This is a genomic window from Caballeronia sp. LjRoot31 (genome assembly GCF_964253885.1).
Classification (GTDB): Bacteria; Pseudomonadota; Gammaproteobacteria; order Burkholderiales; family Burkholderiaceae; genus Caballeronia.
Genome location: NZ_CAXURX020000002.1, coordinates 1,486,726 through 1,602,068 on the forward strand (window position 1 = coordinate 1,486,726; position 115,343 = coordinate 1,602,068).

Here is a 115,343-nt window from a genome sequence, read left to right on the forward strand (position 1 = left end):
TGTTTTTTCATACACTAGGAGATGGACATGTACGACGTATTTCAAACGGATCGCCTGATTGACACGTGGCTGACCGAGGACATTGGGTATTGTGACCTCACCGCACAGGTCATGATTGAAGCGAACGAAACGGGAGCATTCTTCATGAATGCACGCGAGGATTTGATCGTGGCGGGTATCGACGTCGCAGCACGGGTGTTCAAGCGCTACGATTCAACGCTCGACGTAGTCGTACGCGTCAAGGACGGTGACCACGTAAAGAAAGGGGCTGTGCTTCTTGACGTACGGGGAAATGCGCGAAGCGTACTGACCGCCGAGCGAACGGCGCTTAACATCCTGCAGCGTATGTCGGGTATTGCCAACCTCACCGCGGAGTATGTCAAGGCCGTCGCGGGAACGCGCGCACGATTGATCGACACACGCAAGACCACACCCGGTTTGCGCATGCTGGAGAAGCATGCGGTGACCTGCGGCGGGGGCCTGAACCACCGCCTCGGGCTTGATAACGGCGTGATGATTAAAGACAATCACATTGCGGTTTGCGGCGGAATCATGAAGGCTGTGCAACGTGCGCGCCGCCAATTGCCGGTGTTGACGAAGCTCGAAGTGGAATGCGACCGCATCGAGCAAGTCGAGGAAGCGCTGGAAGCCGGCGTTGACGTGATCATGCTCGACAACATGTCCGTCGAGGAAATGACGAAGGCCGTGAAGCTGGTCAATGGCCGTACGAAGCTTGAAGCGTCTGGCGGTATCAGCCTCGCAACCATCGGGGAAATATCGAAAACGGGCGTCGACTATATCTCCACGAGCAAGATAAACCAGGCTTCGGTGTGCGTTGACATCGGTCTGGACGAGGCGGAGTAACAACCTCATGTCCGACGGAATTTTCTTTTTTGTGGTCGGCCCGAGTGGCGCCGGCAAAGACTCTCTCATTGACGGCGCGCGTGAAGTTCTCAGCGATTTCGTCTTTGCGCGTCGGGTGGTCACCCGGCCTCACGGCTCGCCGGGTGAAGATCACGAAGCGCTTAATGAAACCGAGTTCGCGCGTCTCGACTGCCAAGGAGAATTCCTTATTACCTGGTCGGCACACGGACTGAGGTACGGGTTGCGTCGTGATCTCCTCAATGCACTTTCGCAGGGGCATCACGTCATCGCGAATGGGTCACGAGCAATGATCGACGTGCTTTCAACTCGCGTGCCGCGGCTGGTGGTAGTCGAAGTGAGCGCGCCCGCTTCCGTGCTCGCCGCAAGAATTCTTGCGCGAGGCAGGGAAACCCCAGAGGAGGTTTTAAAACGCGTAGCGCGTCAGGTCGAACCAACCTCTGCTGACGTTGAAACATTGAAGGTATTAAATGACGGAACGCTTGAGCAGGGGATAGAACGTTTCGTCGCAGCGCTTGGCCGTGCCACGCAACCTGCTCCGCCCAGCATGCGCGCCCTGAAGGCAAAGATCGCAGGCGAAGCACTGAACGAAGCTCAATATAGCGCTGTGCTCGACGACATTCTTGCACTGCGTTATTCGGACCGGGATATCAACGCGTTCCTTTTACACGCGTCGCAAAACCTGTCTGACGCCGAAGTGCTCGCGTTGGCAAAGGTGCGTTGCAAGCTGACGCCGCGCATCGTTTGGGACGAGCCAATGCTCGTTGACAAGCATTCAATGGGAGGCGTCCCGGGTAGCCGGATCACCTTGATCGTAGTCCCTATTGTGGCGGCGTTTGGGCTTGCAATGCCAAAGACGTCATCAAGAGCAATCACCTCTGCCGCAGGTACTGCCGACGCAATGGAAACGGTCGCACGTGTCGATCTCACCAGCGCAGAGGTACGTCGTTGCGTCAGTGAAGCGCGCGCTTGTATTGCATGGAACGGACGGTTGAATCACTCGTTGATTGACGATCGGATCAATGCATTTACCCGACCACTGGGCCTCGATTCAAACCGCTGGTCCGTTGCATCGATTCTATCCAAGAAGTGGTCGGCAGGATCCACGCACGTCATCATCGATCTTCCTTACGGTCCGCACGCCAAGCTGAAGGACGAACTCGAAGCACGCGCGTTAGGTGAGCTTTTCGAGTATGTCGCAGCGGGCCTGGGGTTGCACGTCAAGGCCATGGTCACCGATGGCAGCAGCCCGATCGGGCGTGGCATCGGACCTGCGCTCGAGGTACGGGACGTCAAGCTGGTGCTGGACAACGACCCCGATGCACCCGCCGACCTGCGCGAAAAAGCCCTCCGTTTCGCGGCAGAGATTCTTGCTTGGGCACCGGCCGTAGGCACCGTTTCCAAGGGCCGGCAGATCGCGGAGTCGCTGCTTTCTTCCGGCCAGGCCCGAAGTGCATTCGAGCGCATTGTCGATAGCCAGGGCCGGCGAGTACCGCCGGTTTTGCCGGCCAGGTTTGCACAAACGGTTGTGGCGCAGCAGGGCGGCGTCGTCTCCAGCATTGATGGCTGGGCCATCGCGGGAATTGCGCGAACAGCCGGCGCTCCGACGGATCTGGGCGCCGGCGTAGATCTCCTTGCCGCAGTGGGTCAGTACGTCGAGCCCGGGGACGGACTATTTCGTATCTACGGCGCTGACGAAGGGCTTGTCTCGGCAGCAGCTTTGTTGGCCCAAACAACGTGCACGCATGACATCTGCGTTGACAGCATGAATAGCGCGCCCCTTCCCTCCGCTTGAGGCATGACGACCGGAAGGCGATTGGGGAAGCGATTGGGGAAGCGATTGGGGAAGAGATTGAAAAGCGATTGAAAAGCAATTGGCAAGACCGCATCGGTAGCAGTGATTCCATAACAGCGCGTGGTTAATTATCCTTGGAGCAGTGAGAATGCCAAAAAGAAACGGCAATTTGCGGTGGGGGATTGTTTCGTTGCTGATCGCTCCCATCACCTTCGTCATGACGCTGGACCGCGCCGCGATGACGATCGCCGCCCCCACGATCCAGAAAGAGCTCGGACTGTCACTTGTCGAGATGTCAGTGATCCTGACTATCTATTTCTGGACGTACGCATTGGGACAGATCCCTGCCGGAAGGCTGGCCGAGCGTCATGGGTCGAGGAAGGTCCTGTTTGGAACGAGCGCTCTTTGGTCCTTGATGATGATAGTGACGCCGTTCGGCGTGGGCTTTAACTGGCTGGTTGGCTGCCGCGCTCTGCTCGGAGGTGCACAATCCGCTGACTGGTCAAGCGGTGTGCTCGCGGTGAAACGCTGGTTCCCCAAGAATGAACGCGCGAAGGGTAACTCCTTTCTCCTGGCGGGGCTCTATCTTGGACCCATCATTTCCGCGCCACTTACTGCCTGGATGATCTTGCAGTTCGGCTGGCACTCCGTCTTTTATGTGTTCGGTGCAATAGGCCTCGTATTGGGAATCGCGTGGTGGTTCGGTTATCGCGATGTGCCCGCGCGGCATCCCCTGATTACCGCTGAGGAGGCAACCTATATTGCTGCGGGACAGTCGGAACCGGAGGCTGTCGCCAAAGGGTTATTTCTGAAGTGTCTCCGGCATCCGCGGTTCTGGCTTTTCGGTATCCAGTACTTTTTGTTGGTCCTGATCCAGAGTTTCTACACGACCTGGCTACCAACCTATCTCATGCGCGCACGTGGACTCTCGCTTAAGTCCATGGGGTTTGCGGCGTCGCTTCCATGGATCGCCGTGTTCGTGGCGGTGTTCGTGGCGGGGATCGTATGCGACAAAATATTGAAGCGTACTCAATCGGTCTGGGCCGCTCGCGCTCCGGTCGCCATGGTGGGATTTCTTGTTAGCGCTGTCGCCCTCTGCCTGGCTTCCTATGCGGTCAATATTGCGGCTGTCGTTGGTTTCCTGTGCTTATCATTCGCTGCGGTGGGTTTTGTGCAAGTCGTCGTCTGGTCGGCGGCCCAGGATCTGGCGCGGGATTTTACCGGCGTGATGTCTGGCTGGACTAATCTGTGGGGAGCCGCATCGAACGTCGCGGGACCCGTTACCGTCGCTTTCATGGTGAAGCTCACCGGTAACTGGGGTAGCGCCTTGATAGTCATCGCACTGGCGGCCGCGTTAGGCACGGTGCTCTGGTTGTTTGTGCATCCTGAGAAGCCGCTGTTTGACACCCAGCAAGTCCCGGTTGCAGAGCCGTCTAAAGAGCGCGTCCAGCAGGTGGCAGGCAACAGCGACTTGACCCGTGATGTGACTTCAGATGATTTGACTTCGGATGAAGTGCGGCCCTGATGTCTGTTGCCCCCGGGTTGCAAGTCAGCTGCTTCCCGGGGCGATACTCGTTGACCGGCGCCGACGTCAGCGCGGTCGAATGAATCGCTTACGTCAAATCAAATTAAGCGTCGACGCCTTCAAGGTAGCCGCCGCACGCGTCGAGCAATCGAGCTTGCGGAACACGCTTTCGACGTGCGTGCGCACCGTACTGGGACTTAGCTCAAGCGCCTTTGCCACCTCCTTGTTACTGGCGCCCAGGCTAATGTGACGAAGCACCTCCGATTCCCGAGGCGACAGAAGCGGTGCCTGGGCCGAGCGGGGTTTACTGCAAATTACGCCGCCGTCATACGCGTCATATTCATTCGAGATTAGCGCACTGACAATATCGGCATTGAATCGCCCTGCCAACGCCTGCTCGCGGAGCAAGGTTGCGGCATCTTCAGCGGAGTATGCCTCCCGCCAGGGACGCTTCGAGCGCAACGCGACCCAGGCGGCGGCCGCACCGAGCACCTGGCCTTCACGCGCAATGCCACCGCCTTCTGCGCCCCGGAAATAGCCTGAACCGTCCAGCCGCTCATAGGCAAGCGAAGCAATCTCCGATTCGCGAGCGAGGGCACCGATCTGCTTGCCCGCGCGCGCGGTCCAGTAGGGGACCAGCCGCACTTTCTCCCAGGCTCCCGTGGGCAAACGGCCCGGTGTGTTCCATATCGAATTGGGCACCGCCGCGCGTCCCATGCCGTGAATCAAGCCTGCGAGATACACGCGGCGCTGTGTCTCCTCGTCAAGGCCCAGGCGCGCGCAGCAAGCCGCCGACGCGTTCGCCACGCGTCGTGAATAGCCCGCCATCCAGGGCAGCTTCAGGTCGATCACGTCAGCAATGATTTCTGGCGCGCTCGTTTGCTGCATCGGTTGAGTATTCAAGGGTTCATCGCGCACCGACGTACTCCACTGGTCAAGCTCGTTCAGCCATTTTGGCGCGCGAGATAATGCCAGTTGCGCAAGCACTTGCGGATACTGATGACCGGCCTTCCGGGTTATCAGTACCTTTGCCTGCTCCATCCCGTAGACTCGGCTGAAAATCTCGATATCGCCAGCCAACGCGACGAGAAATACGGCATCGGGCACGTTGCCGCCCTGCGTCTGATGCGGGAAACCGCAGCCATCCCAACTTTCGAAAATGTGCCGCAGCGCCACCTGGGTTGCTCCGGTCAGCCCGAGCATGCGCGCGACTTCGCCCGATACCTCGCAGTGAATCTGCGCCAGCGGCGTAATGGCCGCACCGAGCCGTCCCGATGATTCGTCGCCGGCCCATCCGGGCCGCATCGCAAGCATGTCCGCCCTGCTGCCGACGTCGTCGCCCAGCCACTCCGAGAAACCCGCTGCGTTTGCCGTGCAGCCCGACCACCGCAGCAGCGACACCTCCATGGCAACACCGCACTGCGTCTCGTCGTGGCCGGCGTCGGCGGCGAGCCGTCCCGCAAGCCAGCCGGTACGCATCGAATGATCGGTTGGCTGCCCCATGCTGAGGTCGCCGATAAACGCAAGCGCCTTGATGGCGTCCAGCACCCGGATAGCAGAGTCGTCTTGCATCAGTTTCGCCTCATTTTTCTCTTTTCGCTTAGTGCGCTCGTTGGATCAGCGCAGGCTCGGTCATTTGACCGATACAAGAGATCGCCCAATCAGCGCATTCTCCAATCCGCACACTGATTTCCTTCCTAACCCGATTTATTCAAGAGGATTCACATTATGAACACCCTGCTCAAAAAATGCCTGGCCGCTTCGCTGCTGCTTGGAGGGCTGTTGTCGCTTACCGCGTTCACCCCAGCCAGCGCCGCGTCTTCATCTGATGACCTGAAGGGCAAAAACGTGGTGCTGGTGCACGGCGCGTTCGCCGATGGATCGAGTTGGGATAAGGTTATCCCGATTCTTCAGGCAAAAGGCTTGCACGTGGTGGCGGTGCAAAATTCGCTCAGGTCGCTCGATGACGATGCAGCGGCGACGAAGCGGGTGATCGAACAACAGGACGGCCCCGTCATACTGGTCGGCCATTCCTGGGCCGGTTCAGTCATTACGCAAGCCGGCAATGACGACAAGGTGAAAGCGCTGGTGTACGTTGCCGCTTTTGCGCCCGACAAGGACCAGTCGATCAACGACATCTTGAAGGGGAAACCGGCGCCATCGTGGGCGTCCGCGCTGCAGAAAGATTCCGCCGGATACCTGACACTTTCTACCGATGCAATCATTCACGACTTCGCCCAGGATCTGCCTGTTGCACAAGCCCGTCTCGTAGCGGCGACTCAAGGTCCCTGGTTCGCCGGTTGCACCGACGATAAGGTGTCGGAGGCTGCGTGGCATAACAAGCCATCGTGGTTCGTATTGACGGAAAAGGACCGCATGATTCCGCCGGCTTTGCAGGCCGCAATGGCGCAGCAGATCGGTGCGACTGTTGTCAAGGTTGATGCGAGCCATGTCGCGATGCTGTCAAAGCCAGCGGAGGTTGCTGCGGCGATTATTGCTGCGGCGCGGGCGGTGCAGTAAGTTGGTGTGGGAGGGTTTTGGGGTAGTGGTCGGGGTCTATGCCGGGTTGGTGCTTTCGGCCGTGGTGGTCTGCAAGAGTCGGATATTCTCTTTATCACTATTAGCCACTGTGCGTGGCGGCACGTCATTTCTTTGTCCAAAGCGACAAAGAAACGAAGCAAAGAAAACGCTTTCAAAACGCGCTACCCTAAGTGTCCACAGCGTGCAGTTTCTATTCATAGGTGCCCCAAAAGCACGGTGCTCGCCAGAGCCACCGATGTGTGAAACCCTCCTTCTCCGAACACGGATACCCACACGCTTCGCCACCAGTGATTGAACCTGCAGAAGGTTCACCCCGCGCTATCCGCGTAAGACCTCCCTCCAAATTTGTATCCATGTCGAACTTCACCGCTCCCCGGAAACAGGAGCGGTGAAGTTCCCTCGATATTTCGTCTTCCAGGAAGTGGATTTTATGCAACCCGCTCCTCCTGATTTTGTTCGCTGATCCGGCGGTCGAGATACTGAATTGGTGAGCTTTAGTCCAAGCGTCAAATGCAGCCGTTTTCGATTATCCCGTAAGAGGACTTCCTTCGGGAGCGTAAAAGACTTCAATATAGTCAAAACTCGCCGCCTTTATTTCGGCATGCGTGGCGTAACGCATGCCATCAAATCGCTCGTTTTTGAAACTGTTAAACCAGATTTCAGTAGGGCGTTGACAAATTTATGCAAAAACTGGCAACTGTTTCATGCGAGCTAACGGCAATGCTCATTGCCTCGCCTTTCTTGTCATGATGCAGTACATTTGAAAAACTATTTTTTCTTGAAGGTAGGCCAGCCTGACTGTTTGCGCTTGACTTAACACTCTATGACCAGCGGCACGAGGTAGGTTTTATTTCGCATAACGAATAAATATGTTTCCGTGGAAAAGCGCTGAAATATAAAAATACTTACTTTCCCTGATTGCTTCGTAGTGCCGGAATATTCTGAACGGTGGCCGCTTTGATCTATGAAGGTGTAGTGGTTTTACATGGGGCGGAAATGAAAAAAACGAATTCCTCAAGAAAAATATTAGTTCTTCGGTTACGTTATCCATTGATAAAAGCGGCGATCAAAGCGCTGCTTATCGGAGTTCCGTTTGTATTAGGCTCAACTGCCTCAAGAAGTCTCTACGCCACCACCATCAATAGTTCAACCAATCCTGTTGTCTTACAAACGCTCGACCCCACCACCGCTATCTTCGTTGCACCAGTAACAACCACGGTCACCGTTAGCGGCACCGCCATTTCCGGTGATACTTCGAAAGACTGGCAATTGACCAACAACGGCTCGATTACAGCAAACGGTAATGGCAATACGGCGGGGATTTTGCTCAGCTCGGCTACGGTCAATGCAGCCCTGATAGATAACTTCGGCACCATCAAAGGTGCCGGTCCGAACTCGGCTGGCATCTTTCTGCCGAATGGCGGTACGGTTACCAACCACAACGGAGCGAATATTGGCTCTGCGGGCTTTTATGGCATCTCTTACAGTGGAGGCCCTGCCACTGCATTGATCAACGTGGTAAACGATGGCGCTATTTCTGGCTCTTCAGGTGGGTTGGTACTTGCTGGCGGGTCTGTCACGCAAAGTGCCACCGGGACCATTAGTAGCACCAGCGGCGTTGGTATTTTGAATAACAGCGGGTCAATCACCATTAACAATGCCGGCGCTATCAGCGGCTCTGCCTATGGTGCACTGTTACGCGGTACAGGGGTCGAGACCCTGGTGAATAGCGGCACCATTTCAGGCGGCAGCAGCGGCGTCGCACTGCAAAGCAGCGGAGGAGGAACGCTGACCAATTCCGGAACGATTACCGGTACAGGCGGCACTGCCATCAGTATTAGTGGTAGTAACACCCAGGTTATTTTGCAAACCGGCAGCGTGTTGAACGGCGCGGTTACCAGCACAGGCGCGGGCAACACGCTCGTGTTACAAGGCAATGGTACCGCGAGCAACGCGTTTAGCGGCTTTACCACCGTCTCTGCCCTGAACAGTGGCACCTGGACATTGAGCGGTAACGTGGGAACAACGGCCCCCAGTGCAGCGGCGTTAAACGTGCAAAACGGTACGCTGGTCATTACGGGTCAAGTGACGAATGCCGGGGCGGGAGCCGGGTCGAGCATTTCAAGCGGCGGCACGTTACAGATTGGTAACGGCGGCACCACGGGTAGTGTCAGTGGCAATGTGCTGGTCGATAGCAGCGGTCAATTGCGTTTTAACCGTTCCGATAACCTGACTTATGGCAACGTTATCAGTGGTTCCGGCGGCCTTACCCAAGCCGGATCTGGCACATTGATCCTGACTGGCAACAACACCTATACGGGTGTCACCACATTGAATGGGGCGCTGCAAATCGGCAATGGTGGTACCAGCGGCAGTATTACTGGAGACGTGAGCAATCAAGGTCAAAGCCTGACCTTTAATCGTTCAGACACGCTAGTTTACGGCGGAGCGATCTCCGGGACAGGACGGCTAATACAATCCGGTACCGGCACGCTTATCGTGACTGGCAACAGCGCCTATTCAGGCTCTTTGGCAATAACTTCAGGTACATTGCAAATAGGCAATGGCGGCACCAGCGGTAGCGTCACCCCTTCAGGCGGTGTCGGCAATAGTGGCATTCTGGCCTTTGATCGCTCGGATGCATTGAGCTTTGGTAGCAGCATCAGCGGTACAGGGTCACTGAAGCAAAATGGCAGTGGCACCACAACCCTCACCGGCAACAATACCTACACCGGTGGCACTACGATCAGCGCAGGCGCCTTGCAACTGGGCAATGGTGGCACCGCCGGTTCGATTCTCGGCAATATCACCAACAACGCAGCGTTAGCGTTTAACCGCTCGGATGCGGTGACTTATGCGGGCGTAGTCAGCGGCATCGGTTCGCTCACGCAAGCCGGCACCGGCACCACCACCCTCACCGGCAACAATACCTACACCGGCGGCACCACCGTCAACGCTGGTACGCTTCAACTGACCGGCACCGGCACTATCGGCAGTGGTGCAATCAATATCGCCAGTGCCGGCATGCTCGCTTTAAACCCCGTCAGTGGCAACTACGCGTTCAATAACGCGCTTACCGGCAGTGGCTTGCTCGCCGTCTCGCTTGGCAGCGCCACCAATACGTTCGACTTCGGCACTGGCGCGGGCAGCACCTTTACCGGCAATGTCACGCTGAATCAAAGCACCTTTAATCTCTCTGCCAATAACACCGCCGCTCTCACGAACGCCACCCTGCAACTGAATGCTGGCAACACCACGACAGTGGGCGCGGGCGTGCAAACCATTGGCAACCTGACGCTTAACGGTAATACGCTCGCCTTCGCAAACCTGCTCTCCGGCACCATCAGCACCGGCGCACTCACTTTAAATAGCGGCACCGTGCGCGTCGATCCGGGCATTGCGGTCGACCCCACCGGGAACCTGCTCACGCAAGACGATGGCGCCAATACGCAATTGATTAGCGCAACCGGCGTCACCGGCAATACTGCTGGGTTCACGCTCACCGATCTGGCGGGCAACCCGCTCACCACCTCGGCCGGGAACATTACCCAGGGCGGCAACACAGTTGCCGTCGGCACTTACAGTTTTATGCTCAGTACCGGCGCCAACACTGGCCTGTATGCGGGTTACGGCCTTAGCCAGCTTGCTTTGCAAGCCGGCCAGACCCTCACGCTCGCTGGCGACACGGCCACTCCCGCCGGGGGCGCCGACATGAAGGCGCAGATCACCGGCAGCGGCAATCTCGCAATCGATGCCACAAACAGCATCACCCTGGTCAATGCCGCCAATGACTACACCGGCACCACCACTGTTAGCGGCGGCACGCTGGTGCTTGGCAGCGACAACGCACTGGGCAACACGTCCTTACTCGCGCTCAATGCGGGCACGACGGCTGATATCAATGGCAAGACGCAGACGATCGGCGCGCTCGGTGGCGCAGGCACGCTTAACATCGATGCCGGTAATCTGACGATTAACACTGGCGGCGTCTTCAGTGGCGCCATCAGCGGCAGCAGTGGCGCATTGAATGCGAACGGTGGCACGCTGATTCTCACCGGTGACAATACTTTTACCGGTGGCACGACGATCAGCGCCGGGACCTTGCAGATTGGCAATGGTGGAACCACGGGCAGCTATGTTGGTGACATCACGGACAACGCAGCACTCACGTTTAACCGCAGTGATACTACGACCTATGCCGGAGTGGTCAGCGGCACCGGTTCAGTGACCCAAGCGGGCAATGGCACGACTATCCTGACCGGCGCCAACACCTACACCGGTGGCACCACTATCAGCGCCGGTACCCTGCAACTGGGCAACGGCGGCACCACCGGCTCAGTCTCGGGCGACATCACCGATAACGCCGCCTTGGTCTTCAATCGTTCGGATAGCTTATTTTTCGATTCCGTCATCAGCGGCACCGGATCAGTCACCCAGGACGGCACCGGAAAACTGGTCTTCAACGGCATCCAGACTTACAGTGGCAATACCAACATCAATACTGGCACGCTCGCCATCGGCGACGCTGCGCACACCAACGCCAATTTAGCGGGGAGCGGTCTGGTCACGGTCGGCGCAGCGGGTGCGCTGGGCGGCTATGGCACGGTCACCGGATCGGTGATTAATGATGGTTTGATTGGCGTAGGCAATGCGCTGCCCGCTTTCGCCAATGGCCCCGATGCGAGCTTTACGGTTGCCGGCAACCTCGACAATCACGGCATCGTGACGATGGCTAATGGCACAGCGGGGAACCGCATGACTGTTGGAGGCACGTATACCTCCAACGGCGGCAAGCTGCTGATCGATACTGTGTTGAACGAAGGCGGCGCCGCATCGAACTCCGATTTGCTGGTTACTGGCGCCACTGCCGTCGGTGCCAAGGGCGCCACGCAACTCGCCGTGAACAATATCGGCGGTGCCGGAGCGGCGGGCGTCGATAACGGCATCATGGTGGTTCAGGTTCAGGATCCCACGCACTCGGCCGCTGGCGCGTTCATGCTGAGTGGACGGGTAGTGGCAGGTCCGTATGAATATCAGCTCTTTCAGGGTGGTGAGCAAAGTGCGGACGGCAACTGGTATCTGCGCTCCGAAGCTCCCACGCCGCCTACGCCACCAACACCCCCAACACCTCCAACGCCCCCTAGCCCACCGCAACCGCTCTTCCGCCCCGAAGTGGCCGCTTATCTGGCGAACCAGCATGTGGCCGGGGAAATGTTCGTGCATAGTCTGGATGATCGCGCGAGCGGAACCTCGTCAAGCGCGGTCAACGGCGATGGCTCAGGTCGCCCCGGTTCGGTCTGGCTGCACATGGAGGGGCGTAACGAAGGCAGCGATAGCAGTGACGGCACCTTCCACGTAAACACCGATTCGTTCCTGATGCAAGGCGGTGCGGAAGTCGCCCAGAAAAAGCTCACACCCGGCGCTGATCTGCTGCATCTCGGGCTGATGGCAACTTACGAGACCGCCCAAAGCAACGCAGAAGCCGCTGGCAACCCGGCGACTGCGCGCGGCAACGTCGCGGGCTATAGCGTTGGCGCCTATGCCACCTGGTATCAGAACGATGAAAGTCGGCTTGGCGTTTATGCTGATACGTCGTTGCAATACGGCTGGTTTAACAATAGCGTTTCAGGCGAAGACTTGCCCACGGTGAATTACAACGCGCGCGGCTGGGCGATCTCGGGTGAGTTGGGTTATGCGTTTACGCCGCTCAACAACTGGGTGCTCGAACCCCAAGGCCAGTTGATCTACGTCGACTATCAGGAAGACTCACTGACCGAGCCCAATGGCACGCATGTGAATGGCGCCGATTCCAGCGGTGTGATTACCCGGCTTGGACTGCGGCTGCAACGCACCTTCCAGCGCAGCGCCAACAAGAAAATGCAGTTCTACGCCACGGCGAACTGGTGGCACACGAGTACCGATAGCTCGATCTCGTTTAATCAGATACCGGCAGGTAGTCTTTATCCAGCGAATCGCTATGAGGTAAAGCTCGGGCTCAATGGCGATCTTGGCAAGGACTGGAGCGCCTGGAGCAACGTGAGTGGCGCATGGGGCGCGCAGAATTATCACGCGTATGTCGTGCGCGCAGGGGTCAAGTATGCGTGGTGATAAGGGCGGCTTATATAACTCGCAGGCGGCTCTGCCCGAGGGCCTTGTTCCAAACGATCAGTATGTGTCGTAAGCTGCATGGCGATGTCAATCCAGGGAGACTCAGGTGCGTTTGCGACATATCGAAATCTTCAGTGCGATCATGCTCACCGGCTCGACCAACGGCGCGGCCCAGCTTCTGCACATCTCGCAGCCCGCCGTCAGCAAAATGCTGCAGCACGCCGAGCAGTCCGCCGGTTTCGCGCTGTTCCTGCGCAGCAAAGGCAAACTTGTACCGACCCCCGAGGCGCTGCGGCTGCGCGAAGAACTCGGCCCGTTCGATGAACAACTCAAGCGGATCCGGCGTCTTGTCACGAGCTTGGCGCACGGCGCTGACCGACCGTTGCGGGTAGCAGCTACCCCGGCGCTTGCACACCACGCGCTGCCGCAGGTCATGGCGCGCTGGTGCCGCGCATTCCCGCAATCCAAGTGCGAACTGAGCGTCGCACACACCCGCGAGATCGAACACGCGCTGCTGTTCGACGAGATCGAACTCGGGCTGACCATGCGGCCCGTCTCCCATCCCAACCTGGTTGCCACGCCCGTGTGCGAAAGTACGCTGTGCGCCATTGCACCGGCCGGCTGGTGGGCGGACGCCCTGCTCGACCAGCCGCTGACAGCAGACGATCTGGCGGGGCAACCGCTGATCACCATCGATCCAGACGACTACCTTGGGGCGATCCTCTCCGCGTGGCTCGATGTGGCGGCCCAGCCCCCAGTCAGCAATTTGTCGGTGCAGACTTATCCGCTTGCGAAGTCGCTGGTGCAGCAGCGCATCGGCATCGCGATAGTCGATTCGTTCACCGCAAATTATCCCCAGCATCATCCGGACATCCAGATCCGGCCGCTCGCGATTAACGAAACCCTGCAGGTGTACGCAGTGACCGAACACTCGCGACCGCCGCCGCAATCGGCGGAGCGGCTCATCCAGTTCCTGCGTGACGATGCGCCCGGTGCATCGACCAGGACATCGACCAGGACATCGACCGGCGAGTCGTCGCGGAGTTAGATGCCGGTGCGAGCGCTATAACCAGCGGCTATAGCGCGAGCGCTGGTCGATATTGGACGCCGTTTGCGAGCTGCAGAACAATGTCCTCCAGCTCAACCAACCACTGACCTATATCCCATGCATGTGCTCGTACTTGGAGCCGGAGTCACCGGTCTGGCCACGGCCTGGTATCTGCGGGAGGACGGCCACACCGTCACCGTCGTAGAACGCAATGAGGACGTTGCACTCGAATCCAGCTTTGCTAACGGCGGACAGCTTTCGTACAGCTATGTCGCACCGCTCGCCGGTCCGGGGGTACTGTCAAAGCTGCCGTCCTGGCTGTTGCGCGGTGACTCGCCGATCCGCTTTCGACCGCGCCTCGACCCGGACCAGTGGCGTTGGCTTGCGCAGTTTGTCTGTGCTTGCACGCAGCGTAAAAGCGAGTTGTCTACCCGGAGATTGTTGGCGCTCTCGTTCCTGAGCCGTGATTTGATGCGGCAACTGCAGGCTAGCGAGCCAGGCTTGTACTTCAGCCATTCGAATGCCGGCAAGCTGGTGGTGCACCGCAAGCGCGCTTCATTCGACGCCGCGTTGCGTCTGCTCGATTATCAACGCTCGCTCGGCTGCGAACAGCAAGCGCTCGATACCCGTGAGTGTGTGCAGAAAGAACCAGCGCTGGCGCATCTCGCCGGGCAGTTGCAAGGGGGCATTTTCACGCCCAGCGAAGACAGCGGCGACTGCTATCAGTTTTGTGTCGAGATGAGCCGTCTGCTGCGAGCACGCGGCGTGGAATTCCGGCTCGGTACGACGGTCACGGCCTTGCGTCGCGCGAAGGCTCGCGCCCAACGGGTCGAGGCAGTGGCCAACGACAAGACCATCGATGCTGATCAAATCGTGCTGGCAGCCGGCATCGCCAGTGCCGCGCTGCTCAAGCCGCTAGGTCTGCGAGTTCCGCTTTATCCGTTGAAGGGCTATAGCCTGACCACCCAAGTTGACCCGCACGGCAACGCGCCGCACATCAGCATCACCGACTTTGAACGCAAGATCGTCTATGCCCGGCTCGGCGACCGGCTGAGGATCGCCGGCATGGCGGACGTCACCGGTCGTCAAGCGGATATCGATCCGTCTCGCGTCGCGACGCTACGCGCTGAATCGGCTGCGGCGTTTCCGAGCGCCGGTAATTTCGATGAAGCCACCGTCTGGTGCGGCCTTCGGCCCGCCACGCCGCATAGCACCCCGATCATCGATTCAACGCAATACGAAAACCTCTGGCTCAACCTCGGACAAGGTGCACTTGGTTTTACACTCGCGCTTGCAAGCGGCCGATCGATTGCAGATCTGATCGCACGGCGCCCTCCGGCAGTGCCGCTCGACAGTTTTACGCTGTAAGCGCTCGCATTGCCACGCTAAAAAATCTTGCCGGGGTTCAGGATGCGCGCGGGGTCCAGTGCTTGTTTGATCGCGCGCATCGACGCTACATCCGCTTCCGAACGCGTCAGGTGCAGGAAGTGTTTCTTCTTGATGCCTATTCCATGCTCCGCGGAAATGGATCCACGGAAGTCTCTCGTCACGTCGTAGATGACCTGGTCGATTGCATCGTGATCGTGCTTCGGCAGGCGAGGCACGTCCACCACAATATGGATATTCCCATCGCCAAGATGGCCGTAGATCATGATCGTGGCGTCGGGCCATCGGGCGCGCAGTTGCGCCTCGCAGCGTGACGCGGCCTCGCCCACTTGCGCAATGGAAAAGCTCACGTCGTAAGCCGCGTGATTCGGGATGAAGCGCTGATATTCACCGGGGGCATCGCGGATTGCCCAGAACGCCTGCGCATGCGCCTCGGTCGAAGCCAGCGCGGCGTCGGTCACTACGCCCTCCTCCAGCATTGCGGCCAGAAACTCTTCGAACGCGTCACCGTGCCGGACGGGATCGGTTCCAACACTTTCCAGCAACACATAGAACGGATGCGGCGAGTCAAGCGGGGCACGCAAATTGTCCAGGTTGGCAAGCACGGTATCGTGATAACCCGCCCACATGACCTCGAACGCCGATACACCTGGAGCCAGCCCTGCCTGAGCGCGCCGCAGCAGCGTGGTGACGGCGTCGAAACTGGGCAATCCACACCATGCTGTCGCCGTTGCCGTGGGCTTTGGACGCAGACGCAGCACCGCGCGGGTGATGACCGCGAGCGTGCCTTCGCTGCCGATCAGCAAGTTGCGCAGATCGTAGCCGCTGTTGTCCTTGATCATCTTGTTGAGGCCGCCCACGACCGCGCCGCTCGCCAGCACGGCCTCGATGCCCAGCACCTGGTCGCGCATCATGCCGTACTTGATGACCCGATTGCCGCCCGCGTTGGTGGCGAGGTTGCCGCCAATGGAACAACTGCCGCGCGCGCCGAGGTCAAGAGGGAAATAGAAGCCGGCCGCGCTGGCCGCGTCCTGAACCACTTGCAGCGGCGTGCCGGCCTGAACCGTCATGGTGCCCGACACCGCGTCGATCTCCACGATCTGGTTCATGCGATCAAGACTTAGCGCGACCTCGTCGCCGCGTAGATTGGCGCCGCCTACCAATCCTGTCAATCCGCCTTGCGTGACGACTGGCTGCGAGTAGCGAGTACAAATCTCGAGCGCGGCCGCGACCTCGCGGGTGTCGCGCGGCCTGATGAGCGCCAGCGGCACCGCGCTCGGCAATCCGCTCCAGTCCTCGACACGGCGATCGCCAAACTCACTCGGCAGCGCCACAACCTGTGCGCCGAGCGCTTCCCGTAACGCGTTGACTGCTTCGCTTGACGCTGCGTTTGCTTCCATCTCCTGTCTCCTCGATGCACGGCTTCAATCGCGCCGCCGCACTCGGTATTCTGATCACCCAATCGTATAACCGCCAAGGAACACTACACCGCCGATTTTAGTTTGATGCACAGTTCCGGCCGAGATGAAGTTGATAGGGCGAATTGACTCACGAAACCAAGCCTCAGGCCGCGATGTGTTTCTGCATGAACACACTCAGTGGGTCGTTCGTGTAATCGCCAAACGGTCCCCGGCGCTCATAGCCGGCTGAGGCATAGAGAGCCAGCGCCTCATGTTGGTACGGTCCGGTTTCAAGCTTGAGTAACTTGCAGCCAGAGCCTGTTGCCCCTGACTCGAGCAGAGCCAGGAGATTTTTTGCGACGCCTTGCCCCCGGCCGCGAGGACTGACATACATGCGTTTGAGTTCGCCAAATTCAGGGCAGAGGACAATCGCCCCACAGCCGATTGCCTGGCCCGTACTATCCCTCGCAACGGCAAACAAGACGTCGGGTTGCTTCAACGACGCCAAGTCCAGGGCATGCCTGCTCTCTGGCGGGTACAGGGTGTCCTGGTAAGCGTCCAGCTCGGCAATGAGGGCGATCACGTCAGGCTGATCGGGTGATTCGAAGGCGATGGCCATGGTTGAAGAAGGGGGAATTTGACGAAAAGGAAGTTAAAGTACGCCACGCTTCGGAAATTTGTTTTAAGTGAGCATACAGGGCATCATCGGCCCGTTAGCCGACTTACTCAGCTTCCCCGCAGTCCTCGACCAAGCAAGAGCCCGGCGTCGCGAAGGCGCAAACGGCTCTCCCAATGCACGCCAGGATATCTACGGCACCTTCTAACCAGCGATACCCTTGCCATCCGACCAGCTCTCAACATACTTGACGAGTTCAGTCATGTCGCGCGACTTGCCGTCCTGCATTGCCGCGTAATTCCATACCTGACGTGCGGTGTTACCTAACCACATCGGCACGCCAAGCGCCTGGCACTCTTCCACCGCGAGTCCGATGTCCTTGCAGACGCTGCCGATCGGAAAGCCGAAATCGAACGTGCGCGGCAACACCTGCTTCGGAAATTTATCGAGTGTCGCGCCGTTCTTGCCGCTGCCCGCATTGAACACTGACATCATCACGTCCGGGTCGAGCCCGCCCTTCACCCCGGCTACGAACGCTTCAGAGGTAATCGCAAACGCCGTCGACGAAAGCATGTTGTTCAGCAGCTTGAGCAATTGTGCCTGACCTGCCTTTTCCCCTACGATGAACACCTTCCCGAAGATATTGAATAGTTCGCTTACCTGAGCAATCGCTTCCGGCTTGCCCGCGGCCATGACGGCGAGCGTGCCTTTTTGCGCGCCGGCCGCGCCGCCGCTGATGGGGGCATCGACGGTTTCGATGCTTTTTTCAAGCAGTCCCGCCGCCACTTCCTGCTCCGTGCGCGAGCCGACGGTGGACAGGTCGACCAGGATCCTGATCGTCTTGCCCTCTACCAAACCGTCCGCACCCAATGCGACTTCCTTGAAGATAGCGGGCGTAGGCAGGCTGGTGAAAACGACGTGCGCGCTATCGGCCACTTCGCGCGCGCTACTCGCCACCTGCGCGCCGATCGCTGACAACTCCGCCAGGGCGCGCTCGTCGCGATCGTAGATCACCAGGGAATGACCGTGCTCGATCAAGCGACGCGCCATGGGACGCCCCATGACGCCGACACCCACAAAGCCCAACTTCATATGTTCCGACATGATGCTTCCTTGACAGTGATGAATGGTGTACTTGCCACATGCGCGCTTATAGACTTACAAACAGGCGAGTTGCATGGGCAAGGACGAATCAGGTGCGCTTTCCAGCGACCATAGGGCGTCGATCAATGGGTTCGGCTTGCAACCAGAGCCGCCGTATTCAGCTAGCTCCTTGAGCTTGTTTTCCAGGTCAGTGTCCGCGAGCGGTGCTTGCAGGCTGCCGCGCGCTGCATCGATACGGCGCGACATCGTCTCGCCCGAGCGCAACGTGAGCGTCACCTGCGCTGCTTCGACGGAATATGCGGGGTCATCGACGAAATCCAGACGGCTGGCGAAGGCCCGCAACAGTGGATCAGCTACAGCGGCATCGGTAAATTCAGCGAGACCGGCGCGGCCTCGGGCGAGCGCGACCGCGACGCTGTGTTGCGCGCTGACCTGGGCTTCGCGGCCAAGCGTGATGTTCGGACGGTCGGTTCGTGCGCGCAGCAGGGGGTGACCTCTCAGCGTGACGCGCTCGACATCGGCGAAAGAGAAGCCCTGTGTCGCCGATAACCCCAGGCACGCCTCAATCACCGGATTAAGCACGACGCCGCACGGGTAAGGCTTGTACGTATTCGATAAGAGCGCCCATTCGCGGCCGATTGTGGCGAATGCTGCGTCCACGCTGGCGTCGGTGGCTTCGCTCAGCACGCGCAGGAAGCCGCGCTCGCCTTCGATGGGCCGCTCGGGTCCGGCCAACCCTTCTTGCGCGAGCAACGCCGAGAGCAGGCCGTTACGGGCGGCATTGCCCACGCTGATGCTCTTCGACATGCTGCCCAGCGTTTCAACCAGCCCGGATGATTGCGCCGATGCATGGCCAAAGGCCCAGCCGATTTTCGCAGCGTCCAGATTCAGGACTTTCGCAATGGCCGCCGCCGCGCCGAACACACCGCAGGTGGAGGTGATGTGCCAGCCTCGCTGATAATGCCCCGGCGACACCGCATTGCCCAACCGGCACTCGATTTCCACGCCGAGTACGAACGCCAGCAACCATTGCCGGCCGCTCAGCAGTGACTCCTGAGCGAGCGCGAACAACGGCGCGGCCACCGGCGCAGTAGGGTGAATGATGGTGGGCAAGTGGGTATCGTCGAAATCGAAGACGTTCGCGCTCATCGCGTTCAGCGCGGCCGCATTCAGGATGTCGGTCTTCTCCCCGCGTCCGACAAGCCCCGCTTCATGCCCCGAACTGAAACGGCCGTACACGTTCACGGCTTTACTGATGCCCGGGTCCGAGCACCCCGCAAGCGCCACTGCGAAGTAATTCACCAGCGCGCGCTTCGCCTCGTGACGAACCTTCGGCGGAATGTCTTCCCACTGCGTCTGCGCGACGAACGAGGCTAGCGTACGCGTGATGTCTTTCATGAATGTCTCCTCCCTCCGTACCGAGACGGGGCGTTCAGCCGGCGAGCCAGCCGCCTTCCATCGGCATCATGGCCCCTGTTATCTGACTGCCCGCGTCTGAACAAAGGAACACGACCAGTTCTGCTACATGTGACGCGCTGACGAATTCGCCGGTGGGTTGCTTGCCGGCGAGGAACTGCTTCACAGCGTCACTATGGCCAAGACCTTTCTCCTCCATCAACTGCGCAATCCGGCTTTCGATATTCGGCGTTTTCACCGTGCCCGGGCAGATCGCATTGCACGTAATACCCTGATGAACCGTCTCGACTGCCACCGCGCGCGTCAACCCGAGCAGCGCTGTCTTGGTCGTCACGTAGTCGACGCGATTCGGCGTGGCCCGTGACCCATACACCGACGTCATGTTGAAAATTCGACCCCAGCCACGCGCACGCATGCCGGGCAGGACCAGCTGAATAGCTTGAAACGCTGCCGTCAGGTTGACTGCCAGCGCCTGGTTCCATCGGTCCGCAGGAAAATCCTCGATCGACGCAAAGTGCCGGACAACTGCGTTATTGATCAATATATCGATACCGCCCATGCGTTCGCGCGCCGTCTCCATCAGGGTCGAGACAGCGTGAGGATCGGTCAGGTCCGCTTGAACATACGTAGCCTTGACGCCGTAATCCTGCTCGATCCGGGCTATGGAATCGTGTACGCTCTCCGGCGCTTCAAGCCCATGCAGAACGACGTTACAACCCGAACGGGCGAGACCTTCAGCCATCGCGAATCCGAGCCCATTTGACGACCCGGTGACCAGTGCGGACTTTCCTTTCATAAAAAGTAATCCTAATCAAATGAGAAAATTCCCGCCTGAGCTTTGCGACGACAACCCGGGCGCGAACGCCCGGGCAACGCCTAGACGCTCGCGGTTTCCTCCAGCATCCGCCTGGCCGCCTTCTCTGCATTCGCCACATGCAAGCGCGCGGCGGCCTCGGCCGCCTGCGCATCTCGCGCCTTCAGCGCCTTGAACAGCTTGTCGATTTCCTTGAGACTCGACGGCAGCCGGTCGGGGTGCATCAGCGACGTCGCGCGGAGCAGGTTCACCCGCGAATAAAGACTGGTCAGGATTTCTTTCACCAGAGCGTTGCCGCAATTGTCGAGCAACACGTCATACAGATCCGTCTTCGCTGCCAGCACGCCGGCCTGGTCGCCCGTCATGGCCTTCACCTTCAGCGCCTTCACCGCTTCACCAAACTGCGCGATCGCGGCATCGCTCGCTATCCGCGCAAACTCACCCGCGGCAAACCCCTCTAGAAGCCCACGTATGGCATATAACTCCGACGCTTCGCTCTTCGAAATGACCGCGACCATAGGTCCTTTGTGAGGCACGCTGCAGACCAGCTTCTCGGCTTCGAGCCTGCGCAATGCTTCCCGGATCGACGTGCGGCTCACACCAAGTGTCTCGCACAACTCGCGTTCCACCAGGCGCGCGCCCGGTGCAAAACGCCCGGACATGATGGCCTGGCGAAGGACAGTCTCGACCTGATGCCGTAATGTTTCCGGTCGTATCAAATCCATATCGGATGGCATGATTGTATTCCCGTCGGACGATTTACCAGTGAGCCATGATACTCGAAGTCCCAACTGAAACCGCCATTACGCAAGACTTTGCGCGGTCGGACGTTACCTACGCGTTGTTGTGTTCGAACTCATCCAAAGCAGCTTCAAGGATCGGCGCGGCCAGTACGGCGCCGTGTATGCCGATGGTGCTTACAATTTCCAGCACTTCCATGATCTCCTCGGCCGTCGCGCCGTAACGAAGTGCGTTGCGCATGTGAAGTTTCAGGCCCGGCACGTAGAGGTGTGTCGCGGCGGCATCGAACGCGCAGTACATGAACTCCTTGACCTTGGGTTCCAGTACGCCCTCACGCCACGGCACGGAAGAAAATGCCACGTAGGTTTCAAACAGATCAGGATCGAGTTCGAGAAAGCCTTCCCACGATGAATGCCAATACCCGCGATTCTCGATGAAGCTTTCCTTCAGCGCGGCACGGCGGGCATCGAGCGGCGCCGGACCCTGGCGTTTGCCCTCTTCTTCGAGCACTTCGATCAGCACGGGGACGCCCACGTTCGCAGCGTGGATACCCACGGTGCTCGCGAGCTGGATCACTTCGACCAATTCCGCACGCGTTGCACCCGCGCGAAGTGCCGCGCGCACGTGCTGCGCCACGCCCGCCGCGTAAAGGTGAGTCGCAGCCGCGCAGGCGGTGATCGCGACAAACGCTTTCACCTTGTCCTCAAGATGATTCTTCTTCGACGGCACCGCCGAGAACGCCACGTAAGCCTCGAAGAAGCTGGCGTCGAGGCGCAACAGGCTCTCCCAGCCATCGCTCCATGTGCCGTGCACATGCGTGAAGGCATCCTTCGCTTGCTGTTGCCGCTGTGTCAGGGGAGCGGTCATGACGTCAGCCCACCGCGTTCTGGTACACCGCTTCGGCAACCTCTTCTTCCCAGAGCGTCTTCCCGAGCGAGGTCGCCGTATGAACCATGTAGCTGTTGCGTCCTGCGCCGTGCCAATGACGCTCATTAGCGGGGATCCACACCACGTCGCCTGTGCGGATTGCCTGCGGCTCGCCGCCATCGACGCACACGAACCCGCTGCCCGATGTCACCTGCAGGATCTGCCCCTGCTCATGCGTGTGCCAGAAGGTACGCGCGCCCGGCGAGAAGAATACGTTCGCGATGGTGACTTTGTCGGTCGTCGGCATGATCGAATCTGCCCACACGACGCCGCTGAACGTAGCCGAGCGTTGCTCCGATACTGCACCGTCAGCCCTGCCGCGAAACACTTTCATTACTGTTCTCCTGTTGAAGAATTTTTGGCATCCTTGAGACGTACGCCGCCCGACACGTCGCCGATCGCATCGACTACGCGGTTGCTGATCACGTCGCCGTAACCCAGCGCGGTGGCCAGGCCGAAACTCGCCAGCGGACCCGACGAATTCAGCGAGGACACGCCCAGCTCGCGCACGCGGTCGATATAAAGCACGACGTCCTTCGTCATTAGCCTGCTGGTCAAACCGCCCTCAAGGTAGTCACCATCGACAATCTTCGGAAAGCGGTTCTGCGTGGCGAAGTTCACGCCGCTGCTGCTGTTGAGGACGTCGAGCAAACGATGGAGATCGAGCCCCGCCTTCTTGCCCGCGACCATCACCTCGGCGGTCGCCGACAAACTCACCGCGTTCAGGAAGTTGTTGAGCAGCTTGGTCGTATGGCCCGCGCCGCTCTCGCCCATGGTGATTGTCTTCGTGGCGATCGGCTTGAAGACCCACTGGATTGCCTCGATCGCGGCGGCGTCGCCGCCAACCATCAGCGTGAGCGTGCCCTTCTCCGCTGCAGCGGCGCCACCGGAAATACCGGCATCGATGTACTGCACGCCACGCTGCTTGAACAGCGCGTTGAGTCGAATAGTGGAGCTTGCAGCGGCCGTGCTCAGGTCGACCACGGTCTGTCCTTCGCGGCACGAGGCGAGAATGCCGTCCGGTCCCTCCACCACCGCTTCAACCACTTTGCTATCCGGCAGCGACAGCAGCACGACGTCGGCGAACCGGGTCACTTCCGCGATTGACGTCGCCGCCCCCGCGCCAACTGCCGGCGCGCGTTCGGGGGCGGTATCGAAGCCCAGCACTTCAATGCCCGCCCCGACCAGACGGCGAGTCATGCGGCCGCCCATGTTGCCCAAACCGATGAAGCCAATGCGTTGTGTATTCATGAGTCTCTACCGTAAGTTCAAAAGTCGACGTGCTTCGTTTCCGGTCCCATCAGCGCGCCGACCGTACCAATCACGCCACCAATGCACAGCAGGACCACCGGCGTAAGCCGCAACGGCATGAACGCACCCAGCCAGTTCATATAAAACGCATAAAACGACGGGATGATCACCGAGAGGCTGAAGCCCACGCCAAAACCGGTGGCGCGAACATCTGTCACGAACCGCTCGTTGATGTAAGTCACGATAACGCCCCACGGCGAAGTGACCAGCACCGAGAGCAGCATGACCAGCAGCATGATGACCGGCAAGGACAGGCCGTCCACATTGGAAAGCACATAGAGAATGACGGCGCCCACAGTCGCGATCAGCGGACCCACCACCACGAAAAACGTGCGCCGCCCGATTTTCTGGCCGAGCATGCCCGAGCCGATATAGCTGAAAAACAGCACGAAATAGGACAGCAGCAACGTAAGCGACATCTGGAAACCGGACAGGTGCAGCGTATGCACAAGCAGGCCAGTCGGCATGAAGATCGTGATGATGTTCTGCGTGAGCCAGAAGCCCGACATCATCAGCAGGACCTGCAGCAGGTTGCGTCCGCTCTTGCCACGAAGCAGATCGGAAAGCGGCAGTTTCTCCGGCTTCTTTTCGCCTGTCTCGCTCTCCCAGATCTCCGATTCGGACACCTTATGTACGTAGTACAGCGCGAGAACGCCCGCCAATACCGAGCCAATGACGAACGGGATGCGCCAGCCCCACTGCACATACGGCGAATGCAGGCCGTTGAGCGGAAACACGGCGAACATCACCATGGCAACCAGGTTGATCGTCACGTAGGCCGCCGGAAAACCGGCAATGATCAGTCCGCCGACGAAGCCGCGCTGCTCCTTCTTCGAGTATTCGATGGCAAGCGGCATCGCACCCGTGTAGCCACCGCCGAGGAAAATGCCGTCGATAAACCGCAGGATCACGAGCAGCCAGTAGGAACCGATGCCAAGCGTTTCATAGCCCGGCAGCAGGGCGATCAGCAGCGTGACGACGCCGAATCCGGAGACCGAGAGAATCGACGCCCGGCGACGCCCTACCCGGTCCGCGACCATGCCGAACAGCAGCGCGCCAATCGGGCGGCCCAACAGGGTGGTGATGAAAACGAGGGAAGCGAGGATTGCCTCCATGCCGGGCGCGAGATGCGGCGGCTGGAAGAAGAACAGCACCGGGGCGAGCACGACGACCGGCAGGTAAATGTCGAACATGTCGATGAATTCGGAGAAGAACGCGCCCTTGATGGCGTTCCTGCGTTTCTCATCGACGGACTGCCCGGTAGCCGCTCTTGCTGCGCCGTGTGTCGTGACTGCTTCCATGCTCGTCTCCATTGATGTCGTGTTGCATCGCTCGCGGATGCTTATTGAACGTCGAACCCCGGGAACGTTGAACCTCAGCCCTTGGCGGCGTCGGCTTCGTAGGCCTTGATCGCATCGGTCGCGACCCGGAAGGCCGCGAGCGCGAGGGGGGCGCCGCAGTACACGGCGGCCTGCATCAGCACCGCGCGAATCTCCTCCTTCGTGACGCCGTTCTTGAGCGCGCCTTTCACGTGCACGGACAACTCGTGATGCTGGCTCATGGCGGTCAGCATGCCGATGTTGAGCATGCTCCGGGTCTTGAACGTCAAGGTGGGATCGCCCCAGATCTCGCCCCATGCGTATTCAGTGACGAGCTTCTGCATCGGCCGGTTGAAGTCGTCCGCGTTCGCCCAGGACTTCTCGACATGCGGTGCGCCGAGCACTTCCTTGCGGTTCTCGAAACCCTTGTCAAACAGTGCGTTATTTTCCATTGCTTGTCATCCTCTGGTTACGTCATTTCCGGGTGCGTCAGGCGTGACCGTAGCCGACCATCGCCTTGATCTCGAGGTATTCGCGCAGGCCCGCTTCGCCCCATTCGCGGCCATTTCCCGAGCGTTTGTAGCCGCCGAAGGGCGCGTTAAAGTCGGCTGCGGGATAGTTCAGGTGAACGCCGCCCGCGCGGAGCTGGCGGCCGATTTCCCGGGCGCGCTCAATATCGCCGGACTGGACATACGCCGCCAAACCGTACTCCGTTCCATTAGCAATCCTGATAGCTTCGTCCTCGGTGTCATAACCCATGATGGACAGCACCGGTCCGAATATCTCCTCGCGCGCAATGGTCATGTCGGGCGTGACGTCCGCGAAGATTGTCGGTTTGACGTAGTACCCCTTCGATAACCCGTCCGGCCGCCCCGTTCCTCCGGTAACGAGCCGCGCGCCTTCGTCAATACCCTTCTGGATCAGCACCTGCACGCGCTCGAACTGGTTGCGGTTGACAAGCGGTCCGAGCTGCGTGGTCTCGCTGTCCGTTGCACCCACGCTATAGCCCGATGCCGCGGCTTTCGCGATCTGTGCTGCGTCGTTCATCATGTGACGCGGCACGAGCATGCGGGTGGGGATCGAACAGGATTGTCCGGAATTGGTGAAGCACGCGGCCACGCCGCGCGTGACGGCATCGTCCAGGTTCACGTCATCGAGCAGGATGTTCGCGGACTTGCCACCGAGCTCCTGCGCCACACGCTTGACCGTCTCCGCCGCCATCTTTGCGACCAGAATTCCGGCGTGCGTCGAGCCGGTGAACGACACCATGTCGATATCCGGATGCGACGCGATCGCTGCGCCCACCCCCGGTCCGTCGCCATTCACCACGTTGAGCACGCCCGGAGGAACCCCGGCTTCATGCGCGACTTCGGCGAACAACAGCGCGCTCAGCGGCGAGTATTCGCTCGGCTTGAGCACCATCGTGCAACCTGCAGCCAGTGCAGGCGCGATCTTCACCACGATCTGGTTGATCGGCCAGTTCCAGGGCGTGATGAGTCCGCAAACACCTATGGGTTCGAGACGCACGCGCGTGGTGCCGCGCTGTTCCTCGAACTCAAAATTCTCCAGCACGCCGATCAATGCATTCAGATGCGCGGGACCGCGCGCTGCCTGACCTTTCCGCGCAAACGCGATCGGTGAGCCCATCTCGATGCGCATTGCTTCGGCGAATTCATCGTATCGCCGCTCATAGACCTGAACGATCCGCCGCAGCAAGTCGATGCGCTCTTGCACCGACGTTGCCGAGTAAGCGGCAAATGCTTTACGAGCCGCAGCGACCGCACGATCAACATCGACCGCATTGCCCAACGCCAGCCGATCGATCCTGCTTTCAGTTGCCGGATCGATCAGGTCGAACCAGGCCGGCGAGACCGGATCGGTCCATTGTCCATCGATATAAAACTGAGCCGCACGAGACATGTTCGTCCTCTCCGTTTGCGGGTTCATTCGTCGTTCACCAGCAGCCGATACATCTCGGTGTGGTCCGTAGCGGGCGTCGAACGTTGCGACACCTCGTCCCAAACCGATGTGCATGTCATGCCGAGCTTCATCGGATAGCCCACTGCTTCGGACAATGCGCGTGCGATCTTCAGGTCCTTGTTCATCAACTGCAATGCAAAGCCGGATGCATAGGAGCCCGACAACATGAACTGCTTGACCTTGTTTTCCGAGGTATTGCTGCGTCCCGTCGATGCATTCAACACGTCTGTCATGGAAGCCGGGTCAATCCCGAAACGCTCTGCAATATGCAGCGCCTCCACCGTCGCCATCAATCCGGCCGCCGAGACGTAATTGTTCAGCGCCTTCGCCGCGTGTCCCGACCCTGCCGTGCCGATATGCAGCACGCTCTTGCCCATGGCCTCGAGCACCGGCCGGCAAGTGTCCAGCACGGCTGCGTCGCCACCGGCGAGGATCGCGAGGGTGCCCTCCTTCGCCTTCTTCACACCGCCGGAAACGGGTGCATCGAGATAGTCGAGTCCCATCTTCTCCAGCGTCGCGCCCAGCTTGCGCGAGCGCTCCGGCTCCGATGAACTCATATCGATTACAACCGCACCTTTGGGCAGGAGACGCGCCCACGCTTTCGCGTCGCCATCGAGCAGCACGCTCTCCACGATCGCCGAATTCGGCAGCATGGTGATCAGTGCATCGAGCGATGCGGCGTTGCCGGCATCCAGTCGCGCCGCGCCAACTTCCTTCGCCAGCGCATCGGCACGGGACACGTCGGCATCGGCGAGAAAGAGTTCAAAGCCGGCCTTCGCCAGACACTGCACCATGGGCGTGCCCATCATTCCCAGTCCGATAAAACCAATTCGTTGCGGTCGCATCATCTGTCCTGCCTTCGTGACTAAAGCTCAAATCCGACGAGCGACGATCCCGCCGCGTCCATGGAATAAGTCTATACGATTGTATGACAATCAGTCGATAGACAATTAATCCGGGTTTTCCCTGCCTCACTTCAATGCCGAGAAAGCCGTCGGCGTGAGAAACACGTTCTCGATCCGCTCGACGATCATCTTCTCCGCCTCGCTCGCCGCGCGCTTGGCGATCCAGTCTGCATCGGCCTGGAATGCGTTCCACTTGGTCTCGCGTTCTGCGAGGCTTTGCCACTTCAGCAGGTAGGTAAGCGCATGATTGCTGGGCCCGATCAGCGTGGTCCAGAAGCCGATCTGTTCGATGCCATATTTTTCGAAAAAGCCCAGCGTCGTGGTGCTGAACCGTTCCTGAAGCGCCGGCAGACGGCCCGGCAGGCAGTGATAAACGCGCATCTCTACAATCATGGTCTTGCTCTCCGTCAGGTAAGAATCAGAGTGAGGGCTAGTCAACGCGGCGCCACATCCAGGCGTGCGATCCAGCCTTCGGTTTCGCGGTCATGCGGTGCATAGACCTTGAGTACTTCGGGATCGTGACCCGGCACGACATGATCGGGCGAGTCCGCCAGGTGCATGACGGTCTTGAAACCCTCCAGCATGTCGCCAACGTTATAGACGATCGGGTACGGCCGGTTCTCGCGTATGTTTGCGTAGAAATGAGAGGCGTCGGAGGCGAGCACGACCCAGCCGCGCTCCGTGTGAACGCGTACCACCTGCAGGCCATTTGAATGACCGCCGACCCAGTGCACGCTCAAGCCGGGCGTGAGTTGCGAATCGCCGTCGTGAAACTCCACGCGGCCGTCGAACACCCGGCCGACCATCGCCTTGACGTCCTCCGGTTCGAATGGATGACTCAGTGCGTGATGACACATGCAGCGACCCGTGCAATAGGCCATCTCCTTGTCCTGAACGTGATAACGCGCCTTCGGAAAGAGCGCGCGGTTGCCCGCGTGGTCGTAATGCATGTGCGTGAGGATGACGTCGTCCACCGACTCCGGCCTGATGCCAATCCGCTTCAGACCGGCTTCAACCGGGTTGGTGATGGTGCGTCCGCGCTGTTGCGCCATGCTGGTGTCGAACCCCGTATCCACGATAAATGCGCGGGACTCGCCAACGACCGCCCATACGAAATAATCGAGTGGCATGGGGACGTCGTGCGGATCGCCGCCAATGAAGTTCTCGGTGGAACGGCGCGCGTGGTGCGCGTACTTCACGGCGAAGATGCGATAGTTTTCAGGCGTTGGCATGAGCTGGGATTCCTTTCTTTGCGGATGGCTTTCGAGCGGAGGCTATTTGAGCGCGCTGGCCGGGCTCGTGTCCGCTTCGGGTGGGATTTCGACTGTCGCTGCCCCGGCAATCTCTTCGAGCGAACGATTCTTGGTTTCCGGGCCAATGGCCGCCACGATCACCGCTTGCAGCAGCAAGGTGCCGGCAATCATGGACACCACGCCGACTATGCCGAACGATGCAAATGCCATGGCGACGAGATAGGGAACCAGAATGTTGAAGCCGCGGCCGATCGTGTTGCACAGCCCTGAGCCGCGCAAGCGGACTTCCGTGGGAAAGAGTTCGGGCACATAGCTCGCCACGCTGAATGACGACAGCACGTAGATGCACGCGGTTATTGCAAAGCCGCAGGCCGTGATCATCGTCTGCGTTTGCGCGAACGGATACGCAACGGCGAATGCGATTCCGATCAGGGAGAACGCGACGATGCCCCACTTCCTGCCCAGGCGTTCGGCGAGTCCGAAGGCGATCAGCGAGCCCAACGGGCCACCCGCGAACATCAATGTGGTCAGGCCCAGCGAGTTGGAGACGCTATGTCCCTGTTTCACCAGGAACGTCGGAATCCAGCTGACGAATGCGTAATTGACCGTGAACAATCCGATCAGCACGGTGATGCCGGTGATTGTGCGTTTGATCAGCCGACGTGAAAAGAGATCGGCCAGGCGCGCCGGCGTCTCGGGCGCGGTGTCACGCGACAGAAGGTCCACGGACACGTGCGGATAGTCGGGTGAGCCCGCGCTCACCCCGCAAGCGGTCTCGATCCGCGTCACGATCTCCTCGGCTTCCGTGGTGCGTCCACGCGATGCCAGCCAGCGCGGCGACTCCATCATCGACTTGCGCAGGAACCAGACGATCAGTGCGCCGACGCCTGCAATGGCGAACATCCACCGCCAGCCGTAATGGGGAATGATCAGCCAGCCGATGAACGTGGAGAAGAACAGCGACGTATTGATGATCAGGTTCAGAATAGTGCCGAAGCGTCCGCGCCATGTGGCTGGTATGAATTCGCTGAGCGTGCCGTAGCCCACCACGATCTCCGCGCCCATGCCAAGGCCCATTACCAGTCTGAAGAAGATAAGCCAGTAGATATTCGGCGACAAAGCTGCGGCGATCGATGCAAAGCCGTACACGCCGAGGTTGAACTGGTAGGAGAAGCGCCGTCCGAAACGGTCGCCGAGCAGGCCCGACAGCCAGGCGCCTGCCATCATGCCGATGAAGGTTGCGGAGACGAAACCTGCGTTGAGTTGCAGTGTTGATTCGCCGCTGTGGATCATCGCGGCGAGCACCGAGCCGGCGATGTAGATGTCGAACGAATCGAAGAACATGCCAGCGGCAACGAGGCCGAGCAGCCGCCAGTGAAAGCGCGAGAGCGGCAATCGGTCGAGACGATATCCAATACTGGCTTCGGCTAGCATCAACGTTTGTCTCCTGGGGTTTGCTGCGGAGCAGCCCACTTTTTTGGATACGGGTTTTTAACTTATTATATGTCTATCATACAATCCGTCAAGAATATGATCGGGGAGGGGGCTGCGCTTGGGTGGGGGTGGGGCTGCGCTTGGGCGGGGGTGGGGTTGCGCTTGGTCGGGGGTGGGTTGCAGGGTTGGTGGTCGGAGTCTATGCCGGGTTGCTAGGTTCTGGGGTTAGCGATTCTGGGTCTATGCCGGGTTGCTGCTTTCAGCGTTAGTGGTCTGCGAGAGTTGGATTTTCTCTTTATCACTATTAGCCACTGTGCGTGGCGGCACGTCATTTCTTTGTCCAAAGCGACAAAGAAACGAAGCAAAGAAAACGCTTTTAAACCACGCTACCCTAAGTGTCCACAGCGTGCAGTTCCAATACTTGGGTGCCCCAAAAGCACGGTGCTCGCCAGAGCCACCGATGTGTGAACCCCTCCTTCTCGCGAATCCTGACACGAACACGCTTCGCCCCGTACGCTCTCGGGCAAGCACGAATTGCCGAGGAACCCGCACGGCCTCACGCGTATTCGCTGCCGCGTTTCTTGGAGCGTTGGCCAAGCGTGCACTGTTTTTTTTGGTGGGCTATACGGCCGAACGCATACTTACGGCTTCATGTTTGGTGGGCTATTGCGCAGCATGCACAATTCTTTTCGCCGGCTAAGACCTCATACATCCGCGCGGCCCCGTTTCTTGGTGGGTTACCGACATGGTTCGTCATGCGTACAATTGGTGGGTGGTCGTCCGCGGATAGCGCGGGGTGCCCCTTGGGCAGGTTCAATCACTGGTGGCGAAGCGTGTGGGTATCGGTGTTCGGAGAAAGAGGGGTTCACACATCCTCCGCTCTAGCGAGCACCGTGCTTTTGGGGCACCCATGAATGAAAACTGCACGCTGTGGACACTTAGGGTAGCGTGGTTGAAAGCGTTTTCTTTGCTTCGTTTCTTTGTCGCTTTGGACAAAGAAATGACGTGCCGCCACGCACAGTGGCTAATAGTGATAAAGAGAAAATCCGACTCTCGCAGACCGCTAACGCTGAAAGCACCAACCCGGCATAGACCCTGACCACTAACCCCAGAACCGACACACCCCGGCATAGACCCCTGACCACTAACACCGAAACCACCGCCCCACCATCAACCCCGCCCCTAAGCGCGCACACCCCTCCCTGTCATGTCAAATCCTTCAACAACGAAGCCCGCGCCCGCGACTCTATCGTCTGCGTAGGCACAATATAATTCGGATGATCGCATCCAATCTGCAACGCCGCCCCATCCCGCAAACGCGCCTTCATCGCGGGCGTGAATTCAAACCGTACAAAATGCACCGCCGAGGTCTTCTCTTCATTCTCGCGTTCCAGGTCCTCATCAGCAATTGCATACACCGGCGGTTCACCCGCCACCTGAATAAACACATGATCCTCAATGCCAATCAGCCGCGCCAACGCCGCATGCCGCTCGATTTCGTTCGCATATTCAATCTGCATCGTCGCTTTCAGATTGCTGCCGTCCGGCACAAGCGGCAGATAGGCATCCAGTTCAGCCTGAATACCCTCCTCTTCAAAGATCTTTTCAATGTGAAGCATTTCCTGGATCTGATAGCGGATCGTCAGCTCATCTTCGAACAGGAACGTGACGTGATTGCCTAGCGGCACAGTGCGCTCTTTCTTATGCTCAATCACCTGGTTGCGCATCGTAATGCGCGACTTCGAATAGTTCTCGAGCGACAACAGCGAATGGCGAGTGATGCTCATCGGATGTCCTTGCAGTGCGAAATATCAGAGACCATAGGCCTTGCGCAACAGCGTCAGCGGATGCGCAAGCTCCGCCTTCGGCAAGCCATTTTCATCGAGCCCCTGTTCGATATGATGGCCGGCCAGCGCACAATCCGACGAAATGTAGTCGGGCTGCGACTGCGCCATCGCCTTGAATACCGGCGTGCCAATCTGCATCGCCGTGCGATGAAACTCCTTTTTCACGCCGAACGTGCCGGCATGCCCGGAACAGCGCTCGACTACGTTCACCTGCGTATCCGGCACCAGCCCCAAGGTTTCTGCCGTCTTGCGGCCAATATTCTGCACCCGCGCATGGCACGGCACGTGATACGACACCCGGCCCAACCCGGTCTTGAAGTCAGTCTTCAGGAGTCCATCCCGATGACGCGACACAAAGTATTCGAACGGGTCCCAAAAGGCTGCGCTGACGGCGCGCACATCGGCATCGTCGGGAAACATCAGCGGCAGTTCGTGCTTATACATCAGCACGCAGCTCGGAATCGCGCCGATGATCGCATAACCCTCGCGCGCATATTTCGCAAGCACCGGCAGGTTCTTTTCTTTTTTGTCAGCGACGCCCTGCAGGTTGCCCTGCTCCAGCAGCGGCATGCCGCAACACGCTTCACTGGCAACGAGTTCGTAAGGCACTTCATTGTGAGCGAGCACGGCAAGCAGATCGTGACCAATTCCCGGTTCGTTGAAATTCACATAACACGTGGCGTAAATCGCGACCTTACCGGGCGTACGCTCTCCAGTGACCGCCTGTGACTGTGACACCTTCGATTTTTTCGCTGCACTGCGGAATTTACGCGCCGCAAAATCAGGCAACCATGCGTCCTTGTCTACGCCAAGCGCCTTTTCCATCAGGCCGCGCGCTGCGGCAGTGTGATTGACCGCATTCACCGTCTGCGTAATGACAGGAATGCCCGCGAAATGACCTAGCGCATCGGTATTCGACAGAAACTTGTCGCGTAGCTTCACGTCACCGCGTTTGTAGTCGACCGCTTTGGCGCGCAGCATCAAATGCGGAAAATCGACATTCCACGGATGCGGAGGCACGTAGGGACACTTCGTCATGTAGCACAGGTCGCACAGGTAACACTGGTCAACCACCTTGCCGAATTCGTGTTTGTCGACTTCGTGCGCTTCGCCTGTATCGGTTGCGTCGACCAGATCGAATAGCGTGGGAAACGCACCGCACAACGACACACAACGCCGGCACCCCGCACAGATATCGAAGACGCGCGCCAGTTCCTGATCGAGCGCGTCCTGGTCGTAGAACCCGTCCGAGAGCCAGTCGAGCGGATGCCGCGTGGGCGCTTCGAGACTGCCTTCTTTATGGGGCATGACATCATGCTCCTGTTGTGATTTTCTACTTTTGTACGTTGACGCCGGATAGGTGCCGCGGGAATGCAGACCCGCCGCGCCATGCCCTACGCATCGCGCAGGCGCGAGCGGCAACCTGCGAAACGACATCGCATGCTTGGCCACACCCGCGAGCGCGATAGGTACCAGGAACGCCGGCGCTGACGCCGACGCGCCTCTCGTCAGTCGACTAGCGCATCGAGCGCTTTGGTATAACGATTTGCGTGGCTACGCTCCGCCTTGGCCAGCGTTTCGAACCAGTTGGCGATTTCATCGAAACCTTCTTCGCGCGCCGTCTTCGCCATACCGGGATACATATCGGTGTATTCGTGCGTTTCGCCGGCAACCGCCGCTTGCAGGTTCAGACGCGACGAACCGAACGGCAAGCCGGTGGCAGGATCTCCCACCGCCTCCAGATATTCGAGGTGGCCGTGCGCATGACCCGTTTCACCTTCCGCTGTCGAGCGGAATAGCGCCGCCACATCGTTCTGACCCTCGACATCCGCTTTGCCCGCGAAATATAGATAACGACGATTCGCCTGAGATTCGCCAGCGAACGCTGCCTTCAGATTTTCTTCAGTCTTCGAACCCTTCAGTTGCGACATCTGAGCCTCCTTGCAAGCCTGTATTGGGGATGCGCGGTTGTAATATAGGTCGTCTCGATGACTCGCCATGCAGTCGCGCGAAGCTGCACGGTCCCATTTAAATCTAGCAGGTGAATCAGGGCTCCCGATTGGAGTTTTCAATCCCGCCGATAGCCATTTGCCGCCCGTTAGCCGTCCGTTAGCCGTCCGTTTACAACCCGGGAGCCGTCATTCCATGGCTGGTTTGACAATGCTTTCCAATTGATAGATTTCCAGCTTTCTATACAACGTGCTGCGAGAAACGCCGAGCGAACGGGCAGCCTGGGCGAGATTGCCATGAGCGCCATGCACTGCACGAGCAATGGCTGCGCGCTCTGTTTCTTCCAGACTGGTTGACTGAAGCGGCACCGGTTCCTCCATGCCGACGGTCACCGTTTCGGCAAGCAGTTCCGCAGGCAATTCGTCGAGCCCTACCTCCTCTTCGCGTGACGTCAACAGTAAGTTTTCAATGATGTTTCGCATCTCCCTGACGTTGCCCGGCCAGGAATAAGCGCGCAGCACGGCCATGACTTCGGGATTCAGCCGCCGTAACGGAACCGCGTGGCGGAGCGCCAGTCGGCGGTTGAAATGTTCGACCAGGAGATCAATGTCGATATCCCGCTCGCGCAGCGGCGGGATTCGTATGCGGGTAACGCTGATGCGGTAGTAGAGGTCACCGCGGAATCGCCCGGATTTTACTTCGTCATGCAAATTACGATTGGTCATCGCCAACAGGCGCACATCGACACGCCGTGGCTGCGTGTCTCCTAATCGATAGACAACGCCCTCCTCAAGCGCCCGCAACAGGACGGGTTGCAGTTCAAGTGGCAACTCGCCGATTTCATCAAGACACAGGGTGCCGCCATGGGCCAGTTCGAACCGGCCGGGTCGCCCCTCTGCAGTCGCTCCCGTAAATGCGCCATGCACGTGGCCAAATAACTCGCTGCCAATCAGCTCCTTCGACGCCGCCCCGCAGTTGTACGCGACGAAAGATCCGCCACCACCTTCCTCTCCGTGGATTGCGCGCGCGAACAGTTCCTTGCCGACTCCGGTCTCGCCCTCGATCAACACCGGTACGCGTCTGCGGGCAAGCTGGCGGCCTCGATTGACGGCGGCGAGCATGACAGCGCTCTGCCCGAGTATCTGGGCGAAACAATTGCGTTGCGGGTCCGCCTCGCTTCCGGCCTCACTACCCGTCTCACCGCCAGCCGTTGCGCTTCCTGGCACGTTGATGCGCTCGGCTGTCCGCTTGCCGGGGGAGCGCGACCGGATCGCGGGAACAACGAGCATTGCGCCGATCGTGCTGCCTTCAACGACAACCGGGTTGAACCATTCGGCACGCAAGCCTTGCGGCAGGTGCCGGGCCCAGTCCGCCACCGCGGAACTTTCGTCCATGCCGGGGAACCGCTCTCCTATGCCGACGGGAAGCGGTACGCGGCCGGTAGTGTGTACGAGCCGGCCGCGCCGGTCGATGGCAATCATCCCCGCTGCGTCGGACGATGAGAGCCGTTGCAGGCAAAAGGCCAACAGGCGCATATGCTGACGGGCGGACTGCTCGGCCAGCACCATTTCAATCTGCCGCGCCGCCGTAATCGCCAATGTCAGGTTATTGATCTGATAAGTCGAAGGCGGACCGGAAATATCGAGTACACCTATGATCGCACCGGTTCCGGGTTCGCAAATCGGCGCCGCCGCGCAACTCCAGGACTTGATCCCTTCGCAGAAGTGTTCCGAACCATGAATATAGGTGGGCTCACCGGTAGCGAGCGCGGTGCCGATGCCGTTGGTGCCCGCCATCGCTTCACGCCAGTCGCCGCCGGTCGTCAAGTGAATCTTCTCCCCGGCCGTCAACGTGCGCAGGTCGCCTGCCGCCTTGAGAATTACACCGTCCTGGTTGGTCAGAAGCAGTATGGAGTGTGAATCCGCGAACAGATCCCCGGTCGCGGCGAAAAGGCGATCGGCGGCCGCCAGCAACTCCCGATGACGCCAACGCAAAGCGTCGACAGCGTCGCCGTGTACCGCGAACGGCGCGAGGCTCGCAGAAGGATTAACGCCGGACGCGAGACTACGTTGCCAGGATGCAATAAGAGCCGAGGGAACCGCTACTGATGACTCGCCCGCCAGAAAACGCTCCCATGCGCGCATGGTGTCGCGGTCAGAGTGGAGGACGTCGGCGCGCTGCGCCTGAGCCATCAGTCCATGCATCACAGACTGATCGCCAGGACTCGATGCATTCTCAATTTGGTGTCTCGCCACAAGTCTCCTCCGATGCGATTGGTCAACGCGAAACCCTTCTACGGCAGGCTTCGTCGCGACTCGCTTTTCTGGCATTGCGGCTGGCGCTTCTCGCTATTCAATTCTGTAAGCTGGCAGCAACACCACGGACTAGTATATGCCTAGCTTTTGATCAGGTCCGCTCGGGAAAACACGGCCCGGCCAACATGACCAACTATTCTTTTGCAAGACGCATAGCAGGCACAGACCGAGACCTTGCAGCGCTATTCTTGGCGGAAATGACTCAACGGTCATCGACGTAATAGCCCGCTATTACAAAGCGTGCTCAGTCCCGCCACGCGCTCACATAAAGCGGACTTGATGCGTTGTAAGCTAGTCCAAGCCGGAAACCGGGCCAACCAGCAATGCACGTTTGCCAAGTTCTTTAAAGTTAATTTCGCCATCTGATTCGGATTCCGAATTATTTTACATTCTGTACCCGGTATCCGCATGGCAACCGGGTACACCACGATTATTTCCGGCCGAACAATTCAGCGCCACCGCCAAGCGCAGGGCCAGCCGTGGGATCGATCGTCTCCGGCTTCTTGGCAATCAAGGTCTGGGTGGTCAGGATCAATCCTGCAACCGACGCGGCATTGCGCACCGCGCTATAGCTGACCTTCACCGGATCGATAATGCCCGCCTCTATCAGGTTCACGAAGGCGCCCGTGCGTGCGTCGAGTCCCATGCCCGGTCTTGATCGCACGGCCTCAGCCACGATCGCCTCGCCGTTCAGGCCGCAGTTCGTCGCGATGTGAAACAGCGGTTTCGTCAGGGCCCGCTGCAGCAGTCTCGCGCCCTGCTGGACACTTCCCTGGGTTCGTGAAACGATCCCTTCAAGTTCGGAGGAGACCCGCAGCAACGCCATTCCTCCTCCGGGTACGACTCCCTCGGCAATAGCCGCGCGCGCCGCGTTGATCGCATCCTCGATCAAATGAAGCCGGCGCTTCTGTTCAACCGGTGTGGCCCCGCCGGCGAGGATCATTGCGGTACCCCCGGATAGCTTGGCGAGGCGCACCTGGAACTTGTCCCGTTCAACATTTTCCGGCGCCATCTCATACTGGCGTGCCACCTGCTGGCGACGCGCAACGACGCCGACCGGATCGCCGCCACCGGCCGTAATGATGGTCTGGTTTGCTGAAATGCGTACTTGCCGGGCGCTGCCGAGATCCCGCAGTTCCGCGGTCTCGAGTTTTCCACCGAGGTCGCGGGCGATCACCCGGCCTCCTGTAACGATGGCGATATCCTCCAGCATCGCCTTGCGCCAATGCCCGTATTCAGGCGGATGGATAGCCGCCACGGGGACCCCGCCGTTGTCTCGCCAGGCGAGCAGGCTCACCACGCAGGCGGGCGCAACCTCTTCGGCAATGATCAACAGCGGGCGCTTGCTGTCGGCTATGAGCGCCTGGATGGCTGCCACCTCTTCCACCGACTGCAGCCGCTGATCGGTCATCAGAATGAGCGGGTTATCGAGCACCACCTGCATTCTTTCGAGGTCCGTGACCATGTGGTGAGACAGGTAGCCACGATCGAAGGCCATGCCATCGACCACTTCCAGGCGCGTTTCGACCGTCGTTCCATATTCGACGTCGACGATGCCATCAGGACCGACCCGCTCCAGCGCTTCGGCCACCATTGCGCCCGTGACCTCGTCGTTGGCGGCCACGATGGCAACGGCACGCACCTCCTCGCTTCCGCGCAGCGGAGTCGCTGTGCGTTTGAGCGCCGCGATTACTTCTGTCACAGCGGCCTCCAGGCCCTGGACCAGCTCGACCGGGTTGGCCCCGTCCGCGAGACAGGCAAGGCCGTCCTGCACCAGTGCATCGGCCAGGACGGTCGCCGTCGTGGTGCCGTCGCCGGCGACTTCATTGGTCTGCTTCGATACCTCCCTGACGACCTGCGCGCCGATGTTTTCGAACACGTCCTCCAGTTCGATCTCATTGGCGATGCTCACGCCGTCGCGGGAGATGATCGGCGTGCCGATCGGCCGGTCGATGATCGCATTCATCCCACGCGGGCCGAGCGTGCCACGTACCGCCTTGGCGAGCTTGGCTACTCCGCGGCCGAGCGCCATGCGGGCCTCATCGTCGTGCAACATGATATTCGGCATGATTGCGTGTCTCCTTTTATGATTGGTTCGGATAACAAACCATTTTAAGTTGATCTGGCCACATCGATGGAACGAACGAAATGCACCGGTTTGATCTCCACTTGAGGTACGCATTCCACGCCGTATCGGGTCGCCAGCAAACCGCGGCACAGCGCACTGTTGAATTCGGCGTTGACGCCAACCCGTCGCAAGGCGCGCAGGTAAGCGTGGATCTGGCCGGCATCGAGCAATGCGCCATCCTGGTCGACGAAGGCCAGTTCATCAGCATGCGATCCGACGACCGGGCGTCGTTCCAGATAGCGAACGACCAGCCGACGGCCTGCGGCATCGCAAGGCAGCGCGGCAAGTTCCGGCACGCTCAGGCGCAGCAGCACTGCCGACTCATGCCCGTGATCAAGCAGATACGTCAGGAGCGCTTCCTGCCTTCGCTGGAAAGCCTTGACCATGAAGGTCCGGCGAACTTCCTCCAGTTCACCGCTGGCCTCACTGCCGAAAGTAGCCTGGAACGACAGCCCGGCCGCGACTCCGCGATTGATCTCGTCGGCATACATGTGTTCGCCCAGGCCCACCGTGACCTTCTTGACCCACGGCAAGGCCGCGACGGCAATACGCATGTCGTCAGCCATCAGGAACGCGAAATTCGCGGCGCACCAATAGGTCGGCAATCTGAAATCGATGCGAACCGCTCCGCCGTTATCGACCTCTACGCTGGTGACGAACCCCAGTTCCGTCACCGATTCGTCGAGCTCGGGGTCGATAACAGATCCGAGCCGCGCCCACACCTCCGCGGTCCGCTTAACCGTCGCTTCGGCTCGCATGATGGTCATACCGTGGCCGTCTGGCGCGTGTCAGCCAGCAGCTTCTTCTGGGCTTCTATATCGACTCCATACAACCGCGCCGCGTTGAGCCCAAGGATTTTCTTCTTCGCTGTCAGGGACAGTTGAACGCCGGTCTCCTTGCTGACGGATTCAGGCAGCTCAAACGCCATGAACTTCTCGATCAGCCACTTCGGCGACCAGATACCGTAGTCGCTGCCATACAGGATCTTGTCTTCGCCGATCCAGAAAAGCAGCTCCGAAATCACATGAGCGAAATATTCCGGGCGCGTGTGAATGAACGGCAGCACCACCGCGAGGCCGCCATACACGTTGGTTTCCTGGGTCGCGATCCAGCAGAAATCGTCCAGGCGCGGCAAGCCGCAGTGCTCGACAATGAAGTTAAGGTTCTGGAAGCTCGTCGCTGCGTCGTCGACGTCAGCAACATCGAAGGCGTCGCGGTTGAGCGGCAGGATTGTCGGGCCCTTGTGGACGTGGATGTTCTTGATGCCCAGCTTTTCGCAGCGTTCGAAGTATCTCTGTACGCCCGGGTCCGACAGCTTGTAGCCTTTGCTGTCGCCGCGCCATTCAGCGGTATAGAGCTTGACGCCCTGGATCTTGTAGCGCTCGGACAACTCGTCCAGGCGATCGAGCCCGGCCTCGCCGTCGCGTGGGTCGAACGCGCCGTTGACGATAAACCGATGCGGGTATTTCCCCTTCAACACATAGTTGGATTCGGTGGTGTTGAAGCCGTTCTTGTAGAAGTCCGTCAGGTACGTCGGCTGACAGATCGCCATGTCGTCGTACCCTGTGACGAACAGGTCGTTGTACATGGCTTCCTCGCCATACTTGTCGAACTTCTCCTTGGGCCACAAATACTCTTTGGGACTCAGGTTCGAATGATAGGCATAGAAGCAGTCGATGAACTGCTGGCCGTGCACATTCTTCAGGTTGGCCTTGCTGCCGTCCCAAAGATGAACGTGCCCGTCGATAATGAAAATCTCTTCACCGTCCGTGGTTCGATACATGACATTGTCTCCATGGTTGTACGAAAAGCGACCGGCAACATGTCACGCAAAGGTCATGCAATGGCGGTCGCGAGTGGCGGTACGGTAGGGCCAGGGGTCACTCGTAAGCCATGGCGTCGTCCATATTGCCGAACAGCACGACGGTGTCGTCATCGACCATCACCATCCGCCCGTAATGGGTCGAGGTGGAAATCTCGAACAGATGCGGGGTCATTTCGCGGCCAAGCGATTCACTGATCTCACTCATCTTGAACTCGATCTTCCCCTGCCCGTCTATACGGATCATCGCGGGCAGGTAGGTCACCTTGATGCCGGGCTTTTGCGCCATTAAATCCGCAATAGCGCGTGCCTCGACGCTATCGTTCATGGTGACGCCGCACTGATGAGAAATGGTCTGCTCGAAACGAACGTCCTTCATCGACTTGAAGATGTTGTCGGTATGCACTGACATCGTGTACTCCTCTTCCCGGTTAGCTCGGATTACAAACGGATTGACAAAGGATCACCAAGGGATGATTCAGGCCCGGATCGACAGTGGAAAATGAATGCCGATCTCGCGAGCGATCATTTCGGCGCGCTCTATCGAACTGTTCAGGCTGTCGTTGAATTGCACCACCTTCACATGCGGAATCGACCAGATCGGTTGCAAGTGCTTCGCCGCTTCGGATGCAAGGGCGCCGTGCTTTTCCAGCCATTCGCCGAACAATTTTCGATTGGCGTCCCCATGCTTCGGGTCGTTGGCAAGCATGTGAAACAGTTCCACTGCGTTAGCCAGGTTGCGCTCATAGTCGCCCTCGGCCGCGGAAACTACCGTCGGCGTCAGGAAGTCGTTTTGCGACGCGGCCATCTGCATGATGAAACCGCTGCGAAACAGGTCTGCCACCAGAGGCTCGAAGACCACGTTCACCGCGAAGTACTTTTCGAGGAAGTCGGTTGCGCCGCCAATAGCCTCCACTGCCCGGCGCGTTTCCTGCCAGATCGGATCGTTCAGCCAGTGTGACTTGCCGGCGTCGAGGTCGAGATTCGGCGCGTCCAGTGCGACTTCTCCCAGGTACAGCGTCAGGTCCTGCGCAAAACGCAGCTTGTACGATGCATTCGTGAGGATGGCGCTGTTGATCATCTGCGTCACGCCGTAGCGCTGCGCGTGCATGGTCGCGGTACCCAGACCAAACTCTGCATGCTTGTAGGCGCCAAGATGCTGCTCCAGCACCTTGAGCCACGCCTTGTCGAAACGCTTTACCGCGCCCGAGCGCCGGGCATTGCTGATAGCGCTGCTGATCATGCCGATGATCGTCGACTGGCGTTGATAATGAGTACGCTCCCATTCCTCATCGACCGCGCGGAACTTGTGCCAGTCCGTGCATTTGGCTGCGCTCCATGTTTCCGAATAGGTCGGCGTGCCGTCGGCGAACGAGATGATCCAGTCCTGCAGCAAGTAGCGCTTCGGGTCCGGCTGAACGTCGACGGTCATGTCCTCGTAGTGGGACGCCTTGCGCCCCTTGGGCTCGAAGTAGTTGTACTTGCGACTGTCCCAGCCAGCGAACTGGGCCGCGCCGGCCGCGCCTGATGCAAGCGGTGCCGGTTGCTCTATCGTGGTGCTCATGTCGATCCTCCTTCGTCTTTCAGTTATCGGAACTTCGGGTCTGCAGCCCTGCGATGGGCCGGTCAGCGGACGGCCTGGGTAAATTTGTCGAAATAAAGCCGCTCGGGCGAAACGCCGGCCATTTGCAGTACGGGCATCACCGCGTCGATCATGGGTGTCGGACCACACGTATAAGCGTCGATCTCGCCGGCAAGCGCTTCCTCGCGCAAGGTCCGTCCGAGTACCTCGTGAATGAAGCCCGTCTCGCCGGTCCAGTCGTCGCCGGCTTCAGCATGCGAAAGCGCCGGGATAAAGCGGAAGTCGTGCAGTTTCTCCGTGAGTTCGGCGAAGTCGTCGAGATAGAACAAGTCACGACGGGTACGGGCGCCGTAGAAGAAACGTACCGGCCTTTGCTCGCCGCTCTGGACAAGATCGTTGAGGATCGACCACAAGGGAGACATTCCAGAACCGCCGCCCACCAGCACCATGGGCCCCGGCTGCTCCTCTCGCCGGAAACAGGTGCCGTACGGCCCCTTCGCCACCAGCCGGTCACCGGGCTTGAGGCCGTCGTCGAGCTGAGAAGAGAAAGCACCAGTGGGGTATTTCTTGATAATGAACGCGAGGCTCGTCTGGCCCCCTGGCTCGCTTGGTACGCTCGCCATGGAGAACGACCGCGTGATGTCCAGTCCCGGAATGGTCAGGTCAACGTACTGGCCGGCCCAGAACCGCAGGGGCTGGTCCAGTTCCACTTCGAGCAGCCTGATGTCGTGCGTCAGCGCGCTGATCTTCGTCAGCGTTGCCCCGAATTCCTTCACCGCAATTGAGCGGCGCATCAGGTCTTCGTCGTAGTTCAGCAGTTCCACCGTCAGGTCACTGAAGGCGAGCGTCCTGCACAGCAAGATGTGATTCGTCTCACGCTCATAGTCGGGCAGCGCGAAGGTTGAGTACTTCTTCAACTCGACGTCGCCCTCGATCAACAGGGACTTGCAACTGCTGCATTGTCCTTCCTTGCATCCGTGCATCACCGAGATGCCCTGGCGGAACGCGGCATCCAGCACGGTCTCACCCTCCGCGACCTCCATCTCGACGCCGACAGGCTCGAATCGCACTATATGAACCGTCTGGTAGTCGATTGTTTCCGGCATGGCATCCCTCTTCCATTGCGTATCGGTCGTGCTGCTCATCGTGCCCTCCTGATTCGTCCGGGAGCTTTATTCACTCAATGACTCCCGGACGACATCGCTTCGTCAGTTCACCGGATTGATCTTGAATCCAGCTCGATACTCAGCGATGTGCTTCTCGCGCTGCTCCGGCGTCATTCCCCGCAGCAGAACGATCGGGCTCTGGATGATGTTGCCGCGAACATGGTCGAGCGTCCACATGTTGCGGTCGTCGAACCGCAGATGCGGTTGCGGCACCAGCGTCTTGCCGTCGCTGCGCACAAAACCGAGATCCTTGATGCAATCGGCCAGATCCCAGCCGTGGTAGCACTCCTCCCACTCGCGGCGTCCGCTGAAGCGCCCCATGGCCGGCGTCGGCCGCCCTTCGTATTCCGAGGCGAACGCTACCTTGTGGGTCCAGTGGCACAACTCCGAGCAATAGGTGTACAGCTGCCCGTCCACTTCGTCGACCACGAAGTCTTCCCGGATCAGGCACGGCACCAGGCAACTCCAGCAGCGGTGCGGGTACACATAACCGTTCTCCTGGTCGAACAGCATGTTGGTTTCGCCAGGCACGCTCTTCTTCGCGTACCACTTCCAGTAGTCGCCGAACTCGGCGTACCACCCCGGGTACTTGTGCTCGAACCACTCGAAGTCCTTTTCGGTCTGCGCCTCGATACGCCAGAAGTTGACCGGCCAGCCCACGGAGAAGAACTGTGCGACCTTATGGACGTAATTCTTCTTGACCAGTCGGTCCCAGGCAGCCGCAACGTCATCGTGGTGAATCTTGATGCCGTATTTCTCCAGCGGCAGCATGTACGTACGGTAGTAATCCTCATAGATCCACCGGTGCCACAACTCGGCGTACGATTCCTTGTTCTTGTCCCGGTCGGTGGTGCCGTATTCAATGAATGTACCGATTGCCGCATCGACAATGGCGTGGTTTTGCCAGAAGGCGTAGCGAAGGTCACGCTCCAGCAAAAGATGATTGTCCGGATCATTGATGACCGACATCACCAGCGAATGGCCATTGCCGATATGCCGGCTTTCGTCGGACTGCACCGAGAGGAACACGGTCGGCAACGCATAGTCGCCGTTGCGCGCGGCTTCCGACGGCATGGCGACAAACAGCGTGTTGGTGAACGCCGTTTCCGCGACCACTTGCAGGAACACGTTCGCCGCGGTGACGGCGTCACCCGTGAGGAACCCTTCGGCAAACTGACGACCAATCGTGGTCGCATAGCACTTGCCGAATGCCGCCTCCGTTATATCGAACCCGGCCGGGTCGATATAGTTCTCCATGTACCACTTCTTGAGGTTCATCTGGATGGTCGAGTGCCGGAACTCGTCGACCATCTGCATGGTGAAGCCTGTGCGCAGTTCTTCACCGGGTGCGAGGCGGCCGAGCATCGCCATCGAGCGCGCCGCCGAGATTTCCGGGAACGGAATGATCGCGAGGAACAGCTTCATCCACTCGACCCAACGCGGCTGGACGTTGCGGAACATGTCGCCGCGCAACGCCGCGTCAAGCGCACCGTAGACGCGGTTATCCTTCTCCTCCTGCATCGGAAAATAGGAGCGCAGCACCTGTTTCATCGGGTCGCGCGGCGCCTTGCTGATCTTGTAGTCCGTCGGGAAGGTCATCGCTTCCTGAACGTAACTGGGCGTCCAACCGAGATCGGCGACACGGCGTGCCGCCTCGCCGATGCTGATCCCGCGCTGAGACGTGATCTTGTTGAGGGTTAATCCATCAGACATTGAGCTCTCCTTTTTTCATTTCACGAGTCACCGTCGTATTTCAACGTCGTATTTCATCGTCATAGGGCGGCGTTACGGGCAGGGGCCGATTGATGCTACGGCCAGAGTCAACAATCAACAACACGGGCCAGAGGTCACGGTCGCGAACAAAAATTGGTGCGTGAATGCTGAACAGACTGGTGTTCCGGTCTAGTCTTCACGATCCATGCCTCCTGTCTTTTTTCTTGTACTTCGGATCATCGACACTTGGGTCTTGATCTGTACTCGTAGAGCGATTAGCGTGCCAACGAGGCTCATGTTCCGCCTCATAAGGCTGTGCGGTATATAGCCTCATTTGCGCAGGACGCCGGCGCCGAATTCTGTTTTGTTATGCGACATTCGCATTCAGCGGACCTGTCCGATATTGGGACGCCGCTGGCCGCCACGAGCTGCTGTTCAGAAGATGTATGGCAACGAAGCAGAAGCACTGTGCAATCCTCTTATCAATAAGGATGACGAATCATTTATATGAATACAGAAAAGACGGTCTTGGTTGCAGCCTTCGCCATTCACCTGCCGCGGCATCGACGCCAGATCGACTAACCTTGAGCCTCGATACACGACCACCTACAACCCTAGACATCCGCGCTTGTCGCCCGTATAGATGACGCTCTGCGTGTCATCACCATTCGGCTTCCTTTCGGCGATGAAACGCGCGGCGAGAACTAGGGCCCCCATCGCAAAGTCCTTGCCGTAAGCTGCGATCATTTCGTCGCCAATCGCTCCAAGCCGCTCGAAGAACTGATCCTTTGAGAGATGTTCACTAGTCATGGTTGTCTCCGTCTTTATGTAATGAGTGTTGCGCGCCCCTTCACAGCGGACTGCCAAAATGAAACAGCGCCTCCGGCAACGACACCAGGCCGATCTCACCGGCCTCCGTACCCATTGCCAGCCGTCCGCCATCGGGCGACCAGGCAATGGCACTGACAGGACTGCCGTCAGCCCCTTTGACGAATAGAACATCAGTGCCGCCCGGCTGGCACAGCAGTACCGCGCCATTGTGATAACCAACGGCAATCAGCGGATGGGTCGGATGGCAAGCCACCTGAGTGACCGGGGCCTTACCCGCAATGCCGCATTCCCGCGGCTGGCCGTCGCTGCCGGGCGGGTCGAATCGCCAGCAAACCGCCCGCAAACCACCGCTCGTGACCAGCACCCGGCCGTCCGCCGAAAACGATAGCGACCTGGGTTGCCCGGGATAACCGCCCATCTCTATGTCGTCGCCGTCCGGCAACCGCCATCCGTGCAGAGCGTTCTCCTCCATGCCGCTCACGACATAGCGGCCGTCGCGACTCCATGCAACGCTTCGGTGATAGCCGGGCCATCCCAACAAGCGGGGAACATGGGTGTCCATCGGCCATAACGTGACTCCGCCGTGATGTGCGATCGCCAACTGATCGCCGGTGGTGTTGAAAGCAAGAGCGGTTGCCGAACCCGCTAGCGCGAGGCTCGCCGGCTTGGCTCCCATCCAGTGAACCCGGCGGCCGGTTGCATAGGCCCGACCGCCCGCGCTCGTTGCCACGAGATCGATCCACTCACCGTTGACATCGACGAGGATATCGCTCGTGCCGTCCGCCTTCAGATGGACCAGCCGGCCGTCGTCCCCACCGCTGAGAAAACCTCCTTCAGGATCGGCGGCAAGTGCCAGGCAGGTGCCGTCATGCACACTGAAGCGAGCCACTGGCGCCGGGGGTTCCCGTGCCTGCACGAACTCGACGCCACCACTCTGCCGTGGCTTGAGCGCCGGGCCGCCAGGCCACTCACCGGTCGCGAGCGCCACGGTGCCGTCACCCAGCGCAAATCCCGCCTGGAGTCCCGCAACATCCCAAGCAAGCGCGACAACGGGAGCCTCCGTCACCCAACGGGCCCCAAGCAATTCGATCAAAGACGGCGGCGCATTCATGGGTCGGTCTTGCAGTGCCCGATACTCTCCCGCAATCCACGCCTGTCGAGATTGCGGCCGATAAACACCAGCCTGCTATCGCGTACTTCGTCCAGTCGCCACGGCCGGTCGAAATCCGTATCCATGGTCATATGTACCCCCTGGAACACGAAGCGGCGATCCGATCCCGCCAGGTCAACGATCCCCTTGGCTCTCAACAGATCCTGGCCTTGCTCGACCACCAGTTGCTGCAGCCACGAAAGGAAGCGGCTGCGTTCCAGAGGCTTCTCGACGCGCAGCGACACGCAATCTATGCCATGGCTATGACGTCCGGGACCAACGGATATATGGCGAAAGGGCCGTTCATCAGGGGCCGGCTCATCTGTATCCTCGACTGAGTTGGCGAGATGCAGGCGCTTGAGATCGAACGCACCTCGATCGAGTAGTGAAGCCAATGGCACCGCGCAGCGGACACTGCGCACCAACTCCGCTGTCGGGTTGATTCCGCATATGGCCGCCTCTGCCGAGGCCAGACCCGTTGCATCGACAAGATCGGTCTTGTTAAGCAGTACGATATCTGCCTGCGCCAGTTGCTCCGCGGCCTCACGGCTGTCGGCGAGACACGCTTTCAGGTGCAACGCATCGGCCACGCAGATCACGCTGTCGAGCCGGGTGCGCTGACGGATGAGATCATCGACAAAGAATGTCTGAACCACCGGTGCGGGGTCCGCCAATCCCGACATCTCGATCAGGATGCCATCGAAGCCGCCCTTGCGCTTGATTAGTCCCGAGACCACGCGAATCAGGTCGCCGCGCACCTTGCAGCATACGCAGCCGTTATTGAGCTCGATTACCTCGTCTTCAGCGCCCACCACCAGGCCACCGTCGATACCGAGTTCGCCGTATTCGTTGACGATCACCGCGTAACGCCGGCCGTGCTGCTCGCGCAGTATGCGATTGAGCAGCGTGGTTTTGCCTGCGCCGAGAAACCCGGTAAGAACAGTGACCGGAATTCGATTCATTGCAGATCTCCGGGTTTCCTGCCGGACTCGGTTGTGTCGAAATTCGCCAGCTCGTTCTCAAGCCAGTCACGCTCGGCTTCAATAGCCAGCAACTCGTTTTCCGATGCGTCCAGCCGCGCCCGCAATTGCACAATGTCCCGCGTCCGGTCGGGCGTGGCGCCTTCGCGCTTCTCGCACGCCAGCGCGCATGCCAACTCGATCTCGGCGCCCGCGCAGCGATTTTCGCCGCGCAGGTAACGGGAATTCACCTCGGTCAATGCAATGACCAGGCGCACGCGTTCGGGAATCGGCATTGGATTTTGCTGCGGCGACACGGCGCTCACCCTGGTCGGATCCATCGTTATGGAATCAGCACCGCGCGGCCCCTTACCTTGCCGTGATGCAGGTCCTTGAGCGCCTGGTTCGCCTCGCTCAAACGGTATTCCTTCGTCGCCAGATGAACGAGTCCACGATCGGCCAGCGCCATCAACTCGACCAGCTCGGGATAGGTGCCGACCAGATTGCCGACAATGGTTTTCTCGCTGGTGATCATGTCGATAGTCGGCAACTCGATCTTCCCGCCATAACCGACGATGTAATAGAACCCCGCGTTGCGCGTCATCGCAAGGCCGTTGGCGACCGCGTCACCTTCGCCGACAAAGTCGATGACCGCCTCTGCGCCATTACCGCTGGTCAACTCGAGCACGCTTTGCACTTCGTCGCCGCCGCCCTTGACCGTATGATCCGCACCGCATTCCTTAGCCAGTTGCAACGCGGTTTCCGAGCGGTCGACCACGATGATTTCGGCAGCGCAAAGGGCCTTCAATACCTGGATGCCGATATGCCCCAGGCCGCCGGCGCCGATCACGACGGCGAACTGGCCGGGTAGCAAGTGGCGCGACGCCTTCTTGGCAGCACGGTAAGCGGTTAATCCGGCATCGGTATAAGGCGCGACATCCTTGGGCGCCAGCGACTTGGGCAGCTTGATCAGCGACCGTTCGCCGGTCAGGAGGTATTCGGCATAACCGCCATTGGCATTGATGCCCGGGAAACTGCTGTCGGTTGAATGCATGTCGTCGCCGCGCCGGCACGCCAGGCAGTAACCGCTTGTCACGAGCGGATGGCAGATCACCGCGTCGCCCACCTTGACGCTCTCGACGGCCGAGCCGACCGCCTCGACCCAGCCGGCGTTTTCGTGGCCCATGATGTACGGCAAGACCACGTCGACCTTGCTGCGCCAAATGCCTTCGACAACGTGCAGGTCCGTGCGGCAGACACCCGCACCGCCAATCCGCACGATCACGTCGGTGGGCCGCCCGATCTTCGGATCAGGGACCTCCTCATAACGCACGAACTCGTCACGGCTCAATGATTCATCGTACTGATGCAGCACGGCAGCTTTCACGTTTCGTCTCCTTATCGTGGCTTGCATGGGAACTTGCCGGCCTTGGATGGTACGGGCAGGCATGCCAGTTCTTCCAACGCGTTTTTATCGCTTTCGTTTATGCAATCTCCATGCCGATGACACGCACTCCTTCAGAACGGGCCCTTGGCGCCTGACGGACAAAAGGAATTGAGTGGATTGGTAGCAGCCCCGGCCGATTTGGGAATTCGACCACTGTCGCAGAATCGGACGCTTGATCGCGCGGCGGCGACCGTACCTGTCGCGAAATGAGACATATGCACTGCGAGGATTTTTTCCGACCTCTCGTCGACTGGCATCCTCGCGGGAGGGTTTAGCGCATTGCGTTATACACAAGTCAACTGAGTCTTGAATAATCAATGACTTATGAACGCTCGTTTTGGAGACCTTCAGCCTGGCTTCTGACCGACCTTTGTACGGAACGCCTTTGGTTATGGGCTTCCCGGCGCGTTGCTCAATGAATAGGTGAAAGTTGCGTATAACGCAATGAGCTCTCCGGAACCATCGTAAAGATCACGAACCCTGGCTCCAAATCCCAAGCGGCGAGCGGAATCAGAAACCCTTGCGCAGCAAAAGAACCCCACACGCCACGTTTCATGCAATTGCCCTGCTTATTGAGCTGCCGGAGCAGCGCTGATCAGGTCGACCAAAACGCGTGTGCCCGGAATGACCGAAGCGGACGCCTCAGGCGGATTTGTCTGTACGATAAACGACGCGCCGGTTGTATCGACCAAAGTGATAAAGCCGTTTTGGTTATCGACATGCGCTACGCGCGCGATGGTCTGGTCGCCATTGGGCGAAGGCGGAACAACAGGCGGGGATGAATCCAGTACAGTGAGACGAACCGATCGGTTTGCACTGCCGACTACTTTGGTACCGGCCTTCAGTTTATCGAGGCCCTGCACATTCGCGCCGACCTGGAACGACTCCCTGATCCCCGCGTCGTTAATAACGGTAACAGTACGCGTATTCGTGTTGACTGACTGAACCTTGCCGCTAACTTGAACCGTAGTGGTTGCATTGAAAATGGTAGCCGCGAAAGCACTCGATAACGCCATCGTATACGCGATTGCAACAATGGCTTGCTTAAGGATTTTTATAGAAATGAACTTCATAATGACGCTCCTGCTGGACAAATGAGAACGGCTCGTGCGATGCACGTTGTAACCGCATAAGCGCTTTAAAATGCTTGCCGAGTTTGTCTTTGGAGAGGTCCCCTGTCAACCCATCTCGTTACACAGAAGTCGCAAACTCGTACCGAAGCACGTAAGACAGGTACGTTGCAGGAATTGCGATGCCAGGGGTTGTGTAAACGATGACGGACTCGCATTTACTCTCGAATTTCGGGTACACGTAAACGACAAGTCGGGGTCTAGGGTAGAAGAGGAATTTGAAGCGTTGGATCTAGGCGATCCGAGACTGGATCAACGAGCGAAGGCATTGTTGAAGCGCCTGGCGGCGAAGCCGAGCAAGAGCATTCGGGGCGCTTGCGATAGCTGGGGTGAAACGTCGGAGCCTATTGTTTTCCGGGCAATCCGAAAATTGATTGGAGCGAGGTAATGGCGCCGCATTGGCAATGCACGGCGGCCCAGATGCGAAGCTGCGAGGTGGTGCTATGCATTGCCGGCACGAATCGTGGGTCTAACGCGTGAGCCTAACGCGTGAGCCTATCGGATTTCCCTGGCCACGCTCTGCAACTGCTTGAAAGCGCGATACCGCGCCTCGTGCAGTGCCGCTATGTTGCCTGCGTCCGGCTCGTAGGTCTTGCTGATGTGCGACATCGTGGTCATCGCCGAGCGCACGTTGTCGAACAGGCCGCCGGCCACGCCACCCAGCATCGCGGCGCCCAGCAGGACGGGCTCTTCCGCCTGCGTGGCAAGCACGGGCTTTCCCGTTGCGTCGGCGAGCAGTTGCCGAACAAGATCGAGCCGCCCCGCGCCGCCGCTGATGACCACCCGCTCGATCGGGGCGCCGGCCAGGGTCTGCGCTTCGATGATCTGGCGAAGGCCGTAACCGATACTGCAGATGCCGGCAACGTAAAGCGCGACCAGACTATTCAGGTCATTCTCCATTCCAAGGCCCGCAATCACGGCTCGTGCGTGGGGGTCGGCCAGCGGCGCACGGTTGCCCAGGAACTCCGGAACAATATGCAAGCCCTTGGCCAACAACACGGCCCCCGACAAACTGTCTGCCGTCTCCACCGCGAGACCGGCGAGCATGACGGCCAGGGATTGGCCCGCTTGCTCCGCTTGTTCTCGGGCATCGGGCGTCGCGGGATGCATCGAAAGGAGTTGTTCGATCGCGGCGCCCGCCACCGATTGCCCACCCTCGTTGAGCCATGCATCCGGCACCATCGCCGAAAAATAAGGTCCCCACACGCCGGGTACGAAGACCGGACTCCGGGTCGTGGTCATCGTGCACGATGAGGTGCCGAAGACGTACGCGAGGTTGGACTCGGGGTCACCATCGGCGCCAACCGTGCCTATTCCGCCGGCATGGGCATCGATCGCGCCTGTTGCGACCGGCGTACCGGCTCGCAGGCCGAGCTCGGCGGCCGCATGCGCTGTTAGCCCGCTCCCCAACGGCGTTCCCGGGTCGACAACAGACTGGCCGATGCGCGCAAACGCCTCGTCCGCCAGCACACCGAGACCGACGCTGCGGAAGTAACTTTCGTCCCAGCGCCGTTCGTGCGCCAGATAGGTCCATTTGCAGGTGACCGTGCAGGTAGAGCGGGACAGATCCCCGGTCGCACGCCAGGTCAGGAAGTCGGTCAGATCGAAGAACTGCCATGCCGCCGCGAAGACGCTCGGCCTGTTCTCAAGGAGCCACAGCAGTTTCGGTGTCTCCATTTCCGGCGAGATCTTGCCGCCGACAAATTTCAGCACCTCGTGGCCCGTGGCGTTGATGCGCTCCGCCTGCGCCACGGCGCGGTGATCCATCCAGACGATGATGTCGCGTTCGGCCTGGTCGGAGGGCCCCACGGGCAACGGCCGTCCGCCCTCACCCAGCACGACGAGCGAGCAGGTGGCGTCGAACCCGATACCCGCGACCTGATCGGGCGATACCGCGGCCTGCGACAGCGCGTCCTTCACGGATTGGCAGACGGCGTTCCAGATCTCGCTGCTCGACTGTTCGACGATGGAGCCGCTTGCATGGAACAGGGTAATGTCGCGCTTGGCCGAGGCCATCATGCGGCCGGCAAGATCGAAGATTCCGGCCCGGGCGCTGCCCGTGCCCACGTCCACGCCGACGACATAACGCACATCGCGTGTGCTGTCTGTCGCTAGGGAAGTCGGGTTTTCTAAGGTCATGGCTCACTGCCTGCTCAATGCCTGTTATAGAAGGCGTTTCTGATAGAAGGCGAACTGCATCGGGTACAAACCGGACTCGCCCCTGTCACGCGTTTCAGAGATCAACGCTGTTTGGAAGGATCACGAGATCGCGGATGGTCACGTTGCGCGGCCGCGTCAGCATGAAGAGTACCGCGTCGGCGACCTCCTTGGGCTGCATCAGGCTGCCCGAGGCGAGCGCTTCGTCCATCTTCGCCTTCGGCCAGTCGTCAAGCAGCGCTGTTACGACCGGGCCTGGGGCCACTGCGCCCACCCGCACGCCATGTTTGGAGAGCTGGCGCCGGATCGTGTGGACGAAGGCCTGCACCGCGAATTTGGAGGCGGTGTAGACCGGCTCCCACACGACGGGGACGATGCCCGCGATGGAACTGGTGAAAATAATGTCGCCCGATTTCTGCGCGACCATGTGCGGCAGCACGGCGTGGACCGATCGGAACGCGGCGTTGATGTTGAGGTTCAACATGCGATCCCACTCGTCCGGATTTCCGTCCAGCACGTCACCGCCCACGTACGCGCCGGCATTGGCATGGAAGATATCGAGGCCGCCGGCGAGGTCCAGGATCTTTGGCAACAGTGCGGAAACTTCCGCCGGCTGCAGCAGATCCACGGTCAGTGGCGAGGCGTTTGGCCCCAGTTCCGCGCAGAGTTGGGCGAGCCTGTCCTCGGCGCGGTCGATCAGAACGACCTTCGCACCTTCCGCCAGCAGTGTGCGCGCGCACTCAAGGCCGATACCCGATGCTGCGCCCGTGATGGCGGCGACCTTTCCCTTCATCATGTCAGTCATTTTGTAATCCTAAGTTGCTGTAAATTACGCACGGCCATGCGAGACGCGAGACTGGCGGGCGAGCGAGTCGACGATCACCGCGATCGCCAGCACCGCGCCGGTAATCATGAAGCGCAGCGACGACGACAGGTTCAGCAGCGTCAGGCCGCTAGCAATCGACTGGATCACGATAATCCCCAGCACCGCCGAATACGCGCTGCCGCGGCCGCCGAAGAGGCTGGTCCCGCCGATCACCGCCGCTGCAATGGCGTTCAGGTTCACGTCGCCGCTGCCGGCCTGCTGGCTGGCCGAGGCAAGGCGTGCCGCAGTCAGCACGCCGCCGAGCGCGGCGAAACTGGCGCACAGCACAAAGGCGCTGGTGTAGATGGCACTGACATTGATGCCTGCGCGCCTCGCGGCCTCGTGGTTGCCGCCGACCGCGTTCATCGACCGGCCCCATCGCGTCCTCTTGAGCGCATAGTCCATCGCGACCGCGAGGCCAAGGAATACACCGAACATCAGAGGCACGCCTCGTCCCTGGTTAAGGTAGGCAACTACAAGCTCCAAAAGCACGGTGATGGCAAGGCTGCGCACGAGCAAGCTACCCACCGAGGGCGCAGAGAGATTGGACGCCCGGCGGCGCTCACGCGTGCGCAACCCGAGCAGCATCATCACGGCGCCCGACGCCAGCGCGAGGAGATATGAAACGGCGGCGGGGATGATGATGAGTTGGCCGAGGTTCACCAGCGTCGAGTCGTAGGGCAAGTTGATCGACCCGGTGGCGCCCAGGACGTATAACTGCATCCCTAGAATCGCGAGCAGCCCTGCCAGCGTCGCGACGAAGCTCGGCATGCCGAGCCGGTTGAGCAGCAGCGCGTATAGGGCGCCGACCAGCGCGCCCACCGCGATGGCAACGACAATGGCGAGCAACACCGGCCAGCCGTGATTGACCCAGAGCATACCTACCAGGGCCGACGCGAAGCCGCTCATCGAACCCACTGACAGGTCGATCTGCCCGACCATCAGCACGCAGACAATGCCCAGCGAGATCACGCCGACCGTCGAGCAGTCGAATAGCAAATTCACCAGGTTGTTGGCCGAGAGGAACACCGGGTTCAGGCTGGTGAACACGGTCCAGATGATGATCAGGCCCGCGATGACCGGCAAAGATCCCAGGTCGCCCGAGCGCACCCGTTCGACGAAGGCGGAAACGGCGCCGCCGACTCCGGCGGCGTGCTTGACGCGGACATCGCCCCGGTCGAGCAGCGTGGACGGCGGCGGGTCTTGCGTTTCGCGTTGCGGGGCGCCTTGCATTTCATTGCTCATGATCGTTCCTTGGGTCTAGGCGCTCTGTTCGGCCTGGCGGCGGCCGGCGCGGCGCGACACCGCGTTCTCGGTGGCGCCGGTGATCGCCGCGACCAGCTCTTGATTCGAGGAGTCGGGATAGAAAACGCCGTTATTGCGGCCGAGCCGCAGCACTACGATCCGGTCCGCCACGGCGCGCACGTCCTCCATGTTGTGGCTGATCATGATCACCGCGTGACCGCGGTCGCGCACCCGCTCGATCAGGTTCAGCACCTCGGCGGTCTGGGCCACGCCCAGCGCCGCCGTCGGCTCATCGAGCATGATCAGCTTTGGGTCGAGCAGCAGCGAGCGGGCGATCGCCACGGTCTGGCGCTGCCCGCCCGACAGCGAGGCGACCACGTCGCGCACGCTCGGAATGCGGGCTGACAGCTCGTTCAGCAGCGTCCAGGCCTTGACCTCCATGGCGACCTCGTCGAGACGCAGCGGATTCAGCTCGCGCCCGAGGTAGATGTTCGCGACGACATCGAGGTTTTCGCACAGAGCAAGGTCCTGGAACACCGTGGCGATGCCGAGATCGAGCGCCGCGGCCGGATTGGACAGCGTGACCTCCTTGCCGCCGAAAGTGATCGTGCCGGTGCTGGGTTGATGGACGCCGGCGAGCACCTTCACCAACGTTGATTTTCCGGCCCCGTTGTCGCCCACCAGGGCGACCACTTCGCCGGCGTGCACGTCGAGCTCGATGTCCGTCAGGGCCGAGACCGCTCCGAAGTGCTTCGAGACGCTGCGCAGGCTGAGCACCAGTTCGCCGCGCGTGGACCGGGTTGTGGAGTTGTCAGTCATGGGACGGATACCTCGTTAAAAGTGGATGGACCCGGCACGAGCCGGATCCCGTCCAGCATCGCTGCCGGACCAGTTCGCGCCGGTTCAGTTCGTGATGCCCAGTTTCTTGCACCCGTCGGCATAGCGGTCGGTGCACAGCTCCTTGGCGCTCGCGAACCCCTTGTCGACGACCTCCGCCTTGAGGTTCTTCGCCGTGATGACCGCCGGCTTGAAGAGCTGCGACGGTGTGTTGAAGAGCGTCGTTTCAGCCTTCGGGGATTGGCCCGACAGGAAGCCGACAGCCACCTTCGCCGCTGCGGCCGCGACGATCTCGCTCGGCTTCAGGATCGTGTTGTACTCGTCGCCCGCGATGATCAACTGGAGTCCCGCAAGCGTCGCGTCATTGCCGGTCACTGGCGGCACCGGGTTGACGCCGGCTGCCTTGAAGGCCGCGACGGCCCCGCCGCCCGTGCCGTCGTTGGCGGCCACGACACCCACAATCTGCGACCCGAAACGCGTGATCTGCCCGCTGACCCACTGCTGGGCCTTCGGCGGCGCCCAGTCCGGCGTGTCGTACTCGGCCAGCGTCTTGTAGCCGCTGCCCGCCAAGCCGGCGTGGATGCCCTTCTTGATTAGCCCCGCAGCCGCGTCGGTCGGGGAACCGTTGACCTCGAGCACACCGCCCTTGGCTGTCGGTACGCCCGTGTCTTTCAGGTGCTGGACGAGCGACTGCGCGATGGACTTGCCTATACCTTCGTTGTCGAACGACACGTAGTAGTTGGCCGGCGTTGAAGGCACGGGCCGGTCATAGGCGATCACCTTGATACCCTGGCCCTGCGCCATATGAACCAGAGACGCGGCAGCCGTGGAGTCCACCGGGTCGAGGACGATCACCTTCGCGCCTTGCGCGATCACCGAGTTGAACTGCTGCTGCTGCGTCGCGACGTCGGCATTGGCGTTCTGGTAGAGGACCTTGCAGTCGGGACAGAGCTTGGCCATCTCGGCCTTGAAGCCGGGAAAGTCGTGCTGTTCATAGCGCGTCGATGCCTGGTCAGGCATCAGAAAGGCGACCGTGCCACTGGGTGCGGCCAGCGCCGCCGTGCTGCCTATCAAGTTCAAGCTCAGGCTCAGCACGCTGGCGCCGATCAGTTGGTTCGAAAGTCTGGTCATCGAATGTCTCCGTTTTTTTAAAAAATTCCGGCGCAGATGCTGCCGTGCTTGGGCTTCGGGTGAGGCTTCTAAGTGCAGAGCGTGCGCGTGCGCTTCAACTTCCTTAGCGCGGATACAGGGCACTCGTTGCGTGGCAATAAATATACTTTGTACTACACAATACATTCGTTCAGTCCGCGCAAAAAACGTTGGCTACGTCATGGAAGAACCTGTTGAATCCTTGGCAAACTACAAAGACGAGCTTGCGTCGCGCGATGCCGCGTTGGCGCCGCTTTCAGCGATCACCGGCGAAAACACGCGCTAGCCGAACGCTTCCAGGGCGTGCTCAGCGTCAGGCGATTCAGTCGCGCTGGCAGCGTTGAGCTGTTGATATGCCCTCCATCGCGACGGCGACATGTCCTTGAGCAACAGGAACTGGCGATTAAAATTAGAGAGATTATTAAAGCCGACCTGATAGCAGATATCGGTGATAGTCAGTTCGCCCGACATCAGCAATTGGCATGCGAGGTTAATGCGCAGCCGGTTCACGTATTGCACAAAGGGCACGCCGGTATGGCGGCGGAAATATCGCGAAAAGGCGCTGGCGCTTTGTCCCGCGAGTTCGGCCAACTCCGTTTCGCGCAACTCCTGCGACAGGTTCTTGCCAATATAAGAAAGCACATGATTGATGCGCGTCTCGGCATAGCGAGCCGGGTCCGCACGATAAGCGGCGCTCGCGAGCTTGACTTGTTCTGCGCTGTGCACGAGCAAGTCGAGCAACTCAAGAAACAACGTGACGCGCCGCATGCCTTGCGCGCCCAGCATCTCGCGCATGATCGGTTCGGCGGCTGCACCCGTTTTCGGTGTGAACAGCACGCCCCAACGCGATGCATCGAGTAAGGACTCCACGCACTTGAGTTCCGGGAAGACCTTAATGGCGTTAGCGACGACCTCGGCATCGAATTGGAGGATAAGACAGCGTTCATCCACACGCTCGCCCGGCGACACATTGCTGACCCAGTTATGCGGCAGATTCGTCCCTGTCATCACAAGATTGCCGGGGGCGAAATTGCCGATGTAATCGCCTACGAAGTATTTACCCGTCGTCGATGTAATGACCTGAATTTCGTATTCGGGATGGAAGTGCCAGCGCACCGTGCGATACGGATAACCGTGCGACCAGACCTTGAACGACTCATCGCGCGGGACGGCGACCAGTTCCAGGTCCGGCTGGACAATGTTGGCGCGCCGGGCGTCCGTGCGCGCCGCGCGGCAATAGCCGCATGTTCCGCATCGGCACTCCGTGGCACTCGGAATGGTGTCCATCTGTCCTCCTCCTGACCCACTTTTTTTTGGAGCGTTCGCATAAACCGCATTGCGCCACGCCATGTGTGCAAGTTAGCCCTGTCGCCGATATTTCACCACTGAAATTGAAACCGAAAACTGATACTAATTTGCATTCGGGTAAGTCCGTAGGGTGTCGAGAGTCAACTTTTGTGCAACGCAGCAGCTTGGCGAGCGGCTCGCGTTGTCGCGGTCAATGTGCTGTTGGAGTGTGCGCGGTGGGTCTGCTGCCGGCGCTCATGGCCGCGCAAAATAAGGCACATATGCTTGAGGGGGCAACGCCTGCGAGCATCGCGCGAACGCGCGCTGACTGCGCGAGAGCGGACATGGAAACTCATGTTGATGATCGTGCGGTGAATGACCCAACACCCTTACTGACTCAAGTTCGGCCTAAGCCGGCAGTCACTCATTGCCTTTGGGGTGGCCGCCATGCGCCGCTGAACTGCCATTCACCACGCATCGTCCGCGAACGTCCGGTTCTCGCTTCAACGAATGTCCTCCGCCCCCGAAGAGCCATCGCCCAAGTCCGTTTTAACGACGGCCTCCGAGCATGCAACGGTCGCTCAAGCAACGGACAAGTGCCGAATCAACAGAGATAATCACCTTCTTCGAGACGTGAATACACGAGGCGTTCGCCCGACTCACGTCCGTGGAATCCCGGAAGAGACGGCGCCCTGCGCATCCCAGTACGGCAGCTCGCCGAACTTCTCGGCAAAGAAATCTATGAACGACCGGACTTTCGACGAAACGGTCTTCTTCCTGGGATAGACGGCCCATATGGAGGCTTCTTGCGGCGTGGGTTGAACGTCCCAAGCCGGGCACACGTTCGTGAGACGACCCTCATCGAGTGGTTCATACGCGAGCCATGTGGGCAAGACAGCGACGCCAAGGCCACTCTCTGTTGCCGACATCAGCGCATCAATATCGTTGAGGGTGAGGCGTCCAGTGACCAAGGTCTTTTGCCAATCCGCAGGCGGACCGCCCCGCTCCCTGGCATACCAGGAATGACTCGCGGATCGCGAGAACAGTAGGCATGTGTGCGCCTTTAATGCAGCAGGAGCAGTCGGCATTCCGTTTGCTTTAATGTATGCAGGCGCCGCACACGCCACGTGCCTCTGCGCGGCAAGGCGGCGACCCATCAGTGACGAGTCTTCCAGTTCACCTATCCGAATGCCGAGATCGATCTGCGACTCGATGAGGTTGAGTACATCGTCGGTGAGGATTGCATCCACGTCGATATCTCTAAACCGCTCCATGAATTCGCCAAGGTGAGGCATCACATGCTTTCGACCGAAAGACAATGGCATTGTCACGCGCAATACGCCAGAAGGGCTGAGATTGAGGGACGAAGTCGCCTCTCTCGCATCTTTCAATTGCGTCAACACCTCTGAAATTTTCGCATAGAAGACCTTGCCCCCTTCGGTTAGAGACAAACCTCTGGTCGATCTGTTGAACAGCGCAATTCGGAGATCCGCCTCAAGTTCGCCAAGGTGTCGTGAAGCGGTTGATGTCTTGATGGATAGTTCCTGGGCAGCACGGGTAAGACTGCCCAACTCGGCCGCACGCACGAATGTCCGAACCGCTGCAAAATAATCCATTGAAGAAATCCAAGGTAAGGAAACGGGGACGAGCGACGCCTTCACTGCGGCAAAACGTTCTTGCCGATGAGGGCATGCGACCCAATGATATCCGTATCCCTTACCAGGACTAAAGCTCGCTGCGGGCACCCCCCGATCGCTCATTGCGTTGCTCGTCGCTGTATGGCGATGAATGACCAGGAATGGTCAGCAAGCCAGCGCACTGCCGCCCGCCGCGGCTTGGGCGCGCGGACGGGCCTTCATGCCCCCCAGTACCGAGGGGCCAATGCAGCTGTGAGCCGCGTTACTTCGCGAAGCGGATGTCAAGAGCACGGAGATAGGTTTGCAGGCCGGCATCCTGGATAGGAATCAGTCTTGCGTCCTCTCCGGACTCGTTGATGTGTGCGTGCCAATACCCGGGCGGCGTAACGAAGGCCAGGCCCGGAGCCCAGTCAACGCGCGTGGCATCGGCGATGTTGCCCTCGGCGTCCAACTCCGTGCCGACGAGCGAGTAGCATCCTTTAGGGCAGTCGATAATGAAATCGAGCGCAATTGACTGATGGCGGTGTGGCTTTTGAATCGAATTCCCTGGCAGCAGACCGAACATGGCCCAAAGAACGTGCGTCACGGTGCGGGTTTGGGGAAAGTGCACATTGGCCAGCAGCACGGATATCCGGCTGCGAAGGCCCGCATTAGCTTCATTCGCAATTTTTTGAAGCTCGGCCTCGGCGCGATCAGCGGGATACAAAGTCGGTTCAAATCGCGGAGAAACGGAGTCAACGCCCAAATAGGTCATCAACGGTGCGTCGCTCACGTAGTACATCGCCACGTCTTCGCTGGCGGTAATGGCGGATTCGAGACCACCGGGCAAGGAAAAAAAGGCGCCTTTCGTGAATGGAATCTTGTGCTCGCCTTGTACAGCCGCACCCGACCCACGAATAACATAGAAGATTTGCGAGGTGGCCAATGGGTCAAGACGAAGACAGTCCCCTGCGAGGACTCGCACAAAGTTCGCGATAAGTCCGGGGCCCGTCGCGGGCGCCGGGCAACCAAGTTCGCCAGAGAGGTCCAAAGGCACGACGCGCGTCGGCCCGTCCGAATAGAGTTCAGCCGGAAATGTTTTGAATGGGACGCGCGAAATCAGTTTCGCGCCAATCGGATTCGCTGCCTTCGTGTATTCAAAGTATTGCGCATCGGCGGTGACGCTCGTGTCGTCCGCCAGGGTGGCCGCATCGGTATGATCAAGCATGGTCTGCTCCTGTGAAGTGACTGGATTCGCTTCGCTGTGTTGTTTAAGCCGCGAAGCAGTGACCGAAATTTACGGCTGGAGCCGCCGCTTCGGTAGACCCGTTGGCGCAAATGAGTTTTCAGATTTGGGGGGCAACCCGGCCCCGAGAGTTGTGCTTTCACAAAGAACGCCGCAAACGACCGACAAAGAAAAAGCATGCGAACGATCGCCCTTCTCGTTGAGGCGTGCTGATACATCGCTAAGGGGCTCTCTTAGTCCTTCCAGTCGTTTAAGGAAACGAGCGAACGACTCGTCACCGTGGAGGAGCGGACGTTCAATCACTAGGGGATGAGCAGCGGAAAGTGGCCGACGGCTACCTGCGGGCACTGATGCCGGAAAGCTGCCCTTCACCGACATGCGCGGCTTGACCAGGCGCGCGCTTTTGGCGAACGTTGGGAACCGCGGCTCTCGGTCATTCGCCGGGCCATCGATGACCGTAATTGAATGGCGTATTCTCCAGTTGCAGCGGACATCCGGACGCATTCGCAACGCTCGACTTATGACTATCGGGACTAGTGCAGAGCGGACGCCCGCAAACAAAAAGACAGTTGAGCGGCTTGAGGCGTGGGACAGCGCCCGGCTCGCGCACTGGTGGAATTACCGCGCGTTCATTTCGTCGTATAGCCGCCGTTGACCAAGATGGTCTGCCCAGTGATCCACCATCCATCGCTCACCAGATGACGAATGAAGGGCACCACGTCTTCGATATCGGTGAGACCCGTTTTAGAGAATTTCGACAGCGCCGCGGCCGTCCTGTGATACGCCACGGCATCGGCACCTTCCGCGGGATAAAAGAAAGGCGTGTCCATGGGACCCGGCCCAACGGCCGTCACCGATATGCCGCGTTCGCCGAACTCCTTTGCCGCTGCGCGAGTGAAGTGCTCGACGGGCGCCTTGGTGCCCGCGTACGCTGCATAGAAGGGCGTGAACGCGCCAAGCAGCGAGGTTACGAGCGTCACGACCTTACCGTTGTCGTTGACGTGCTTGCCAGCCTCGCGCAGGAAAAAGAACGCGGCTTTAGAATTTACGGCACTCATCGCATCGTATTCGGCTTCGCTGATTTCCGTGAACGGCTTCTTCAGAACCTTGCCCACCGTGTTGATCGCGATATCCGGCCGTCCCACGGCGGCAACGACCTCAGAAAACAACTGCTCCATCGCCTTCGCCTGCGTGAGATCCGCTTGGAACGCGACGCCTTCCGCGCCGGCTGCCTTGATCGCGGCGATCGTGTTGTCCGCGTCGGACTTGGAGTTTGCGCTGTTGTAGTGAATTGCTACCGCTCTTGCGCCGTGCCTGGCCAGATCGCGCGCGACCAACCCGCCAAGATTCTTTGCCCCACCCGCAATCAGAACAGTTTTGCCCGCAATGCTGTGGTCTGCCATGACATTTCTCCGTTCTCGCGGTTGCGAATTGCAGCCGCGTCTTCAGCTAATGGTACAGTGCAGAAAAATCGTATAAAGCACCTTATCCTGACAGCACTAGACAGAATTCCCGACTAATTCACGAGCGACGGTTGCGCATCATTGCGCATGAGCGCCTGGGCTTTTCCGAGCATGGACCGTATCGATCTCTTTCGAATCTTCGCGCGGGTTGTCGAGTGCGCCAACTTCACGCGCGCCGCGGATACCTTAGGCATGCCGCGCTCCTCGGTGTCAGCCGCGGTCCAGGAACTCGAGGGCCGACTCGGCACGCGCTTGCTACACCGGACGACACGGAAGGTCTCGACCACGCATGACGGCTCTGCACTCTACGAACGCTGCTTGCCTCTGATCGCGGATATGGAGGACACCGAGAACCTTTTTCGCCTTGCAAGCAGTACGCCTGGCGGCAAACTACGGGTCGACATGCCCGGTCGCATCGGTCGCTTGATCGTCGCGCCCGCGTTGCCCGATTTTCTGGACCGCTATCCCCAGATAGATATCGAGATCGGCGTGACGGATCGGGCCGTCGATCTTGTCGAGGAGCGTGTCGACTGCGCGTTACGCGTGGGTGCGCTAAGCGACTCGGAGTTGTTTGCGCGGGCGGTGGGGGATTTGCCTCTCATCAACGTGGCCAGCCCGGCATATCTCGCACGCCATGGCGTGCCGCAGAGCCCCGGCGACCTTGATGATCACTGGATGGTCGGCTATACGTCGCCGTCCAACGCACGGGTTGCTCCGTGGGAATGGATGGAAAACGGCGCGCGGCAAACGATGCCGCTCAAGAAACGGGTGGGCGTGAATAACGTGGAGGCGTACATCGCGTGCTGTCTCTCGGGCATCGGCCTGATTCAGATTCCCGCCTATGACGTGCAAGCGCATCTGCGCGCGGGTGAACTTGTCGAGGTCTTGCCTTTATATCGGGCGGCGTCCATGCCGATGACGCTGCTTTATCCTCATCGGCAGCATCTGTCCCGGCGCTTTCACGTGTTCGCCGATTGGCTCGAAGCGTTGCTCAAGGCGACTTGTATCCGGTCCACCTAGATATCGCGCAACGGCGGCGCAAGCGCGTCGGCATCCGCGATCACCACGCTACGGCGCGCAACGCACTGCTGGCTCGTTCCTGTGACCGTTGTACCTTGATTGCGGTGGTGCAGGGTCGAGGACGCAAAGTGGGTCGTGAAGAGGCAGTCGTACCTGCCTGAGCGCCGCCGTTCGCATGGACTGCGATGAACGCCGCTCCGACGACTCCCGGTAACGAGCGTTCGACAATCGTGCGATTGCGAGAACTCGTCTTGGCCCTCTCAGGCTGAGTCACAGACTGACCGGTCTCCTTCATGGCTGCTATTAAGCCCGCTCTTCAGCGGTTAAAAAATTTAAATTTGTTTCTGCTGCCGATATGCTGAACTAAAGTTCATGAATCTTCATGCCCAGTACGAACCGGTCCAGGCGTCCTGCCGGCCATGCAGGCAAATCGCAAGAAATGTGAAGCAACTAGCGCCCCAATTTAATCGCCAATAATATTGGCGTTAATCCGGCATATCTGTGAACGAAGCAATAGCGATCATGGACTCAAAACGAGGGGCAAAGTGATGTCAGCACAACCATCGAATATGCCGGAATTGACGGAAGCCCTGTCGCGCACACTGGCGGTGGCCGAGTTTTCTCCCGACGGTATCCTGGTGGCAGCGAACGGCAATTATCGGACGCTCCTTGGATACGAAGATGACGCAATACTCGGGCGTACTCACCGCTCGTTCTGTGACCCGTCATACGCCGCTTCGAACGCATACACCGAATTCTGGCAATCTCTGGTGAACGGTCACCCGCTGATCGGCGCCATTTGCGAGCGTCGGCGGCGTGACGGCAGCCCATGCTGGCTCGGCGCGACATTTACGCCCCTATTCGATTCACAGCAGCGCGTGCATCGCATCGTCAAGGTCGCACTCGACATAACTGAACGCCAGCAGCAATGGCTTAGCCAGAACGAGCATGCGCGGCAACTCGCCCTGGTCGCCGATACGACTGACTCAGGCGTCGTCATCGTCGACAACGACGGGAGCATCCACTACGTCAATGCCGGGTTCATCAGGATGTTCGGCTGGGGCCCGGATGAAATCGCCGGCCGTACACCGGCTGCTCTGCTGGGATCACGCCTTTCCGAAGCGTTTATCCAGCCATTCCGGGCAGAACTGATGGCGGGAACCACGGTACGCCGCGAGGAGATCCTGACGGGCAAGAACGGCCAGCGATCCTGGGTAAATGTCGTGGTAAATCCGATCCTGGATCTGGACGGGAACCTGAGCAAGACCATTTCAGTTCTTACCGACATCACTCACGTCAAGATGTACGAAGTATTACAACAGCGCGCCCTGGAGGCAATGGCTCGCGAAGAGCCATTGCAGGAGGTGCTCAACATGGTGTGCCTCGAAATCGAGCGCATTCTGCCGGACGTAACAGCATCAATTCAGATGCTCGATGATCAAGGCCATCTGCAGCCGTTGGCCAGCCCCAGTCTCCCGCCTGAATATTGGCAGCTATTCGAGAACTGCAAAATAGGACCTGAAGCGGGATCTTGCGGGACCGCTGCGTACCGGGGAGAACCGGTCTGGACCCCCGACATTGCAACCGATCCGCTATGGGACGAGTGGCGGCATATGGTGTTGCCAATGGGCTACACGGCCTGCTGGTCAACGCCCATCCTGTCGAGCGATCGACAGGTCATGGGCACCTTCGCTTTCTACTATCGGAAGGCAGTAGAGCCCGATTCCTTCCAGCAGCAAGTCATTACGGCTTGCGTTCATCTGTGCATGGTGGCGTTCGAGCGGGAGCGCGCGCGACAGCGCATTCAGCAACTGGCCTTTTACGACAGCCTGACCGGCCTGCCTAATCGTCGGATGTTGTTAGAAAGATCCAACCACGAAATTACCAAGTCGATCGGAAAATCCGAGCAGTTAGCGGTCCTCTTCATTGACCTGGATCGCTTCAAGCAGATCAATGATTCGATGGGACGCGCGGTAGGAGACGAACTCCTGCGGGAAATGGCGAATCGAATCAGAACGCAGTTTCCGGCTTCAGATCTCATCAGCAGGCTCTCGGGCGATGAATTCGTGGCCGTGCTACCCAGGTGTAGTGACGGGGTACTCCTGGCAGCGGTAACGCAATTGCAGGAAACGCTATCGCAACCGTGCAGGCTGGCCGAGACACGCCTGGTGCCGTCTGCCACGATCGGAATTGCCGTCTTCCCGGCCGATGGCCGCAATATGGAAACCCTTCTGCAGTGTGCCGAAATGGCGATGTACCAGGCAAAGACTGCCGGGAGAGGTCAGTACGGTTTTTTCAATGGTCAAATGAGTCTGCTTGCCCAGAAGAAAATTTCACTTGAAGCGGCACTGCGCGACGCTATTCGGACCGGAAGCCTGTGCTTGCATTATCAACCGCAAGTCAGTCTCGAAGATCGGCACCTCTACGGCGTAGAGGCGCTTGCCCGATGGTTTCACCCCGAACTGGGCATGATCCCACCTTCTCAATTTATACCGCTTGCGGAGGAATGCGGCCTGACCGCGGAACTGGGGCGCTGGGTCTTGCATGAAGCTTGCCGACAGTTGGGCGAGTGGCAATCTCGGGGGCTGACGGTACCATCGGTATCGATCAACCTCTCCCCGACCAGTTTTCGCGACCTGGATTTACCACAAACAATTGCACGAACCCTCGAGGATCACGCTCTCCCCGCTGAGAAACTCACTTTGGAAGTGACCGAGGGCGTGCTGCTTGAGGCCAACTCCGGCGTGCTCAAAACCATCAAGGAAGTGACTGCCTTGGGAGTACGGTTGTCCGTGGATGATTTCGGCACGGGCTACTCCAGCCTCAGCTACCTACGCCGTCTCCCCGTCAGCGAACTCAAGCTGGACCGCAGTTTTGTCGCGGACCTGGCGCACGACAAGGCAGCCAGCGCATTGAGTGCCGCAATCATGGGAATCGGCCAAAGCCTTAACCTGACCTTGATAGCCGAAGGCGTCGAAACAGAGGAGCAGTCCCGGATTCTGGCGGACCAAGGATATGGCATTGCTCAAGGCTATCTATTCTCACCGGCTCTGCCACCAAAGGAATTCGAGCACTGGCTTGAACAAGTCACTGGGTCCATCACGCCAGCATGATACTTGCCATGTCCGCTGGCAAGCGTGGACCCATGTCGGTAGATGGCTGAACTGAGACGGTTCCAAGACCTGTGGCTACAATAAGAGCAATGACAAAGTCGATCACTCGAGCACCCTTCGCAGGGCAGTTGACTCAGACATGCACTCGTTGACAATCCTCGTGCGTTCGTCGTCCGCCTATGCCGGTGAATACCGAAAGATACTGAGCTACCATGAGATACCGCCCTCTCCCATGGCGAAAGACGAACTCTTTGTCGCAGGGAACCGTCACCGGTTGAGGTCGAGAACGTCGTCCTCGATCATGGCGGCAAGATATTTCGCCAAACGCTTCTCCGGTGACACGCGCGGCTTGTCGACGAATGATCAGAAGAAGAAAATCAACGCCGGAGCCAGTATCACTAGCCTATAGGAGGGATGCCGTGTCGCCAAAAAGCAGTGAGCCCGATAAAACGTTTTTCAAAGGCCTGTTATGGTTCGTTGCATTGTGGTTGCTTGGATTCGCCGGGACAGCGCTACTCGTGCTCCCGTTCCATCTTATGGTCGCGGCAGCAATGCATCACTAGCTTGAGCACCTTTTGAGCGCCACGATCCGGGCGCCATGAAATAAACGAACCAGCGTGTTGGTAGCGGCAAGAGCAAGCTTAAACGATGTGCGAACGCAATCGGTCGGGGATCATCCTTCTTTCGGGAACCAGATTTCCTTCATAAATCAATTCGGCATGCGAATTATTTACTTGAAAACATTTCATCTTCCAATAAATAGGCTCGAAGAATTTTTGGGTCTACCGGATGCCACGAGCCGCCGAGTACACCGCCGCGCGAAAGAAAGCCCGCCAATCGTAGGGTGACCAATCAAGGGAGCCCGCTGAGTAAGCCGATGGTAACGATGTGACACGAGAATAAAAAGCCGCCAAACCCGATATAAAGTATCGGCGGAGCTCTGGCAATGCACCCTTTCACCCTTTCGCAGGGTGTCGTTTGACACGTTGTGGACCGGCGCGAACGTGACACGAGCGTGTCGTCGAGGCGACTGACTGCCAAAGCGGCCCTGTCCCGCGAACCGGATGCATGCTTCTATATGCTCGATGAGTTTCTAGCGGCGGCCCCTTTCCATAAGGTGACTGCGCGGTATAACATCCGTGAACGCAGCAGCACACCGGCTTCATTTATTCGGATAAAAGCTTTGCGCCCGCGTTAAGCCGGGACCGCAGAGGCGGAAAGAGGTTCGTTCCGCTGTTGCCGGAATCCGTAACGGCTTATCAATATTCAATCCGATGCCTAAAGACATTCCAGCAGACATTCCGGCAGACATTCCAGAACCACAAACCGTTTGTAATGCCGTCACCCGTAGTGCAATTTTCATCGTCGCGACATTCGCGGGTGGCCACGACCCGGCAGACACAGTGCGAGCGTGGTGCGCGGATATCGCCGCCCTCGTGCGCTCGGTCGGCAAGCGTGTCCCTTCCGGCAACCTGTCGTGCGTGTGCGGCTTCGGCTCCGACGCCTGGGACACGCTGTTCGGCGCCCCGCGCCCCGCAGGGCTGCACCCGTTTCGCGAATTCGGCGAGGGCGAACGCCGCGCCGTGGGTACGCCCGGGGATATCCTGCTCCACATCCGCGCAGACCAGATGGATCTCTGCTTCGAGCTCGCCACGCAGCTGGTAGGACGGCTCGGCGACGCGGTCTCGGTCGTGGATGAAGTGCACGGTTTTCGCTACTTCGATATGCGCAGCATGGTGGGCTTCGTCGACGGTACCGAAAATCCGACGGGCCGCGAGGCCGTCGATTTCACGCTGATTCGCGACGAGGATCCGGAGTTCACGGGCGGCAGTTATGTCCTCGTTCAGAAGTACCTGCACGACATGACCGGCTGGAACGCGCTTTCGGTCGAGACCCAGGAGCGCATTATCGGCCGCACGAAATTATCCGATATCGAGCTCGACGCCGCGGTCAAACCATCGTCGTCGCACAGCTCGCTGACCACGATCGTAGAGAACGGCGAGGAAGTGAAAATCCTTCGCGACAACATGCCCTTCGGCCGGCCCGGCGCCGGCGAGTTCGGCACCTACTTCATCGGTTATGCCCGTTCGCCCGAGCCGATTGAGCAAATGCTCGAGAACATGTTTGTCGGACGGCCGCCGGGCAACTACGACCGGCTGCTCGACTATAGCCGCGCGGTCACGGGTGGCCTCTTCTTCGTTCCGTCGGCTACCCTGCTTGAGGCGCTGGCAGAACGCGATCCAGAGTCCGCTGCCGCTGCCGGACAGCAGCAACCCGATACGTCTGATACGTCTTCCTCCGCCGAGCCGCGCCATGACGGCTCACTGAATATTGGCTCTCTCAAGGGAATCTCCCAACATGAATAACCTGCATCGCGAGCTTGCCCCAATCTCCCGTGCCGCCTGGTCGCAGATCGAAGAAGAAGTGGCCCGCACTTTCAGGCGCAGCGTCGCCGGCCGTCGTGTAGTCGACGTCAAGGGTCCCGGCGGCACGGAACTCTCCGGCGTTGGCACGGGGCATCAGATCGCGATCAGTGCGCCGCAGCAAGGTGTCGTGGCGAAACTGTCCGAGGTGAAGGCCCTCGTTCAGTTGACCGTGCCGTTCGAGCTGCAGCGCGATGCGATCGACAGTGTCGTGCGCGGCGCAAAAGATGCGGACTGGCAGCCCGCGAAGGACGCAGCAAAGGAGCTCGCTTATGCAGAGGATCGTGCGATCTTCGACGGGTATCAGGCTGCGGGTATTGGCGGGATTCGCGAAGGTTCGTCAAATCCAGCGCTCGCGCTACCGGCCGACGTCAGCGAGTATCCCAATACGATCAGCAACGCGCTCGAACAGCTGCGGCTTGCCGGCGTCGACGGCCCCTACTCCGTGCTGCTCGGCGCCGATGCATACACCGCGCTCGGGGAGGCACGCGATCAGGGTTATCCGGTTATCGAGCACATCAAGCGGATCGTGAACGGCGAAATCATCTGGGCGCCCGCGCTCGCAGGCGGCAGCGTGCTGTCCATGCGCGGCGGCGACTTCGAGTTGCATCTTGGCGAAGACGTGTCAATAGGCTACACGAGCCATACCGACACGGTAGTGCGCCTCTATCTATGCGAAACACTGACATTTTTAATGCTGACGAGCGAGGCGTCGGTGTCAGTAACACAAGCGGAATAAGTGGAAAGCAGCCAGATGCCCTGGTAACGGCCTGGCTCTTCCCCACGGGCATTGCAAACGAGATTGCCCAGCTCGCGTTCGGACTCGTACCCGGCGCGATCGCAGTGGCGGTTGCGCCGTCGTTCGGCCTCGACGCTCGCGAGGCGGCCGGCCAATTGCTCAAGCGCGGGCTCAACGGCCGGGAAGACAAAGCCTGACACGCTCCCGGCGCCACGACCATCGTTACGGGTTCAGGCCCGCAACGATGGCTTCAGCAGTACGGAAACATCATCGTCGGGAAGTACTTCATCAAAGCGGCTTGTCACTCCGCCACAGTCGACGTGTACTCTCTCCAGGATTTCCGAAGCGCACTTTTTCAACATCGTCACGATCATCCGTACCCGTGGCGGCACCGGACGTTGCGCCTGGATCAGCACATTCAGATCGAAGGGCAGCACCTCGAATTGCGGCAGTATGCGCACCAGCCGGCCGTCTGCGAGCGCGTCGACGCAAGCAGGCTCCTCCAGGACACCGATGCCCGCACCCGAGAGGATCATTTCATACATGGGCCGCCAATGACTGGTCTTGACCGCGGTATGGATCGGCACGCTCTCCACGATGGTTGCCACTTGCCGGAGCGGCAACTGGTCCGTGCCGAACATGCCCTGGACCCGAATGAACGGGTGCTTTACCAGGTCAGACGGCTCGGAGATGGGACCGTGCTGGCTCAGACAGCCCGGCGCAGCAACCAGGATACGTCCAACCTGACCGAGCTGACGGGCGATGAACGCTCCTTCTCCGAGCGGCCCAAGACGAAAGGAAACGTCTACACCCTCCGTCACGAGATCGACGATCCTGTCGTTCAGGACCAGTTCCAGATTCAGTTGAGGATAGGCTGCGCGCACAAGCGTCAACGCCTGCGGCACGACCGTCTCGCCGAAGCAGTGGGGCGCCGCGATACGAATCGTGCCCCTGAGGACCTGCTCGTCGTTCGACACTTCGGCAAGCGCCTGTTCCACGGCGTGCAGGATCCCCTTGCTACGCTCGTAGAAGGTGAGGCCGTCGGGTGTGCAATTGAAAGCGCGTGCACTACGGAGCAACAACCGGCAGCCGAGGTACTTCTCGAGTCGCTCAATGCGTTCGCTCGCGGCAGGCTGCCCCATATTGAGGTCTCTCGCTGCACCGGAGATACTGCCGCGCTCAACCACCCTGACGTAAATGCGCATGGCTTCTAGCAGATTCATCGCGCCCAACCTGCCTTTGCGCCGAACGCGCCTGATTCGAGCGCCGAACGCGGCTGCTGGTACACGCTTGCGCTTCCCTTCGGTCTTGCCTCTTGCATGCTTTGGCTCCAATGATTGCGCATCGCCACATCCCTGCATTGGGACTTGGCACTGCGCATTCCATGGAGGAAAGAGTAAGACCGGAGCATCGGTCCCAGAGTGCACAGATCGGGTCGGCTCGCGTCAGTACAGTTCTGCTACGGTCCCGGCACCGGGCGGGCGGCCGGTACACTGGCCCAAGCGACACTTACCTAAGCGACACTTACCCAAGCGAAGCGCCACGGGAATCGTCCGATGAATCTCTATGAGAAGCTTGCAGACGACATCGAGAGGTCGATCCGGCAAGGCGTATACCGTCATGGCGAACGCCTCCCGTCGGTCAGGCAGACCAGCCAGCAGCATCGAATCAGCGTCACGACAGCGATCCACGCGTATTTGCTGCTCGAAAGCCGTGGCCTGGTGACGAGCCGGCCCCAATCCGGCTACTTCGTTAACTTCCGCAACGACGAGGGCGAGCGGAAGACGCTCGAGCTCCGGCCGTCGAAACCGATCCCGATTTCGTCGCCGGTTGACGTCAGCCGCCTGGTGCTCTCGACGCTGCGCTCGATCGGTGTCGACGATGCGGTGCCGCTTGGTTCGCCCTATCCCGACCCCTGCCTGTTTCCATTCGAAAAACTCAACCGCTACGCCTACGACGCGGGCCGGGGTAAGGCGCTGTGGGGCGTGACGGACGCGCTGCCGCCCGGCAATGCGAAGCTCGTGCGCCAGATCGCGCGCCGCTACCTGGAGAACGGCATGGCGGTTGATCCGAACGAGATCATCATCACGGTCGGCGCGACCGAGGCCATCAATCTCTGCCTTCAGGCAGTCGCGAAGCCCGGCGACGTGATCGCCGTCGAGTCACCAACGTTCTACGCGATGCTCCATGCGATCGAACGGATGGGCATGAGGGCCATCGAGGTATCGACTCATCCGGAGCACGGCATCGATATTGACGCGCTCGCGGCTATCGTGGAGTCGCAGACTGTCACTGCCTGCATGGTCATGCCGAACTTCCAGAATCCGCTGGGCTTCAAGATGCCCGACGAACGCAAGCGCGAACTGGTCCAGTTCTTGACGAAGCGGGACATTCCGGTCATCGAGAACGGTGTCTACAATGAGCTGCACTATGACGGCACACACCCGAGCACGCTGAAGTCCTTCGACACGAAGGGGCTGGTACTTCACTGCGCTTCGTTCTCAAAGAGCCTGACGTCAGCCTACCGGATTGGCTGGGCGTTGCCGGGGCGTTATCGCGATCAGGTCGAGAAACTCAAGTTCCTGAACACGTTGACCTCTCCGTCGATTCCGCAGTTGGCGATTGCGGAATTCCTCGAACGCGATGGTTTCGAGCACCACTTGCGAAGGGTACGCAAGGCGTATGCGCTGCAGGCCAATCTCATGAAGGCGATCGTTTCGCGTTTCTTTCCCGAGGGTACGCGCATGTCCAACCCCGCGGGCGGATACGTGCTGTGGGTCGAATTGCCGCCTAAAGTCGACGCCATGCGGCTCTATAAGCTTGCGCTCGAGCAAGGCATCACCATCGGACCGGGATACATGTTCTCGGTCTCGGAGACGACCTATCGGAATTTCATCCGCCTCAATTACAGCAGCCCCTGGTCGAGCGAAATCGAGCAGGCGGTGATTACCGTCGGCAAGCTCGTGACGATGTGCGCCCGCTAGCGGCACGCTCGCCGCTGCCTGAGCGGTGCGAGCGTGCGGACGTGTGAACCCGTATGAACACGCGTGCTTCAGGTCAACCTCAGCCTCCCGTGACGGGCGCAAAGAACGCGATTTCGCTGTCCTCGCGCACGACAAACGTCTCGTTGACCATCTCATGGTTGACGGCTGTACGGAGCGGCCGGTCTACGCGCGGTGCCTCGAAGCATCGATGTCCACAATCTCCTGCGAGACGCCGAATTGTTCGCGAACGCTGGCGAACTACCTGATGGTGAGTTTCATTCGTGTGTTCCTGTCGCCGTAAGCGCTGCGGCGGCTTTGTGGCGGCTTTGTGGCGAATCTCGCCGGATACATCCAGGGAGAAACCTCACGTCAGTTGATACGGGCGCACCGGTACGACCTCATCGGGAATTTCACATCCACACAGCTCGAGAATCGATCGTTCGATGGTGCGAGTCATTGCGTCCAGTGCCAGCGCATTAGGCGCGACGGTGAACGGCTCGGCAACTTCACTGGCAATCGCTTCGAGCGCAATAAGCGTATAAGAAATGAAAACGCAGAGAAGCGGCGTAAAGAACTCCGTCGAATCGACGAGACCGAACGGCAGCAACACGCAATAGGCATAGACGGTGCGGTGAAGCAACACACTGTAGGCAAACGGAATAGGCGTGGATGCAATCCGTTCGCAGCTTCCAATCGCGCGTCCCAATTCATTGATCTGCGCGTCGAACATCCAGAGCTTCGTGTCCGTTGCCAATGCTTGATCCTGCAGATCGGCGAAGTCGCGACGGATGTCATTGAGAAGCGCAATCGGCTTGTAGCAAGTGTGCTGCAATGCCCGGGTTCGCGTGCGGCCGACAAAGCGAAGGAGATCCGGAGTCGGGTCGGTCCCGCGCAGTTGATGTTTCAACGCATAGACGCACGCAATCAGCGTATGGGCCATCTGAAGCTTGTCAGCGCCGCACGGGACGTAACACAGCATCTGCGACGTCAGCGCGCGCGTGGAGATCAACAGGTTGCCCCACAGATGCCGCGCCTCGTTGAAGCGCTCGTAGCTCGCGTTATTCCGGAACGCAAGGAAGATGGCGAGAGCAAGACCGAATAGCGTGAAGGGTGCTGTATTGAGCGGAATTTTCTCGCCGAAAATTCGGCCTTGCGTCAGCACGGCGAGGCTGCTGACAGCCCCCATGAACACCAGTTGTGGAATGATCGACTGCAATACGGAACCGTTCCAGACAAATAGCAACCGGAACCAATTTTCCCCTGGCCTCACGATCATGATGTGCTCTTGTAGTGTGCTGACTGCGCCGTCACCATCAGTGATAACCTGCGTCCCCTTCCCTCACCTTGCCCCGGAATACGCGGTACTGCATGACGTTGTAGACAAGGATGACCGGCAGCACGATCACAGTGCCGACCAGCGTAAATAGCTGGCTCGAGTGGCTCGACGACGCCTGCCAGATTGTCAGGGATGGCGGAACGATGTTCGGCCAGATGCTGATGAGCAAGCCGCTGAAGCCGAGAAAACAGAGCGCGAGGGTGAGAATGAACGGGGTCGCTTCGTGCTGCAACCGAAGCGAGCGGAAGATGCCCCATACACAAGCTATGACAAGGATTGGCACCGGCAGGAACCAGCCGAGATTGCCGCTTCCAAACCAGCGAAGCGCAACCGCAGGCAATCCGATCACCGTCCAGAGACTCACGATGACAATCGCTCCGAGCAGCACGCTCACGAGCGGCCTCATGACCTGCCGCATTTTGCGCTGCAGTTCACCGTCCGTCTTCAGGATGAGCCAACCGCAGCCGAGCGTCGCATAGGTGAAGAGCACGCCGATTCCGCAGAACAGGCTGAACGGCGAGAGCCAGTCGAACGGACCGCCGGCGAAACGGCTATCGACAATCTTGATGCCTTGCAGCAGCGAGCCCAGCACGATCCCCTGGCAGAGCGCCGCGAGCGCGGAACCACCCATGAAAGCGAGATCCCACGCGTGCTGGGTCCTGACGGCCTTGGTACGCAACTCGAAGGCCGCGCCGCGGAAGATCAGGCCCACGACCATCAGGATGAGCGGGAGATAGTTCGCCGGCAGGAGCGTCGAATAGACCACCGGGAACGCCCCGTAAAGCCCGGCGCCGCCGAGCACGAGGAACGTCTCGTTACCGTCCCAGACCGGTGCGATGGTATTAAGCATTACTTGACGATCGCCTTTCTCCTCGAAGAACGGAAACAGCAGGCCGATGCCGAGATCGAATCCGTCGAGCATCACATAGATGAAAACGCCCAGTCCGATGATCGCGGCCCACACGACAGGAAGATCGATTTGCATGGCGTTACTCTCCTTCGAGTGCTTCGAGCGCTCGATTGAGCAATATCGGATGCTTGCCGGCCTTGCGGCCGTCAATATGCTCCTCCGGCCCGCGTTTCATCATCTTCAACATGTAGTAGACGCCCATGCCGAACACGAGGAAATACACCAGCACGAAGATCAGCAATGAAACGCCTGCTTGCTGGGCACTGATTGGCGAGAGGGAGTCCGCGGTACGCAGAACGCCGTAGACCGTCCAGGGCTGGCGGCCGACCTCCGTCGTTATCCACCCGGCCAATAGCGCCACGATTCCAGAAGGCCCCATGCACAGCACGAAACGCTGATACCACCGCGTTTCATAGAGACGGCCGCGCACTCTGAGCAGCAGCCCGAGCAGCGCAGTCAATAGCATCAACATGCCGAGACCCGCCATGATGCGAAACGTCCAGAACACGATCGGCGAGTACGGGCGATCCCCCGGCGGAAACTCTTTCAGGCCGCGAATCTCGCCATCCCAACTGTGGGTCAGGATCAGGCTGCCCAGATGGGGTATCTGGATCGTGTATCGCGTCACTTCCGCGTTCATGTCGGGCAGGCCGACCAGATTGAGTGCGGTGCCGCCGTGCTCGGTTTCCCACAGGCCTTCGATTGCCGCGATCTTGGCCGGCTGGTATTTTCGCGTGTTGAGTCCGTGTGCATCGCCGACAAAAATCTGTATGGGCGTCAGCAAAAGCAGGATCCACAGCGCCATCGAAAAACTACGCTCGACGGGTTTGTCGCGCCGGCCATGCAACAGATGCCACGCACCGCAAGCGGCGACAATGAAGGCCGCGACGATGAATGCGGCGATCGTCATATGCGCGAGTCGATACGGAAACGACGGGTTGAAAATAACTTTCATCCAGTCGACCGGTACGATACGACCATTCTCGATGGCGAATCCTTGCGGCGTCTGCATGAAGCTGTTCGACGCGAGAATCCAGAAAGTGGAAATGAGCGTGCCCACCGCAACCATCAGCGTGGCGAAGAAGTGCGCGCGGGGACTGACGCGTTGCCAGCCAAACAGCATGACGCCGAGAAACCCGGCCTCAAGAAAGAACGCCGTCAGCACTTCATAGGTCAGCAGCGGCCCGGTGATGTTGCCGGCTATCGTGGAGAATCCGCTCCAGTTGGTGCCGAACTCATAGGCCATCACCACACCGGAGACCACCCCCATTCCGAAGCCGACCGCGAAGATCTTCGACCAGAACAGAAACATGTCCTTGTAGGCTGTGTCGCCGGTCAGCAACCAGCGCCATTCCAGCACGGCCAGGAAACTGGCCAACCCGATGCTGATGGCGGGGAAAATAATATGAAACGAGACCGTGAACGCAAACTGCAACCTGGCAAGGTGGAATGCATCGAAGATTTCCATGATTGATCAACGGCTCCAGGTGATAACGGAATTTGCGCAAAAACGGGCGCCCTGTGGCGGCAGGCTCACTACGCGGTTCACCCAACGCGATCACTTAACGTCTGCTGAAAATGGATTGAACGGGAATCGCAAGTATGTGCGTCAATGATGTGCGTCAATGCCGGGCGCGACATTACCGCTGGATGCCTCTGGCAAAGGCAACGTTCAAAGGCAACGTCCAAAGACAACATTCACCCGGCATCCTGCGCCTAAAGTCACGTTTCTGCTGAGCGCAAAACATGCACCGGCACAGACTTGTACGAAGGCGTGCCACTCTCTTTGTCAAGGTAGTCGAGCGGCACCAGCACGTTGGCTTCCGGGTAGTACGCGCCGACCGAGCCCTTCGCGATGTTGTAGGCGATCGCGGTAATGTTCTCCAGGCGAAGCTGTCTGCCCGACGACGTAATCGTTTCGATGTCGACCAGATCACCGTGTTCGAGTCCTTGCTCGGCAAGATCGTCTTCGTTCATGAACAACACGTCACGCCGGCCGAACACGCCCCGGTAACGATCGTCCAAAGCGTAGATGGTGGTGTTGTACTGGTCATGGCTGCGCAGCGTGATGAGACGGAGCACGTTTTCAGCGCCGAGGACGTCGGCGTCTTCCTGCACTCCGCCGTACACTGAGAACATCGCTTTTCCTGACGGCGTGGGCCACACGCGTTCGGTCGGAGGAAGTGGCATACGGAATCCCCCTGGCGTTCTGATCCGTTCATTGAAGGCCTCGAATCCTGGCACGGTTTGTTCGATCAGGTCCCGAACCTTGTCGTAGTCGGCGATCAATTCCTTCCATGCCACCTTGCTGTCCGGCAACGTGGCCGTGGCAATGCCGGCGACGATCGCCGGTTCGGAACGCAAGTGTTCGGACGCAGGCGTCAGCTTGCCCGAAGAGGCGTGGACCATCGACATGGAATCCTCGACCGTAATGGATTGCTGGCCGCTCGCCTGGATATCCAGTTCCGTGCGGCCCAGAACAGGCAGCACGTAGGTTTCTTTGGCCACTAGCAGATGCGAACGATTGAGCTTGGTACCGAGGTGGACGCTCAGATCGAGCTTGCCCATGGCGGGAAAGGACTGCCCGGAATCGGGTAACGCGACAGCGAAGTTTCCGCCCAGGCAAATCAGGGCCTTGGCCGTGCCGGCGATCATCGCCTGCATCGCCTGGACGGCGTCGTGCCCGTGCGCTGCGGGCGGCTCGAACCCGAATACCTCTTCAATCTGCTTGAGGAAGGTGGCGGACGGTTTTTCCGTGATACCGACCGTGCGATTGCCCTGCACGTTGGAATGTCCGCGCAAAGGACAAATGCCTGCGCCGGGTTTTCCGATGTTGCCGCGCAATAACAACAGATCAGCAATCAGACGGACGGTCGCGGTCCCTTTGTTATGCTGGGTTACGCCCATTCCGTAGGTGACAATTGTCGCATTCGATTTTGCATAGGCAATGGCAACCTGCTCCAGATCTTCACGGCTGAGTCCGCTTGCCTTTTCAATATCCTCCCATGACGTCACTTCCAGATCGGCAGCTAACGCTTCGAAACCTTGCGTATGCGTGGCGATAAACTCGTGGTCGAGGACGGTGTTGCCCTGTTCTGCGTCCATCGCCAGGAGCGCTTTCATGATGCCCTTGAGGGCGGCCGCATCTCCTCCGGCGTCGACCTGAAAATAGGTCGACGCAATCCGGGTCGATCCGAAGGTCGCCATTTCGATCATGCTCTGTGGATCAGCGAAGCGCTCAAGCGCGCGCTCGCGCAGAGGATTGAACACGATGATCGGGACGTTGCGCCGCGAGCATTCGTGGAGTGTTCCCATCATCCGCGGGTGATTCGTCCCGGGATTGTGGCCGATCGAGAGGATCAGTTCGGTCGCGTCGAAGTCATCCAGCGATACCGTGCCTTTGCCGATCCCGATCGACCGGGGCAATCCGACGCTGGTCGGCTCGTGACACATGTTCGAGCAGTCGGGGAAATTGTTCGTCCCATATTCGCGCGCGAACAACTGAAAGAGGTAGGCTGCCTCGTTCGACGCCCTGCCTGACGTATAGAACTCGGCCTCGTCGGGAGAGGACAACCCGCGAAGGACTTCACCGATGCGAGCGAACGCGTCGTCCCAGGCGACCGCCCGGAACTTGTCGGTGGTGCGGTCGTAGACGAGAGGATGCGTCAGTCGGCCGAGATCCTCCAGTTCGAAATCGGATCGTTGTAGCAGCGACGACACCGTGTTGTTTTCAAAAAACTCCGGACCCACCCGCTTGGTCGTCGCTTCCCATGTGACGGCCTTGGCGCCGTTTTCGCAGAACTGGAACGTGGATTTGTGTTCCTTGTCAGGCCAGGCGCACCCCGGGCAATCGAAGCCGTCAGGCTGATTGGTTCGCAGCAGCGTAATGGGCGCCTTTATGCTTTCCATTTGCAGCCGTACGGCTTGAGCCGTCGCCCGGAGCGCTCCCCAGCCTCCGGCGGGTCCGTCATACGGCCGGATTCCCGGAACTTCGCGTCGCGTGGTCATATGAGACTCCATGAACAGCCCAGGAGACCTGGAGGCTGTCTTGCTTCGGGGTTACGCCGCATCACGGCGTAAGGCTTACGCTGCCGCCTGCGGGCCTGAAGGTGCGCGCCACTTCCTCTTCGATCTGCGACCAGGCGGCACGGGAGATTGGGGCGAACTCGCGGCGCAGGTTATTCACGTTGCGAGGTTCCTTTGAGAGAACCAATATTCAGCGAGGCGTCGCGGTGCGCTTCAGCCGAAGAAACTAGCGACGGAATGCGTACATGACCCACTCCAATGCAAACCGAACCTGAGCATGATCGGCATAACGAAATCCCAGATACATCGTTGGATTCTATGGATTGATCGTGAATAAGGGAACATTGGTTTTTCCGATGATAAGTATTGGCGAAATGCCACCAAGGGCGTCCCGCAAGTGACCGGCTGCGTGGGCATATCGGAGGCTGCGAGCCGGCTATCAATATCGATGAAGACAATGTACCGTTCATGCGGAGCGCTATGGCGGGCATGCGATTCGGCAAGTCAACGGAACGCGGGCGTCATGGGCCAGGCTCGCGGACTGTCCGTTCATGGTGTCGACGATTAAATCAAGCGGTATAGGCCGTCACGTGTCTTCGCACGAGACTCCCCCGTGGCTTGCCTCCAGACGCCTTACTATCGTGCGACCGCGCGTTTGCTTCCAGCTTGAGGTTAGGATAGTAGAAATTTGTAGAAGTCAAAATACCATCTCGACCGATACAAGGAATCATCCGGAGCGACCAACGCGCCGACGGCGCTTGGCAGATCGATCTCCAGGCAGGCAGAACGACTGCAATGGCCGGCACTGAGACATTGGCTTCGCAGGGTAGACAGTCTCCGGACCTGGACCTTACAAAATGCCTGATTTCCAGATCATTTGAAACGCAGCGGCAAGTACAAAAAGCAGCACCAACATCCGGAATGCGCCAGGCGGCAGTTTGTCTCGAAGCGGGCGCACAAGCATGATGCCGATAATGACAGGAACACTTGCCGCAGTCGAAATAGCGATGTCGGTCAAGCTCGTATGAGCGCCTCCGCTAAACGTGAGGATCAGGGTAAGGATCGACACAACGAGAATGATCGCGATCTGTTTCGTAAATGCCTTGCCGGTTGCCCCTGTCGCGATCAGATACATCGCAAGCAAAGGGCCGGGCACGGACGCGATACTTTCCATCACGGCCGCGCCAAACCCAAACACAAAACCAGCGGGCCTGGCCAACCCAGGCGAAAGCGTGAGCTTCGGCGCCGCGAGCAGCAACAGCGCGGCAAGCATCAGCAGACTACCGGCGGCGGCTTGCGCGCGATGCGGTGCGAGTGAGATCAGGACCGTCACGCCAACGATATTTCCCAGCACCGTGCCAATGAGCGGCGCCGCAATTCGGCGAACCGTTGGTAGCATCTCGCCGCCTTCCAGCGCTTGCGGGATATTGCCGAGAATGATCGGCATCGACAGAAGAAGTACTGCCTGCTTGATCGGCAAGAATTGACTCAATATTGGCATTGCGACAAGCGGCACGCCGATACTGACGATCCCTTTGACCATGCCGCCAAGCAAGAGCGCAACAACGACCCCGAGTATTTCGGGCATATTGAGCGCATGAAGGCTAGCGCCGAGAACGCCGTCAGTGAGATTGATTTGGACCGCCGTGAGAATGACCGCAGTGAGAATGAGACACGCCTTGGCCGTCCTGCAATATGAACGACCGAATCATAGGGTTCAGCGTTGGAGAGGCCAGGCATTTCTAAGGCTGTTATTTTAGCGCTGGCTGCACGGCTTCACTGTTTGTGTGATTCAGCTCGCCAATGGCGCAAACGTGTGGGATGTACAACCGTGTCGCCATACACCCATGCGCTCGCTCATTTACTTCCGCCCTACGCGGAAAATCCTGTCGGCGGCCGCGGTCGAAACCCCACAATCACAGCGTTGGCATCCTCGAAGAACACATCCGGGAAGATCGTCGAGATTTGGGCAAGCGCGACGCGGGCCGCTGTGAGCATCATCGAAAGTTGCTGATCGGATGCCGACTCGCCGAACAGCAGGCGCTGCACGAGCGCGACGCCGCCGTACCTCGCAAAGAGGCGCAAAACATAGCCAAGGGAGGAATTGGTCAGCATTTCCGCGCCGTATGTGTCGGCAAGCGCGGTGAGGATGGCGAGCTCCACCTTGTTCGGCCGGCGGGGCACACGACGCTCTGCCGGACGCGTCCCACTTGCTGGCATGCCGCCGCTAGAAGGCGAGACACGGGCGACAATCTGGCTCTCCGCATCGAGTGCTTGCACCCCCGACCTCTGCCCGGCCCTGAATGCCGAAATGGCTGCATCCATACGAAGCACGAGACGAGCGGTCTCCTGACAGGCTTGATAGGGCGTGGGTTCGGACATGGGCAAAACTCAAGTCGACGGTGCCCAACTTTACACTGGAAATGCACCGCCCGTCGCACCGCGAGGGCGAGCTTGCTCAATGATCGAGCCGATCATGTCGCGAACCGGTCCAGACCTGGAATCCGCCGCATGGCCGGCTCGTGTGCGGCCCATCGCGCACATTTCGCGCACATTTACCGCACGATCAGAACTTGTGACGGATACCGACGATCAACGCCGTCTGCACGTCGCTCGACGAATTGCTCAGGTTGGCGATTGCCGCGACTGCCGTTTTTCCGGTCGAATCCTTGCCGCTGGCGTGCTGGTAGATGCCGACCAGATACAGGTCCGTACGCACGGAGAGCGCATAGTTCGCCGCGAGATTGACCTGGCTGTAGGCGGCCCCGGAAATGCTGTCGATCGAGCTGCCGCGCGTATAGGTGTAGGCGGCGCCCAACTGCAAGGCCGGCGTCACCAGATAGGCCAGGTTGATTTCCCCGAGGTTGAAGGTCGCGGTGCCCGTCAGTTTCTGCGGGTTGAGCCCGGCGCCTGCCTCTGCGCCGATGTCCTTGAACTGGACATTGCTGTACACGCCCCCAATGGTCGCATTGCCGATCTTGTACGCAGCGCCCGCCGAGACGACCTGCCATGTATGTGCCGACGCAAACCCGCTGTACACCGGGCTGGACATATTGGTCGCTGAGGTCGACGTCGGCGAGTTCGCGTTGGGATTCGAACCAAAGACCGAGAAGTTCGGGTCGCGCGCGTTTTCGTATGACACGCCGAGAGCCAGCGGGCCGTTGTCGTAGCCCGCACCCAACGCATATATCTGGTCCTGCGTGAATTCGCCCGCCTTGCCGCCGAAGCTGTAGAAGCCGCCGAAGGTCAGGCCGTTATAGCTGGGACTGGCGTACTTGACCGAGTTATTGATCCGGTTGGTGTTGTCGAGGTTGTCCATGTCGCCCGGATGCGCGCCGTATATGCTGCCCCACTCTTTAAGTGTCACCAGCTTTTCGGCGTTGCCCGACTCGAAGCTGCCGACATAGTCGCCGAGCAGGTCGTACTGGCGGCCAAGCGTCACCGTGCCCATGGAACCCTTCAAACCCACGTAAGCCTTGCGGCCGAACTCCGCACCGCCCTGGCCCAGCGTGCCGTTATCCACGTTGAAGCCGCCTTCCAGGCGAAAGATGGCCTTCAACCCGCCGCCCAGGTCTTCCGAGCCGATCAAGCCCCAACGATCGCCCTGCAGATTGCCGGACCCCAACTCATACTGGCGGCTACCTTTTGAATTCGAATTGAACACGAAGCCATTGTCGAGGAGCCCATAGAGAGTCACCGAACTTTGAGCGTGTGCAACGCCGTACACGGACATGCATGCGGCAATTCCCAGGATTTGTTTCTTCATCGCCCCACCCCAAAGATGTCGTGAAATAAATAAACCAACTTGAAAACCAGGTCCTATCAGCAGGATTGCGAAGGATCGTAAGTGCGCAATTTTTGCGAAGTAAGACCAGTTTCCAAGATCACGATCGATATTGAAGATCATCATTTCGAGGACACGGATTTGTGCTACGACGGGATCAGCAACGCCCGGTCCGCGCACGAACAGTTGTCCATAGATGATTTCCGGGGTGATCGGCTGACTGGATAGCGATCGTCTGGAATGCTCTTCTCAAGCGAAATTTTTCCAGCATTGCCGCGAGCATCCCGGCCCCAGGCAAATTGGCATGGGAGTGTGCGACTTTGGAAATACGCCGCCGTTCACCAGGGAACGACTCTTCCGAGGTAGTCCAGGTAATGCAATCCGGAACGCCCTTGGTAAGCCTCGATCGTGCTCACCAAGTTCGGGATGCTTTCTTCGATACCAAGACGCGCTTCAGGACCGCCCATGTCCGTTCGTACCCATCCGGGCGCCATCAGTAACAAGGTTCTCGCGTCGCTTCGGTGGCGCGCGGCAAAGCTGCGCATGAACATGTTGAGTGCGGCCTTGCTGCCCCGGTAGACCTCATAATTCCCGTTGTCATTGTTTGTGAGGCTGCCCTGCCCGGACGACATGACACCAATCGTTCCGGTCGGCTGCACCAGGTCCTGAAACGCCTCGATCACTCTCATTGGACTCAACGAGTTGGTCACCATGACGCGCACAAATTCCTCTGTCGAGACATCTGCAATCGTTTCACGATCGTCGTTTTTGACACCGGCATTCACGAAAAGCACATCGAGTCGTCGCCCCTCAAGACGACCGCGTAACGCGGCGACCTGCTCCGGAATCGTGATGTCGACGGTTTCAACTTCGAGTGCGCCGCCCGAAGTTTTCGCAATTTGACGAAGTTTTTCTGTTGAGCCGTCCCTTCCGGTGGCTATTACTCGCCAGCCGCGCGTGAGGTATTCCTCGACCATTGCAAATCCGAGCCCACGGGATGCACCGATGAGGAGGACGGTTTTCTGCGGTGATAATTCTTGCATTGATAGCTCCCTGTAAGTAAAGCCTGACTGAACGTGACATTGCGTGACGTTGACGAACCACGCCCTTGAACGTGAGTCAGTCCGGGGAATATATCGATGCGGAAGACATGGCGGAAGACGCAACGATTGCACGTATAACCTGCATCAAACGCCATGCCTGAACGTGCGTGCTACGATCGGGCATGCCCGAACCCGATTTGAATCTGCTCATTGCGCTTGACGTGTTGCTTGCCGATGGCAGCGTGGTTGGCGCTGCGCGTCGGCTGGGATTGAGTGCCTCGGCAATGAGTCGAACGTTGACCCGGCTGCGCGAGGCGATCGGTGACCCATTACTGGTTCGCGCGGGGCGCGGTATGGTGTTGACGCCCCATGCAGAGGCACTTCGTCGACGCACACAAAACGCGGTTCACGAGGCACGTTCCGTACTGAGTCCCTCAACGACCGAGCCGGATTTCCCAACGTTGCAGCGAACCTTTACCATTCGCGCCAACGATGGCTTTGTGGAAGCCTTCGGCGCTCCGCTTATCGCTGCGGCCACGGCAATCGCTCCGCTCGTGCGTTTGCGCTTCGCACCCAAACCTGAGAAGACAGCAGCGCATTTGCGAGAGGGTTCAGCCGATCTTGAGATCGGGGTCCTGGGCGAAATGGGGCCGGAGGTCCGCGTGCAGGCTCTATTCCGGGATCGCTTTCTCGCTGTTGTCAGAAAGGGCCATCCGCTCGAATTAGAGCGTGAGGTAACAGCAGAACGGTATGCCTCCTTCGGCCACGTTGTTGCTTCGCGCCACGGGCGCGCCAGTGGACCGGTCGATGAGGCGTTGGCTGCTTTAGGGTTGGAAAGAACGATCGTCGCCATGGTTCCCAGCTTCCACGCCGCGCTGGCGGTGGCGCGAGCCTCGGATTTGATCGCTCTCGTGCCTGGGTCTTTTCTGGGCAATCAACCTGAACATCAAGAATCGGCCCTGTCCGGCACCATCTACGCTTTCGAGCTTCCCGTGACGACCGAAAAAATTACGGTTTCTCAGATGTGGCATCCACGTTTAGAGGTCGACCCTGTTCATCGCTGGCTCCGGCAACTGGTGCTAACGGTATGTCGGCAAAGAGTGCCGCTGTGAAGCGGCAGCCATCAGTCGCATGCACGCCCGTTTGCGGTCGCTCGGGAACGAGCTGAACACGGATTGCCCACGCTCACACGTGAATACGGTGGCGGCTATCGAGTTCGTAAGAGCCGATTGACCGTTGACCGGCACAGAACGGTCATTAGCCGGTTGCACCGTAGGGTCATCGAACCCTCAGCCCTTACTGCACACCGCACGCAATATGAAATCTCCGCCCGTGCCCGGGACGACAACCGCTGGAGCATCGTGCTCCGGAGGGAGAGAAGCGAGGACATTACCTTGCGCATCGTAAAAAATCAGTGCGTTCACGAGGAGTGTTCTAGCCTGACAGTCCGCAACGTATTGCGTCTTGATCGCCTTGGCGGGACGTCCGAGTTGCACGTCCGTCTCTACCGCCAGGACCGTCTGAGTCCAGGCGTTGACGGTGTCACCACTGCGAGCAACAGAGTCTTTGTCGACGCTAACGGCCTCCCCCGAGTTCGCGAAGACCTGGACCCAGTCCGATGCAATCGCCGAGGCCGACGATAAAAGCAGAAATGCGCCGAGCGCAAGCATTCTATTCATGTTTGATCTTTGTAATTTTGATAATTTTGAGTACCTGCCGGTTGGCGGCAAAAGCACTCCGCTTCCGAGGTGCAACGGTCGTTCATGCTGACGAGCCGACCGCCGTCTGCTGGCCCATAGCGGCTGTTCGAGCCATTGCTGAAAGTCGTGGTTTCAAATGGCAGCTTTCGACAACATCGGGCATGCGGGATCGGGCAATGGCGGCAGCCACCAGACCCCAGTGCGTCACTGACGGCCTGGCTAAACGAAGCACGCATATTACCCGAGCATCGGCTTACGATAACCTTCGTTTGTGAACGCCCTGGCAGGCAAGGAACGGCTACTCTCGGATCGCTCGTGATCCGCGCGAATCCGAGCCTATGGCACGCCAACCTGCGTACCTTCCAAATATGAGGGGCGTGCGAGCCGGATTATTCTTTGAAGCCGGTTCATGCACCAGCATTCCAACAGCGGTGACCATCATGACGGTGCCTGGTGCGCGACAAAGCGTTGGACTGGTGACCCTGGCGTATCGTCGCCGCATCTCGCGGCTATCTGTCCGTGGGAGGGGTTCAGCGATCTGTATCGCGACTTCGCTCGCCCTGGCGGAGTTCGCGAGGACGGCTTCACCATCATCTGGGACAAGGGGCTCAAGAAGGGAGGGGTCCGGATCAACACCGAATTTCGCAAGGAAATTGCCAATCGGCCGGAACGCGATGGATGGTACAAGTCGACTGCCCCTGACCTGGCGCGTATCGAAGTTCCCATCCTCGTTTGCGGCAGTTTTTCTGATCATTCGCTGCACACACAAGGGTCGATCGAGGCCTTCCGCCGTATGGATTCCGCGCTCAAATCGCTCTATACGCACTGCGACGGAAAATGGTGTGCGTTCTATGGTCAAGAAGCCACGGCAACACGCGGGCGGTTCTTTGATCACACGCTCAAGGGGCCTCGACAACGGCTGGGAGAAGGAACCCGCGGTGCGTATGGCGATCTACGGCGATCTACGATAACGGCCCCGAACCGATAGCCGTTGTAGGTGTGCAGAACTGTTAACCTGCCGGATTCAATCCGGCAGGTGGGTATAACGGCCTGCTGTTGTATGCAAGACGCACAGCCCGGCTGCACGCCTCAAAACATGCATATCGAGCAGATAGATCAGGGATGGTCATACATCGAACGCCAAGCGGCCGGCGACACCGGCGCAATCCCAGCCCCCGATCCTGAAGTGCTCTCGGCAACACCACCGAAGCCGGCAGAAGCGGCGCCGTTTTGCGCAGACACTTTTTGCTCTGCGGTTAGCGTAGCGACCGGATATGACGCATTCGAATCGGGGAACGCGGCGTGTGATGGGGTCGCTTGTTCGAACTGCACCAATTGTCCGCTCACGTCTGCACGAGTGACCGGTTGGCTCGACTGAGCGAATGAGAAAGCCGGGAACGCGAATACCGCGGTGACGCAAACAGCTTGAATGAGCGACTTCATAATAAACCTCCAGATTTTTTCGCAGACGTGTGTCTGCCGTGAAGACAAGTGTAGTGGGCATCACGTGATTTATTAAATGTGTATGACACAATGACTCATTGCTAATTTAAGCGTTAACCCTTATTCGAAAGAAAACGATCGGGTAACCGCAAGAAAGGTTTTAAGGATGCTGCCGGGTGCCCTCGTTTCGCATCACGCGGGCTGTGGCACACGATGTGGCCTGGAGATGTTTGCGCGGCGCCGATCGCTGGTCATGCCGCGTCGCAAGTCAGCGTTCCAGTTCGGCCCGTGGAGGCCTTCTATACCTGGGTCGCCGTAGCCGGCGTTCTGTTGCAATTGCCGTGGATCCACGCCGCGCACTGCAAGATTGGGTACACGCGGCGGACGTGCGCGTACTCAAGCCGGTCATCGACGCCACCTCCTCCTTTGCCAAATTTCGGGAAGCCTGTGCTCACTTGAAGCATGGCGCGTTCGGCAAGCTCGTCGTCAAGGTTCGCAATCAGTAAGCAACCCGGCGCGAGCACGGAAAGCTAGGAGACCCCCGCGCCACATGCTCCTCGCCCGGTCCAACGCGGCGCGGTTTGCCGAAGACAGATCGCGGAACGACCCCGCTAAACGTATGCGCGACATGGCTGTCCGGGGCTATAGGCGTAGCCACGATTATCGCTTTGAAAGCGACAGAGCGACTACCCAGCCGGTGTTTATTGCGGCCAGCAATCCCGACATACTTTGTCCTAACGGCGCATCACAAAGGCACCGGCCAATCCAGCTCTATCTGATCACTTTTTTTATAAGGAAGGCTTATCAAATGAAACTCTACATCGCTGAAGCAACCTGCTCCCTGGCTGTTCAAACTGTCGCCAACGAGTTGGGCCTATCACCGGAACTCGTTCACTTCGACGTTTTCGGCAAGTCCACGACGGATGACACCCGCTTCTCGGATGTCAACTCGCTTCTCTACGTCCCGGTCCTTGTGCTCGATAACGAGCGGCGTGACCAGCTGACGGAAACCACGGTCATCTCGTCGTATCTCGCCGACCAGCATCCCGAGTCAGGGCTGATTCCTGCTCGCGGCACACTGGAACGCGTCAAGATGGACCAGTTGCTGACCTTTATCGCGACCGAGATTGCGCAGAAGCATATTCCGTTAATGCGCAAACTGATGACGGCGGAAGGCATCGAGTTTACAACCAACAAACTACTCGCGGCCTACGGCGTTCTGGACGCACGTCTGGCCGACGGCCGCGCATACCTCACGGGTGAACAGTTCACTGTTGCAGACGCATACGTATGGGCAACGATGTGGAACGAGCGCTCTGGCGTGAAGCTTGACCATCTGAAGCATCTGATGGCGTACATTGCCCGAATCGGTGCGCGCCCGTCTGCGCAGAAGGCACTGAGGGACGAAGCCGAATTGGTCGCGCGCCATAAAGAACAGCTTGCCGCGTAGTCTCTGATCCGTCGTCTTCTCAACGGGCTCGGGGCCGCGGTGACGCCTACGGAACACGGTTCCGTTCCGATTCTCGACGGTTTAGGCCGACTGACTGTATGACCGCGTAAACGCCTTTACCTCACGCGGACACTCGAACGTCGGCTTTACCATGGAGAGCCGATCGCAGCGCGTCAGCGGCTGGCGAATGGGCAACGTCCGGTCACTGGCGCGTTGTCGTCGGGCAGACAATACTGCTTCCACTCCCGATTACGTGGATCGCCGTAAAAGCCGATGTCCGGATGTACCGGCATCGCGTCGTACTCCAACATCCGCGCATGGATCTGGCGGCGGACTTCAGCGCCGATTGGCTTGCCGGTCGTCAAGTCGGTAAACAGCTCGCGCGGCTGGAACAGCAGCACGATCCCGCTACCGACCACACGGCTGCGCCGCTGGTGATAGGTCGGAGCGGTACCGACAACGAACATCTTGCGGCCACCGAACGAGAACTCCCACAACGGATCATCCGGATCGGTGGGCCGCATCGGCACGCCGTCCGCCTCGTGCAACTGCAGCAGCAGGGTCCAGAAGCGCCGCAGGAATTCGGTGTGCGACGTGAGCGCGGGGTCCGGCGCGCAGAACATCGCGAGACTATGCCGCGTGAGCGCCGCATCGTGTCCGAGTTCGACAAAACGCTGCATTGTCGCGCGCGCAATCTCAGGACGCTCGCCGTCGAACGCGTAGAACATCTCACCGCGCCGCTCGGCCGCCTGGCCGAAGAAGCACGGGTAATCCGGCTGCTCGAGCGTCTTGCGGTAGCTGTGATACGCATCGCGCCACCACGCGGGCAGAGCGCCGGAATTCGACGCTTCGATGTTCAGGATGCGTGCGGTCCACTGGGTGGACGCCGCTTTCGATTGTTCAACTGCGGGTGACATCGCCATAGGCTTGCTCCGGACGAAGTTAGGTGTGCTGGCAAGATCGTGCACGTCCGCATGACGTGCGCTGGAAGGTCGGCGGCTGCCGGACCGTCGCACAGCCGGGCCGCGCGCTCATTGGGCTGGCCGACGCCGCTTGCGCGCGAGCTGGATCATTCGATGCACGCCGGCCGCATGCTGCTGCCACCAGTTGCCGGTTGCGATGATCGGATCCGCAGTCGGGTCTCCGGTCTCGCGGGCGTCGTGGGTAAAATTCGCGGTGCCGAACAGCATGTCCCACCATGGGAACACCGTGCCGAAATTGCAGCTCTTGCGCCGCGCGATCTCCGGGCAGTGATGCGCGCGGTGGAATTGCGGCGAGATCAGCAGTCTCTCGCCCAGCCATCCGTAGCGAGCGCGCGTATTCGCGTGCGCAAAGCTGCCAACGAAACGAAAGCCGAGAATCACGAACGGAAATTGCAGCGCCGGCATCCCGATCGCTATCGCGACGACGAAAAGCCACACGTACGTGATGATGTCCTCGAGCAGGTGCGAGCGATCGTCGGACCAGAATGTCATCTGCAACTCGGCATGATGCAGAGTGTGCAACCCGTACCACCAGCCGAAACGATGCGAGATCCGATGGCGCCAGTAATCGGCACAGTCGAGTATCACGAAGCCGACCAGGAACCCGGCGAGTGGCATTCCCGCGGCATCGGCGATGCGCGTGAGCAAAGACGGCACCGGCCACCGGTGCGCGAGCAGCCAGCCATCAACTAGCGCCTTCACGAGCCCGTACTCGAAGTAAGCGGCGAGCGGGAACAGGACGATCCGGACGATGAACGTATAGACGATGTCGGTCGTCATCGGTTGACGGACCGGCCAGCGCAGCAGCGGCCAGCGCCGTTCGAGCGGGGTACAGAACAGATAGCTGAGGACGACCTGCAGCACGCCGCATCCGGCGAACAGCAGCCACGCCCAGCCAGTCGATCTCTGCGCCGCCGATCCAAACAGACCGGCGATGCACGACACCAACGCACCGGTGCCGGAGCAGGCAAACAACGCAGGCAACACGAGCAACTCCATTGCGTTCGAACTAGAGGCCCGGTGTCGATGCTTGTAGGCCGAACAGGCGCGAGACCGTCCGGCAGCGAACGACGTACGTTGCAAAAAACGGTCCGACCCCGGGACGCTATAAGGACCTTGTGTCAAACACACCGTCAAGCACACTATAGTCCGCGCTACCTGACAAGCCGGTGGCGTTCCGATGACGGCCCTGCCACAAATGGCATTCGTTCTGTATGGCCTACGACGCCGCTGCGGGGCGCATCCCGGAATCGGGCATGTCCTATGCGTAGGGCAGTTAGCTCGTGCTTCGAATGCCGAGGCTTGCGAAATACTTTCACGGCGGGCTTATCGAATCGTTCAGGACTGCATGCCGCGTGAGTCCAGGTCCGACCGGCCGCTACCATGCGCCGTTTATCGAACATTACCTTTAGAAAGGGACTTATTCCATGACTCCAGCTAGCCCGATATATCGGTCAAGATGGGCCACGGCGGTCTTCGATTTGTTCAATCCGATCCCCTATGGCCTCTTCGTCGGCACATTGATCTTCGACATCATCTACGTCATCACCGCCAATGTTTTCTGGGCAAAAGGGGCTGCGTGGCTTGTCACGGCGGGACTGTTTTTTGCAATTATTCCGCGCCTGATCAATCTCGGCCATGTATGGCTTGCGTCGCGTGACACGGTAACGCGTGCCGAGAAACTCGACTTCTGGTTGAACCTGCTGGGCATAGTCGCGGCAATAGTCAACGCGTTCGTCCATAGCCGCGATGCGTACGGAATTGTTCCGGAGAACGTGATTCTCTCGGTGATCACCGTGGCATTGCTTAGCGTCGGACAAATCGCGCTCGCGTTCGACAAGTTCGGTTTCAGGGAGACGACTCGTGAATAAATCCATCTTGAGTAGCGTTGTTGTAATTACTAGCGCGACCCTGATTGCCGGATGCAGCGAGCGGGCCAGGTATGACCCCTCGGATCAGGCCGGAGCCAATCCGCCGTTGCCAAGCGCGCAAAGTTTCTTCACGCCTCCGATGCAGGTACCGAAGTACGTGGGCTGGCAGAAGGGCGAAACGCCGAAGGTGGCGCAAGGCCTGACAATCCAGGAAATCGCCTCCGGACTCGAACATCCGCGCCAGGTCTATTGCCTCCCGAATGGCGACATTCTGGTGGCTGAATCGAATAGCCCGAATGCTGAACCCGTTACCTCGCCCAAGCAACTGATCGCCGGCATGGTGACGGGTCGCTCGGGTAAAAAAGGCAAAGGCGGCAACCGCATTACATTGCTGCGAAAGCGTACCGACGGCAGCGGGGAATGGGACAAATATGTGTTCATCGATCACCTGCATTCACCGTTCGGCATGCAGCTGATTGGCGACACACTCTATGTCGCCGACACGGACGCAATCCTGAAGTACCCGTACAAATCCGGCGAGACAAGCATGCCGGCCCAAGGCATCGAACTCGCCGACCTTCCGGACAAGGTCAACCATCACTGGACCAAGGCGTTGCTCGCGAGCCCCGACGGCAAGAAGCTGTATGTCGGCGTCGGCTCGAACAGCAATGCCAGCGAGAACGGTCTCGATGTCGAATACCGGCGCGCAAATGTACTGGAAGTCGATGTGGCGACGGGCGCGAGCCGCATTTATGCGGCCGGGATACGCAACCCGACCGGGCTGCAATGGGAACCGAAAACGGGACAACTGTGGGCGGTTGCGAATGAGCGCGACGAAATTGGCGCGGATCTCGTGCCCGATTATCTGACCTCGGTGAAGGATGGCGGCTTTTATGGCTGGCCGTACAGCTACTACGGCCAGCATGTCGACCGGCGGGTCCAGCCGCAACGCCCCGACCTGGTCGCGAAGGCGATCAAGCCGGATTATGCAATTGGCTCCCACGTCGCTCCGCTCGGACTGCTGTTCTATACCGGCAGCAACCTGCCGGCGCAGTATCAAGGCGGGGCCTTTATCGGCGAGCATGGCAGTTGGGATCGTTCGCCGCTGAGCGGTTATGCGGTCGCGTACGTCGCGTTCGAGAATGGCAAGCCTGTAGGAACGCCAAAGCCTGTTGTCACCGGCTTCGCGTCCGACGACGAAAAGGAGCTGCGTGGCGCACCAGTTGGGCTGGCCCAGGATCAGGACGGCGCGCTCATCATTGCCGACGATGTGGGCAATACCGTCTGGCGCGTGACAAAGACGGGAGGTTAAGGCGCAAGCACGTCGATGTGGTTAAGGGGGTATGCGCCTCCGATCGGGTCCCATACAACCCTTTCATTCCAGGCTTCCAGGCTTCGAGGCTGACCACTTTTTACACGGCGCTACCCGCTTCGCGGTAGGGACGTTGGGTGCCGGCCACGCACGCCTGCGCTTCGCGCGCAGCGTCAAACCGCCAGATGGCTCGGCATGGTAATAGGTTCCGCAGGATCGACATGGACTTCGAGCAGCGCAGCGTGCGGCGAGCGCAGCATCGCATCGATCGCAGGTCTCAGCCCGGCGGGGCTTGTACAGCGCGTACCTTCCGCACCGCATGCATTCGCAATCTGCGCGTAGTCGATAGCACCGAGCTCACATCCGTAGGGAGCGTTACCCAGTTCCTTCTGTTCGAACACCACCTCCGCCAGCATGTCGTTGCGCAGGACGATCACCTTGACCGGCAGGCCGTTCTTTACGGCTGTCGACATTTCCGCCATGAGCATCGCAAATCCGCCGTCGCCGACAATCGCCACCACCTGGCGAGCGGGATTCGCAAGCTGAGCCGCGATCGCAAACGGAAGCCCTGGCGCCATCGTGGCGAGCATACCGGTCGCGACAAGTTGCTGATTGCGGCGCAAGGTCAGGAACCGCGCGGAGAAGTGGGTGTTCGCCCCGCAATCCAGACAGATGATTGCGTCGGGCGCCAAGGCATCGCTGATGGCGCGAACGACGCTTTGCGGCCTCAGCGGTGTCCGTTCGGTGGCGGCCACGCGATCCAGCAAAGCATTCCACTGCACGACGCGGCCTTGCGTCTCGCGTAGAAAGGCATCGTCTTTCTGACGCAGCAGTGGAAGCAGCGCGCGCAGGGTCTCCTTCGTGTCGCCGACGAGACCCACTTCCACCGGGAAACGCAGTCCTATGCGCTCGGCCTTGATGTCCAGTTGCACACCGCGTGCGGCACCCGGCTTCGGATACGAATCCACCCATGGCATCGTCGTGCCGATAATCAGCACGGTATCGCACCCATGCATCGCCTCCTCCGACGGCACCGTGCCGAGGTGCCCGATGCCACCTGTGGAGAACGGTGAATCGTCCGGCAGCGCGGTTCGCCCGAGCAGCGCTTTGGCGACGGGCGCGTTGAGCCGGCTTGCGACCTGTTCCAGTTCGGCAGTTGCGCCAAGCGCGCCCTGACCTGCCATGATCGCCACACGGCTGCCGGCGTTGATCAGGTCGGCTGCGGCCTGCAACTCATGGCGCGACGGCGTGGGCGTCGGGCGGCTCCATGCGGTCGAGGTCCGCAGGCCGTGATTTTCGGTGGATGCCTTGTCTTCGGAGAAATGCATGTCCTGCACGTCTTTCGATACCGTCAGATGCGCGACGCCACGCGAGCCGAGCGCGGTGCGGCAGGCGATGTCGGTCACCGTCAGGGCATGGCGGGGACCGGTCACCACGGTGTTATAGAGCGCGACGTCCTGCATCAGCGCAGAGGTATCGACGCTCTGCTGAAAGCGCGTTCCGAGCAGGTCGTGGAAGGTCAGGCCAGTGAGGGCGAGAACCGGCGCGCCGTCGAAGTGAGCGTCGTAGAGCCCGTTCATCAGGTGTACCGCGCCGGGTCCGGTCGTCGCGACGCAGACGCCCAGACGCCCCGTTGACTTGGCCCATCCCGATGCCATGAACGCGGCAGCTTCTTCATGCCGCACGCCGATAAAACGGATTTTGTCCTGGCGCTTGCGCAGCGCTTCGATAATCGGATTGATGCCGTCGCCGACCATGCCGAAGACATGATCGACATCCCAGGCCAGCAAGGTTTCGACAATCACGTCGGCCGTTGTTGCGTCGCTGCCCGGCTGAAACGACGGTTGTCGCCCGAGTGTCGCGGGCTGCCCTGCGGGAGATGCCGTCGTCTGTGCCGCGACGGCCCTGGCGGCGAGCAGGCCGGCGCCACCCGCGGCAGCCGCGCGCAGCATCGCGCGGCGTTGGGGGGACTGCAGTGCCTCGTCGGTGGCGCGCCGGTGGAGGTCTTGCGAGTCGTGCTCGTCTCGCTCGGTCGTCACACGGCCTATTTTCGAAACGGAAGGTGGAGTTGAAGTCACGACGTACTCCCGATGACACGCAGCCAGATCTGCACGGTCCACGCCTCGCGCACTGGTGTTGGCATCGGCGACGCGCCGGTCGCTTCACGCAACCTGACGATGGGTGAGCAAGCCGCGATCCTGACTCGTTCGGATGACTGTTACGGCATGAGGCATGAGGCATCAGGCATGTCCCGCCGCATCTGATTGTGTAGTCGCGTATTCTGGATGTATCGGTGTAGTGGTCCTACCCCCGTTTCTAGCCCTGTTTGATGGTGGGTTCTGGGGGTAGCGATGGAATCGGGTAAGAGCATTATTACCCGCTGGCCCCCCTATAGAAGGGATTCCGTTTTGACGCCATCAAGGCTCCGATTGCCGGCAGATCTCGGCCGAAAGTTAACCAATTAACTTCCGTGCTCTCTCCCACCCTCTTCAAGCGAAAGACGAGCATGGGACGTCCAAACTCGTAGAGATAGGTACGGCTTGCTCGGCTGGTCATCGGCCTTTGCGGTCGTTGGCGAGCTTGTCGCGGCCTTCGCGAATGTCGGCGTAGTTGAACTGGCGCTATCGGCCAAGTAGAGTCACCCGGGCAGACGTCGCGAGAGTCCGCTCGGAGGCCGACAACGGACTTCCGTCGAAATTGTTTTGATCTGCCGCATCGGGTCATTCCAGACCGTTCGTGAAGTTCATGAGCGAGCGCATCGGCCAGCGAGATCCTGCCGGGCCGCATTTAGAGCATCACCGCGGTATCGGCGCTCCTGGCGCAAGCAACCGATGCAAATCGGTCCAGGGTACGGTCACTTCGAGAATGCCGGATGCCATTGCATCTGCCTCACCTGGGTTGAACGAAATAAGAAGGCCTTCCTTGGTGAAGGACCATGCAGTCGGATCTCGCACGTCCTTGCTGATTCCGTCAGCAAAGAAGGGGGTGACGTTCAATTCCCGCGAGGCACGATCACGTAAGAATGCCTCCCATCCGCTATCCGGTGTGAACAAGTCCTCCGTCTTGAGGCGATGCAGGGCTGGCTTGAGCAAGTAGGAAATGTTGCTCATGGTCACGGAAGCCGCTCCCGCAGCGCATTGCTCAGTGTGGAACATTTCGACGTTAATGAAATCCGGCGTCGCTGACTGAACCCTGAAACCCACGAACTGATCGCTGGAAGTCTCGGTGTCTCCGAAACACCAATTTGCTCGCGCTGTCGCCGCCGATCGGACTATCGCAGCATTCCATTGTTCTGCTATCGGGGAAATCGGATGATCGATTCTTGGCAGGCCCGTGTGCTGTTCCAAAGGCTTGCCGGTGTCTTCTTGTTTCCCGATTGACGTGTAATGGTCAATTCGGCTGAACACGAAGGGACCAATGGAAGTGGCGGCGCCGCGCAGGTCATCGAGCCGGTCAGCGTATTGCCGTCGCAGACAGGAAGTGGGGCTTTCATCCCTCTTGTTATCAAGACACAGGACTTTCACGACTTTGAGCCACTGTTGCTGCCCGGTGCGCAGGATCATTTTTCCCGGGTCGGAAAGTAATGGCAGGGCCGCATCGTAGCGCTGCGCCATCGCTTCGTCTTGAGCCGATAGCTTCGGATCGGCGCAAACCGTTTTCTCGAAACGGGTTCTGGCGTTGCCGCAGTCAAAGCTTGCTGCCGCCGCGATTGATGGTGCCAAACAGGCAACGGACAGGCTGACGATCATTAAGTAACGTCCCTGCCGGGCCTGGTGTCGCTGGTTCGTGAAGCGACCTATTAATGTTTGTCGAGTGGCAATCAAGCGCCGATGGACCCATCGCTGCACTGAACAGTAAGGGCTGGAATGCGGACACTCAACACGCGACATCTGCAGCATAATGGTCGGCCGTAGGTGGATAGAGTGATGCGGCGGCCGGCAAAGTTGTGCGCCTCCGGATTATTGACACGCGTTGGCGATGTCGGCACGGCAGGACTATTGATCGTCGCTCAGACCACTCGGAACGCCATAGTGCGAACCATCGTATTCCATTGTAAAGCTGGCCCGTCTGGCGGCCTTGTCCTTGCTTGCACATTGTTCCCCGGCCACCGTCTTGGTCGTGTCGACTGTCTTTTCGCTGACAAGCAGCGTTGCATAACCGCCCTGGCCGGCTGGGCCGACCGATATTGCGCGGGACGTATCGGAGAACTGGCCGGCGCAGTTGCCGTCCCAATCTCCCTTGCTTTGTCCCGTCGTTAGATTGCTGAGCACCCGCCTAAGCTTGCCGTCGTCAATGACATAAAGACTGAGCGTCGTATCCGCGAAGGGATCCACTCGCGACGAGTTTTGAAAGCTCTTCCTTACGCCAAAGGCAAGTTCCTGAGGCGTAAGCCGCCAAGGCGCGGTATCGAGAGCAATGCTCTGCAAGCCCATCGCGTCGGACGTAATGGCGGCGGGTTCGTAACTGTGAGCGATGACCGCTCCCGTCTTGCTGTCCGCCACCAGCACCTCGAGATCATAGACCGTCTCATCGGTTGTCCCGCCTTTCTGGGGCAACGGCAACACGGCAAGCGTTTGTGCCGGATTTGCGGGCCAAACCTTGCAAGCGGCATTGTCGGCGTCGACAGCGCGACCGGGTTGCAGCGTGTGAGCCCACTCAGTAAAGCGTTCTTTGCAGTCCGCGTGTGCGAGAAGGGGCAAGCATAAGAAAGCCGATGCAACGAGAGTGCGCATGGGTATGTGGTCGGAGGTTGTGGTGAACGTGAGCGATGCGCTGCCGCGGGAATTCTACAAGATCAGGCAGACTTGGGGGCGGGATACGCCGCAGTGACGCTGCTGTTCATGGAAGCGTCAATCACGATTGACTGATTTGACTGATACCAACCCCGAACGGCCCATCGGATTGATCAACACCGGTCGTTCCACGCCGGGTTCCGATAACGCCGCGTTTTCTTTCCGCGTACCATTGCGCCTCGTCGCCGTTGAGCTATCTTCGTCGTCGCTGCCTTGCATGCTTACGATATTCTTTCCATACAATCGACAGGACCCCGCCATGATCCGATTCGCATCCCTGCTGGCCACAGCAGGAATATGCGTACTGACCGGCCTCGTGCCGGCCCGCGCTGCGACAACTGAACCTGCTTCCGAGCAGGCAGCCGATTTCACCGAGCACGACTTCCATTTCTCCGATGGCGCTACGTTGCCGGATATTCATATCCACTACGTAACCTTGGGCACGCCGCGGCGCAACGCGCACGGCGAGATCAATAATGCAGTGTTGCTGATGCACGGCACCACCGGCACCGGCCGGGCATTCCTCGCGCCGGCAATGCGCCGGGAACTCTTCGCCCCGGGCGAGCCGCTCGACACGAGCCGGTACTTTATCGTGATCCCCGACGGCCTGGGCCGGGGCGGTTCGAGCAAGCCGAGCGACGGCATGCACGCAAGATTCCCGCATTACGGCTATGGCGACGTCGTCGAGGCAAACCATCGTCTGCTCGTCGAGGGTTTGAACATCCATCATCTGCGCCTGGTGCTCGGTACGTCGATGGGAGGCATGCAGACCTGGATGTGGGGCGAGCGGTACCCCGAGATGGCGGATGCGTTGATGCCGATTGCCAGCCAACCGATCGCGATGGCCGGCCGCAATTGGCTCTGGCGGCAGATGATCGTCGGCGCTATTCGCAACGACCCGGGCTGGCAGGGTGGCGACTATAGCGTGCCGCCGACCCAGTGGACCCGCGTGATGCCAGTCTTCACGATCATCACCAACAACCCGGCACGCATGCAAAGCGAGGCCCCCAATCGCGACGCCGCCACGCAGATGTATGAAAACCTGGTCGGCACCGCCGGGAAGACCGACGCCAACGACGTGCTGTACTGGTTCGAATCGTCATGGGACTACAACCCCGCGCCTGAGTTGTCAAAGATTCGCGCACGGCTCTTTGCCGTCAATTTTGCCGACGACCTGATCAACGCCGCGGACCTCGGTGTGATGCAGCGGGAGATGAAGGCTGTGCCCAACGGAGACTTCGTCGAAATGCCGGAAACTGCGCACTCGTACGGCCATCAGACCCTCGCTCACCCTGACGTGTGGAAGCCGTACCTGGCACGGTTGCTGAACGACACGGCCAACAAGCATTGATCCGAAGGCGCCGGCAGGACCATCCCGCGTCGTGCGGTGCCAAGCAATCCGGCCACCCGTTGCAGGCCCAATGTTGCAGGCCCAATAATGGGCCCTGCAACGGCCTGTAATACACCTCCACGCTGTCTCGCTCTGTCGAACGGCTCAAGTTCAAATTTCCCCCTTCATATTTCCGCTCAACTGCCGTAAACCCTATCGACCGCGCGTGCTTTCCTGGTGCGGCATTTTTCCCGTTCTACTTGTTGTGCCTTTGAGGCATCTATGTTCTCGACCATCACGATCCGCGCCCGCCTCGCCCTTGCGATGGGCTTCCTCGGCTTGCTCATGACGATTGGCGCCGTGCTCGGTGTGGCTGGCATTGCCTTGAGTAATGCTGATCAGAAGGAGCTGTACTCCAACGAACTCGCGTCGGCGATTGCGATCGGCAAGTTCAATTTCTTCTATGCTCGCGGTCGGCTGGTGCTTGACCGGGTCGCGGCTCAGCCTGATCGCCCGGACATTGCGACCCTCGAAGGGCATGCACGCGAGCAATTCGCGATCGGCGACAAGGCCTGGCAGAGCTACCGTGCGCTGTCCGCCGAACCGCAAGAGGAGCAGCTGGCCGAAGCGGTCGAAGCCAAGCGGGCGCTTGCGATGAACGGACCGGTCGCCGCGGTGTTCGCCGCGATCGACCGGCGTGACACCACGCAACTCGCCGATCTGATCTCGAACCAGATGACGGCGCCATTCAACGAGATCACGGACCGTTCCGGGGAACTCGAGAGGATGCAGGCGGATCAGGCGCGCAGCCGATATGAAACAGCGCAGGACCGCTTCCACACGATTCTCGCCATCGCCGTACTCGGTCTTCTGATCGGGCTGTCGATGGCCGCATTCGCGTGGCATGCACTGCGCAAGTCGATTGCCGGCCCACTGGATGAGGCCACGCGCCACTTCCGCGCCATTGCCGATGGCGACCTCAGCCGGCATATCGAGGTACGTTCGCGCGACGAAATGGGCCAGATGATGGAAGACCTGCGCATGATGCAGTCCCGCCTTCGGGACGCGATGGTCGCCGTGCGCGATGGCGCGCAATCCATTTCCACCGCAACCTCGCAGATCTCGGCAGGCAACACCGATCTGTCGCAGCGAACCGAAGAACAAGCCGCTTCGCTCGAAGAAACCGCCTCGAGCATGGCGGAGCTCACGTCGACCGTGCGCCAAAACGCCGACAACGCGCGTCAGGCGAGCGAGCTCGCGCGGGTCGCAGCAGGCGTTGCGCATGAAGGCAGCGACGTTGTCTCGAAGGTCGTCACGACGATGGGCGAAATCAACGCGAGTTCGAGGCAAATTGCCGACATCATCGGCGTGATCGAGGGCATCGCCTTCCAGACAAATATCCTCGCGTTGAACGCGGCCGTTGAAGCGGCGCGAGCGGGCGAACAAGGCCGCGGTTTTGCGGTGGTGGCGGCAGAAGTGCGCACGCTGGCCCAACGCAGCGCCTCGGCGGCCAAGGAAATCAAGACGCTGATCAGCGAATCGGTCAACCGGGTGGGTAACGGAACCGAGCTGGTCGGGCGAGCGGGAACGACCATGACGGAGATCAACGACGCGGTGCGCCGGGTGACCGACATCATGGCCGGGATTGCGGCCGCGTCCGAAGAACAGAGCGACGGGATAGAGCAGGTCAACAAGGCCGTCTCGCAGATGGATGAAGTCACGCAGCGCAACGCAGCGCTTGTCGAGCAGGCCGCGGCCGCAGCCGTCTCGCTCGAGGAACAGGCCACGCGCATGAGTGATGTGGTGGGGGTGTTCCAGTTGCCTGCGCACTAAGTCCATCGTTTTGCTGTGTTTATTCGCGGGCTGATGCATCCAGTCAGCCTCGGCGTAAGCAACAAGATCCATTTTTTTGGACGGCCTTCCACTCCACCAACGTGTGTCAATCCGCTACTCGCGACTGGGCAAGATGATTGTCTTACGCGCGTGGCGGAATGGCCTGCGTTGCCCGACGCTCTGCGTCCGCAAAGATCTCGCGTAGCCTTTGTCGCTCGTTGTCGGTCAGATGTGAAACCGCGGCCGGCATCGTGAGCGCCAGTTGCAGTGTCAGGTCGCCGCGCGAGCCGTTGCGGTCCGTGAGCCCATGCCTGAGCAGACGGATCGTGCTGCCCGGGTGCGCGTTCGGCGGAATCGTCAGCCGCAGCGCGCGGCCCAGGATTTGTGCTTCGATGCTGCCGCCGAGCGTGGCCGTCACGAAATCAACCTGAACCTCGCAAGCGAGATTCAGCCCGTTGCGACGAAAGGCCGAGCCGCACGCAATCACGACCGAAAAGGTAGCGTCGCCCGGCGAACCGCCATTGGGCCCGGGATGGCCCGCGCCTTCGACGACGAGACGCTGACCGTCCCACGCGCCCGGGGGAATCCTGACTGTCTCGGACTTCCGGAAGGTCGTGGCAGCCCTGCCGAGACACGTTGGACACCCTTCGCTCGCCAGCGGGCGCCCGGTCCCCATACAGGCGGTGCAGCGCGTTCCCGAGACCGACTGGCCGCTGCCGCCGCAGCGCGCGCACGGCGAGTCTCTTTCCTGACATTGGGGACACGGCCCGTCTACCGGGTAGCTCACTTCGACTTCGCCACCATGGATCGCCGCTTCGAGCGGCACAAAGAGTCTGACCAGACAGTTCGCGCCGCGCGCCGGCGGACCGCGGTATTCGCGTGACGGAGCGGCTTTGCCGCGGCTCCCGGCCGACGCCGCCATCGGGCTGGATGCCCGCGGCTCACGCTTGCCGATCAGAACCTCGAACGCCTCCTGAACGCGCTTGAACATCGGCTCAACGATTGATTCGTGCCCCTTGTTGCGGTCCGGGTGGTACTTTGCCCTCAGCCGTCGGTATGCACGCGTGATGTCCGTCGGCGACGCAGTGTCCGGCAGTTCCAGCCGCCTGTAATATTCTTCGAGGCTCACGCGTTTCCCCCGGTTTCTTTTTTGAAAGCGCAAGTCTATCAAGACGGAAACGAAAGGACTGCTGTTGATGACGGGAGCGTGTCAGTGCCGACGTACTCCTCAATGCCGCGCACACCCGCTCGCTACCTATAGCGCTGCTGCCGTCTGACATCGCATCGATCAGCCGACCGGCGTAATGACCTGCCGTCAGCGTCAGCGGCGCGGCGACATGCTGAATTTTCCCCCACGACAATTAGCGTCGAATTATCTTCTCATCAACAGGACCGGCCTAATTCCCTGCTCATAGAGACGGACTAAATTGCCTCCGTGATCAACAGCCCCTGTTCGAGAAAATGGCCGAATACTTTGACGAAGCGCATGCGCGGGAAATCGCATCACTGGACGCAACCTTCGCAGCGCGTACGGAATGGCCTACGTGGCTGTTGATCGTGCTGATTCATGGCGGGTGGCTCGCGGTCGTGCTGTGCGTGCATAGCGGGCTGCTATCGATGATAACCGCGACGCCGTTACTCATCGTGTTGTGCACGTGGCACATGTCGCTTCAGCACGAACTGCTCCACGGTCATCCGACGCGGTCCGCCCGCGTCAACAAGTTGCTCGGCAGTATCCCGCTTGCGATCTGGTATCCGTACGCGATCTATCGCGACACGCACATCGCGCATCATCGCGATGAGAGTCTCACCGAGCCGAACGTTGATCCGGAGAGCAACTACGTGCTCCCCGAACAATGGATGAATGCACCGGCATGGCAACGTGCGTTATGGCGCATGCGCAAGAGTTTCGCTGGCCGCCTGATTGTCGGTCCGCCGCTGAGCGTCGTGACATTGCTCGCGGGGGCTGTTAATGAATGGCTGCGCGGCGACCAGCGTTATGCCTCCACGTGGATCATCCACGCAGCGCTCGTAACCGTGTTGCTTGCGTGGTTGCAGCTCTTCGCTGGCATAGCGTGGTGGTACTACCTGCTGGCGGTGACATGGCCTGCGCTCTCTCTGGCGATGATTCGATCGCTGTACGAGCATCGTGCGGTTCGCGACCCCAAGCACCGGACGGTCATCAACGAAGCAGGACTGCTGATGCGGCTTCTGTATCTGAACAATAACTACCACCTCGTACATCATGATCTGCCGCATCTGCCGTGGTATCACCTGCCTCATGCGTATCGGATTCGGCGCGATGCTTATGCGACGAAGAACGGTGGCTTCGTGATCCGAGGGGGATATTGGGAACTGCTCAAACGTTTCGCAGTGCATGAAACGGATTTTCCGGTGCATCCACGACTGGTCGGTACCGTTGCAGAACGTCGTGCGCCGCAGCGCGCCGAGCCGCGTGAAGTAGTCGCGTCCGAGGGTACGAGCTAGCTCGCCGTCCCGCTTCGGCCAGACGGGGACGATGGGCTCGTTGTAGCGTTTGCCAAAGATCGTGAGCCGCCACGCAAGGCACTCCGCGGCGGCGGGATAACCACCGGCCATGCTGCCTGAATGAGGCCTGGCTAACCTGACGGTAGCTCCCAGCTCACGCTCGCAAGCTCGTTCGAACAGTCGCATAATCGAACCGCCGCCCCGGCGTCAAGCCCTTGCACTGCGATCTTCGCCAAAGACGGGGGCCCCTTCGGCCCGTAGTAAGCGCCAGCCTCAGCCGCGTGTGATCGCTTGCCGGTCAGGTTGACTTCACGCTCTGATCGGGAGTCAAATAATCAACGTATTGCGTATCCGTAATTTCCATCTAATTTTCGACTGGCATTCTGCGCACCATGCCTGAATGTTCCATATGTTCTGCCTGCCAAAAAGGGGATAGTGATGAAACTCAGATGGACCGCTATGGTGATCGCAATAAGCACGAGCATTTTGATGTCCGGATGCGCCACGCCTGTTGAACGAGCCAACGAGAAAAATGACCTGCTGGCGGCGGCGGGCTTTCATATCGTCCCCGTGACGACCGATCAACAACGCTTGCAGTTGGAGACGTTGCCACCGAATCGCGTCGTCCAGAAGACGAAGAACGGAAAGGTTATCTTTCTCTACGCGGACCCGTATGCATGCGGCTGCCTTTATATTGGCGACGAGAATGCGTGGGATAGCTACAAGCGGGAACAGCTCCAGCAAAACTTGATTAACCAGGAGCGCATGAACGCGGAGATGAATGAGAATGCGGCATGGAACTGGAGCATGTGGGGTCCGGGCTGGTGGGCGTACTGACGCGCCACTAGTCGACCGCATTGCGGTCCACTTCCTTACCCCAGCCGTATAAGCGGTCTTCCAGTTGATCGCCCGGCAGGATCATTGCGGGGCGCTCGAGAAACGCCAGCATCAACGCTAATTCCCACGCCGATAGCATCGACGTCACGCCATTGCAGCATAGCGTGCGCCTGTCGAGATCGAGATTGAGGGAATCGTCGCCGAGGCAGAAGAAAATCAGAAGCGAATGAAGTCGTTCACGAGGCCGACGATGCTGACGGAAATCCGATCGACGCGACGATTCCCGACGGCCCGTCATGGCGATTCCGAAGACTCGCCGCGCCGCCATATTTATTCGTGATCGCCTTGACGATCGACAGTCCAAGGCCGCTGCCCTCGATTTGCGTATTCGCTCGAAAGAAGCGGTCGAACACCCGTGGCAGCAGTTCTTCCGCAATCCCGGGCCCTGTGTCGGTCACCTCGATCCACACCATGTCCGCGCGTACCTGCACGCTCAGATCGACCTTGCCGCCATCCTGCGTGTAGCGGACCGCATTGCTGACCAGGTTGCGCACGGCGATGCCCACATCGGCTTCGACCGCGCACACAAACGCATGGTCCATTTCGTCAGCGCCGATGTCGATGTCGCGCTTCATCGCGATTGGCAATACTTCGGCCACTGCGTTGACGACCACGGCGGCCACGTCCACGCGCGTCAGCGCATCGGCTTGCAAGGCCGCATCGGCACGCGCAAGCCTGAGCAGTTGCGCGATCAGACCACCACTGCGTGCGATGCCACTGCGCAGTTCGCGAAAGCGCTCCCGGTTGTCGGCAACGATAAGCGGCTGCAGATTGTCCGCCTGCAATTGAAGCGCGGTGAGCGGTGTGCGCAGTTCATGCGCGGCGTCGGAAATGAACTTTCGTTCCGACTCGATCGATTGTGCGAGCCGATCGAACATCAGATTGATCGAGTCGATGAAAGGACGTATTTCGATCGGCACGCCCGATCTCGACAAGTGCTGAAAATGACTGACGTCGATCTCCTGCACTTGCGCACCCAAACGATTCAACTTGCGCAACGAGCGACGCACGACAAGCAGCACGGCAATCCACACCAGCGGCACGAGTACGATCATCGGCCAGAGCGTATTGAATGCACGTTCCTGGGCAAGCTCGCGCCGCACAGCCGAGCGTTGTGCGACCTGAATCACCATCGACGGATCACGCAGCGTGTAGATGCGCCACTCCTCGCCGCCAACGGCTGTGGTCACGAAACCCGCCGGCGCCTCGCGCGGCAGCGCCAGGGACGGTTCGGTCGACCGGTAAGGCGTGGTCTGATCGCCCTTCCAGATCGTTATGAAAATGTCGCCCTCCGGTTGCGAGCCGCGCGCGGGAATGGCCGGCAGCGAATCCGCGAAGCCGCTGCGCATGCGCACGGCGACCTGTTCGAGCCGAAGGTCGAGCAACGCGCTCATGCCCGCTTTCGACAACTGATACGAACTGACGCCCTGCACCACGCCGACGATGCTAGCCAGCACGCAAAGTGCGAGGACAAGCTGGTTTCTTAGAGACTTGATCATGGAGACGCAGAAAAAGTGTTTCGTACAACGGGTGATGCATGGACACCGGGACACTCAGTGCAAGAGACGGGCTTTTTTTGTAAAAGCGATTCTACCCCCGCGACCGGGCGCTTTCTGGCGTCGAACGACGGCAAAGGCGCGCAGCCTTTGCTGCGCGCCCACCGTTTGCAACGAGCGATAGAGAAATGCTCTGGTTTGACAATCGCTCAGTGCTTGATATAGATCGACTTCAAGCCGACGTTGTTCAACAAATAAATCCCGGTATCGCTTTGCGATGCGCCGTCGGCGACACCGCCATAACCGGCGGATGCGTCGTCTTGCTGGCCGGCGCTTGTGTCGGCAGCCTGAATTCCCGCGGTGCAATGCGTATGGTCGCCGGCGGTGTTGTAGCTGGCCTGTTCGAATGGCGCGAGTTGAGCCTGCACTTGCGCGCGAGTCATCAGCTCATTCGACTGGGCGAACGAAGCAATCGGGAATGCAAGAGAAACGGCAACGGCAACGGTTCGGATCAGCGATTTCATGATATTTCCCTCCAGATGTGTTTTTTGCTCATTCGGTGAGTCAGGTGTTCTCTGCCATGGACTTCACTTTAAAGAAGAAGAATTAGCGAAGAATGAGCAACCGTTTGAACGGGAGTCAGCGGGTCGGATGAAGGCCCACGAAATAGCCGTCACCGGCGACAGCACAGCCGAGATCAGGGAAAGTGCGACGGCGGTTGTATGAAACAGGCGGTGGATTACAACGTGATTCATTCTCGGAGTGCTGAGCATGCAGCTCATTTTTTCCTAATTCATGGCGCCTACGATTCGTTCGTCGATGCACAGGTTCAAGTTCGAACCGCCAGTCAGACGCGAAAAAACGCGTTTGGCACGCATAGGACTGAAGCGACGATGCGGACCGCCGGCCCGACATGCGTCGCGCCACTCAAGGAGCGCATCATGTTTTCTGCACTTTCCGCAAAACTGGGGTCGTTGTTCGCGCCTTCTCACTACGAGAAGTGCGAAAAGTATCTGGGGTCATCGTCCGATCTCGTGGACCTCGAACGCCGCATGCGTCATCTCGAACGCGGAGGCTATCCGTTCAATCTGCATTCGAACGTCATGCCGCGCGACAACGAACGGTGAACGATCAACCGACAAGGAGAACAGACATGCGTCACTATCAATGCGACAGCCCTGAAGCCGCAGCACGCATCGTCGCGGCCTGCTTACTGTCAGACGGACACGTAGGCGCGGACGAGATCGAAGCGCTCGATCGCCACGGCATCGAACAACGATTGTCGTTGCGCCCGCGTCAGTTCCTGGCCGTCGTGCAGACGCTGTGCGAAGACCTGACTTGCGCCGCCTACCTGAATTGGGGCGACACGTGCAGGCTCGATCCCGTCATCGTCGCGCAGCTCGCGGCCGACGTGCAGGACGGGAAAATGCGGCATGAAATCATCTGGCTATGCAAGGAAGCCATTCATGCGGACAAGCATATCTCAGAGGGAGAAGCCGGATTTCTTCGCCTGCTGCGCGCTGCGTGGGAATTGCCGGGCCACGCGGATTGGGCGCGTCCACGCGAGGTGATCAGACTCGGGCGTGCATCGCGAGTGAAATGACTGAAATTTCGCGAGATCCGCGTTCACGGTGATGGCACATCGTGAATAGAAAGAGCGAAAATATCGGCTCCACGCCGAGCCGAACTGCTCCCCCCGGGCGCGTCGTGCCACTACGCGCTGGACCAAGGCACAGGCCGCTGACGCCCGATAGTCCGGGGTCTGGCAGCGGCCGCTACATTCGCCGCTGACCGGCCGCCACGACTCCTTTACCAATGACCCTCAACTCTCGGCAGCACACCAATAACCCCTATTTAATTAGTTATCCGATACATCTACTCGCAGGCGACGAGTAACCCGAACGACTGGGCGCCACGTCCTCCTTCTATCATGCGAGGGTTTTCGCCGACCACGCCACGCATGCGGAATAAGCTTCTGGCGCGGCGATCCAGCGCGCAGCAATCTCGCGCATGTCATCCGGAATCGCATTGCGTAGCGTCACCAGCGTGCTGTCGCGCGGCAGCACCGCCAGATGCTGTAAGCCGCGCGTGATGCCCACGCCCGTCGTTTTGACGAGCGCTTCCTTGGCGACCCACGCGTCGTAAAACGCGGCGCTCTGCGCTGCGGTATCGAGGCGCTCGATCCATGCCGCTTCGCGTGCGTCGAGCGTCAATGCCGCGATCGAACGCCAGTCGAATCTATCGCTGTGATGCTCGATATCGACCCCGACACGCCGCTTGAGCGACATCGCGATGAGCCCATGTGCGCCCGCATGCGATACGTTGAAGTCAAGCATGCTGGAATCGGCCAGATGCGGGCGACGGTTTGCATCTAACGAGAACCGGACCGCGTGTGCCGCCATGCCGAGATACCGCGCAAGTTGCTCGCGCAGCGCCACGCGCACGGACGCGAACCGAAGCGCATCTTCGTGGCGGCGAAAGTTGCCGGCTCTCACGTGTTCGTCGTCGCTGAGCGCTGCAAAGGCGGCATCCTCCAGCGACGCGTCAAAAGCGAAATCGACCCGCCACAACGAAACATCGGACGGGCCGTCATGCGGTAGCGGAACAGGTTCGATGGAATGCATCGCGGGTTCGGGCCTCACACGTGAGGGTTGCAAGGAATAGGCGCGACTGGCTTTGTCAACTTGCCGAGAGTGAGACGGCACGGCGGTAGATACGTCTACTGGTCAGAAAGCGGTCGATGGATTTTGGCCGAGTTCGGCGAATTCACGCCAAGCAATGAACCGGGCGGCGAGTTGTTTGCGACAAAGTGAAGCGCGCGGCATATGCCGCTTGAGCGCGAAATGTTACCGGATCTGCCCGAAGCACGACAGAAATTTCTGCGTGCGTTTCAGGTCGCGAAAGCCGCGCATGTGCCGCTCGCGCTCGCGTGTTGGTCGGTTGGTGGCTATTCTCGGCGCGGTTGTTCAGCCGAGCTGGCGCTTTGACGAACACGTGCGTCACGTTCGCAAACTCCGGGATCTCGGCTGTAGCAGCCGGATAGCTGCGCAACTGATCGGTGACGATCTTGCGCGGCACCGGGCTCGAACGCAGCACGCTTGAAGAAGCGTTTGGCGGCGGCCTTGTCGCGCCGCTTTTGCAACAGGATGTCGAGTTCGGCGCCATGCTCGTCGACCGCACGCCACAGCAGGTACGTTCGCCGCGTAGCGCCACGCCCGCGCTCAGCGGCGCGTGCTCAAGCGACAATACCTGCCGATGCTGTGGGAGCGGAGCATGGAACGTTCTGGTCGGCCTGAAGCGACAACGCGACATCAGGATCGGCTTGCTTGAGCGCTTTCAATTGGGTTTCGACGAGAGGCAGCGCCACCGCGCGTTTATCGAAGAATACGGCGCCCCTGGCATCGATGCCGACCGTCACCGGTCGCTTCTGCTCGGGTGGCGCAGTCGCTGCAGTCTTGGGAAGATTGACGCGCACCGCATTGTTGAGCAGCGGTGCGGTGATGATGAACGTCACCAGCAACACCAGCATCACGTCGACCAATGGAGTGATGTTGATTTCACTGAGCACTTCGCTGTCGTCACTGGTCGTCGAAAAAGCGATTGTGCAATTCTCCTTTAGAACATTTGATCATGGCGCCGGCTACGTTCGAGCCGGCTCAGGTTCGCCACGCGTGGCACCGCTTATGCCGAACTGTCCGACCGTCCCGATACCTCCCGCGAGCGCCGCGCGATCAAGGCATGTCCCTCAACGATTTCCTCTATCGCACCGTCCTCGCGCGCGTACCTGGCCAGCTCCGCGCGAATCTCCGCGGCCAGTTCCTGCTGCGCCTGTATCCCGCCATGCCAGGCTTTCCCGAACGAAAGCGCTCGATCGACGAAATGCTCCAGTGGCGTGATTCGCTGCTCTATCACCGCAATACGCTCCAGGTGATCGAACGCCGAATCCAGCAAGACGGTTTCGTCGGAAGCGGCCGACTTTCGTTCGGCCCGCGCAGGGTCATCATTGCCATAGCGATCAAGAATGCGCTCGAAAACCGGGTACCAGACGTTCTGAGGGACTGTCGGAACGCTGGTGTGATAAAGAGCCACCGCACCGCCGCTCTCGATCAGCCCGTCCAGCACGCGGAGCGTCTCGACACGATCAGTCCAGTGGAACGAACGGCCGAACGTCGCGAGCCTGAAATGGCCAAGACGACGGTCCAGGTCGTAGGAACTGCCTCGAACGAATTGAATGACAACGCCAGCGCGCGCGGCGTTTTCGGCCGCGACCCGGAGCATTTCCGCTGACGGGTCGAGCGCGGTCACCGCACGCGCATACGGCGCCAAATCGATCGCGAGGAACCCTGGACCGGTGCCGAGATCGAGAACGTCGGCATTGCGGTCGAGACCGATCAGGTCGGCCACCCGCCGGCTAAGCAGCGCCGGATAGCTGGACCGGCCTGTCGTGTAGTACCGCGCCGCATTGTTGAAGCGGTCCGGATAAAAAGCTTTCTGTTCAGACATGTCGGTGAACGGTTGAGTCGTGCCGCGAACGGACGCAGGGTGTATGGCGGGCAACATGTCGTACTTGCGACCCGCGACGCCTGAATGGAGTATTGAGAACGTTACGCAAACCCCATGCCATCCATGACCAATGACGTGCCGCCAGTGCGGACGAGCGCCAATGCTTCTTTGGCGCCGACGCAGCCTCATCCGTGGTCGGCACACATATCATGCGTGGTGAGCGTGACTCCCACCGGCTTGCTGCAATCGGCGCAACCTGCTGTTGCCCCACTGCTGCGATCTCAGCAAAGCATGTGACGCAAGCATGCGGCCGCAGGCCGGGAGGAGCTACAAGCTGGGATTGTCGCGCTCTCCCTGCCGGTTTCACTCCTTCCCGATTCCCCGATTCCCCGATTATCAAACCCGCGCGATTGAGGCTTGGGTCGCCTTCGCCAGCGCGACCACCTCACTACCCACGTGAAGGTCGAATTCGTGGACGCAACGGGGACACGCTTGTGCCTTTACCCGCATCCACAGCGCGTTGCACCGCAGGCTTGCGTTTGTTCTCGCCACTTTGCGGGCGCGGTTGTTTGCTGAGCACCTGCATAGCGCCCGGCGCAGCTTGCGGCATTTTGGGCTTCTTAGGCTTCTTGGGTTTCTTGATTATCTGTCCCGTCGCACTAGTTTGCGGCACGCGGTGTTCGGCTTCAAAACCCGGCTCTTCTTCACGGGGCAGCGTTTGCCGGATCAGCGCTTCGATCGCGGCCAGTTGCGGCGCTTCATCGGCACACACAAGGGACACTGCCACACCGCTGGCGCCCGCGCGGCCGGTGCGGCCAATACGGTGCACATAGTCTTGCGCCACGATCGGCAGATCAACGTTGATGACCAGTGGCAGGTCGTCGATATCCAGCCCGCGCGCAGCCACATCGGTGGCTACCAGCATACGTACTTCGCCCGTCTTGAAGCGCTCCAGCGCACGCAGGCGCGCGGGTTGCGGTTTGTCGCCATGGATGGTGTCGACCGCATAGCCCGCTTCATCCAGCATGGCCGCCAGATAATCCACGCCATTGCGGGTTTTGACGAACACCAGCGCGTGCTCCCAGTTGTTCTCAGCCACAAGATGCATGAAGAGGTCAGGCTTGTTCTTTTTATCCACCGGCACCACCCACTGCTTGATCTTGCTGGCCGTGGCATTGGGCAAGCCGACACTGATGTTGACCGGGCCGCGGAGAATGGCCGCCGCCATGGCGCGGATATCATCGGTAAACGTGGCAGAGAACAGCAGGGTCTGGCGCTGAGCCGGCAAGGCAGCAAAGACGGCGTTGAGTTCGCGCTCAAAGCCCAGATCCAGCATGCGGTCGGCTTCATCCAGCACGAGCGTTTGCAGTTGATCAAACTGCACTGCGTTCTGGCGGTTGAGATCCAGCAAACGGCCCGGCGTGGCAACAAGCACATCCACGCCTTTGCGCAACTTCATCATCTGGGGATTGATACTCACCCCGCCGTAGGCGGCCAGAAATCGTAAGTCGAGGCCTTTGCCGTAATCGATAAAGCTTTGCAGCACTTGTTCGGCCAGTTCGCGCGTGGGCACCAGCACCAAAACGCGCGCGCGGTTGCTGGACACCGCCGGGCCGTGTTGCACCAGCCGTTGCAATAGCGGCAGCGCAAAACCCGCCGTTTTGCCAGTACCGGTCTGTGCCTCGGCCATGACGTCCTTGCCACTGAGCACAGCAGGAATCGCCTTGGCCTGCACTGGCGTAGGTGTCTGGTAATTGAGGTCCTGCAGATTACGCAGCAAGGGATCGATCAGGCCAAGCGAGGCAAAAGACATTCACGTATTCCGGGCTAAAACCGCATTTTAGCCGTGACCGCGCTGATTGCAACGCACAGACAACAGAGCTAAGAAGCGTGCGTACACTTCAGAGCGTGGTGTTGCACGCATAAAGCGGTAGTGTCGGTCCGCCAGGCGTTAATTACCGAGACAACGGAATCGCGAGGTCGAGCAGCGGCGCGTGTTGCTGGCAGCCGTACATGTCGGATTCGCCGAGACGTCCCTGGGGCAGTTGCCGGCGCATCGTCACCTTGATCGCCTGCCCACGCGGCACCGCGAAGATCGACGTGATCGCGCTTTCCGTCACGCCGAATAATTCGGCCATTGTGGCCTTGTTGAAGCGCCCCGACTTCCAGGCGGTGTCGAAATGGGCCGCATCCTCGAACATTACGTCAAACGTGAGCAGAAAGGGACCGGCGTTCTTGCTGCGTATCACCGTTGCGAGTGACGAAAGCGGAACGGACGTCATGGCGTGAGCACCTCGTGTTGGATTGGAAACAGAGCTGTCGGAGATGCCGCTTTCAACAGATGGTAGGCAGAAAACTCATACACCGGCCCCGCGTCGATTTCCGACGGCGAGTGCGGAAACGCGAGGTTTCCCGCCGTGTTGTATTGCCCCGGATAGCTCACATGCAGGAGCGTACCGCTGATGAAGTGCGCCGCGGCATGCGCGAGCGACTGCTCGTGCGCGACCGCGTCTATGACGAGCCCGAGTTCATGGCTCGCCGGCTTGCGCACGGTCTCGAGGCCACGCATCACACCATCTCGCCCGTAAACGTGAAACTGGACGTCGAGGTCCGGTGCGTCGAAGTAGGCGAGCGCCGCGGACTTCGCATCGGCAAGCAGCGTGTCGATGCGCGCGATCATCGTAGGGCAGCGTACGCCCGCCACCGTGACCGTGCGATAGCCCCGCCGGCGCGCACCTTCGAGCTTGACCCAGTAGTCGTCCGAGCCGATGAAGCGTGAGCCGGTGACGCGCACTTCGCGCTCGCTGATCTGCGTGAAGTCGCACGCCGACAGGTCGAGTTCATGGCCGGGACCCGCCTGCAGGAACGGATTTTCGCGTTCGTACAGTGTATGGGCGGCCACCGAGGTCAGCGACGCACGACGCCTGAGGCTCCCCGGTTCGAGCGTGAAGCCCTCAGCGTCGATGGTACCCATCATCACGTCCGTGCCGTGAGGCTCGGCGGAAAAGGCGCCGCATTCGAGGATTTTTCCCATGTGAATGGCGAGCCCCGGATCAGCGCCTTTCCAGATCGGAAACGCGGCAATCACGGAATCGTCGCAGGCGCGCCCGGCGATAATCACATCCGCGCCATGTTCGAGCGCATCGACGATCGGCTCGTGTCCCATCTGTGCGACGATCGCATCGCTTGAGCGCGCCTCGTCGGCGCTCAGTTCCCAGCCAGCCTCGAAGTCACGCACCTCGCCGCAGTCAATGGAATCCGCGACCACGCTCGTCGGGATATCCGCGTAGATCCATGCAAGCCGCACGCTCAGCGCATGCGCTGCGACGATCTCGCGCACGATCCGCACCACTTCATCCACGTGAGTGCGCGTGCCCGCACCGCCCGCGCTGCCGACGATCACCGGAATGCCCGCCTTGCGTCCCGCCAGGATCATCTGCGTGAGTTCGCGGCGGATGCTGATCTCCGACACCAAAGCCTCGCCGGAGCCAAGATAATGCGGTCCCGGATCGGTCGATCCCGCGTCGACGGCAATGACATCGGGCTGCATCGACATCGCGCGTTCGAACGCATCGTCGGCGAATCCATAACCGAGCGTGCAAGTGGGCGTAAGCACCCGGATTGGCTTGTTCATGCGTTGCCTCTTCGTAAGTGAACCAGCAGGAGCGCTGCGCCGCCTCGCCTCGCCGGCGCGCACGGCGAATCAGTCGCGCAACAGTTCCAGGTTCCGGACTTCGTCGATCCGGTTAATGCCGAGCAACCCCATGTTCGTGCTGACTTCGCGCTTGAGCATCGCGAGTGCGTGCGCAACGCCCGCCGCGTCCGCCGCGGCGGCCGCCATCAGAAACGGGCGCCCCACGAACACGAAACGGGCACCGCAGCGGATCGCTTTCAGTACGTCCGAGCCGCGCCGCACCCCACCGTCGTACATCAGCACGAGCGTGTCGACGCGTGCAGCGATCGCTTCGAGCGCGTCGAGCGAACCGATCGCGCAATCCACCTGACGGCCGCCGTGATTCGACACGATGATGCCGTCGACACCCGCGCGCTCGGCCACCACCGCGTCCTCGGCCGACAGCACGCCCTTCAACACCAGCCGCCCCGCCCAGCGCCGCCGGATGTGATCGATATGGGCCCAGCTGAGCGCACCGCGTCGTCCGATGTCACGCACCAGCGTGCGCGAGAACACCGGCGGCCCCGCCACGGCGTCCATGTTCTCGAAACGCAGCGGCCGGTTCGTGAGCAGGCTCGGACCCAGCACGCGCCAGCACCACGATGGCCGGCTCAGCGCCTGCCATGCGAGTTGCGCGCTCGGTTTGACTGGCGAGCGGAAACCCTGCTTCTCCGCGTGTTCGTGCTGACCGTGTACGGCTGTATCGACGTTGATCACCAGCGTGTCGAAACCGGCCTTCGCAACGCGGTCGAGCATGGGATCGATACGCGCCTGATCGCCGGGGAGATACGCCTGAAACCAGCTCGCGGGTCCCGCCGCGCGCACCACTTCGAGCGGCGTCAGCGACGCGCCGCTCAGGATGAACGGCACGCCGGCGTGCGCGGCGGCGCGTGCCAGCACCTCGTCCGCGTGCGCCGCCGCCATCCGGCTGAAGCCCATCGGCGCGATGCCGAACGGGCTCGCATACTCGACGCCGAAAAGGGTCGTGCGCAAGTCGCGCCGTTCGATGTCGACCAGCACGCGCGGCAGGAACGCGCGCGTCTCGAAACCACGCAGATTGCGTCGGTGCGCGGCGCCATCCTCAGACCAGCCGGACACGTACGCATACATCGCGGCAGGCAGCCTGCGTTTCGCCACGCTCGCGAAATCGTTCAGGCACAACACGTCGCGCAGGCGCGCGGGCAGCTTTGTCGCCTCGGCCACGCGCGCATGCATCGCTACAGCGGGTCGTCCGCCGGCGCCGGCGCCGGCGCCTGCGCCTGCGCCTGAGGCAGCGAGAACATCTTGCTGATCGACACGCCTCTGCGAATTCCATCGATCCATTGCGCCTCCTTGAGCAAATGCGCTTGCGCCGCCTTGAGCACTTCGCCGGCGATCGCAAGCGGCACGATCACGACGCCGTCGTCGTCGCCAAGCACGATGTCGCCCGGATTGACGGGGACGCCCGCCACCGCGATCGTAGTGTCCACGTTGCCGCCAAAGCCGTGATGCGGACCCCGCGGCACGATCGAGCGGCAGAACATCGGAAATTGCAGGCGCCGCATGTCGGCCACATCGCGGATCGCGCCGTCGATCACCGCGCCGCCGAGGCCTCGCTGCATCGATTCCTCGGTCATCACGCCGCCCCACACGGCGACGTCTTCAGCACCGCCCGCATCGACGACCAGCACCTCGCCGGGCCGTGCGCTACCGATCAGATTGCAGATCGGACCGCAGTCGCCGACCATCGTCACGACGGTGCGCGCCTGGCCGCACAGCCGCGCGCCCAGAAAAATCGGCTTGAT

Annotated in this window: 97 protein-coding genes and 4 pseudogenes (1 of these 101 running past the window's edge); 26 read left to right on the forward strand and 75 right to left on the reverse strand. The window is 59.8% G+C overall.

The window, feature by feature from the left end:
- Nucleotides 1-27 precede the first annotated feature (27 nt).
- The 3 genes from nadC (at nt 28) to ACSQ8V_RS25060 (ending at nt 4,202) form a co-directional block, all read left to right on the forward strand.
- On the forward strand, nt 28-864 hold the full coding sequence (nadC, locus tag ACSQ8V_RS25050; RefSeq protein WP_436184375.1) for a carboxylating nicotinate-nucleotide diphosphorylase: 837 nt from the start codon (nt 28-30) through the stop codon (nt 862-864).
- A gap of 7 nt (nt 865-871) precedes the next feature.
- The gene (gene phnN / locus ACSQ8V_RS25055; RefSeq protein ID WP_436207497.1) at nt 872-2,677 is read left to right on the forward strand and encodes a phosphonate metabolism protein/1,5-bisphosphokinase (PRPP-forming) PhnN; all 1,806 of its coding nucleotides are present in this window, start codon (nt 872-874) and stop codon (nt 2,675-2,677) included.
- Nucleotides 2,678-2,825: 148 nt separating this feature from the next.
- Nucleotides 2,826-4,202, forward strand: a complete 1,377-nt coding sequence (locus ACSQ8V_RS25060) for an MFS transporter (protein WP_436208003.1) — start codon at nt 2,826-2,828, stop codon at nt 4,200-4,202.
- Between the two features lie 93 nt (nt 4,203-4,295).
- Here ACSQ8V_RS25060 and ACSQ8V_RS25065 read toward each other — a convergent pair whose 3' ends face one another.
- Nucleotides 4,296-5,774 carry an HD domain-containing phosphohydrolase gene (locus ACSQ8V_RS25065; protein WP_436207498.1) on the reverse strand — a complete coding sequence of 493 codons (1,479 nt, stop codon included), beginning with the start codon at nt 5,772-5,774 and terminating at the stop codon, nt 4,296-4,298.
- Nucleotides 5,775-5,930: 156 nt separating this feature from the next.
- Here ACSQ8V_RS25065 and ACSQ8V_RS25070 point away from each other — a divergent pair, with 156 nt between their 5' ends.
- Complete coding sequence (locus ACSQ8V_RS25070) at nt 5,931-6,722, forward strand: alpha/beta fold hydrolase (RefSeq protein WP_213765347.1); 792 nt, start codon at nt 5,931-5,933, stop codon at nt 6,720-6,722.
- Nucleotides 6,723-7,269: 547 nt separating this feature from the next.
- Here ACSQ8V_RS25070 and ACSQ8V_RS25075 read toward each other — a convergent pair.
- Nucleotides 7,270-7,422: an IS3 family transposase gene (locus ACSQ8V_RS25075; protein WP_436208004.1), complete on the reverse strand. Its 153-nt coding sequence runs from the start codon at nt 7,420-7,422 to the stop codon at nt 7,270-7,272.
- Nucleotides 7,423-7,739: 317 nt separating this feature from the next.
- On the opposite strand from ACSQ8V_RS25075, the gene ACSQ8V_RS25080 reads away from it, so the two are divergent.
- The 3 genes from ACSQ8V_RS25080 (at nt 7,740) to ACSQ8V_RS25090 (ending at nt 15,267) form a co-directional block, all read left to right on the forward strand.
- Entirely contained in the window at nt 7,740-12,851 is a 5,112-nt protein-coding gene (locus ACSQ8V_RS25080; protein ID WP_436207499.1) for an autotransporter outer membrane beta-barrel domain-containing protein, read from the forward strand.
- A gap of 106 nt (nt 12,852-12,957) precedes the next feature.
- Nucleotides 12,958-13,899, forward strand: coding sequence for a LysR family transcriptional regulator (locus tag ACSQ8V_RS25085; protein ID WP_436207500.1), 942 nt, complete (start codon nt 12,958-12,960; stop codon nt 13,897-13,899).
- Nucleotides 13,900-14,016: 117 nt separating this feature from the next.
- Nucleotides 14,017-15,267 carry a D-amino acid dehydrogenase gene (locus ACSQ8V_RS25090; RefSeq protein ID WP_436207501.1) on the forward strand — a complete coding sequence of 417 codons (1,251 nt, stop codon included), beginning with the start codon at nt 14,017-14,019 and terminating at the stop codon, nt 15,265-15,267.
- Between the two features lie 17 nt (nt 15,268-15,284).
- On the opposite strand, the gene ACSQ8V_RS25095 is transcribed toward ACSQ8V_RS25090, so the two are convergent.
- From ACSQ8V_RS25095 to ACSQ8V_RS25255, 33 genes are all read right to left on the reverse strand, one after another.
- Nucleotides 15,285-16,685, reverse strand: a complete 1,401-nt coding sequence (locus ACSQ8V_RS25095) for an FAD-binding oxidoreductase (RefSeq protein WP_436207502.1) — start codon at nt 16,683-16,685, stop codon at nt 15,285-15,287.
- A gap of 163 nt (nt 16,686-16,848) precedes the next feature.
- Nucleotides 16,849-17,304, reverse strand: a complete 456-nt coding sequence (locus ACSQ8V_RS25100; protein ID WP_436207503.1) for a GNAT family N-acetyltransferase — start codon at nt 17,302-17,304, stop codon at nt 16,849-16,851.
- Nucleotides 17,305-17,505: 201 nt separating this feature from the next.
- Entirely contained in the window at nt 17,506-18,405 is a 900-nt protein-coding gene (locus ACSQ8V_RS25105) for an NAD(P)-dependent oxidoreductase (RefSeq protein WP_436207504.1), read from the reverse strand.
- Nucleotides 18,406-18,459: 54 nt separating this feature from the next.
- Complete coding sequence (locus tag ACSQ8V_RS25110) at nt 18,460-19,803, reverse strand: MmgE/PrpD family protein (protein WP_436207505.1); 1,344 nt, start codon at nt 19,801-19,803, stop codon at nt 18,460-18,462.
- Between the two features lie 34 nt (nt 19,804-19,837).
- The gene (locus tag ACSQ8V_RS25115) at nt 19,838-20,617 is read right to left on the reverse strand and encodes a 3-hydroxybutyrate dehydrogenase (RefSeq protein WP_436207506.1); all 780 of its coding nucleotides are present in this window, start codon (nt 20,615-20,617) and stop codon (nt 19,838-19,840) included.
- Between the two features lie 80 nt (nt 20,618-20,697).
- Nucleotides 20,698-21,372, reverse strand: coding sequence for a GntR family transcriptional regulator (locus ACSQ8V_RS25120; protein WP_436207507.1), 675 nt, complete (start codon nt 21,370-21,372; stop codon nt 20,698-20,700).
- A 97-nt stretch (nt 21,373-21,469) separates the two neighbouring features.
- The gene (locus ACSQ8V_RS25125; RefSeq protein WP_436207508.1) at nt 21,470-22,243 is read right to left on the reverse strand and encodes a carboxymuconolactone decarboxylase family protein; all 774 of its coding nucleotides are present in this window, start codon (nt 22,241-22,243) and stop codon (nt 21,470-21,472) included.
- A 4-nt stretch (nt 22,244-22,247) separates the two neighbouring features.
- Nucleotides 22,248-22,637 carry a cupin domain-containing protein gene (locus tag ACSQ8V_RS25130; RefSeq protein ID WP_436207509.1) on the reverse strand — a complete coding sequence of 130 codons (390 nt, stop codon included), beginning with the start codon at nt 22,635-22,637 and terminating at the stop codon, nt 22,248-22,250.
- Nucleotides 22,637-23,554 (reverse strand): NAD(P)-dependent oxidoreductase, encoded by a 918-nt coding sequence (locus tag ACSQ8V_RS25135; protein WP_436207510.1) that lies wholly within the window; start codon nt 23,552-23,554, stop codon nt 22,637-22,639. Before ACSQ8V_RS25135 ends, ACSQ8V_RS25130 begins: the two co-directional genes overlap by 1 nt.
- 17 nt (nt 23,555-23,571) lie before the next feature.
- Nucleotides 23,572-24,915 carry an MFS transporter gene (locus ACSQ8V_RS25140; RefSeq protein ID WP_213765361.1) on the reverse strand — a complete coding sequence of 448 codons (1,344 nt, stop codon included), beginning with the start codon at nt 24,913-24,915 and terminating at the stop codon, nt 23,572-23,574.
- 74 nt (nt 24,916-24,989) lie between these two features.
- Nucleotides 24,990-25,385, reverse strand: coding sequence for a carboxymuconolactone decarboxylase family protein (locus ACSQ8V_RS25145; protein WP_213765362.1), 396 nt, complete (start codon nt 25,383-25,385; stop codon nt 24,990-24,992).
- 37 nt (nt 25,386-25,422) lie between these two features.
- Entirely contained in the window at nt 25,423-26,853 is a 1,431-nt protein-coding gene (locus ACSQ8V_RS25150; protein WP_436207511.1) for an aldehyde dehydrogenase family protein, read from the reverse strand.
- Between the two features lie 23 nt (nt 26,854-26,876).
- A complete protein-coding gene (locus tag ACSQ8V_RS25155) occupies nt 26,877-27,761 on the reverse strand; it encodes an NAD(P)-dependent oxidoreductase (protein ID WP_436207512.1) in 885 nt (294 codons plus the stop codon).
- A 123-nt stretch (nt 27,762-27,884) separates the two neighbouring features.
- Nucleotides 27,885-28,211: an NIPSNAP family protein gene (locus tag ACSQ8V_RS25160; RefSeq protein WP_213765365.1), complete on the reverse strand. Its 327-nt coding sequence runs from the start codon at nt 28,209-28,211 to the stop codon at nt 27,885-27,887.
- A 41-nt stretch (nt 28,212-28,252) separates the two neighbouring features.
- Nucleotides 28,253-29,050: an N-acyl homoserine lactonase family protein gene (locus ACSQ8V_RS25165; protein WP_213765366.1), complete on the reverse strand. Its 798-nt coding sequence runs from the start codon at nt 29,048-29,050 to the stop codon at nt 28,253-28,255.
- Between the two features lie 42 nt (nt 29,051-29,092).
- Nucleotides 29,093-30,505, reverse strand: coding sequence for an MFS transporter (locus ACSQ8V_RS25170; RefSeq protein WP_436207513.1), 1,413 nt, complete (start codon nt 30,503-30,505; stop codon nt 29,093-29,095).
- Nucleotides 30,506-31,710: 1,205 nt separating this feature from the next.
- Nucleotides 31,711-32,292, reverse strand: a complete 582-nt coding sequence (locus ACSQ8V_RS25175; protein ID WP_436207514.1) for a DUF3501 family protein — start codon at nt 32,290-32,292, stop codon at nt 31,711-31,713.
- Nucleotides 32,293-32,316: 24 nt separating this feature from the next.
- Nucleotides 32,317-33,660, reverse strand: coding sequence for a heterodisulfide reductase-related iron-sulfur binding cluster (locus ACSQ8V_RS25180; RefSeq protein ID WP_213765369.1), 1,344 nt, complete (start codon nt 33,658-33,660; stop codon nt 32,317-32,319).
- Nucleotides 33,661-33,860: 200 nt separating this feature from the next.
- A complete protein-coding gene (locus ACSQ8V_RS25185) occupies nt 33,861-34,283 on the reverse strand; it encodes a rubrerythrin family protein (protein WP_047897154.1) in 423 nt (140 codons plus the stop codon).
- Between the two features lie 207 nt (nt 34,284-34,490).
- The gene (locus tag ACSQ8V_RS25190; RefSeq protein WP_436207515.1) at nt 34,491-36,557 is read right to left on the reverse strand and encodes a sigma-54-dependent Fis family transcriptional regulator; all 2,067 of its coding nucleotides are present in this window, start codon (nt 36,555-36,557) and stop codon (nt 34,491-34,493) included.
- A 490-nt stretch (nt 36,558-37,047) separates the two neighbouring features.
- Nucleotides 37,048-38,685, reverse strand: coding sequence for a molecular chaperone GroEL (locus ACSQ8V_RS25195; RefSeq protein ID WP_436184397.1), 1,638 nt, complete (start codon nt 38,683-38,685; stop codon nt 37,048-37,050).
- A gap of 44 nt (nt 38,686-38,729) precedes the next feature.
- On the reverse strand, nt 38,730-39,512 hold the full coding sequence (locus ACSQ8V_RS25200; RefSeq protein ID WP_436207516.1) for a metal-sulfur cluster assembly factor: 783 nt from the start codon (nt 39,510-39,512) through the stop codon (nt 38,730-38,732).
- On the reverse strand, nt 39,509-40,528 hold the full coding sequence (locus tag ACSQ8V_RS25205) for an amidohydrolase family protein (protein ID WP_436184399.1): 1,020 nt from the start codon (nt 40,526-40,528) through the stop codon (nt 39,509-39,511). The genes ACSQ8V_RS25200 and ACSQ8V_RS25205 overlap by 4 nt, the downstream gene beginning before the upstream one ends.
- A gap of 97 nt (nt 40,529-40,625) precedes the next feature.
- Nucleotides 40,626-40,979, reverse strand: a complete 354-nt coding sequence (locus ACSQ8V_RS25210) for an MmoB/DmpM family protein (RefSeq protein WP_213765373.1) — start codon at nt 40,977-40,979, stop codon at nt 40,626-40,628.
- A gap of 66 nt (nt 40,980-41,045) precedes the next feature.
- Nucleotides 41,046-42,131, reverse strand: coding sequence for a toluene hydroxylase (locus ACSQ8V_RS25215; protein WP_436207517.1), 1,086 nt, complete (start codon nt 42,129-42,131; stop codon nt 41,046-41,048).
- Between the two features lie 62 nt (nt 42,132-42,193).
- Complete coding sequence (locus ACSQ8V_RS25220) at nt 42,194-43,255, reverse strand: FAD-binding oxidoreductase (protein WP_436208005.1); 1,062 nt, start codon at nt 43,253-43,255, stop codon at nt 42,194-42,196.
- A gap of 102 nt (nt 43,256-43,357) precedes the next feature.
- On the reverse strand, nt 43,358-45,028 hold the full coding sequence (locus ACSQ8V_RS25225) for an aromatic/alkene/methane monooxygenase hydroxylase/oxygenase subunit alpha (RefSeq protein WP_213765375.1): 1,671 nt from the start codon (nt 45,026-45,028) through the stop codon (nt 43,358-43,360).
- A 606-nt stretch (nt 45,029-45,634) separates the two neighbouring features.
- On the reverse strand, nt 45,635-45,838 hold the full coding sequence (locus ACSQ8V_RS25230; protein WP_436207518.1) for a hypothetical protein: 204 nt from the start codon (nt 45,836-45,838) through the stop codon (nt 45,635-45,637).
- Nucleotides 45,839-45,878: 40 nt separating this feature from the next.
- Complete coding sequence (locus ACSQ8V_RS25235) at nt 45,879-46,970, reverse strand: WD40 repeat domain-containing protein (protein ID WP_436207519.1); 1,092 nt, start codon at nt 46,968-46,970, stop codon at nt 45,879-45,881.
- Nucleotides 46,967-47,971: a CobW family GTP-binding protein gene (locus ACSQ8V_RS25240; protein ID WP_436207520.1), complete on the reverse strand. Its 1,005-nt coding sequence runs from the start codon at nt 47,969-47,971 to the stop codon at nt 46,967-46,969. Before ACSQ8V_RS25240 ends, ACSQ8V_RS25235 begins: the two co-directional genes overlap by 4 nt.
- Nucleotides 47,968-48,264: a hypothetical protein gene (locus ACSQ8V_RS25245; RefSeq protein ID WP_218627317.1), complete on the reverse strand. Its 297-nt coding sequence runs from the start codon at nt 48,262-48,264 to the stop codon at nt 47,968-47,970. The genes ACSQ8V_RS25240 and ACSQ8V_RS25245 overlap by 4 nt, the downstream gene beginning before the upstream one ends.
- A 47-nt stretch (nt 48,265-48,311) precedes the next feature.
- Nucleotides 48,312-49,355 (reverse strand): NAD(P)-dependent alcohol dehydrogenase, encoded by a 1,044-nt coding sequence (locus ACSQ8V_RS25250; protein WP_213765380.1) that lies wholly within the window; start codon nt 49,353-49,355, stop codon nt 48,312-48,314.
- A gap of 629 nt (nt 49,356-49,984) precedes the next feature.
- Nucleotides 49,985-50,488, reverse strand: coding sequence for a hypothetical protein (locus ACSQ8V_RS25255; protein WP_436207521.1), 504 nt, complete (start codon nt 50,486-50,488; stop codon nt 49,985-49,987).
- 70 nt (nt 50,489-50,558) lie between these two features.
- Between ACSQ8V_RS25255 and ACSQ8V_RS25260 the strand changes: the two genes are divergently transcribed.
- The gene (locus ACSQ8V_RS25260) at nt 50,559-50,933 is read left to right on the forward strand and encodes an IS4/Tn5 family transposase DNA-binding protein (protein WP_255631448.1); all 375 of its coding nucleotides are present in this window, start codon (nt 50,559-50,561) and stop codon (nt 50,931-50,933) included.
- A 107-nt stretch (nt 50,934-51,040) separates the two neighbouring features.
- Here ACSQ8V_RS25260 and ACSQ8V_RS25265 read toward each other — a convergent pair whose 3' ends face one another.
- The 9 genes from ACSQ8V_RS25265 to ACSQ8V_RS25305 form a co-directional block, all read right to left on the reverse strand.
- Nucleotides 51,041-52,684 carry an FGGY-family carbohydrate kinase gene (locus ACSQ8V_RS25265; RefSeq protein WP_213765383.1) on the reverse strand — a complete coding sequence of 548 codons (1,644 nt, stop codon included), beginning with the start codon at nt 52,682-52,684 and terminating at the stop codon, nt 51,041-51,043.
- A gap of 94 nt (nt 52,685-52,778) precedes the next feature.
- Nucleotides 52,779-53,507, reverse strand: coding sequence for an SDR family oxidoreductase (locus ACSQ8V_RS25270; protein ID WP_213765384.1), 729 nt, complete (start codon nt 53,505-53,507; stop codon nt 52,779-52,781).
- A gap of 24 nt (nt 53,508-53,531) precedes the next feature.
- Nucleotides 53,532-54,812, reverse strand: a complete 1,281-nt coding sequence (locus ACSQ8V_RS25275) for a sugar ABC transporter permease (RefSeq protein ID WP_436207522.1) — start codon at nt 54,810-54,812, stop codon at nt 53,532-53,534.
- Nucleotides 54,813-54,827: 15 nt separating this feature from the next.
- Nucleotides 54,828-55,631, reverse strand: a complete 804-nt coding sequence (locus tag ACSQ8V_RS25280) for an ATP-binding cassette domain-containing protein (protein WP_213765386.1) — start codon at nt 55,629-55,631, stop codon at nt 54,828-54,830.
- Between the two features lie 84 nt (nt 55,632-55,715).
- The gene (locus ACSQ8V_RS25285) at nt 55,716-56,780 is read right to left on the reverse strand and encodes an ABC transporter substrate-binding protein (RefSeq protein WP_436207523.1); all 1,065 of its coding nucleotides are present in this window, start codon (nt 56,778-56,780) and stop codon (nt 55,716-55,718) included.
- A 300-nt stretch (nt 56,781-57,080) separates the two neighbouring features.
- Nucleotides 57,081-58,085 carry a helix-turn-helix domain-containing protein gene (locus ACSQ8V_RS25290; RefSeq protein WP_436207524.1) on the reverse strand — a complete coding sequence of 335 codons (1,005 nt, stop codon included), beginning with the start codon at nt 58,083-58,085 and terminating at the stop codon, nt 57,081-57,083.
- A gap of 659 nt (nt 58,086-58,744) precedes the next feature.
- Entirely contained in the window at nt 58,745-59,701 is a 957-nt protein-coding gene (locus ACSQ8V_RS25295) for a LysR family transcriptional regulator (RefSeq protein WP_436207525.1), read from the reverse strand.
- A gap of 283 nt (nt 59,702-59,984) precedes the next feature.
- Entirely contained in the window at nt 59,985-60,929 is a 945-nt protein-coding gene (locus ACSQ8V_RS25300) for a cupin (protein WP_436207526.1), read from the reverse strand.
- A 647-nt stretch (nt 60,930-61,576) separates the two neighbouring features.
- Nucleotides 61,577-62,350 carry an SDR family oxidoreductase gene (locus ACSQ8V_RS25305; protein ID WP_213765391.1) on the reverse strand — a complete coding sequence of 258 codons (774 nt, stop codon included), beginning with the start codon at nt 62,348-62,350 and terminating at the stop codon, nt 61,577-61,579.
- A gap of 171 nt (nt 62,351-62,521) precedes the next feature.
- Here ACSQ8V_RS25305 and ACSQ8V_RS25310 point away from each other — a divergent pair, with 171 nt between their 5' ends.
- From ACSQ8V_RS25310 to ACSQ8V_RS25325, 4 genes are all read left to right on the forward strand, one after another.
- Nucleotides 62,522-63,430, forward strand: coding sequence for a LysR family transcriptional regulator (locus tag ACSQ8V_RS25310; protein WP_436208006.1), 909 nt, complete (start codon nt 62,522-62,524; stop codon nt 63,428-63,430).
- A gap of 548 nt (nt 63,431-63,978) precedes the next feature.
- Entirely contained in the window at nt 63,979-66,543 is a 2,565-nt protein-coding gene (locus tag ACSQ8V_RS25315) for a bifunctional diguanylate cyclase/phosphodiesterase (protein ID WP_436207527.1), read from the forward strand.
- Nucleotides 66,544-67,841: 1,298 nt separating this feature from the next.
- The gene (locus ACSQ8V_RS25320) at nt 67,842-68,909 is read left to right on the forward strand and encodes a Dyp-type peroxidase (protein WP_436208007.1); all 1,068 of its coding nucleotides are present in this window, start codon (nt 67,842-67,844) and stop codon (nt 68,907-68,909) included.
- Nucleotides 68,902-69,705 carry a family 1 encapsulin nanocompartment shell protein gene (locus ACSQ8V_RS25325; RefSeq protein ID WP_436207528.1) on the forward strand — a complete coding sequence of 268 codons (804 nt, stop codon included), beginning with the start codon at nt 68,902-68,904 and terminating at the stop codon, nt 69,703-69,705. Before ACSQ8V_RS25320 ends, ACSQ8V_RS25325 begins: the two co-directional genes overlap by 8 nt.
- Before the next feature lie 230 nt (nt 69,706-69,935).
- On the opposite strand, the gene ACSQ8V_RS25330 is transcribed toward ACSQ8V_RS25325, so the two are convergent.
- Complete coding sequence (locus ACSQ8V_RS25330) at nt 69,936-70,928, reverse strand: LysR family transcriptional regulator (RefSeq protein ID WP_436207529.1); 993 nt, start codon at nt 70,926-70,928, stop codon at nt 69,936-69,938.
- Between the two features lie 333 nt (nt 70,929-71,261).
- Here ACSQ8V_RS25330 and ACSQ8V_RS25335 point away from each other — a divergent pair, with 333 nt between their 5' ends.
- Complete coding sequence (locus ACSQ8V_RS25335; protein WP_436184417.1) at nt 71,262-72,689, forward strand: PLP-dependent aminotransferase family protein; 1,428 nt, start codon at nt 71,262-71,264, stop codon at nt 72,687-72,689.
- 79 nt (nt 72,690-72,768) lie between these two features.
- Here ACSQ8V_RS25335 and ACSQ8V_RS25340 read toward each other — a convergent pair.
- The 10 genes and pseudogenes from ACSQ8V_RS25340 to ACSQ8V_RS25385 form a co-directional block, all read right to left on the reverse strand.
- A pseudogene (locus tag ACSQ8V_RS25340) lies at nt 72,769-72,968 on the reverse strand (MoaD/ThiS family protein).
- Between the two features lie 85 nt (nt 72,969-73,053).
- Nucleotides 73,054-73,965, reverse strand: a complete 912-nt coding sequence (locus ACSQ8V_RS25345; RefSeq protein WP_213765397.1) for a bestrophin family protein — start codon at nt 73,963-73,965, stop codon at nt 73,054-73,056.
- 37 nt (nt 73,966-74,002) lie between these two features.
- Nucleotides 74,003-75,010 carry a cytochrome d ubiquinol oxidase subunit II gene (cydB, locus tag ACSQ8V_RS25350; protein ID WP_213765398.1) on the reverse strand — a complete coding sequence of 336 codons (1,008 nt, stop codon included), beginning with the start codon at nt 75,008-75,010 and terminating at the stop codon, nt 74,003-74,005.
- 4 nt (nt 75,011-75,014) lie between these two features.
- Nucleotides 75,015-76,403: a cytochrome ubiquinol oxidase subunit I gene (locus ACSQ8V_RS25355; protein ID WP_436207530.1), complete on the reverse strand. Its 1,389-nt coding sequence runs from the start codon at nt 76,401-76,403 to the stop codon at nt 75,015-75,017.
- Nucleotides 76,404-76,657: 254 nt separating this feature from the next.
- Nucleotides 76,658-78,943, reverse strand: coding sequence for an FdhF/YdeP family oxidoreductase (locus tag ACSQ8V_RS25360; RefSeq protein WP_436207531.1), 2,286 nt, complete (start codon nt 78,941-78,943; stop codon nt 76,658-76,660).
- Nucleotides 78,944-79,037: 94 nt separating this feature from the next.
- Nucleotides 79,038-79,121: pseudogene (locus ACSQ8V_RS25365) on the reverse strand (encapsulin); the annotation flags it as partial.
- Between the two features lie 690 nt (nt 79,122-79,811).
- The gene (locus tag ACSQ8V_RS25370; RefSeq protein ID WP_213765401.1) at nt 79,812-80,549 is read right to left on the reverse strand and encodes a TSUP family transporter; all 738 of its coding nucleotides are present in this window, start codon (nt 80,547-80,549) and stop codon (nt 79,812-79,814) included.
- A gap of 284 nt (nt 80,550-80,833) precedes the next feature.
- Complete coding sequence (locus tag ACSQ8V_RS25375) at nt 80,834-81,343, reverse strand: hypothetical protein (protein WP_213765402.1); 510 nt, start codon at nt 81,341-81,343, stop codon at nt 80,834-80,836.
- 184 nt (nt 81,344-81,527) lie between these two features.
- Entirely contained in the window at nt 81,528-82,727 is a 1,200-nt protein-coding gene (locus ACSQ8V_RS25380) for a porin (RefSeq protein ID WP_436207532.1), read from the reverse strand.
- A gap of 356 nt (nt 82,728-83,083) precedes the next feature.
- On the reverse strand, nt 83,084-83,788 hold the full coding sequence (locus ACSQ8V_RS25385) for an SDR family NAD(P)-dependent oxidoreductase (protein ID WP_436207533.1): 705 nt from the start codon (nt 83,786-83,788) through the stop codon (nt 83,084-83,086).
- Between the two features lie 182 nt (nt 83,789-83,970).
- On the opposite strand from ACSQ8V_RS25385, the gene ACSQ8V_RS25390 reads away from it, so the two are divergent.
- Nucleotides 83,971-84,900 (forward strand): LysR family transcriptional regulator, encoded by a 930-nt coding sequence (locus tag ACSQ8V_RS25390; RefSeq protein ID WP_436207534.1) that lies wholly within the window; start codon nt 83,971-83,973, stop codon nt 84,898-84,900.
- A 177-nt stretch (nt 84,901-85,077) separates the two neighbouring features.
- On the opposite strand, the gene ACSQ8V_RS25395 is transcribed toward ACSQ8V_RS25390, so the two are convergent.
- Nucleotides 85,078-85,467: a surface-adhesin E family protein gene (locus tag ACSQ8V_RS25395; RefSeq protein WP_436207535.1), complete on the reverse strand. Its 390-nt coding sequence runs from the start codon at nt 85,465-85,467 to the stop codon at nt 85,078-85,080.
- Between the two features lie 430 nt (nt 85,468-85,897).
- On the opposite strand from ACSQ8V_RS25395, the gene ACSQ8V_RS25400 reads away from it, so the two are divergent.
- Complete coding sequence (locus ACSQ8V_RS25400; protein WP_436207536.1) at nt 85,898-86,476, forward strand: hypothetical protein; 579 nt, start codon at nt 85,898-85,900, stop codon at nt 86,474-86,476.
- A 128-nt stretch (nt 86,477-86,604) separates the two neighbouring features.
- On the opposite strand, the gene ACSQ8V_RS25405 is transcribed toward ACSQ8V_RS25400, so the two are convergent.
- On the reverse strand, nt 86,605-86,931 hold the full coding sequence (locus tag ACSQ8V_RS25405) for a DUF4148 domain-containing protein (protein ID WP_213765407.1): 327 nt from the start codon (nt 86,929-86,931) through the stop codon (nt 86,605-86,607).
- A 341-nt stretch (nt 86,932-87,272) separates the two neighbouring features.
- Here ACSQ8V_RS25405 and ACSQ8V_RS25410 point away from each other — a divergent pair, with 341 nt between their 5' ends.
- Together ACSQ8V_RS25410 and ACSQ8V_RS25415 are read left to right on the forward strand one after the other, a co-directional pair.
- Entirely contained in the window at nt 87,273-87,437 is a 165-nt protein-coding gene (locus ACSQ8V_RS25410; RefSeq protein ID WP_436207537.1) for a hypothetical protein, read from the forward strand.
- A 44-nt stretch (nt 87,438-87,481) separates the two neighbouring features.
- Nucleotides 87,482-88,381, forward strand: a complete 900-nt coding sequence (locus ACSQ8V_RS25415; RefSeq protein WP_436207538.1) for a glutathione S-transferase family protein — start codon at nt 87,482-87,484, stop codon at nt 88,379-88,381.
- Between the two features lie 173 nt (nt 88,382-88,554).
- Here ACSQ8V_RS25415 and ACSQ8V_RS25420 read toward each other — a convergent pair whose 3' ends face one another.
- Together ACSQ8V_RS25420 and ACSQ8V_RS25425 are read right to left on the reverse strand one after the other, a co-directional pair.
- Entirely contained in the window at nt 88,555-89,304 is a 750-nt protein-coding gene (locus tag ACSQ8V_RS25420) for a YqcI/YcgG family protein (RefSeq protein ID WP_436207539.1), read from the reverse strand.
- Nucleotides 89,305-89,412: 108 nt separating this feature from the next.
- Complete coding sequence (locus tag ACSQ8V_RS25425) at nt 89,413-90,351, reverse strand: sterol desaturase family protein (protein WP_436207540.1); 939 nt, start codon at nt 90,349-90,351, stop codon at nt 89,413-89,415.
- Between the two features lie 440 nt (nt 90,352-90,791).
- Between ACSQ8V_RS25425 and ACSQ8V_RS25430 the strand changes: the two genes are divergently transcribed.
- Both ACSQ8V_RS25430 and ACSQ8V_RS25435 read left to right on the forward strand, forming a co-directional pair.
- Complete coding sequence (locus ACSQ8V_RS25430; RefSeq protein ID WP_213765410.1) at nt 90,792-91,235, forward strand: DUF2231 domain-containing protein; 444 nt, start codon at nt 90,792-90,794, stop codon at nt 91,233-91,235.
- Nucleotides 91,228-92,547 carry a PQQ-dependent sugar dehydrogenase gene (locus ACSQ8V_RS25435; protein ID WP_436207541.1) on the forward strand — a complete coding sequence of 440 codons (1,320 nt, stop codon included), beginning with the start codon at nt 91,228-91,230 and terminating at the stop codon, nt 92,545-92,547. Before ACSQ8V_RS25430 ends, ACSQ8V_RS25435 begins: the two co-directional genes overlap by 8 nt.
- A 173-nt stretch (nt 92,548-92,720) precedes the next feature.
- Here ACSQ8V_RS25435 and ACSQ8V_RS25440 read toward each other — a convergent pair whose 3' ends face one another.
- On the reverse strand, nt 92,721-94,625 hold the full coding sequence (locus ACSQ8V_RS25440) for a thiamine pyrophosphate-dependent enzyme (RefSeq protein ID WP_436207542.1): 1,905 nt from the start codon (nt 94,623-94,625) through the stop codon (nt 92,721-92,723).
- A gap of 12 nt (nt 94,626-94,637) precedes the next feature.
- On the opposite strand from ACSQ8V_RS25440, the gene ACSQ8V_RS25445 reads away from it, so the two are divergent.
- The gene (locus tag ACSQ8V_RS25445; protein ID WP_436207543.1) at nt 94,638-94,811 is read left to right on the forward strand and encodes a hypothetical protein; all 174 of its coding nucleotides are present in this window, start codon (nt 94,638-94,640) and stop codon (nt 94,809-94,811) included.
- A 531-nt stretch (nt 94,812-95,342) separates the two neighbouring features.
- On the opposite strand, the gene ACSQ8V_RS25450 is transcribed toward ACSQ8V_RS25445, so the two are convergent.
- Nucleotides 95,343-96,296: a DUF3298 domain-containing protein gene (locus tag ACSQ8V_RS25450; protein WP_436207544.1), complete on the reverse strand. Its 954-nt coding sequence runs from the start codon at nt 96,294-96,296 to the stop codon at nt 95,343-95,345.
- A 246-nt stretch (nt 96,297-96,542) separates the two neighbouring features.
- On the reverse strand, nt 96,543-97,280 hold the full coding sequence (locus tag ACSQ8V_RS25455) for a hypothetical protein (RefSeq protein WP_436184434.1): 738 nt from the start codon (nt 97,278-97,280) through the stop codon (nt 96,543-96,545).
- Nucleotides 97,281-97,599: 319 nt separating this feature from the next.
- Between ACSQ8V_RS25455 and ACSQ8V_RS25460 the strand changes: the two genes are divergently transcribed.
- Together ACSQ8V_RS25460 and ACSQ8V_RS25465 are read left to right on the forward strand one after the other, a co-directional pair.
- Nucleotides 97,600-98,691 (forward strand): alpha/beta fold hydrolase, encoded by a 1,092-nt coding sequence (locus ACSQ8V_RS25460; protein WP_436207545.1) that lies wholly within the window; start codon nt 97,600-97,602, stop codon nt 98,689-98,691.
- A 261-nt stretch (nt 98,692-98,952) separates the two neighbouring features.
- Nucleotides 98,953-100,503: a methyl-accepting chemotaxis protein gene (locus ACSQ8V_RS25465; RefSeq protein ID WP_436207546.1), complete on the forward strand. Its 1,551-nt coding sequence runs from the start codon at nt 98,953-98,955 to the stop codon at nt 100,501-100,503.
- Nucleotides 100,504-100,645: 142 nt separating this feature from the next.
- Here the strand turns inward: ACSQ8V_RS25465 and ACSQ8V_RS25470 are convergent, their stop codons facing one another.
- Nucleotides 100,646-101,632: a DnaJ C-terminal domain-containing protein gene (locus tag ACSQ8V_RS25470; RefSeq protein WP_436207547.1), complete on the reverse strand. Its 987-nt coding sequence runs from the start codon at nt 101,630-101,632 to the stop codon at nt 100,646-100,648.
- 332 nt (nt 101,633-101,964) lie between these two features.
- Between ACSQ8V_RS25470 and ACSQ8V_RS25475 the strand changes: the two genes are divergently transcribed.
- Both ACSQ8V_RS25475 and ACSQ8V_RS25480 read left to right on the forward strand, forming a co-directional pair.
- On the forward strand, nt 101,965-102,990 hold the full coding sequence (locus tag ACSQ8V_RS25475; RefSeq protein WP_436207548.1) for a fatty acid desaturase: 1,026 nt from the start codon (nt 101,965-101,967) through the stop codon (nt 102,988-102,990).
- A 489-nt stretch (nt 102,991-103,479) separates the two neighbouring features.
- Nucleotides 103,480-103,827, forward strand: coding sequence for a hypothetical protein (locus ACSQ8V_RS25480; RefSeq protein WP_436207549.1), 348 nt, complete (start codon nt 103,480-103,482; stop codon nt 103,825-103,827).
- 10 nt (nt 103,828-103,837) lie between these two features.
- Here the strand turns inward: ACSQ8V_RS25480 and ACSQ8V_RS25485 are convergent.
- From ACSQ8V_RS25485 to ACSQ8V_RS25495, 3 genes and pseudogenes are all read right to left on the reverse strand, one after another.
- Nucleotides 103,838-104,032 (reverse strand): annotated as a pseudogene (locus ACSQ8V_RS25485) (DNA-binding response regulator); the annotation flags it as partial.
- Between the two features lie 31 nt (nt 104,033-104,063).
- Nucleotides 104,064-105,386 (reverse strand): ATP-binding protein, encoded by a 1,323-nt coding sequence (locus ACSQ8V_RS25490; protein ID WP_436184440.1) that lies wholly within the window; start codon nt 105,384-105,386, stop codon nt 104,064-104,066.
- Between the two features lie 206 nt (nt 105,387-105,592).
- Nucleotides 105,593-105,907, reverse strand: coding sequence for a DUF4148 domain-containing protein (locus ACSQ8V_RS25495; protein WP_436184441.1), 315 nt, complete (start codon nt 105,905-105,907; stop codon nt 105,593-105,595).
- Nucleotides 105,908-106,324: 417 nt separating this feature from the next.
- Here ACSQ8V_RS25495 and ACSQ8V_RS25500 point away from each other — a divergent pair, with 417 nt between their 5' ends.
- A complete protein-coding gene (locus tag ACSQ8V_RS25500; protein WP_213765422.1) occupies nt 106,325-106,510 on the forward strand; it encodes a DUF3563 family protein in 186 nt (61 codons plus the stop codon).
- A 26-nt stretch (nt 106,511-106,536) separates the two neighbouring features.
- The gene (locus ACSQ8V_RS25505; protein ID WP_213765423.1) at nt 106,537-106,986 is read left to right on the forward strand and encodes a TerB family tellurite resistance protein; all 450 of its coding nucleotides are present in this window, start codon (nt 106,537-106,539) and stop codon (nt 106,984-106,986) included.
- Between the two features lie 325 nt (nt 106,987-107,311).
- Here the strand turns inward: ACSQ8V_RS25505 and ACSQ8V_RS25510 are convergent, their stop codons facing one another.
- The 9 genes and pseudogenes from ACSQ8V_RS25510 to ACSQ8V_RS25550 form a co-directional block, all read right to left on the reverse strand.
- Nucleotides 107,312-108,007: a 4'-phosphopantetheinyl transferase family protein gene (locus tag ACSQ8V_RS25510; RefSeq protein WP_436184442.1), complete on the reverse strand. Its 696-nt coding sequence runs from the start codon at nt 108,005-108,007 to the stop codon at nt 107,312-107,314.
- A 102-nt stretch (nt 108,008-108,109) separates the two neighbouring features.
- Nucleotides 108,110-108,576, reverse strand: a pseudogene (locus ACSQ8V_RS25515) (DDE-type integrase/transposase/recombinase); the annotation flags it as partial.
- Nucleotides 108,577-108,618: 42 nt separating this feature from the next.
- Complete coding sequence (locus ACSQ8V_RS25520; protein WP_436184443.1) at nt 108,619-108,951, reverse strand: ExbD/TolR family protein; 333 nt, start codon at nt 108,949-108,951, stop codon at nt 108,619-108,621.
- A gap of 113 nt (nt 108,952-109,064) precedes the next feature.
- Nucleotides 109,065-109,886 carry a class I SAM-dependent methyltransferase gene (locus tag ACSQ8V_RS25525; RefSeq protein ID WP_436207550.1) on the reverse strand — a complete coding sequence of 274 codons (822 nt, stop codon included), beginning with the start codon at nt 109,884-109,886 and terminating at the stop codon, nt 109,065-109,067.
- Between the two features lie 448 nt (nt 109,887-110,334).
- Entirely contained in the window at nt 110,335-111,699 is a 1,365-nt protein-coding gene (locus ACSQ8V_RS25530) for a DEAD/DEAH box helicase (protein ID WP_436207551.1), read from the reverse strand.
- Nucleotides 111,700-111,841: 142 nt separating this feature from the next.
- Nucleotides 111,842-112,168 (reverse strand): DUF4387 domain-containing protein, encoded by a 327-nt coding sequence (locus ACSQ8V_RS25535; RefSeq protein WP_213765427.1) that lies wholly within the window; start codon nt 112,166-112,168, stop codon nt 111,842-111,844.
- Nucleotides 112,165-113,520, reverse strand: coding sequence for an acyclic terpene utilization AtuA family protein (locus ACSQ8V_RS25540; protein ID WP_436184446.1), 1,356 nt, complete (start codon nt 113,518-113,520; stop codon nt 112,165-112,167). Before ACSQ8V_RS25540 ends, ACSQ8V_RS25535 begins: the two co-directional genes overlap by 4 nt.
- Before the next feature lie 69 nt (nt 113,521-113,589).
- Nucleotides 113,590-114,774 carry an alpha-hydroxy acid oxidase gene (locus ACSQ8V_RS25545; RefSeq protein ID WP_436208008.1) on the reverse strand — a complete coding sequence of 395 codons (1,185 nt, stop codon included), beginning with the start codon at nt 114,772-114,774 and terminating at the stop codon, nt 113,590-113,592.
- A 2-nt stretch (nt 114,775-114,776) separates the two neighbouring features.
- Nucleotides 114,777-115,343: the 3' portion of an RraA family protein gene (locus tag ACSQ8V_RS25550; protein WP_436207552.1), read on the reverse strand. It continues 126 nt past the right edge of the window; only the last 567 of its 693 coding nucleotides appear in the window; its start codon lies off the right edge, out of view; it ends in the stop codon at nt 114,777-114,779.

Bases quoted from the DNA above. Each gene is read 5' to 3' on its own strand.
- ACSQ8V_RS25100 (WP_436207503.1), bottom strand. From the start codon at position 17,304: ATGGCCATCGCCTTCGAATCACCCGATCAGCCTGACGTGATCGCCCTC.
- ACSQ8V_RS25430 (WP_213765410.1), top strand. From the start codon at position 90,792: ATGACTCCAGCTAGCCCGATATATCGGTCAAGATGGGCCACGGCGGTC.
- ACSQ8V_RS25215 (WP_436207517.1), bottom strand. From the start codon at position 42,131: ATGAGCACCACGATAGAGCAACCGGCACCGCTTGCATCAGGCGCGGCC.
- ACSQ8V_RS25455 (WP_436184434.1), bottom strand. From the start codon at position 97,280: ATGCGCACTCTCGTTGCATCGGCTTTCTTATGCTTGCCCCTTCTCGCA.
- ACSQ8V_RS25475 (WP_436207548.1), top strand. From the start codon at position 101,965: ATGGCCGAATACTTTGACGAAGCGCATGCGCGGGAAATCGCATCACTG.
- ACSQ8V_RS25530 (WP_436207551.1), bottom strand. From the start codon at position 111,699: ATGTCTTTTGCCTCGCTTGGCCTGATCGATCCCTTGCTGCGTAATCTG.
- ACSQ8V_RS25535 (WP_213765427.1), bottom strand. From the start codon at position 112,168: ATGACGTCCGTTCCGCTTTCGTCACTCGCAACGGTGATACGCAGCAAG.
- ACSQ8V_RS25225 (WP_213765375.1), bottom strand. From the start codon at position 45,028: ATGTCTGATGGATTAACCCTCAACAAGATCACGTCTCAGCGCGGGATC.
- ACSQ8V_RS25200 (WP_436207516.1), bottom strand. From the start codon at position 39,512: ATGACCATCATGCGAGCCGAAGCGACGGTTAAGCGGACCGCGGAGGTG.
- ACSQ8V_RS25375 (WP_213765402.1), bottom strand. From the start codon at position 81,343: ATGTCCGAACCCACGCCCTATCAAGCCTGTCAGGAGACCGCTCGTCTC.
- ACSQ8V_RS25325 (WP_436207528.1), top strand. From the start codon at position 68,902: ATGAATAACCTGCATCGCGAGCTTGCCCCAATCTCCCGTGCCGCCTGG.
- ACSQ8V_RS25290 (WP_436207524.1), bottom strand. From the start codon at position 58,085: ATGGACACCATTCCGAGTGCCACGGAGTGCCGATGCGGAACATGCGGC.
- ACSQ8V_RS25295 (WP_436207525.1), bottom strand. From the start codon at position 59,701: ATGGATTATTTTGCAGCGGTTCGGACATTCGTGCGTGCGGCCGAGTTG.
- ACSQ8V_RS25400 (WP_436207536.1), top strand. From the start codon at position 85,898: ATGCACCAGCATTCCAACAGCGGTGACCATCATGACGGTGCCTGGTGC.
- ACSQ8V_RS25490 (WP_436184440.1), bottom strand. From the start codon at position 105,386: ATGATCAAGTCTCTAAGAAACCAGCTTGTCCTCGCACTTTGCGTGCTG.
- ACSQ8V_RS25300 (WP_436207526.1), bottom strand. From the start codon at position 60,929: ATGCTTGATCATACCGATGCGGCCACCCTGGCGGACGACACGAGCGTC.
- ACSQ8V_RS25275 (WP_436207522.1), bottom strand. From the start codon at position 54,812: ATGAGCAATGAAATGCAAGGCGCCCCGCAACGCGAAACGCAAGACCCG.
- ACSQ8V_RS25120 (WP_436207507.1), bottom strand. From the start codon at position 21,372: ATGCCATCCGATATGGATTTGATACGACCGGAAACATTACGGCATCAG.
- ACSQ8V_RS25265 (WP_213765383.1), bottom strand. From the start codon at position 52,684: ATGACCTTAGAAAACCCGACTTCCCTAGCGACAGACAGCACACGCGAT.
- ACSQ8V_RS25210 (WP_213765373.1), bottom strand. From the start codon at position 40,979: ATGTCAGTGCATACCGACAACATCTTCAAGTCGATGAAGGACGTTCGT.
- ACSQ8V_RS25170 (WP_436207513.1), bottom strand. From the start codon at position 30,505: ATGCTAGCCGAAGCCAGTATTGGATATCGTCTCGACCGATTGCCGCTC.
- ACSQ8V_RS25165 (WP_213765366.1), bottom strand. From the start codon at position 29,050: ATGCCAACGCCTGAAAACTATCGCATCTTCGCCGTGAAGTACGCGCAC.
- ACSQ8V_RS25140 (WP_213765361.1), bottom strand. From the start codon at position 24,915: ATGGAAGCAGTCACGACACACGGCGCAGCAAGAGCGGCTACCGGGCAG.
- ACSQ8V_RS25150 (WP_436207511.1), bottom strand. From the start codon at position 26,853: ATGTCTCGTGCGGCTCAGTTTTATATCGATGGACAATGGACCGATCCG.
- ACSQ8V_RS25110 (WP_436207505.1), bottom strand. From the start codon at position 19,803: ATGAAAGACATCACGCGTACGCTAGCCTCGTTCGTCGCGCAGACGCAG.
- ACSQ8V_RS25345 (WP_213765397.1), bottom strand. From the start codon at position 73,965: ATGATCGTGAGGCCAGGGGAAAATTGGTTCCGGTTGCTATTTGTCTGG.
- ACSQ8V_RS25155 (WP_436207512.1), bottom strand. From the start codon at position 27,761: ATGATGCGACCGCAACGAATTGGTTTTATCGGACTGGGAATGATGGGC.
- ACSQ8V_RS25460 (WP_436207545.1), top strand. From the start codon at position 97,600: ATGATCCGATTCGCATCCCTGCTGGCCACAGCAGGAATATGCGTACTG.
- ACSQ8V_RS25245 (WP_218627317.1), bottom strand. From the start codon at position 48,264: ATGCCGATTCCCGAACGCGTGCGCCTGGTCATTGCATTGACCGAGGTG.
- ACSQ8V_RS25540 (WP_436184446.1), bottom strand. From the start codon at position 113,520: ATGAACAAGCCAATCCGGGTGCTTACGCCCACTTGCACGCTCGGTTAT.
- ACSQ8V_RS25125 (WP_436207508.1), bottom strand. From the start codon at position 22,243: ATGACCGCTCCCCTGACACAGCGGCAACAGCAAGCGAAGGATGCCTTC.
- ACSQ8V_RS25390 (WP_436207534.1), top strand. From the start codon at position 83,971: ATGCCCGAACCCGATTTGAATCTGCTCATTGCGCTTGACGTGTTGCTT.
- ACSQ8V_RS25240 (WP_436207520.1), bottom strand. From the start codon at position 47,971: ATGAATCGAATTCCGGTCACTGTTCTTACCGGGTTTCTCGGCGCAGGC.
- ACSQ8V_RS25420 (WP_436207539.1), bottom strand. From the start codon at position 89,304: ATGGCGATGTCACCCGCAGTTGAACAATCGAAAGCGGCGTCCACCCAG.
- ACSQ8V_RS25115 (WP_436207506.1), bottom strand. From the start codon at position 20,617: ATGAAAGGAAAGTCCGCACTGGTCACCGGGTCGTCAAATGGGCTCGGA.
- ACSQ8V_RS25230 (WP_436207518.1), bottom strand. From the start codon at position 45,838: ATGACTAGTGAACATCTCTCAAAGGATCAGTTCTTCGAGCGGCTTGGA.
- ACSQ8V_RS25505 (WP_213765423.1), top strand. From the start codon at position 106,537: ATGCGTCACTATCAATGCGACAGCCCTGAAGCCGCAGCACGCATCGTC.
- ACSQ8V_RS25235 (WP_436207519.1), bottom strand. From the start codon at position 46,970: ATGAATGCGCCGCCGTCTTTGATCGAATTGCTTGGGGCCCGTTGGGTG.
- ACSQ8V_RS25315 (WP_436207527.1), top strand. From the start codon at position 63,979: ATGTCAGCACAACCATCGAATATGCCGGAATTGACGGAAGCCCTGTCG.
- ACSQ8V_RS25220 (WP_436208005.1), bottom strand. From the start codon at position 43,255: ATGCCGGAAACAATCGACTACCAGACGGTTCATATAGTGCGATTCGAG.
- ACSQ8V_RS25070 (WP_213765347.1), top strand. From the start codon at position 5,931: ATGAACACCCTGCTCAAAAAATGCCTGGCCGCTTCGCTGCTGCTTGGA.
- ACSQ8V_RS25205 (WP_436184399.1), bottom strand. From the start codon at position 40,528: ATGTATCGAACCACGGACGGTGAAGAGATTTTCATTATCGACGGGCAC.
- phnN (WP_436207497.1), top strand. From the start codon at position 872: ATGTCCGACGGAATTTTCTTTTTTGTGGTCGGCCCGAGTGGCGCCGGC.
- ACSQ8V_RS25185 (WP_047897154.1), bottom strand. From the start codon at position 34,283: ATGTCGCAACTGAAGGGTTCGAAGACTGAAGAAAATCTGAAGGCAGCG.
- ACSQ8V_RS25260 (WP_255631448.1), top strand. From the start codon at position 50,559: ATGCTTGCCGAGTTTGTCTTTGGAGAGGTCCCCTGTCAACCCATCTCG.
- ACSQ8V_RS25180 (WP_213765369.1), bottom strand. From the start codon at position 33,660: ATGCCCCATAAAGAAGGCAGTCTCGAAGCGCCCACGCGGCATCCGCTC.
- ACSQ8V_RS25065 (WP_436207498.1), bottom strand. From the start codon at position 5,774: ATGCAAGACGACTCTGCTATCCGGGTGCTGGACGCCATCAAGGCGCTT.
- ACSQ8V_RS25255 (WP_436207521.1), bottom strand. From the start codon at position 50,488: ATGAAGTTCATTTCTATAAAAATCCTTAAGCAAGCCATTGTTGCAATC.
- ACSQ8V_RS25145 (WP_213765362.1), bottom strand. From the start codon at position 25,385: ATGGAAAATAACGCACTGTTTGACAAGGGTTTCGAGAACCGCAAGGAA.
- ACSQ8V_RS25130 (WP_436207509.1), bottom strand. From the start codon at position 22,637: ATGAAAGTGTTTCGCGGCAGGGCTGACGGTGCAGTATCGGAGCAACGC.
- ACSQ8V_RS25510 (WP_436184442.1), bottom strand. From the start codon at position 108,007: ATGCATTCCATCGAACCTGTTCCGCTACCGCATGACGGCCCGTCCGAT.
- nadC (WP_436184375.1), top strand. From the start codon at position 28: ATGTACGACGTATTTCAAACGGATCGCCTGATTGACACGTGGCTGACC.
- ACSQ8V_RS25405 (WP_213765407.1), bottom strand. From the start codon at position 86,931: ATGAAGTCGCTCATTCAAGCTGTTTGCGTCACCGCGGTATTCGCGTTC.
- ACSQ8V_RS25330 (WP_436207529.1), bottom strand. From the start codon at position 70,928: ATGAATCTGCTAGAAGCCATGCGCATTTACGTCAGGGTGGTTGAGCGC.
- ACSQ8V_RS25195 (WP_436184397.1), bottom strand. From the start codon at position 38,685: ATGCCGAATATCATGTTGCACGACGATGAGGCCCGCATGGCGCTCGGC.
- ACSQ8V_RS25450 (WP_436207544.1), bottom strand. From the start codon at position 96,296: ATGATCGTCAGCCTGTCCGTTGCCTGTTTGGCACCATCAATCGCGGCG.
- ACSQ8V_RS25545 (WP_436208008.1), bottom strand. From the start codon at position 114,774: ATGCATGCGCGCGTGGCCGAGGCGACAAAGCTGCCCGCGCGCCTGCGC.
- ACSQ8V_RS25445 (WP_436207543.1), top strand. From the start codon at position 94,638: ATGACACGCAGCCAGATCTGCACGGTCCACGCCTCGCGCACTGGTGTT.
- ACSQ8V_RS25335 (WP_436184417.1), top strand. From the start codon at position 71,262: ATGAATCTCTATGAGAAGCTTGCAGACGACATCGAGAGGTCGATCCGG.
- ACSQ8V_RS25360 (WP_436207531.1), bottom strand. From the start codon at position 78,943: ATGACCACGCGACGCGAAGTTCCGGGAATCCGGCCGTATGACGGACCC.
- ACSQ8V_RS25270 (WP_213765384.1), bottom strand. From the start codon at position 53,507: ATGACTGACATGATGAAGGGAAAGGTCGCCGCCATCACGGGCGCAGCA.
- ACSQ8V_RS25080 (WP_436207499.1), top strand. From the start codon at position 7,740: ATGAAAAAAACGAATTCCTCAAGAAAAATATTAGTTCTTCGGTTACGT.
- ACSQ8V_RS25385 (WP_436207533.1), bottom strand. From the start codon at position 83,788: ATGCAAGAATTATCACCGCAGAAAACCGTCCTCCTCATCGGTGCATCC.
- ACSQ8V_RS25090 (WP_436207501.1), top strand. From the start codon at position 14,017: ATGCATGTGCTCGTACTTGGAGCCGGAGTCACCGGTCTGGCCACGGCC.
- ACSQ8V_RS25495 (WP_436184441.1), bottom strand. From the start codon at position 105,907: ATGAAATCGCTGATCCGAACCGTTGCCGTTGCCGTTTCTCTTGCATTC.
- ACSQ8V_RS25095 (WP_436207502.1), bottom strand. From the start codon at position 16,685: ATGGAAGCAAACGCAGCGTCAAGCGAAGCAGTCAACGCGTTACGGGAA.
- ACSQ8V_RS25280 (WP_213765386.1), bottom strand. From the start codon at position 55,631: ATGACTGACAACTCCACAACCCGGTCCACGCGCGGCGAACTGGTGCTC.
- ACSQ8V_RS25480 (WP_436207549.1), top strand. From the start codon at position 103,480: ATGTCCGGATGCGCCACGCCTGTTGAACGAGCCAACGAGAAAAATGAC.
- ACSQ8V_RS25500 (WP_213765422.1), top strand. From the start codon at position 106,325: ATGTTTTCTGCACTTTCCGCAAAACTGGGGTCGTTGTTCGCGCCTTCT.
- ACSQ8V_RS25285 (WP_436207523.1), bottom strand. From the start codon at position 56,780: ATGACCAGACTTTCGAACCAACTGATCGGCGCCAGCGTGCTGAGCCTG.
- ACSQ8V_RS25135 (WP_436207510.1), bottom strand. From the start codon at position 23,554: ATGAATACACAACGCATTGGCTTCATCGGTTTGGGCAACATGGGCGGC.
- ACSQ8V_RS25310 (WP_436208006.1), top strand. From the start codon at position 62,522: ATGGACCGTATCGATCTCTTTCGAATCTTCGCGCGGGTTGTCGAGTGC.
- ACSQ8V_RS25105 (WP_436207504.1), bottom strand. From the start codon at position 18,405: ATGTCGGAACATATGAAGTTGGGCTTTGTGGGTGTCGGCGTCATGGGG.
- ACSQ8V_RS25395 (WP_436207535.1), bottom strand. From the start codon at position 85,467: ATGAATAGAATGCTTGCGCTCGGCGCATTTCTGCTTTTATCGTCGGCC.
- ACSQ8V_RS25380 (WP_436207532.1), bottom strand. From the start codon at position 82,727: ATGAAGAAACAAATCCTGGGAATTGCCGCATGCATGTCCGTGTACGGC.
- ACSQ8V_RS25525 (WP_436207550.1), bottom strand. From the start codon at position 109,886: ATGTCTGAACAGAAAGCTTTTTATCCGGACCGCTTCAACAATGCGGCG.
- ACSQ8V_RS25465 (WP_436207546.1), top strand. From the start codon at position 98,953: ATGTTCTCGACCATCACGATCCGCGCCCGCCTCGCCCTTGCGATGGGC.
- ACSQ8V_RS25355 (WP_436207530.1), bottom strand. From the start codon at position 76,403: ATGGAAATCTTCGATGCATTCCACCTTGCCAGGTTGCAGTTTGCGTTC.
- ACSQ8V_RS25175 (WP_436207514.1), bottom strand. From the start codon at position 32,292: ATGAGCATCACTCGCCATTCGCTGTTGTCGCTCGAGAACTATTCGAAG.
- ACSQ8V_RS25415 (WP_436207538.1), top strand. From the start codon at position 87,482: ATGCTCCTCGCCCGGTCCAACGCGGCGCGGTTTGCCGAAGACAGATCG.
- ACSQ8V_RS25305 (WP_213765391.1), bottom strand. From the start codon at position 62,350: ATGGCAGACCACAGCATTGCGGGCAAAACTGTTCTGATTGCGGGTGGG.
- ACSQ8V_RS25370 (WP_213765401.1), bottom strand. From the start codon at position 80,549: ATGCCCGAAATACTCGGGGTCGTTGTTGCGCTCTTGCTTGGCGGCATG.
- ACSQ8V_RS25060 (WP_436208003.1), top strand. From the start codon at position 2,826: ATGCCAAAAAGAAACGGCAATTTGCGGTGGGGGATTGTTTCGTTGCTG.
- cydB (WP_213765398.1), bottom strand. From the start codon at position 75,010: ATGCAAATCGATCTTCCTGTCGTGTGGGCCGCGATCATCGGACTGGGC.
- ACSQ8V_RS25160 (WP_213765365.1), bottom strand. From the start codon at position 28,211: ATGATTGTAGAGATGCGCGTTTATCACTGCCTGCCGGGCCGTCTGCCG.